Here is a 115,343-nt window from a genome sequence, read left to right on the forward strand (position 1 = left end):
TTCCTGGTCGGCAAGCCGGGCCTGGACGGGCACTCCAACGGCGCCGAGCAGATCGCCGTACGCGCGCGTGACGCCGGCTTCGAGGTGGTCTACCAGGGCATCCGGCTGACGCCCGAGCAGATCGTGGACGCGGCCGTCGCCGAGGACGTGCACGCGGTCGGCCTGTCGATCCTGTCCGGATCGCACGCCCAGCTGGTGCCCGACGTCCTCGAACGGCTGCGTGTGGCCGGTGCCACAGACATCCCGGTGATCGCCGGTGGCATCATCCCGAATGGAGATGCCGAACAGCTCAGGGCTGCCGGCGTGGCCGCGGTCTTCACCCCGAAGGACTTCGACATCACCGGAATCATCGGCCGCATCGTCGACGAGATCCGGAAAGCGAACAAGCTCGACCCCCTGGAGGTCCCCGCATGACCCCCCACCCGTCACCCACCACCGCCCTTCCGGCGGGCGGCTCCGCCGCGCGCACTTTCAACCGTCTGCGTCCCCGCCGCTCGTGCCTCGCGGTTCCGGGCAGCAATCCCCGCTTCCTGGAGAAGGCGCAGGGCCTCCCGGCGGACCAGGTCTTCCTCGACCTGGAGGACGCGTGCGCGCCGCTCGCCAAGCCCGAGGCGCGGCACACCATCGTCAAGTTCCTCAACGAGGGCGACTGGACGGGGAAGACGAGGGTCGTGCGCGTCAACGACTGGACGACCGAGTGGACGTACCGCGACGTCGTCACGGTCGTCGAGGGCGCGGGTCCGAACCTCGACTGCATCATGCTGCCGAAGGTGCAGAACGCCCAGCAGGTCGTCGCCCTCGACCTGCTGCTGACCCAGATCGAGAAGACGATGGGCTTCGAGGCCGGCCGCATCGGCATCGAGGCGCAGATCGAGAACGCCCAGGGCCTCAACAACGTCAACGAGATCGCGCAGGCCTCCCCGCGCATCGAGACGATCATCTTCGGCCCCGCCGACTTCATGGCGTCGATCAACATGAAGTCGCTGGTCGTGGGCGAGCAGCCGCCCGGCTACCCGGCGGACGCCTACCACTACATCCTGATGAAGATCCTGATGGCCGCCCGCGCCAACGACCTCCAGGCCATCGACGGCCCCTACCTCCAGATCCGCAACGTCGACGGCTACCGCGAGGTCGCACGGCGCGCCGCCGCGCTCGGCTTCGACGGCAAGTGGGTGCTGCACCCGGGTCAGGTCGAGGCGTCCAACGAGATCTTCTCGCCGTCCCAGGAGGACTACGACCACGCCGAGCTGATCCTGGACGCGTACGACTACTACACGTCCGAGGCGGGCGGCAGGAAGGGCTCGGCGATGCTCGGCGACGAGATGATCGACGAGGCCAGCCGCAAGATGGCCCTGGTCGTCTCCGGCAAGGGGCGCGCGGCGGGCATGCAGCGCACCAGCAAGTTCGAGATCCCCACCGACTAGAAGGGCGCTGAGCGCGATGCAGTTCGGACGCACCTACGAGGAGTTCGAGGTCGGGGCGACGTACAAGCACTGGCCGGGAAAGACGGTCACCGAGTACGACGACCACCTGTTCTGCCTCCTCACCATGAACCACCACCCGCTCCACATGGACGCGAACTATGCGGAGAGGACGACGGACTTCGGCAGGAACGTCGTCGTCGGGAACTACATCTACTCCCTGCTGCTCGGCATGTCCGTGCCGGACGTCTCCGGCAAGGCGATCGCCAACCTGGAGATCGAGTCGCTGAGGCACGTGGCGCCGACCTTCCACGGCGACACGGTCTACGGCGAGACGACCGTGCTCGACAAGTGGCCGTCGAAGTCGAAGAACGACCGCGGGATCGTGCACGTCGAGACCAAGGGCTACAAGCAGGACGGCACGCTCGTGTGCGTGTTCCGCCGCAAGGTGATGGTGCCGACCGAGACGTACATCAAGGAGCGCGGCGGCGAGCAGCCCGGCCGCCCCCGGCTCGAGGAGCAGGAGAAGTAGCCATGGCGCGACTCGCCCAGACCGCCGGTCTGACCGACATCCAGCAGGAGATCCTCTCCACCGTCCGCGACTTCGTGGACAAGGAGATCATCCCGGTCGCGACCGAGCTGGAGCACCGCGACGAGTACCCGCAGGCCATCGTCGACGGCCTCAAGGAGCTGGGCCTGTTCGGCCTGATGATCCCCGAGGAGTACGGCGGCCTCGGCGAGTCGCTCCTGACGTACGCCCTGTGCGTCGAGGAGATCGCCCGCGGCTGGATGTCGGTCTCCGGCATCATCAACACGCACTTCATCGTGGCGTACATGCTCAAGCAGCACGGCACGCAGGAGCAGAAGGACCACTTCCTGCCGCGCATGGCGGCCGGCGACGTCCGGGGCGCCTTCTCCATGTCGGAGCCGGCCCTCGGCTCGGACGTGTCCGCCATCTCCTCCAAGGCGGTGAAGGACGGTGACGAGTACGTCCTCAACGGCCAGAAGATGTGGCTGACGAACGGCGGCACGTCGTCCCTCGTGGCCGTCCTGGTGCGAAGTGACGAAGGACACCCCGAGGGCACGGCGCCCCACAAGTCGATGACCACCTTCCTGATCGAGAAGGAGCCCGGCTTCGGCGAGGTCCGCCCCGGCCTCACCATCCCGGGCAAGATCGACAAGATGGGCTACAAGGGCGTCGACACCACCGAGCTGATCATGGACGGCCTGCGCGTTCCCGCGAACCGGGTGCTCGGCGGGGTCACCGGCCGCGGTTTTTACCAAATGATGGACGGCGTGGAGGTCGGCCGCGTCAACGTCGCCGCGCGTGGCTGCGGCGTCGCCCGGCGTGCCTTCGAACTGGGTGTGGGCTACGCCCAGCAGCGGCACACCTTCGGCAAGGCGATCGCCCAGCACCAGGCCATTCAGTTCAAGCTGGCCGAGATGGCTACCAAGGTCGAGGCCGCCCATGCCATGATGGTGAACGCCGCACGCAAAAAGGACTCCGGAGAACGAAACGACCTCGAGGCAGGGATGGCGAAGTATCTCGCCTCCGAGTACTGCAAGGAGGTCGTGGAGGACGCCTTCCGGATCCACGGCGGCTACGGCTTCTCCAAGGAGTACGAGATCGAGCGCCTCTACCGGGAGGCCCCGATGCTGCTCATCGGTGAAGGTACGGCCGAGATCCAGAAGATGATCATCGGGCGCAGGCTGCTCGAAGAGTATCGATTCCAGGGCTAGATGTCCGGTTGGGGGTGTTTTCTTCGAGAAGAAGATCACACCCCGTCAACCACCTCACGCCGTCGACTCGGCTTCCTGGCTTACCCAGTTACGGCCCCGAACCGCTACGATCGCGGGAAAGCCGCCGTCCCCCTGTCGAAGCGCGGCATCATTCGCTACGAAGGTCATCCATGCCCCACAGCCAAACCTCTGCACCTCGCGACAGCCTGGCCGGCGTACGCCTTGCGCGCGGAGCATCGCCGTGGCTCCTCCCGACCGTCGCCACCGCCGCCGTCAGCCTGGTCCGCGCCCGCCGCTCGGGTGTCGCCAAGGCCGTCGCCGTGCCCGCCACCGCTCTCGCGGCGGGCATGCTGTGGTTCTTCCGCGACCCCGAGCGCGAGATCGCGTCCGGCAGGGTCATCTCCCCCGCCGACGGTGTGGTGCAGAGCATCATGCCGTGGAAGGACGGACGGACCCGGGTCGCGATCTTCATGAGCCCGCTCAACGTCCACGTCAACCGCGCCCCGCTGGCCGGCACGGTGACGTCGGTCGAGCACATCCCGGGCGGGTTCGTGCCGGCCTTCAACAAGGAGAGCGAGAACAACGAGCGCGTCGTCTGGCACTTCGACACCGAGCTCGGTGACATCGAGATGATCCAGATCGCCGGAGCCGTCGCCCGCCGCATCGTCCCCTACATCCCCGAGGGCACGAAGGTCGAGCAGGGCGAGCGGATCGGCCTGATCCGCTTCGGCTCCCGCGTCGACATCTACCTGCCCGAGGGCGTGGACGTCGCGGTCGAGGTGGGCCAGAAGACCATGGCGGGGGTGACTCGCATTGACCGTGATTGACCCAGAGACCCAGGCGGGCTGGGTGCCCGAGGCCGACGAGGCGGACGAAGAGGAGGAGATGCCCCTCTCCCTCCGCCTGTCGATAGCCGACACCCTCACCCTCGGCAACGCCACGTGCGGATTCATGGCGGTGTACTTCACCACCACCGGCATCCTCATCCCGCACCTCACCGACAGCCAGGAATCCGGCATGGCGCGCAACAGCGCGGCCACGGCGGTCATCCTGATGCTGTGCGCGGCGGTCTTCGACCTGTTCGACGGCCTGGTCGCGCGCAAGCTGCGCTCGTCGCCGATGGGCGCGGAGCTGGACAACCTCTCCGACCTGATCAGCTTCGGCCTGGCACCGGCGTACTTCGTCCTCGTCTACGGCATGGTGGCGGACGACGCCTACCAGCGGGTCGCCGCGGTCGGGGCGATCGTCGTCCTGCTGGCGGTGGTGCTCAGACTCGCGCGCTTCTCCTGCGTGACACCGACGAACGGCATGTTCCAGGGAATGCCGTCACCGTTCGGAGCGCTGACGGTCGTCTCGATCGTGCTGCTTGAGCTGCCCTTCGTGGCGACGCTCCTCGCCATTCTGGGCACCGCCTGGCTGATGGTGAGCCGGGTGGAGTACCCGAAGCCGCGGGGCCGCCTGGCCGGCGCGATGCTCGGCTGGATCGTGCTGTCGATGGGTCTGCTGACCGCCTGGGCCTTCGACGCCCCCGGTGGCCAGCTGCTTCTCCAGACGGGTTGCGCGCTCCAGCTGGTCATGGGCGCGGTCATCCCGCTGTTCGCCACGGCCCGCCGGGTGAACAACTTCCGCGGCAACCGGCGCGAGGCGCGGGCGGCACAGCTGCCGTAGTCCTCATCCCCCGCCAACGGGTGTGGCCCGGACCCTCGAGGTCCGGGCCACACCCGTTTCGCGTGCCGGGGCGCGCGCCACGCCCCGGACCCGTCCGGTCTCACCACCTCGTGGCAGATCGGTCGGGCCAGGTCGAGTCAGGTCGGGTCGGGTCGGGTCGAGTCAGGTCGGGTCGGGTCAGGTCAGGAAGTCCCGGCCGATCCGCTCGGCGACCCGCTCCAGGATCGGGCCGGCCTCCGCGATGCACCTGGCGACGTCCGGCTCGGCGTCCGTCAGCGGATAGGCCCGCCGGATGCCGGCCCGGCCCAGAACCTCGGGCGGCAGCGCCAGGCGGCCGCACACCGCGACGACCTCCTTGCCGGCCGCGCGGGCCGCCGCGGCGACCCCGGCGGGCGCCTTGCCGTGCAGGGTCTGCTCGTCGAGGGACCCCTCGCCGGTGATCACCAGCTCGGCCCGCTCCAGCGCCGGCGCGAAACCCAGCACGTCGAGCATGACCTCGATGCCGGCCCGGAACCGGGCGCCGAGCAGCAGGGCGCCGTACCCGATGCCGCCCGCGGCGCCCGCCCCCGGCGCGGCGGCGTACTCGGCGGCGCGCGGCCCGACCGAGGTCTCCAGCACCTCGGCGTAGTGCGCGAGCGCCGCGTCCAGCGCCGCCACGTCGTCCGGCGAGGCGCCCTTCTGCGGGCCGTAGACCGCCGGGGCGCCCTTCGGACCGGTCAGCGGATTGTCGACGTCGCTGGCCAGGACGAGTTCCACGGAGGCGAGGCGCGGGTCGAGGCCGGAGAGGTCCGCGCTCGCCAAGTCCGCGAGGCCGCCGCCGCCCGGTGGGACGGGCTCGCCGTCCGCGGTCAGGAAGCGGGCGCCCAGCGCGGACAGCATGCCCGCGCCGCCGTCCGTGGTGGCGCTGCCGCCGACCCCGAACACGATCGTGCGCACCCCCGCGTCCAGCGCGGCCCGCAGCAGCTCGCCCGAGCCGTACGTGGAGGCCGTCAGCGGGGCGAACACACCGGCCGGCAGCCGTTGCAGTCCGCTCGCCTCGGCCATCTCCACCACGGCGGTGTCGCCGCGCAGCGCGAACGCGGCGGTGACCTCCTGCCCGAGGGGACCCGCGACCCGTACCTCCCGGCGTTCGAACCCGGCCGCGACCGCGGCGGCGACCGTGCCGTCGCCGCCGTCGGCGACCGGCAGGGCCTCGACCTCGACCTCCGGCAGGGCCCGGCGCAGTCCGGCCGTCACCCGCTCGGCGACCTCCACGGCCGTCAGCGAGCCCTTGAACTTGTCCGCGGCCACGAGCACCCTGCGAGTGCCCCGCGCTCCAGCGTCCGCCACTTCCATCCCCTTGCTCTCCCGGGCCCACGCGCATCGGGGCCAGTCGCGCCGCTGCGACCTTAACCGGCGGGCGCCCCCGCCGTCATGCCCTGTCCGGGCCGTGAACGGCCACGACGCCACCGCCCGCGGCCGCCGGCCCCCTCCGGGCCGGGCAGGACGGGCAGCGCGCGGGGACGCGGCAGGCCGCGGGATCGGGTAGACCGGAAGCATGACCGCTGTGGGCAACGAGCCCGGACTCGCCGACCGCGTCCTCGGGGGCTGGCTGGGCCGCATCGCCGGGAACATGCTGGGCAAGCCGGTCGAGCAGGGCGACCTGTGGACGCGCGAGCGCATCGACCGCTACCTGCGGCGGGCGGACGCCCTGCCGCTCACCGACTACCTGCCCGAACCGGCCCCCGGCCACGACGGGCCGCCGCTGCGCCCCGAGTGGCGCCGGTGCGTCCGCGGCCGCGTCCACGGCAGCTGCCGCGACGACGACGTCGACTACGCCGTCCTGGGCCTGGACCTCCTGGAGACCCACGGCTTCGGCTTCAGCACCGAGCAGGTCGGCGATCTGTGGCTGCTGCGGCTGCCGTACCTCCAGACGTTCACCGCGGAGCGCGCGGCCTACCGCAATCTCGCGAACGGACTGAAGCCGCCGCTGACGGCGACGTACGACAACCCGTACCAGGAATGGATCGGCGCCCTGATCCGCGCCGACATCCACGGGTGGACCAGCCCGGGTCTGCCCCGCCGCGCCGCCGCGTTGGCCCGCCGGGACGCGGTGCTGTCGCACACCGGCAACGGGGTCTACGGCGCGATGTGGGCGGCGGCGCTGGTGTCGGCCGCGTTCACCGCGCCGTCGGTGCGGCACGCCGTGGACGAGGCGCTGGCGGTGATCCCGGCGAGCAGCCGCCTCGCCCGGACCGTGCGCCGGGTCACCTCCCTCCACGGCACCGGCCTGAGCTGGGAGGACACCCTCAGCACGGTGGCGGAGGAGACGGCGGGCCTGGGCTGGATCCACACGGTCCCGAACGCCGCCGTCCTCACCGCCGGGCTGCTGTACGGCGACGGGGACTTCACCCGCACCATCGCCCTCACCGTGCGCGGCGGCCTGGACACCGACTCGAACGGGGCGACGGCCGGGTCCGTGGCCGGGGTGCTGACCGGGGCGGCCGCGATCCCCGCCCAGTGGACGGAGCCGCTGGAGGACACCGTGCGCAGTGCCGTGTTCGGCTTCGACGGGGTGCGGATCAGCGAGCTCGCGGGGCGCACACTGCGGCTGGTGGGGACGGACATCCCGTGACCGAGCCGGTCGCCCGCCTCCGCGCGCGGCACCGGTCGGCGCCGGGCGCTGGATACCCTTCGGGGGTGACCACCACTGACTACGCCGCGTACATCGCCTCGCTGCCCCGCGTCCTGGCCGGCGCCGCCACGCTCTTCCGGGACGCGCGGGGGCGGGTGCTGCTGGTCGAGCCCAACTACCGCGCCGGGTGGGTGCTTCCGGGCGGCACGATCGAGTCCGGCGACGGCGAGACCCCGCGCCAGGGCGCGCGCCGCGAGACGCTGGAGGAGATCGGCCTCGACCGCGAACCGGGACGGCTGCTCGCCGTGGACTGGGTGCAGGGCCGGGACCGGCCACCGCTGGTGGCGTACGTGTACGACGGCGGAGTCCTCGACGAGGAGGACCTCAAGGCGATCCGCCTCCAGGAGGAGGAGCTGCTGTCCTGGCGGCTGGTACCGCGCGAGGAGATCACCGACCACCTCCTGGGCACGCTCGGCCACCGGGTGCTGGCCGCGCTGGACGTCCTGGCCGACGGCTCGGGGACGGCGGAGCTGGAGAACGGCCACCGGGTGGCGTGACGGGCGGGCCCGCGGGTGCCGCGGGGTGCCCCGGGTGCCTCTCGGGGAGTGCCCGGGTACTCGTGGGGGCCTCGGCCCGCCAGGTCACGCGGCTTGCCGTCCACCGCGCGCAGCGCCCCGTCGCGCGCAGCGCCCCGTCGCGGGTGGCGGTCCGCGCCCCGGTGCGGTGACCGCGCTCGAGGTGGTCGCGCACCACGAGTTCGACGGCGTCACGGGGGGCTCCCCGCACCGGTGAGCACCATGACCTCGACGACGAGATCGGCGGGGAGGGAGATGTCGGCCGTGGCCACGGCCGGACGGTGGCACCGGACGAGGCCGCCCGATATCCGTTCGCGGGCCCCGGATCCCCCGTCCTACCCTCGGCACCATGACCAAGCCCCTCGTCGCCCTCCTCAGCGGCGCCGGTATCTCCACGGACTCGGGAATCCCCGACTACCGCGGCCCCGACGGGCTGTGGCGACGGGATCCGCAGGCGGAGAAACTGGTCACCTACGAGCACTACATGGGCGATCCCGACGTCCGGCGGCGGTCCTGGCGGATGCGGCGGGAGAACCGGATGCTGCGGGCCGAACCCAACACCGCCCACCGCGCGGTCGTCGAGCTGGAGCGCTCCGGGGTGCCGGTGCGGGTGATCACCCAGAACGTGGACGGCCTGCACCAGCTCGCCGGGCTGCCCGCCCGCAAGGTCCTCGAACTGCACGGCAGCGCACGCAGTTACGTGTGTACCAGGTGCCATGTGCGCGGGCCGATGAAGGACGCCCTGGCCCGTGTGGAGGCGGGCGAGGACGATCCGCCGTGCCTGGAGTGCGGCGGCATCCTGAAGCCGGCGACCGTGATGTTCGGCCAGCGTCTCGACCCGGTGGTGCTGGGCGAGGCCCTCGCCGTCACCAAGGCCTGCCAGGTCTTCGTCGCCGTCGGTACCAGCCTCCTGGTGCACCCCGCGGCGGGTCTGGCCGGGGTCGCCGTCGACCACGGTGCCCGGCTGGTCGTCGTCAACGGTGAGCCGACCCCGTACGACGAGATCGCCGACGAGGTGATCCGCGAGCCCATCGGCACCGCCCTGCCCGAGGTGCTGCGCGAACTGGCCGTCGGGGACGGCTCCTGAAAGGCCTGCACCGGCCGACGGTGACGCCCCGGCGGCCGGTGCAGGCCGTCGGGGCGTCGGGGCGTCGGGGCGTCGGGGCGTCGGGGCGTCGGAGTGGGCCGTACGTGCGGGCCGGTTTCCTGTTGTACCTGTACGGCTTGTACCCGTACGGCCTAGCCGGCGCCGAAGGTGACGACCAGTCGGCCGTCCGGGGCGTAGGACCAGTGCAGGGCCCCGGAGTAGGAGGAGCAGCGGGAGCCGTTCGTGCCGGACCAGAACTGGTTGGTGCTGTCGGCGCTGCCGATGATCCGGTCGTTGGTGCCGCTGCCGCTGCGGCAGGAGGTGTTGTTGCGGAACACCGAGGTGCCGGCGTCGAAGTTGAAGTTGCGCTGGGCGTTGTCGATGCTGATGTTGTCCGACACCGTCATGGAGCCGGGGTTGCTGTTGTAGGTGAAGCCGTGCTTGCCGTTGTGGTAGGCGATGCTGCGCCGGACGACGTGGTCGACCGCGATGTCCTCGCCGCCGAGCTTGTATCCGTTGCGGTCGCCGTTGCCGGCCTGGGAGCCGTCGCTGAGGGTGCCGTTGTCGTAGGCGAGGGAGTCCTCGATGGTCACCGGGCCGATCGGGCCGGTGTCCGACTTGGTGTAGAGGTCCCAGCCGTCGTCGATGTTGTTGTGGGACACGGCGTAGCGGAAGACGTTTCCGGGACCGGTGGTGAGCTTGGCGGCGAAGCCGTCGGCGTCCTCACCGTCGGAGTCGGCGTTGTCGTGCGACTCCGCGCTCAGGATGAGGTTGTTCGACGGCCACTGGCTGCTGGGGGTGCTGGACAGCATCCGGGAGAGCTGCAGGCCCGTGTCGCGGTTGAAGCGGGTCACCGTGCGCTCGATGACGTTGTTGCTGCCGCCGACGAAGATGCCGTTGTCCCCGGCGCGTTCGACGACGATCCCCTTGATGTGCCAGTACGACCCGTTGACGGCGAGGCCGCGGTTGGCGGGGTCCTCGGTCTGGGCGGAGAAGTTCAGGACCGGCGTCTCACCGGGGTAGGCGAGGAGTTCCGTGCGGTCGGCGGCGGTGCCGTTGTTGCCCGCCGGGATGGTGACCGTCTGGGCCTGGCGGTACGTTCCGCCGCGCAGGTAGATGGTGCCGCCGGGGGTGATGCGGCTGATCGCCGAGGTGAGCGTGGTGGGCGCCGCCTGGGTGCCGGCGGCGCTGTCGGTGCCGTTCGGCGCCACGTAGAGGGCGCTCGCCGAGGGTGGCGGGGTGGTGGTGCCGACCTCGGCGTCGAGGTGGTCGATGTTGGGGAGTCCGGCGGCCGTGGTGGGGCTGAGCCGGATGATGTTGCTGCCCGAAGTCACCGGCACCGACAGTGTCTTCGTCGTCCATGTGCCCCATGCGCCGGTGCTCTCGAAGGAGACCGTGGTGGCCGACGAGCCGTTCACCGTGAGGGTGGCGGGCCGGGCGGTGGTGGTCCCGTTGGCGAAGCGGACGCCCAGTGTCGCCGTGCCGGCGGCGGAGGCGTTCACGGTGAACTGCGCCGACGCGCCGACCGCGTTGGTGGCGTTGCAGAATCCGCTGCCGGAGTAGCCGGCCCAGTCGGAGTCGATGGTGCCGGTGCAGACCGCCGGCGAGGTCTCTGCCTCGTAGCGGGTGGACGCTGCCTGCGCCGTGTTGCCGGACAACGCGACGAGTGTGCCGGCCAGCAGGCCGACGCACGCGATGACGGGTCTCCGTTGCATCGTTCTCTCCAGGTGGTTGCGGCTCTACCGACGAGGGTTCGCTGACCCCTTTGCCCTGCGGCGGGCCCGGTGCGACCATACGGCTGGTTCGACGGGGTGAACACGGCGGACGACCGGACTCGGCGCACAGGCGATGAAAGCGCTTACACCTGGAAAGTAAGCGCTTGCCATGAGCGCGTCAATGGCCGTGCATGTGATTGTTGTTCAGACTCATGAACATGAATGATGGTGGGTCGGCTCGTGGGATCCGACCGGAGCCGTGCAGCGGGTGCTACCGCGGGAACGGCTGGAACAGCGCCGCCACATCCCTTCCGCTCTCGAAGTCCAGCAGCCGCCGCTTGCGTTCCAGGCCGCCGCCGTAACCGGTGAGGCTGCCGTTCGCGCCGACGACACGGTGGCAGGGGACGATGATGCCGATCGGGTTCCGGCCGTTGGCGAGTCCCACGGCGCGGGAGGCGGTCGGCCGGCCGAGGACCTCGGCCAGCTCACCGTAGGTGCGGGTCTCGCCGTAGGGGATCTGCCGCAGCCCCTCCCAGACCGTGCGCTGGAACGGTGTGCCGTGCAGCCGCAGCGGGAGCGCGAAATCCTTCAGCTCGCCCGCGAAATAAGCCTCCAGCTGTTCCTCGGCAGCGCCGAAGACGGTGTCGTCGCGGGAGCCGAAGCTCTCCTGCACCGGGCGGTGGCGCTGCTCGGTCATGTAGAGGCCGCACAGGACGCCGTCGTCGGCGACGAGCGTGAGAGGTCCGTACGGGCTGTCGATGACGGTGTGTTGCTTCATGATGCGTCCCTTCGTGAACACGCTCAGGCCGGCAGCTGGTTGACCGGGTGGCTGCCGGTCGCCCACAGGTACTGGACGGCGTACGCCCGCCAGGGGCGCCACGCCGCCGCGCGGGCGGTCAGCGCCGCCGGCGTGGACGGCAGGCCCAACTCCTCGGCCGCGCGCCGGATTCCGAGATCGGTGGGGAGGAAGGCGTCGGGGTCGCCGAGCGCGCGCATCGCGATGACGTCGACCGTCCAGGGGCCGAAACCGGGCAGCGACAGCAGTCGGGCACGGGCCTGGGACCAGTCGGACTCCGCTCCCAGGCGCAGCCTGCCGTCGGCGAGCTGGGCGACGAGGGTGGTGAACGTCGTACGGCGGGTGCGGGGCATCGCCAGGGACGCGGGGTCGAGGGCGGCGAGCGCCTCGGGCGTCGGGAAGAGGTGGGTGAGGCCGCCCTCCGGGTCGTCGACGGCGTCCCCGTGCGCGGTGACCAGACGGGCCGCGTGGGTGCGGGCCGCCGCCGTGGACACCTGCTGGCCGAGGACCGCGCGCACGGCGAGCTCCGCCTCGTCCACGGTGCGCGGGACGCGGCGGCCCGGCGCCTTGTCCACCAGCGGGGCGAGCAGCGGGTCGGTCCGCAACTGCCCGTCGACGGCGACGGGGTCGGCGTCCAGGTCGAGCAACCGCCGGCAGCGGCTGATGGCGACGGTGAGATCCCGCAGGTCGCTGAGGGTGAGCCGGCAGGTGATGTGGTCGGGGCGCGGGGTGAGCCCGACGATCCCGTGCCCGTACGGCAGCCGCAGTGTGCGCCGGTACGCCCCGTCCCGCCACTCCTCGACGCCCGGCACGGCGGTCGCCGCGAGGTGCCCGAAGAGGTTGTCGGGGTGGAGGGGGGCGCGGAACGGCAGGCGGAGCTGGAGGGTGGCGGGGGCGGTGGGTGTCGCGGACGTTCCGGCGGGCGGCGTGCCCGGCGTCGGCAGGTTCAGGGACGTCGGGGGCTGGGCCGTCGAGGGCCGGGACGTCGGGGTGGGGGGTGTCGGGGTGCGGAGGGCCGCCGTGGTGGCGGCGTTCCGCTTCGGGACGCGGGCGCGCAGCTCGGTCGGGGAGAGGGCGAAGACCTCGCGCACGGTGTCGTTGAACGCGCGGACGGAGGCGAAGCCCGCCGCGAACGCCACGTCGGCCATGGGCATTTCGGTGGACTCGACGAGCAACCGGGCGGTCTGGGCCCGCTGGGCGCGGGCCAGCGCGAGGGGGCCCGCGCCGAGTTCCGCGAGGAGCTGGCGCTCGACCTGGCGGGTGCTGTAGCCGAGGCGGCCGGCGAGGCCGGGCACCCCCTCGCGGTCGACCACACCGTCGGCGATCAGCCGCATGGCGCGGGCCACGAGGTCGGCGCGGCGGTTCCACTCCGGGGAGCCGGGGCTGGTGTCGGGCCGGCAGCGCTTGCAGGCCCGGAACCCGGCCTGCTGACAGGCCGCGGCGCTCGCGTGGAAAACCATGTTCTCCGGTTTCGGCGCCACCACCGGGCAGCTCGGCCGGCAGTAGATGCCGGTGGTCAGGACCGCTGTGAAGAACCAGCCGTCGAACCGCGCGTCCTTGGACTGCACGGCGCGCACACAGCGCTCCCGGTCGGTGTACATCCCGTTCAGCATGCGTCCAGCATCGGCCACCGGGCCTGTCGCATGCTGGCGGGAATCCGACATCAGCCTCGCGTGTGCTGCGCCCTCGCCGGTCACCCCTGCCAGGCGCGCTCCCGCAGCAGCCGCAGTCCGTTGAGCCCGACCAGCACGGTGGACCCCTCGTGACCGGCCACCCCGAGCGGCAACGGGAGGTGGCCGACGAGGTCCCACAGGACGAGGCCGGTGATGAACGTGCCGGCGATCACCAGGTTCTGCAGCACCAGCCGGCGCGCGGTCCGCGAGAGCCGTACGACCGCCGGTACGGCCGTGAGGTCGTCGCGGACCACGACGGCGTCGGCCGTCTCCAGCGCGAGGTCGGAGCCCGCCCGGCCCATCGCGAGACCGGCGTGGGCGGCGGCGAGCGCGGGCGCGTCGTTGACCCCGTCACCGACGAACAGCACCTTGCGGCCCGCGAGTTGGAGGCTGCGGACGACGTTCACCTTGTCCTCGGGGAGGAGGTCCGCTCGGACGTCGGCGATGCCGGTGGCCTCGGCGACCCGGGCGGCGGCGGGTGCGTTGTCGCCGGTGAGGAGGACCGGGGTGGTGCCGGTGAGCCCGGCGAGGGCGGCGGTGGCGGCCGGGGCGGCGGGGCGGAGGCGGTCGGTGAGGGCGAGGGTGCCCACGGGGGTGGCGTCGCGGGTGACGAGGACGGTGGTACCGGCCGAGGGGTGGGGGTGAGCGGCGACGAACAGCGGGGCGGCGGAATCCTGCACACGGTCGGCCTCGTGCAGACGGTCGGCCTCGTGCACACGGTCGTCAGGATCCCGCACACGGCCGGCGGCATCCCGCACGCCGTCCGCCCTGCGCGTAGCGTCGCCGGAGTCCCCCACCCTGCCCACCCCCACCACGCATCCGTCCACCACCGCGCCGACCCCGCGTCCCGGAGTCGCCACGAAGTCCCGCGCCGGGGCGATCCGCAGCCCGCGAGCGCGTGCGGCTGCCACGACCGCCCGCGCCAGCGGGTGTTCGCTGGGGTGCTCGGCGGCCGCGGCCAGGGCGAGGAGGGCGTCGGCGTCGAGGCCGGAGCCCGGCAGCGGGCGCACGTCGGTGACCTCGGGCGCGCCCTCGGTGAGGGTGCCCGTCTTGTCGAGGGCGGCGGTGTCGATCTCGCCGAGGCGTTCCATGGCGACGGCGGACTTGACCAGGACGCCGTGCCGGCCGGCGGTGGCGATGGCGGACAGCAGCGGCGGCATGGTGGCGAGGACGACCGCGCACGGTGACGCGACGATCATGAAGGTCATCGCGCGGAGCAGGGCGTCCGTGAGGTCCGCGCCGAAGGCGAGCGGCAGGGCGAAGACGGTGAGGGTGGCGGCCACGACGGCGACGGCGTAGCGCTGCTCGATCTTCTCGATGAACAGCTGGGTCGGCGCCTTGGTGCGGGAGGCCTCCTCGACGAGGGTGACGATGCGGGCGACGACGGAGTCGGCGGGGTCGCGCTCGACGCGGACGCGGAGGGCGCCGGTGCCGTTGAGGGTGCCGGCGAAGACGTCGTCGCCGGGACGCTTGAGCACCGGCAGGGGTTCGCCGGTGACGGTCGCCTGGTCGGCCTCGCTGACCCCGTCGACGACGCGGCCGTCGCCGCCGATGCGTTCGCCGGGGCGGACCAGCAGCAGGTCACCGACGCGGAGTTCGGCGGCCGGGACGGTTTCCTCCCCGTCGTCGGTGAGGCGGGTGGCGGTGTCCGGGGCCAGGTCGAGGAGGCCGCGGACGGAGTCGGCGGTGCGGGCGGTGGCCAGCGCCTCCAGGGCGCCGGAGGTGGCGAAGATGACGATCAGGAGGGCTCCGTCGAGGACCTGTCCGATCGCGGCCGCGCCGAGCGCGGCGACGATCATCAGCAGGTCGACGTCGAGGGTCTTCTCACGCAGGGCCCGCAGCCCTTCGAGGGCCGGTTCCCAACCGCCTGCCGCATAGGCGACCGCATACGGGATTCCGTACGCCCACGACGGTGCGCCGCCGACGTCGAACCCCAGGCCGGCCAGGAAGGCGACCGTGGCCGCCAGGGCCCAGCGGGCCTCCGGAAGGGCGAGGAGGCGGGTGCGGCGGCGGGGTGCCGCCGCACCCGCGGCGGTGGCGGGAGAGGCAAGGGTGGTGGACACCCGCCTCACCATACAGGAACACATGAAGACTCATTCATTCGTTCATGCCACGTGGGTAAGATACCGGCATGGGTCATGGAGCCGTCACCACCACAGCCACCGAGCGCGTGCGCCTGGACGCGGACAACGTGGCGAAGGTGGCCACCACCCTCCAGGCCCTCTCCACCCCCTCCCGGCTGCTGATCCTCGCGCGCCTGCGCGAAGGCCCCCTCCCCGCCACCGAGTTGGCCGCCGCGGTGGGCATGGAGCAGTCCGCGTGCTCACACCAGCTGCGGCTGCTGCGCAACCTGGGCCTGGTGGTCGGCGAGCGGCGCGGCCGTTCGGTCGTCTACGCACTCCACGACCACCACGTCGCCGAACTCCTCGACCAGGCCGTCTACCACGTGGAGCACCTGCGCCTGGGCATCAGCGACACCTCCGAGTGACCCGGAACCCGCCTCGCCGCCGGCCCCGGGCCGACGGAAGCCGCCCTTCTCCCGTCAGCCGGTCTTCGTCCGCCAGGACGCCAGTGCCCGGATCACGAGCACGTCGATCGCCATCACCACCACCGACCACACGGGCTCGTACGGCAGGAAGAGGAACTGGGCGACGAGGCTGAGCGAGGCGAGGAGGATGCCCGGGACGCGGGCCCTGGAGGAGCCCCTGAGGAGGCTCGCGCCGGTCGAAGTCCGTCGGCGCGTTCCGCCGGTTGCCAGGACACCGCGGGCCCACGGCGAGGGCGAGCGCGGCGGGGCCGTCCGGGTGAACGGGCCCGCCGCCCTTCTCACATGTTGATCATGTGTCCGGCCAGACCGTGCACGGCCTCCTTGACGGCCTCGCTCAGGGTGGGGTGGGCGTGGACGTTGCGGGCGACCTCGTGGACGGTGAGGTCCCACTGCTGGGCCAGCGTCAGCTCGGGCAGCAGCTCGGTGACGTCGGGGCCGATGAGGTGGCCGCCGAGCAGCTCGCCGTACTGGGCGTCGCTGATCAGTTTCACGAAACCGGTGGTGTCGCCGAGCCCGTGGGACTTGCCGTTGGCGGTGAAGGGGAACTTGGCGACCTTGACGTCGTACCCGAGGTCGCGGGCCTGGGCCTCGGTGTGGCCGAAGCTGGCGATCTGGGGCTGGCAGAAGGTGGCGCGGGGGATCATCGCGTAGTCGAGTTCCATGGTCTCCGCGTCGGCGAGGGTCTCGGCGGCGACGACGCCCATCGCCTCGGCCGCGTGCGCGAGCATCAGTTTGGCGGTGACGTCACCGATGGCGTAGATGTGCGGGACCGAGGTGCGGCAGCGGCCGTCCACGTCGACGGCGCCGCGCTCGGTGACCGTCACACCGGTGTTCTCCAGGCCGTAACCGGTCACGTTCGGGGCGAAGCCGATGGCCTGGAGGACCTTGTCGGCCTCCAGGACCCGCTGGGCGCCGTCCTTGCCGGTGACGGTGACCCGGACCTGCGGGCCGGACTCGTCGATCGCGTCGACGCGCGTCGAGGTGAGCACGTCGATGCCCAGCCGACGGTACTGCTTGGCCAGTTCGGCGGAGACCTCGGCGTCCTCCAGCGGCGCCATCCGGTCCAGGAACTCGACGATCGTGACCTTCACGCCGTAGTGGTGCAGGACGTAGGCGAACTCGATGCCGATGGCGCCGGCTCCCGCGATGACGATCGACTGCGGAAGGTCCTCGGTGAGGATCTGCTCCTCGTACGTCACCACCCGGGCGCTGCGCTTGGTGCCGGGCAGCAGCTTCGGGGTGGCGCCGGTGGCGATGACGCAGTGCGTGAACCCGATGGTGCGGGTCTCGCCGTCGTAACCGCTCACCTGGAGCGTGTGCGGGTCGAGGAAGGTGCCCCGGCCGTCGTACTCGGTGATCTTGTTCTTCTTCATGAGGAAGTGGACGCCCTTGACGCGGCCGTCGGCGACCTTGCGGCTGCGGCGGTAGGCCTCGCCGTAGTCGAAGGAGACCTCTCCGTCGACCTTGATCCCGAACGTCTTCGCCTCACGGGTGAAGATGTGCGCGAGTTCGGCGTTGCGCAGGAGGGCCTTGGTCGGGATGCAGCCCACGTTCAGGCAGACGCCGCCCCAGTACTTCTCCTCCACGACGGCGACGCGTTTCCCCAGCTGGGCGGCGCGCACCGCGGCGACGTAGCCGCCGGGTCCGGCGCCGAGTACGACGACATCGAAGTGCTCGTCCTGCTCCACCATGGGACGTTCCTCTTCCTTGCTCGGCGTTACCCCTTCCGTGGTGGATTGTTCCGCTCCCCCGCGCCCACCGCCACAGAGATCGTCGCGGTGTGTCCGGGATCGTGGCGGGAAGGGCCCGTCGGCGACGGCTGCCGGCGGGCCCTCCGGGCGGTGGGTGGGGGCCCGCGTCTACTCCGTCGCCGTCGGCCGGCGCGACGCCGCCGTGGCCCGCGTGACGCGGCTCAGCGGACGCAGCCGGTAGGTGTACGCGTAGTCGCGGTCGGCGAACAGCTTGTACTCGTCGTGGGTGTGCGCGCCCCAGCTGTTGTCACCGCCGACGCCCATCTGCCGGTGGCTCAGGCGCAGTACGACCTCGGGGCGCGGGGTGAGCTGGTAGTCGTGGCGGGCGCCGACCGACAGGTCCTCGGGGGTGAAGTGGGAGGCGTTGACCTCCAGCAGGGGTTCGCCGGTGGCGAGCAGGCCGGCGCCGTCGCGGTCGGTGAGGGCGATCCAGCGCACGTCGGTCCTGTTGCCGTTCTCCTGCGGGCGGATGTACGGCGTCCACTGGCCGGTCACCGTCCCGGAGTACAGGCCCACGTCGGTGCCGTTGTTGCGGTCCCAGTGGTTCTCCTCGGGGCCGCGGCCGTAGTAGTGCACGTGCTCCAGGCGGGCCGGCAGGAACAGGATGCTCCCGACCTCCGGGATGTACGGCAGGTCCGCGGCACCCGGATGCAGGGTGTGGTCGACCTTGATCTCGGCGTTCCCGAACACGGTGTAGGTGGTGGTGTATGTCGACGGGGTCGTGGTCGGCAGGGTGCCGGTGACCTTGATCTCCACGGCCCGGTCGCGCAGTGCCCGCACGGCGACCCCGGTGACCGTGCGGAGGGTGCCCGCGTCGCGCCAGGTGCGGTTGCGGGTGTGCTGGCCGTTCCCGTGGTCGTTGTCGGTGGGCGCCCGCCAGAAGTTGGGCGCCGGCCCCGAGGTGACGAGGGGGACGCCGCCCGCCTCGTAGGAGGTGATGACGCCGGTGCGCTTGTCGACGGTGACGGAGAAGTCCCGGCCGGTGACGGTGACCGTCGTGTCGCCGTCCTCGTGGGTGAGGGCGGGCACGCTGCGGAGGGGGACGGGGGTGACGGCCGGACTGCCCGCCTCCAGGGGGAGTTGCTGCCGCGCCACCTCGAAGCCGGCCTCGGCCCAGGGGGTGGACTCCCGGAGGGTGAAGGACAGTTCGAGGAAGTACTCGCTGCCGGGCGCCGGGGCGGTGGGCAGCTTCAGGGGGACGGTGATGTCCTTGCGGGTCAGCGGCGGCACGTCGAGCTGGCCGCGGGTCAGCCGGCCCTTCTGGGTGACCTTCCCGTCGGTGACGAGCGACCAGCTCGCGTCGAAGGCACGGAGGTTGGTGAAGAGGTGCTCGTTGGTCAGCGTGACCGCGCCGGGGCCGCCGCCGGGCACCGCTGCCGCGTTGACGGCCTGGTGGACGCGCCTGACCTCGGCGGCCTTGCCGGTGTGGCCGCGGTCGGCGGTGACGATGCCGTCGGCGACGAAGGCGCCGTCGTTGGGCAGGTCGCCCCAGTCGCCGCCGTAGGCGAGGAAGGTCTTCTCGCGCGGCTGTTTCTCGTCGACGGCGACGGTCGCCGCGTCGAACCAGAACCGCACGCCGTCGTCGCCGGGACCGCGGTCCTCGTCGGCGAGTTCGGCCGCGGTCAGCGCGCGGGCGTAGACGCGGGCGCGGCGGATGCTGCCGCTGAACTCGCGGGTGTGGTTGTCGGTGTCGTTGCCGAGGGCGAGGGGCGCGGTGTTGCCGCTCGGGCGGCGGGTGGTGGCGCGGGTGGCCCGCGGCACGCCGTCGACGTACAGGGTGAGGGTGCCGGCGTCCGCGTCGAAGACGCCCGCGATGTGGTGTTCGCGGCCGGTCCAGTCCTCGGGGACGGTCCAGTTGGCGGTGATCCACTGGCCGTCGCCGTGGATGAAGAACTCCAGGGTCCGGTCGTTCTGCTTGAGGGCGTACTGGGTGTCGCCCTTGGCGATGATCGGCTGGTGGTAACCGGTGAAGCGGGGGGTGACCCAGGCCTCCAGGGTGAGGGATCCGGTGAGGTCGAGGCCGGGGTCGCGGGCGAAGACGGTGGCTCCGAAGACGCCCCGGGCGCGGTCGAAGGTGCCGCTGGACGCCATGAGTTCACCGCGGAGCCGGGCGGGGCCGGTCTCGGTGAACAACGTGCGCGCCGGCGTGGGCCAGTTGAGGGACTGGTCGACGAAGTCCCAGATCCAGCCGCCCTGGAGGACGTCGTGGCGGCGGACGAGGTCCCAGTACTTCTTGAAGTTCCCGGTGGAGTTCCCCATCGAGTGGCTGTACTCGATCATGACGTACGGCCGGGTGTCGGCGGTGTCCTTCGCGCGCTGTTCGACGCGTTGGGGGCTGTCGTACATCTCGGAGCGGATGTCGCTGACGCCGGGGCGGTCGTCGCCCTCGTACTGGATGACGCGGGTGGGGTCGTAGGAGCGGATCCAGTCGTGCATGGCGGTGAAGGTGCTGCCGCCGCCGGCCTCGTTACCGAGGGACCAGATGACGACCGAGGCATGGTTCTTGTCGCGGTGGACCATGTTCTGGGCGCGGGCCACGCAGGCGGCCGTCCAGTCGGGATGGTCGCCGGGGTACTCGGCGCGGATGCCGTGGGTCTCGAGGTTGGTCTCGTCGATGAGGTAGAGGCCGTACTGGTCGGCGAGTTCGTACCACTGCGGGTTGTTCGGGTAGTGCGAGGTGCGGACCGAGTTCATGTTCAGCCGCTTGATGATCCTGATGTCCTGGATCATGTCGGCGCGGGTGAGGGCGGTGCCGCGGGCGGGGTGCATCTCGTGCCGGTTGGTGCCGCGGAAGGAGACGGGGCGGCCGTTGATGCGCATCAGCCCGTCCTTGAGGGCGAACTCGCGCAGGCCGACCCGGTGGGAAAGGGTCTCGATCACCTTTCCGGCGGGGTCGCGCAGGCGCAGGACGGCGGTGTGGAGGTAGGGGTCCTCGGCGGACCAGAGTCGGGGAGAAGGGACGGCCCTCGCGGCCCGTACGGTCGCCTCGCCGCCGGAGTCGAGGTCGACGGTCTGCCGGAGCGGGCGGGGCCAGACGGGGTGCCCGTCGGCGTCGTACAGAAGGGTGTCGACGGTGTACCGTCCACCGGATCCGCCCGCGTAGTCCCGCACGCTCGCCGTCACCGCCAGCTCCGCGGTGGTGTGGTCGGCGCCGAGCGGGGTGTCCAGCTTGAAGTCGCGCAGGTGGACGGGCGGGGTGGAGAACAGGTGGACCGAGCGGAAGATGCCGCTGAGCCGGATCATGTCCTGGTCCTCCAGCCAGTCGCCGTCGGAGTAGCGGTAGACCTCGACGGCGATCTGGTTGGTGCCGGGCTTCAGGTGGTCGGTGATGTCGTACTCGGCGGGGGTGTAGGAGTCCTCGTGGTAGCCGACGAGACGGCCGTTGATCCACACGTAGTGCGCGGACTTGACCCCTTCGAAGTGCAGGAACGTCCTTCGTCCGGCCCAGTTCGCGGGCACGGTGAAGGTGCGCCGGTACTGGCCGACGGGGTTGTGGCGGGTGGGTGCGGCGGGCGGCTGCGGGTTCTCGCCGTGGCCGTTGGGGCCCCAGTAGGGGTAGGTGATGTTGACGTAGATCGGGCGGTCGTACCCGTGCAGCTGCCAGACCGACGGCACGGGAATGGTGTCCCAGGCGCTGTCGTCGAGGTCGGTGCGGTGGAAGTCGGCGTCGCGGTCGTCGGGGCGGTCGGCGTGCGCGAACTTCCAGGTCCCGTCCAGGCTGAGCCGGTAGGGGGAGCGGGTGCGGTCGGCGGCGAGGGCCTGGGCGAGGTCCGCGTACGGCATGAGGGTGGTGTGGGGTGGTTCGGTGCCGAGCCGGAAGACGTCGAGCCGGCCGTTCCACTCGGGGGCCGTCTCCGCGGCGGCGGCGCGGCGGCCGGCGACGGGGGCGGAGAGGGCGAGCGCGCCGAGTACGGCGGCCGATCCCTCGAGGAGACGACGACGGCTGACGACCACCCGCTGGGGGCGGTCCGGCCGGTCCATGGACGACACGTGCGGGTGCGACATGACCATGACCTTCCTCGGGGCGTACCGTGCGGCTGCACGGGACGGAGGGTGCGTCAGATCTTGTCCGTTACTGTTGATAAACCGAACAGAGACGCGCCGATATTGGCTGAATATCAACTCAACTCGGCGCAACGCGACTTGACGGAGATCACCCTGGGTGACCAGCCGTCAGTAGACGTCGCGTACGTACCGTTTGTCGGCCGCCAGCTGCTTGACGTACGCCGCCGCCTCCGGCTCCGCCAGACCGCCGTGGACGACGGCGATGTCCCGCAGCGCCCGGTCGACGTCCCTGGCCATGCGGGAGGCGTCACCGCAGACGTAGAAGTGGGCGCCGTCCCGCAGCCAGGACCACAGTTGGGAGCCGTGCTCGCGCATCCTGTCCTGCACGTAGATCTTGGCACGCTGGTCGCGCGAGAAAGCGGTGTCCAGGCGTTCCAGGGTGCCGTCGGCGAGCAGGGCGGTCAGTTCCTCCTCGTAGGAGAAGTCGGTGGCCCGGCGCTGCTCGCCGAAGAACAGCCAGTTGGGCGCCCGGTGGCCGCGCGCCCGGCGCTCCTCGAGGAAACCGACGAACGGCGCCACGCCGGTGCCGGGCCCCACCATCACCATCGGGGTCGCCGGATCGGCGGGCGGCCGGAAGTGCGGTGAGCGCTGCACGTGCACCGACACCTCGGTGCCCGGCACGGCGTCGGCCAGGAAGGGCGAACAGACACCCTGCCGGGGGCGGCCGGCCAGGTTCTCGTACCGCACGACGGAGACGGTGAGCGAGACGAGGCGGGGGTCGGTGAGCGGGCTCGACGAGATGGAGTACAGGCGTGGCTGGAGCCGTCCCAGCACCTCGGCCCAGTCCTGCGCCCCGGCCCGCACCCCGAACTCGGCGACCACGTCGACGGCCTGCCGCCCCCAGGACCACTTCGCCAGCTCGCCCTTGTTGTCCGGGCGCAGCAGCTTGCGCAGCTCGCGGGGGTCGCGGACGCGGTCGGCGGTGAACCGCAGCAGGGCGGGGGTGATCCGGGTGATGTCGAGGTGGCGCAGCAGGGCCTCGTCGAGGGCGACCTCGCCCACACCGTTCAGCCGTACCCGCGCGTGCGCGTCGAGACCGGTGACGGACAGCCATTCCGTCACCAGGTCGGGCGAGTTGAGGGGGCGTACGCCGAGGGCGTCGCCGACCTCGTAGACGAAGGGGGTCTCGCTGTCGCGGGTGTCGAAGGTGAAGCGGCGCACCTCCTTGCCGGAACCCGGCCGGCTCAGCAACCGGTTGCCGACCAGACGGGCGGTCACCGGGGCGGGGCGCCCGGAGCGGCGTGCGACGGCGGTGACGGGCGGGGACGGCGCGGCCGGTGGGGCTGGTGGGGCTGGTGGGGTCTGTGGGACCTGGGTGGGGAGCCCGGCCGCCGGTGCGGAACGTGCCGCCTCCCCGGCCCCCGCCGCTCCCCCGGGTTCCGCCTCCTTGAGCGCGATGAGCACCTGCTCCAGCCAGGCGTCGGCCTGCGGCTCGTAGTCCGGTTCGCAGTCGGTGCGGGGCGCCAGCCGTACGGCGCCCAGCTCGTCCATACGGTGGTCGAGCCGGCGTCCGTGTCCGCAGAAGTCGTCGTAGGAGGAGTCCCCGAGGGCGAGGACGGCGTAGCGGCGGCCGGTCAGGCGTCCGGCGTCCAGGCCGGCCAGGCCGTCCCAGAAGCCGGCGCCGTTGTCGGGGGCGTCGCCGTCGCCGAAGGTGCTGGTGATCAGCAGGAGATCGGCGTCGGAGGGCAGGGCGGCGGGGTCGGCCTCGTCCATGGCGACGAGGGCGGGGGTGTGACCGCCGGCGGCGAGCCGGTCGGCGGTGGCGGCGGCGACCTCCTCGGCGTTGCCGGTCTGCGAGGCCCACAGGACCACCACCCGGCGCCCCGCGGGCCGCCGCGGCGCGGTGCCGGTGACCGGGTGGGCGCCGGGCCCCTCGCCGGTGCGGGAGTACATCCCGGCCAGGGTGCCGTTGACCCAGAGGGCGTGGTCCGGGCTGAAGGGCGCGTCCGGCGGCAGCACCGGTACGCCGGGGGCGCCGGCCGGGATCCCCGCGAGGAACCCGACCAGGTAGCGCCGTTCCGGCTCGGTCAGGACCGGCGGCGGGACGGGCTCCAGACCGAACGCGGCGGCCGCGGAGCCGGACGGGGAGACGGCCGGCACGGCGAGGGCCACGGCGGCGGGGGCCACGGCGGCGGGGCGGACCGCGGTCGGCCCGACGGCCGGCGGCGGCGCCGGGAGGCTGCCGGGCGCCCGCACGCTCACCGGCGTCGACACCCGGCTCAGCGACACCGCGCACACCTTCAGCTCCGGCTGGAAGGACAGGGGGTCGACGGCGTCTCCGGTCACGGCGTTGACGCTGAGGTACTCGCCGAACAGGTCGTTCCAGTGGAAGGGCGCGAAGCAGGAGCCGGGCAGCACCCGGTCGGTGACGACGGCGGGCAGCACGGCCCGGCCGCGCCGCGAGGCGACCTCCACCGAGTCGCCGTCGGCTATCCCGAGCCCGGCCGCGTCCTCGGGGTGCACCTCGACGAACGGGCCCGGATCGAGCTTGTTGAGCTTGGCCACCTTCGCCGTCTTGGTCAGGGTGTGCCACTGGTGCTGGAGACGACCGGTGTTGAGGACGAACGGATAGTCGTCGTCCGGCATCTCGGCGGGCGGGACGTGCGGGCGCGCGTGGAAGACCGCACGGCCGCTGGGGGTGGGAAAGGTGAGCGAGCCGTCCTCGTCGACGTAGCGGACGGGGTTGCGGTGGGGGCCGTCGGCGGTGGCGGCCGGCCACTGCACGGGGGTGGCGCGCAGCCGCTCGTACGTCACGCCGCGCAGGTCGTAGCCGGTCCGCGGGTTGTGGAAGCGCTTGATCTCCTCGAAGATCTGCTCCGCGCTGTCGTAGGAGAACCCGCTCTCGTAGCCCATCGCGCGGGCCACGGCCGCGATCAGCCGCCAGTCGGCCGTGGCCTCGCCGGGCGGGTCGGCGGCGGGGCGGGCGAGGGTGAGGTTGCGTTCGCTGTTGACGAGGACGCCCTCGCTCTCGGTCCACAGCGCGCCGGGCAGGACGACGTCGGCGTAGGCGTTGGTCTCCGTCTCGGAGAAGACGTCCTGCGCGACGACGAACTCGGCGGCCTCCAGGCCCTCGATGACCGTGCGGCGGTTGGCGACGGAGGCGACGGGGTTGGTGCAGATGATCCAGCAGGCCTTGATGTCGCCCGCGGCCATCTTGCGGAACATCTCGACGGTGCCCTTGCCGACGCCGTCGGCGCGGATCGTGCCGGGCTCCAGCCCCCACACGTCCTCGGCGAAGGCCCGGTCGGCGTCGACGAGCACGGACCGCTGTCCGGGCAGGCCGGGGCCCATGTAACCCATCTCCCGGCCGCCCATGGCGTTGGGCTGGCCGGTGAGGGAGAACGGGCCGCTGCCGGGACGGCAGATCCTGCCGGTGGCGAGGTGGAGGTTGACCAGGGCGTTGGTGTTCCAGGTGCCGTGCGTGGACTGGTTGAGTCCCATCGTCCAGCAGCTGGTCCACTCCCCCGCCTCGCCGATCAGCCGGGCCGCCTCGCGCAGGCCGGCCTCGGGGATGCCGGTGATGCCGGCGACGGTCGCGGGCGGGTAGTCGGCGAGGAACTGCGGCATCGCCTCCCAGCCCTCGGTGTACGCGGCCATGAAGGCGGGGTCGGTGTGCCCGTTCTCGTGCAGGAGGTGCAGGAGGCCGTTGAGCAGGGCGAGGTCGGTGCCCGGTCTGATCTGGAGGAACAGGTCGGCCTTGGCGGCGGTGGCGGTGCGGCGCGGGTCGACGACGATCAGTTTCGCGCCCGCCTTGACCCGGTCCATCATCCGCAGGAAGAGGATCGGGTGGCAGTCGGCCGTGTTGGAGCCGATGACGAGGAAGACGTCCGCCCGGTCGAGGTCCTCGTAGGAACCCGGGGGGCCGTCCGCCCCGAGGGACAGCTTGTAACCGGTTCCCGCGCTGGCCATGCACAGCCGCGAGTTGGACTCGATCTGGTTGCTGCGCAGGTAGCCCTTGACCAGCTTGTTCGCGAGGTACTGCGCTTCGAGGCTCATCTGCCCGGAGACGTAGAGGGCGACCGCGTCGGGGCCGTGCTCGTCGACGACGGCGCGCAGCCGGCGTGCCGTCTCGGCGACGGCCGCGTCGACGGGCGCCGGCTCGGGTTCCTCGCCGCGGTGCGGGCGGACCAGGGCGGTGGTGAGCCGGCCCGGTGCGGCGAGCAGGTCCGCGGTGGTGGCGCCCTTGGTGCACAGCCGGCCGAGGTTCGCCGGGTGCTCCTTGTCGCCGGACGCCTTCAGGACCGTACGGCGTCCGTCCGGGCCGCGGCCCACGTCGAGGACCAGGCCGCAGCCGACGCCGCAGTACGAGCAGACCGTGCGCACCTTCGTCGTGCTGTCGGTCCGCGGGTCCGGCACGGCCACGGGCGCCCCCTTCTTCCTGACGATCGGCCTGGTGAGAGCCACCGCGAGCCTTCCGCGACGGTACGAACCGTGCATTACACAGGTGTCTCCCGGACCGGCTGCCGGGCGTTAATCCCGGCGCACAGCGGAGGGGGGCCGGATGTGAGCGGACCTCGGGCGGCCACATCGTCGCCGGTGTACAGCCTTTCCTGCTGGACGTGTTCCCTCACGCGCCGCACGCCCCCGCCCCCTCCGCGACCGCACCCCCGCACCCCCGCACCCCCGCACCCCCGCACCCGCGATGACAACGGTGCGGCGCCGGGGACGCGGGACCTCCGCGGTCTCGTCGGCTCACCCGTCGCACCGCCCACCGCCGTCGGGCGGAGGGGCCGCGTCAGGCGGGGCACGGGGTCGCGCTCTCCCTCCGCGCGGGGATGCCCGCCCGCACGCGGGCCAGGAGTGCGGCCGGGTCCGGGTCGGCCTGGAGGGACCGCAGCGTCAAGGTCCACCACTGTTCCAGCCGCTCCCTCCAGTCCCGCCCGCCCGGCATCTCGTCGATCAGGGTGCAGAACCCGAAGAACGCGCTGACGAGCGCCACGGCCGCGGCCGACGGCTCGACCCCTTCCGCGAGCTCGCCCCTGGCGCGGGCCTGGGCGAGGAGCCGGGTGGCGGCCACCGCCCAGGCGTCGAACGGCGTGGGCACGGCGGACTCGATGGCGCGGCGTTCCGCCCACAGGCGGGCACCGGCACGCGCCACGACGTCCTCGCTGAGGGACTGCGCGACACGGAGGCTGAGGCCGACCAGTTTCTCCAGCGGAGGAACACCGCTCGCGGTGTAGGCGGCGGCCAGCTGGGGCCAGGTGGCGAACTGCTCGCGGACCACGGCCAACGCCAGTTTCTCCTTGCTGGAGTAATGGAAATAGATCGCTCCACTGGTCCTTCCGGAGTGATCGCTTATGCCGTTGACACTTGTTCCCGCATAACCTCGTTCGACGAACATGTGTGCCGCTGATTCCAGCAGCACCTTGCGGGTTTCCCGCGCCCTTTCCTGCACTTCCGTTCCACCTTCGCTCACACGTGCCAACGCCACGACAGGAAAGTTCAAGCACCCCGGAGAAAGGGTCGCAGCGCGCGAAGATCTTATTATTCATGGGTCGTGTGCGCCGCACGGGTGACTGCGCGCAACGCGCCTCCCTGCCGGGCGGATTCGTCGGGGACGGACGCGAGAACCGCGCCGGCCGATGCCGCGCCGGCTCCCGAAGGGCCTTTCAGCAGGCCTCTTGACGTCATTGCGGAAGCTCCGGCCTCCCCCTCTCCTCCGCATCCAGGGGTCCACCGGATGCGGCCGGGGAATTCACATGCACTCGAATCGGTGATTGTGGAAATCGCAGAAGCGAAATTAACGTAATGACCACGATGTTTTCGGCGCGGTCGGAATCGACGCACCGCGCCCGCCACGAGGCACCCACGGAGCGCTCAGCCACGGCCACGCGGCCACGAGCGGCCGTACGGCATCACCCGTTTCCACTCATGTCCGCGAGTGGACCACCCCTGTCCCGGCACCCGCCTGCGCCCGTGCACCGAACCGGCCGGCGCGGCCTCCCAGAACGGCACCCGCATGACAGCTCATCGCATCCTCTCCTGGTCCCCCTCCGCCATCGTCTTCGACTGCGACGGAACCCTGATGGACACGGAACGGCACTGGCAGGAGGCTCGGAGCGCCACCTTCCGGGCGTTCAGCCTCACACCGCCGGCCGGGTTCGCCGACCGCGCCAAGGGCATGCACTACACCGAGTGCGGCGCCCTCATGGCCCGGGAAACCGGGAAACCGGACCTCGTGGAGGACCTGACCGGCACGCTCCTCGACACCTTCGGCGCCCTCGTCGACCAGGATCCCGCCACCATGCCGGGGGCCGCCGCGCTGGTCCGGCTGGCCGCTCGCCACCTCCCCCTCGCGGTGGCCAGCAACTGCCCCCGGGAGGTGGTGGAATCGTGCCTCGACCGGGCCGGCCTCCTCGGTTGCTTCGGTCACGTCGTGGTCGCCGAGGGGGACCTGCGGCCGAAGCCGGAACCCGACGTGTACCGGGTGGCCGCGCGGCTGTGCGCCGTACCTCCCGGGGAAGCCCTGGCCGTGGAGGACTCGCTCACCGGCATGGAGTCGGCCCGTCGGGCGGGCCTTCGCGTCCTCGGCGTCGGAGCGTGCCCGCCGGGACCGGAGGCGGAGAAGGCCGATCTGTGGGTCGCGAGCCTGGCCGACGGCGAGCTGCTGACGTGGGTCCGGACCCGGATCGGCGAGTAGGACGCACCGGGGCTCCCCGGACGGGCCGCACCCGTCCGGGTCCACGAACCGCGGTTCCGTCAGCGCAGCTGCGCGGCGAACGCCTCGTACGCCCGCTCGTCGAGGAGCACGAAACGGATCTCCTCGACCGACGTCCGGGCCGCCCGCACCGTCTCCACCGCGATCCGCGCCGCGTGCTGCACGGGCCACCCGTAGATGCCGGCGGAGACCGCCGGGAAGGCGACCGTACGCGCGCCCAGTTCGTCCGCCACCCGCAACGACTCCCGGTAGCACGAAGCCAGCAGCTCGGAGCGGTCCTCCTCCAGGGTGAACCGCGGGCCCACGGTATGGATCACCCAGCGGGCGGGAAGCCGGCCGGCGGTGGTGGCGACCGCCTGGCCGGTGGGCAGGCCCTTGCCCAGGTGTCCGGCGCGGAGCTTGCGGCACTCCTCCAGGACGGCGGGCCCGCCGCGGCGGTGGATGGCGCCGTCGACCCCGCCGCCGCCCAGCAGCGAGGAGTTGGCGGCGTTGACGACGGCGTCCACGGACTGGGTGGTGATGTCGCCCTGGACGAAGGTGACGGCGGTCATGGCGGATCGGCCTCCTCCCGCGAAGGCGGGGTCTGCGGTGCGGGGCCGCGCCGCGGTGACGGCGGCGCGGTGACGGCGCCGCGGTGACGGCGGCGCTACGGCTGTTGCCGCAGCCTGCGCCAGACCGCCTTGGCCGCGTTGTGGCCCGACATGCCGTGGACGCCGGGGCCGGGCGGGGTGGCCGAGGAGCAGATGAAGACGGCCGGGTGCGGGGTGGAGTACGGGAACAGGGAGAGTCTGGGGCGCAGCAGGAGCTGGAGGCCGGACGCCGCGCCGGTGCCGATGTCGCCGCCGACGTAGTTGGCGTTGCGGGCGGCGAGTTCGGCGGGGCCGGCGATCGCTCGGGCCAGGACGCGGTCGCGGAACCCCGGCGCGAAGCGCTCCAGTTGGCGTTCCATCGTGTCGGTGAGGTCGCCGGTCCAGCCGTTGGGCACATGGGCGTAGGCCCAGAAGACCTGCTTGCCGGCCGGGGCCCGGGTGGGGTCCACGACACCGGGCTGCACCGTGATCATGAAGGGCTTCCGCGGGGGGCGGCCCTCCCGGGAGGCGGCGCGCAGGGCGGCGCCGATCTCCGCGCTGTCCGCGCCGATCTGCACCGTGGTGGCGCGGTGGGCCTCGTCGGCGGTCCAGGGGACCGGGCCGTCGAGCGCGTAGTCGATCTTGTAGACGCCGGCGCCGTACTTGTAGTGCTCGTAGAAGCGGCCGAGGCCGGCGATGCGGGCCAGGGCGGTGGGCGAGGTGTCGAAGACGTAGGCGCGGGCCGGGGGCAGGTCGTCGAGGCGCTTGACCTCGTAGTCGGTGTGGATGGTGCCGCCGAGGTCCTCCAGGTAGGCGGCCAGGGCGTCCGAGACGGCCTGGGAACCGCCGCGGGCCACCGGCCAGCCGCGGGCGTGCGCGGCGAGCGCGAAGACCAGGCCGACCGCGCCGGTGGCGAAGCCGCCGAGGGGGGCCATGACGTGGGCGACGAGTCCGGCGAAGAGGGTCCTGGCCTTCTCGTCGTGGAAGCGGCGGGTCAGCCAGGTGGACGGGGCCAGGCCGACGAGTCCGAAACGGGCGAGGGTGACGGGGTCGCGGGGCAGTGCCGTCAGCGGCAGCGACATGAAGTCCCGGACCAGGGCGTCCCACTTGGGCAGGAAGGGCTCGACCAGCCTGCGGTACGCGCCCGCGTCGCGGGGGCCGAAGGAGGCGGCCGTCTCGGCGACCGAGCGGGACAGCACGGCCGCGCTGCCGTCGGGGAAGGGGTGCGCCATGGCCAGCTCGGAGTGGAGCCATTCGAGGCCGTACCGCTCCAGGGGCAGGGCGCGGAACGCGGGCGAGTTGATACCGAGGGGGTGTGCGGCGGAGCACGGGTCGTGGCGGAAGCCGGGGAGGGTGAGTTCCTCGGTGCGGGCGCCGCCGCCCACCGTGTCCTTCGCCTCGAAGAGGGCCACGGAGAAGCCGCGGCGGGCCAGCTCCACGGCGGCCGTGAGGCCGTTCGGCCCCGCTCCCACCACGACGACATCGAGCATCGACGACACCTGGACCCCTTCGTCAGCCGGCGGTCTCCGGGATCAGGATATGCCGGGGGTACGACGGCGTCGGCGGCGCGGTGGGACATGGGTGTGAGCCGCCGCCGACGCGGACGCCGTCACGGCCGGAGCCCAAGGTCAGGGGGCGGGGCCGCGAGTCAGGGGCGGGAGTCGGAGGCCTGGGGCAGGGGCGGGGGTCAGGGGCGGGTCCCGGACAGCAGGCCGGTCACCCGCCGGGCCGTCGCCGCGTCGCGGGCGGCCGTGAAGGGCAGGGAGTTGCCGCCCGTGATCCTGAACGGCCCGCCGCCGAGGGTGAGATGGGCACCGCCCGCCTCCTCGACCAGCAGCAGCCCGGCCGCGTGGTCCCAGGCCGCTTCCCAGGAGAAGGCCGTGGCGTCCAACTCACCGCGGGCCACGGCGAGATACTCCAGGCCCGCCGAGCCGCAGGGGCGCGGGGCGACGCCGTCCGTCCACAGGCCGAGCAGGGCGCGCTTCTGGTCGTCGGTGGTGTAGTCGGGGTGCGAGGTCGCCACCGTGAGGTCGCGGCCGGGTGCGGGCGGGCCGGCGAACAGCCGTTCACCGTCCAGGAAGGCGCCGCCGCCGCGCACCGCGGTGGCCAGCTGGTCGCGGGCGGCGGCGTACGTCCAGGAGGCGTGCACGACGCCGTGCCGGGCGAGTGCGACCAGGGTGCAGAAACCGTCGTCGCCGTGCACGAACTGCCGGGTGCCGTCGACCGGGTCGACGATCCACACCGGGGCGTCGCCCCGTATCGCCTCGTAGACGGCCGGGTCGGCGTGCACCGCCTCCTCGCCGACGACGACCGAGCCGGGCAGCAGGGCTCCGAGGGCCTCGGTGAGATACAGCTCGGCATTGCGGTCGGCGTCCGTGACCAGGTCGTGCGGCCCGGTCTTCTGGTCCACCTCGTGCGCGGCGAGCTGCCGGAAGCGCGGCATGATCTCCGCGGCGGCGGCCTTGCGGACCGCGTCCGCCACGTCACCGGCGTGGCGGGCGAGAAACTCGTCGATGGTTTCCGTGTCTTGGATCATGCCTCCATGAGAACACGCCCCACTGACATTCCCCGCCGCGCCGGTGCACACCCGATGGAATCAGGATGAAGACGAGCAAGGAGAGGAAGAGGAGGAAGCGGGAGAAGAGGGAGTAAGAGGGGACGGTCCTCGCCTCAGCGCCCCACCGCATACCCCTGCATGCCCCGTGGGTTCGCCGCCGCCGACAGGATTCCGGTCTCCGGGTCCCGGGCGACGGCGCACAGCCGGCCCTCGGACCACGGGTCGGCGACGGTCACGTCGTGGCCGCGGCGGCGGAGGTCCTCGACGACGGTCCCCGGCATGCGGGACTCCACGGTCAGGCTGCCCGGCCGCATGCCGCGGGGGTAGAAGGAGCCGGGGAAGGCGTCGGTGTGCCAGTTCGGGGCGTCGATCGCGCCCTGGAGGTCCAGGCCGCCGCGGACCCGCGCGCGCAGGGCGACGGCCAGGAAGAAGTGCAGCTGCCACTGGTCCTGCTGGTCACCGCCGGGGGTGCCGAAGGCCAGGACCGGGACGCCGTCGCGCAGCGCGACCGAGGGCGTGAGGGTGGTGCGGGGGCGGCGGCCGGGGGTGAGGGAGTTCGGCAGGCCCTCCTCCAGCCAGGTCATCTGCAGCCGGGTGCCGAGCGGGAAGCCCAGTTCGGGCACGACCGGATTGGACTGGAGCCAGCCCCCGCTGGGCGTGGCGGCGACCATGTTGCCCCAGCGGTCGACGACGTCGAGGTGGCAGGTGTCGCCGCGGGTGGCCCCGTCCGCGGCCGTCCCGGGCTCCCCCGGCACCGGCGAGGCCAAACGCTCGGCGACGGTCGGCTCGCCGGCACCCATGGGGCTGAACCCGGGCTCGTCCGTGGTCACCACGCGCGCGTGGGCGCTCAGCCGGGGCTCGCGTCCGCCGGGACTGCCCGGCCGCAGCTCGTACGACGCCTTGTCGCCGATCAGCGCGCGCCGGCCGGCGTTGTAGGGGGCCGAGAGCAGCTCGTGCAGCGGGACCTCGGCCGCGTCGCCGTACCAGGCCTCGCGGTCGGCCATGGCGAGTTTGCAGCCCTCCACGAGGAGGTGGACGTAGTCGGCGGAGCCGTGGGCGGGCAGCTCCGGTGGGAGGAGGGCGAGTTGCTGGAGGAAGGCCGGGCCCTGGCTCCAGGGGCCCGCCTTGCAGACGGTCCAGCCGTTCCAGTCGTACGTCGCCGGTGCCTCGTAGGCCGCGGACCAGCCGGCGAGGTCGGCGGCGGTGAGCGTGCCGGCGTGGTGCTCGCCGCTGGTGTCCAGGGTGGGGCGCCCGGCCTGCCGGACGAGGGCCTCGGCGATGAATCCGCTCCGCCAGACCTCCCGCGCGGCGTCGATGCGGGCCGTCCGCTCCCCGGCGCCGGCCGTCTCGGCGAGCAGCCGCTTCCAGGTGGCGGCGAGCGCGGGGTTGCGCAGCAGCCGGCCGGGGCGGGGCGGCCGGCCGCCGGGCAGGTAGACCTCCGCGGAGGACGTCCACTCGGTCTCGAACAGTTCGCGTACGGTCTCGACGGTCGTTCCGACGTTCTCCACGGGCGCGTGCCCGTGTTCGGCGTAGCCGATGGCGTACTTCAGGACGTCGTCGAGGGACTTGGTGCCGTGGTCGCGGAGCAGGAGCATCCAGGCGTCGAAGGCGCCGGGCACGGACGCCGCGAGAGGACCCGTGCCGGGGACGAGGTCCAGCCCGAGGCCGCGGTAGTGGGCGACGGTCGCGCCGGCCGGGGCGACGCCCTGCCCGCACAGCACCCGCACCTCGCCGCCCGCGGGGGCGAGCAGGACCGGTACCTCTCCGGCGGGGCCGTTGAGGTGGGGTTCGACGACGTGCAGCACGAAGGCACCGGCCACGGCGGCGTCGTAGGCGTTGCCGCCGTCCTCCAGGACGGCCATCGCCGACTGGGAGGCCAGCCAGTGGGTGGAGGACACCATGCCGAAGGTTCCCTGGAGGGTCGGTCGGGTCGTGAACACAGGGCCTCTCACCTCGCTGTTTACGTGTATCGGCCCGGATGAGGGGCGCTCGGGACGGGTGCTGGGGAGGAGCCGGGGGTCCGGGGGGATCGAAGAGCCGCAACTCACCGAGAGTGCTGCGGAGCAGCCATCAGATTCTGTCAGCTCCTATCGTCACGTCCATGGGGCATGCGCGGTCGGGTCGGCAGGCGGAGAACGTTCGGGATCCGGCAGATCTCCCTGAACTTCGCGATGTTCCGCTCCGTCTTCGAGCGTGGCTCGCGGCTCGGCGCCGGCCCGGTGCTGCGCCTGTGGCGCTCGCTGCTCAGCTTCTTCTCCCGCTGGTGGCAGATCGAGTCGCTGTATCGCGCCAACGCCAAGTACCGGCCCGTCTGGGAACCGCGGTACCTGCTCTTCGAGAAGAGCGCGGACCTGCTGCGCATCACCGTGGCGAGCGCCCGCGCCGAGGGTTTCCTGGGAGCACCGGGTCTGCCGAAATGGCTCAACCGGCAGCGCATGAGGAGCAGGGACCACGGGCGGTGACGCGACGTGCGGCGGGCCCCGCCGGACAAGGCCGAACGAGTCATCCGCGGGCGCGTGGCCGTGTGATTCCACCACTGGGCCGGTGGATACGGGTCGAATGCCGTTGGGGTTCGGGCCCACCCGTGCCAGGGCCCCCTCACCGTGCGGCGGACAGCACCGCCCTGGCGTACTCGGTCGGGAGACTGGTTTGACGACTCCTCAGCTTTCCGTGGTCGTACCGTGCTTCAACGAGGCTGCCGTCATCGAGAGGTTCCACCGCGCTGTCGGGGAAGTCCTCGGCCGGACCGGGCTCGACTACGAGATCTGCTACGTGGACGACGGCAGTACCGACTGCACGCGGGAGATCATCGGCGGCCTCGGTGCCGGTGACCGGCGCGTCAGGTACGCGGTGCTCAGCAGGAACTTCGGCAAGGAGGCCGCGATGCTCGCCGGCCTGCGCATGTCCCGGGGACAGGCGGTGGTCCTCATGGACGCGGACCTCCAGCATCCACCGGAGCTCATCCCCCGGATGCTGGAGCTCCACGGACGTGGGTACGACCAGGTGGTTCCCCGCCGGACCCGGGAGGGGGACGGCACGGCACGCACCGTACTGAGCCGCAGCTACTACGCGCTGGTGCGCCACCTCATGGATGTGGAGGTACTCGACGGTGCCGGGGATTTCAGGCTGCTGTCGCGACAGGCGGTGGACGCGGTGCTGTCGTTGCCGGAGACCAACCGGTTCTCCAAGGGCATCTTCTCCTGGATCGGCTTCACGACGACCACGTTCACCTACCGGAATGCCCAGCGGCTCGCCGGCTGCTCGAAGTGGGGTGGCCGCCACCTGCTCAACTACGGCATCGACGGGCTGCTGTCCTTCAACAACCGCCCCCTGCGGCTCGCCATCTACGCCGGCTTCTGGTGCTTCCTCGCCGCACTCGTCTACGCGGTGTGGGTCATCCTCGACGTGGCCCTCCACGGGGCGTCGGTCCCCGGCTACGCCACCCTTCTGATGGCGGTGGTGGGACTGGGCGGAATACAGCTGATCACCCTGGGGATCATCGGTGAATACGTCGGCCGCATCTATCACGAGGTGAAACGCCGCCCTTCCTTCGTGGTCCGGGAGACGGACGAGCGTCCCGCTGCGAGACCCGGCCCGCCGAGGCCCCGTGCCCTGGGCACGGGTGCCCCGAGACCCAGTGCGCGGCGGCGCGAGCCGGGGGATCGTGCGACAGCCCGCCCCGGGACGACACGGCAGTTCGTGACCTTCGTCGCGATCGGCTGTGTCAACACCGCCGTGTACCTGGCCCTCTACGCCGCCCTGAATCCATGGATCCCGTATCTCTCGGCGCATGTCCTCGGATACGCGGTCGGTGTCGTCGGTTCCTTCTTCCTCAATTCCCGCTTCACCTGCCGGACCCGTCCGACCTGGCGCGCGTTTGTGCGCTATCCGCTGTCCAGCGGATTCAACCTGGTTGCCTCCGGAGCGCTTCTTTACGTGGCCGTCAGCCGACTCGGAATGGACAAGAACCTTGCCGCACTTGCCGCCGGAATCCTGGCCACCCCGGTCTCCTTCCTCCTCGCCCGGTGGGCCATCGACTCCGGCCGTCGGCCGTCCGGCACCGCCGCCATGGTGGCGAACGGCCCTGTCGAAGCAGGACAGGACGATCCCACCCCGGGCTAGCACCGTTCGTCCGGGCGGCGAGAAGGGCCGGGCCCCGGCGGATCCCGTCGAGGAGACCGCTACGACGACCGGCGTGCGCCGCGACACGGGGAACCCGGCCCCGGCCTCCCCACGTCTCACCACGGCGGGTGCGGCCCTGCTGCCCCTGCTTCCGCTCTCGCTGTTCGGCGGAGCCGCGTGGTTCGCCACGTGGGTACGCCCCAGTGCCGACGAGTGGTGCTTCCTGCCTCTCGTACGGGACGAGGGCTTCATGGCCCTGGTGGAGCGGTTCTACTCCACGGACAACGGCCGGATCGCGAACGGGGTCCTGGTGGCCGCCTACGCCAGGTTCGGCGTGGCGGGCCATCAGGGATACGCGACCATCAGCGCGATCGTGATGCTGCTCCTGCTGTGGGCCTGGGCGGTGGCGCTTGTGCGGCGCGCGCGGTGGCGGGTGCTCCGGGGCGTCCCGCTGTTCTCGGCGGCCATGGTCCTGGCGCTCTTCTGCTTCGCCTCCACCAACACGTACAAGACCTTCTTCTGGCCGGCTTCGTCGGTTTCCCACACCTTCCCGCCCGTGCTCGCGGCCGCCGCCACGATCCCGGCCCTGCTCGCGACCTCTCGGCGGGGGAAGGCCTTCGCGATCGTGTTCGCGGGCGTCGTCGCAGCGGTCATGGGCACGTTGTCGGAGGAAACCTCCGTCATCGCCCTGATCCTCCTCGTTCCGGCGCTGCTGCTGAGCCGCCGCCTCTTCCCCGCCGGACGGCTCGCCTTCGTACGTGCCTGGTGCGTCGCCGCCGCAGCGGGCATTCTCGCCGGCACCGCCGTGCTCCTCACCTCGCCCGGCTCGCAGAACCGGCGCACACGTCATCCCACCGACGCCATGTTCGCGCCCCACTCGCTCCACGCTTCGTTGCGGGCGTACGCGCACGTCCTCCACACCCTGGCGACGCACTGGCAGTACCTCGGCGCGATCGCCGTGGGCGTGCTCATCGGCGTACTCGTCCGCCGCGCGGACGGCGGCCTTCCGCGGCCCGACCGCAGGACACCCCTGCTTTTCGGGGCCGGCGCGGCTGCGCTGCTGTTCTCCGGGTACGTCTGCACGGTGATCGCCTACCCGGCGTTCGGCCCCTCGGTGGCGACCGCCAACCGGCTGTGGAACGACTACCTGTTCCCGCTGCTCCTCCTTCTCGTCGGTGTGGGCGGCCTCCTGGGGAACCTGACGGTACGGCGGTGGCGTCGTGGCAGGAAGGCGGTGGCCGCGGGGGCCGTGCTCCTGTGCGTGTGCGTCACCGCCGTCCTGGCCGTGTCCCTGCGCGACCTGGGTTCGGACATGCGGGTGCGGGCCACGGCCTGGGACAGACAGGACCTGCTGCTGCGCCGGCAGGCCGCCGCGGGGGCGACGGTGCTGCCCTACGAGCGGCTCGTGGTCAGCGGCATGCTGGAACCGTTCGGCGGCGGCGGCAAGCACCAGTGGCCCGCCTCCTGCGTGGCTCTCTACTACCGGGTGGAGAAGGTCACGGACGGCACGGACCACTGAGGCGGCGGGGGCACCGCCCCACCGATGCCACGGCATGCCCCGCACTCCTCGGCGCACCTGCACGCGCACCTGCACGGGGGGACGCCCAGGAGCCGAGTCCGTCCGCGAAGACGCGAGGACAAACGCTTCGTCGGACGCCTCCTCAGTCCTGCCGGGGCTCGTCGGCCGGCTCCGGTGTCCGCAGAACGGGCGACACGTCGAACGGCAGGATGGTCACCGCGACGTGCGGCAGCTGCCCCAGCGTCCTGGCCATCGCGTCACCGGTGCCGCGGTGCAGCAGTTTGCCGAGGAAGTTGGAGTACATCCGCCGTGGCACGAGCACCGTCAGCGATGTCTCACCGTCCCGCGTGGTGCGGATGGCCAGCTCCCGCATCGCGTGGCGCAACCGCCGGTCCGGGCACGCCACCAGTTCCAGCGCCACCGAGGTGGCCGATGTCGACTCCCACGCCGCGGACAGCCGGCGCGCGTGCGGCTCGTCGATCGCGAAGTGCACCGCCCGGATCCTGTCGGGCCGCAGCTCGTGGGCGTACCGCAGGGCGTTCACCGTGGCCAGGTCCAGCGTTTCGACGAGGACGATCACCTGATGGCGGCGCATGAGCGGCCGGTCCCCGCCCGGGGGCAGCCGTTGCAGAGCGGCGGCCTCGTGCCGGTACTCGCGGTTGATCCGTACCAGCGCCCAGACCCCGAGCGGGAAGATCACCACGACCAGCCAGGCGCCCTCGGTGAACTTGGTGACCGCGAAGATCAGCACCACGGCCGCGGAGACGACCGCCGCCAGCGCGTTGACCGCGATCTTCGTCCGGCGCAGCGGCTCGCGTCGACGCACGTGGTAGGCGGTGAGACCGGCGCCGGCCATGGTGAAGGCGGTGAACACGCCGATCGCGTACAGCGCCACCAGTCTGTCCACGCTGGCGCCCGTGCCGAGCAGCAGCGCCAGGGAGAGGACGGTGAGCGCGATGATGCCGTTGGAGAAGGCGAGCCGGTGTCCGCGCCGGACCAGCGGCCGCGGCAGAAACCGGTCCTCCGCGACGAAGCTGGCCAGGAACGGGAACCCGGTGAAGGGGGTATTGGCACCGGCGTAGAGGATCAGCGCGGTGGCCAGCTGGACGAAGACCAGTCCGGCCGTCCCCGGTGTCCCGTTCCCGAACACGAGCCGTGCCTCCTGCGCGATGACGGTCGGGGTGCCGTCGACGTACGGGACGGCGTGGGTGTAGTGCGCCAGGGTCGAGACGCCCAGGACCAGCACGGCGAGGACACAGCTCATGGTGATGAGGGTGCGCCGGGCGTTGCGGCCCTGCGGTTCGCGGAAGGCGGAGATGCCGTTCGAGATCGCTTCGAGTCCGGTGAGGGACGAGCCGCCGTTGGCGAAGGAACGCAGCACGATGAAGAGCGAGGCGCCGTAGAGCCATCCGTCCCCGGGAGTGCCCAGCGGGACGACACCGGCGGCCTGCAGGTCGGCGTGCGGCAGCTCGCCCGTGAGTCCGCGTACGACCGCGAAGAGGAAAACAAGCCCCATGGCGGTCATGAAGAGATAGGCGGGCAGCGCGAACATCCGGCCCGCCTCACGGACTCCGCGCAGGTTCCCGTACGCGAGCAGGAGGATCACCGTCACGGAGACCGGTAGCTGCAGGTGGTCCAGGCCCGTCCAGCCGTTGCCGACCAGGTGGGCCAGCGAGATCAGGGCGTTGGTCCCGGCCGAGACCTGGACGGCGACGGTGACGATGTAGTCGACGAGGAGGGCCACGGCGGCGATCTGGGCGACGTCCGGCCCGAAGTTCTCCCGGGCGACCACGTAGGAGCCGCCGGCCCGCGTGTAAATGGTGACGACATCGCTGTAACAGAGCGTCAGGAGCAGCAGGACCAGGAGGATCGCACCGGTCACCGGCATGATCATGGTGAAGGCGGCTGCCCCGACGACGGGTACGAGGACGCGGAGCATCTCCTCGGAGCCGTACGCCGACGAGCTGATGCAGTCGGAGGCGAGCACCCCGAGCGCCGTTCGGTTGTCCAGTTTCTCCTTGCTGATGTGCTCGGTGGTGAGCGGCTTGCCCAGGAGGCGTCTCTTGACGTAGTACACCGGCCGGTCGAGGGTCATACCGCAATGAGAAGGGCCGCGACTTCCAGGACAGGTCAGGCGCCACCGGCGGACACTCGCACGGAGTCGCCCCGGTCAGGGGCAGGGCCGGTCTCCGCTCACCGAGTGGCGGCTCACCCGGCGGGGCCGTACCGCCCGCCGTGGCGGAAATTCCCCCCTCCGCTGTCACCGCGCCGCCACGGAGCGAGTTCGCACTTCCGCCCCACAGGGAGTCGTGTGAAACTGACGTCCCCGTCCGCATCGTGGACCTCGTCCGCACCGTCCCCCACGAAAGTGCGCCGTGCGTTCTCTCCCCCTGCCGCTCGCCCTCACCGCGCGACTGACCCCGGTGATCGTGCTCGCCTGCGCGGGCTGGGCGCTGTCGTCCGGTCCGCCCGACTCCGGGAAGGAGACCGCGGCCAAGGACACGCAGAAGCCCCGCTCCGAGTCGTCCGCGCCGTCCTCGACGGCGGTCACGAAGACGTACGGTGCCGCTCCCGCACCCTGCACGAGTGTGGCCGCGAAGACGGTGGGTTCGCTGGTGCCGGGCGCCAAGACGGCGGGCAAGGAGATCCCGTCGACGGACACCTCCCTGCGCCGCACCTGCTCCTGGAACGCGCTCAAGGGCTACGACTACCGCTGGCTGGACGTCTCCTTCGAGTTGCTGGAGTCCGACGGGTCCGCCGCGACGTCGTACGCGGAGCGCACCACCGAGAAGAGCGGCGGCGGGGCCGTTCCGGGGCTCGGGGACGAGGGCTACTCGGTGGTGAACCTGACCACGGAGGACAAGCAGCAGACCCGTGAGGGCACCGTCATCGCGCGGGTGGCGAACGCGCTCGTCGTCGTCACCTACAACGGCAGCGACTTCGAGTCGAAGAAGGCTCCGAGCACGGACGAGATCAACAAGGGCGCCATCAAGGCGGCGAAGGAAGCGGTCGCCTCACTGAAGGCCGCCGCGGTGAACTGAGCGCCGGCCGGAACAGGGCACTGGCCGGAACAGGGCGCCCGGAGGGTTCTCCCACCCGCCGGCCGCCCCGCCCGTCGTTCCTCACGCGTTCTGCGTCACCCGTCACGCGTCACGCGGTGGTCTCCTCCCGTCCCCTCGACAGCATCAGCACCACGTAGAGCGCCATCGAGGTGCCCAGGCCCACGGCCCAGCCGTAGTCGGCCAGAGGTTCCAGCGCCGGGACGGGCCGCCCGTCGACGAGCGGCTCGAAGCTCGCACCGCCGACGGCGAGGACACCGCCCACCGCGAAGGCCACGACGGCCCGCCAGTTCCAGCCGGCGTCGTACCAGTACCGGCCTCCGGTGCGGTAGAGGTCGGTCAGGTCGAGCCTGCCGCGGCGCAGGATCCAGTAGTCGGCGATGAGGATGCCGGCGACCGTGCCGAGCAGCCCGCCGACCAGGCCGAGCCAGGTGAAGATGTAGCCCTGCGGGTCGGAGTACAGCTTCCACGGGAAGATCAGCACACCGAGCACGCAGGTGGCGAGCGCGCCGGTGCGGAAACTGATCCTGCGGGGCGCGATGTTGGAGAAGTCGAAGGCCGGCGAGACCAGGTTGGCCGCGATGTTCACGGACAGCGTCGCCACCAGCACGGTCACCAGCGCGAACAGCAGGCCCACGGCGTTGTCCGTCCTGGCGGCGAGCTGTACCGGGTCCCAGATCGTCTCGCCGTACACGGCCTGCGAGCCGGAGGTGACCATCACCGACAGCAGGGCGAAGAGGGTCATGGTCGTGGGCAGGCCGAGGGCCTGCCCCCAGGTCTGCGCCTTCTGCGACTTCCCGTAGCGGGTGAAGTCGGGGATGTTCAGCGACAGCGTCGACCAGAAGCCGATCATGCCCATGAGGGACGGCCAGAAGAGCTTCCAGAAGTCGCCGCCCCAGCCGAGCTTGGAGGGCTGGTCGAGCAGCGGGCCGAAACCGCCGGCCTTGTCGCTCATCCAGATCAGCATCACGAGCGCGCCGACGAGGACGAAGGGCGCGGCCCAGTTCTCGAAGCGGCGGATCGTCTCCATGCCCCGGTAGATGATCGCGACCTGGAGTGCCCAGAAGATCGCGAACGACAGCCACATCGTCCAGGGGTGGCCGCCGAACGCCCCGGCCTCGCTCCAGCCGTTGCCGATCAGTTTTCCGGCCAGGAAGTAGATCGCCTCGCCGCCGATCCAGGTCTGGATGCCGAACCAGCCGCACGCCACCAACGCCCTTACGACGGCGGGGAGGTTGGCGCCGCGGATGCCGAAGGAGGCGCGGGCGAAGACCGGGAAGGGGATGCCGTACTTCGGTCCCGCGTGCCCGGTGAGCAGCATCGGCACCAGCACGATCAGGTTGGCGAGGGCGATGGTGAGCACCGCCTGTTTCCAGTCCATGCCGACGGCGATCAGACCGGAGGCGAGGGTCCACGAGGCCGTGTTGTGGGCCATGCCGATCCACAGCGCGGAGAAGTTGTACGTGGTCCAGGTGCGCTTCTCGACGGGGACCGGGAGCAGGTCCTCGTTGGCGTAGGGGCCGCTGGGCGGCGGCGAACCAGGGGCGATCTCCACCCGGCCGTCGGCGAGGGTGACTTGGGAGGTCGGCGGTATGGCCGTGGGAGCGGTGTCGGTCATGAGCAGGCCAATCGAACGAGGTGGGACGGGAGAGGCCGTGCGGGCGGTACCGAGGGGGGTGCGCGGGAAGGCGCCCTGGGCCCCCTCCCCTGGACGGCGGGAAGGGGGAGTTCCTGAGGGGGTCGGCGGGCCGGCGACCGGTCCGGCGTCCGTTCAGCCGTTGACGGCGGGGATCACCCGGGAGCCGTAGGCGTCGATGGTGGCCTCCTGCGCGTCGTGCATGTCGTAGACGGCGAACTGGTCGACACCCAGCTCCCGCAGCGCGTTCAGCTTCTCGACGTGCTTGTCCACCGGGCCGACGATGCAGAAGCGGTCGACGATCTCGTCGGGCACGAACCGGGTGTCGGGGTTGTCGGCGCGGCCGTGGTGCGAGTAGTCGTAGCCCTCCCGGGCCTTGATGTAGTCGGTGAGTTCGTCGGGTACGGCGGCGGAGTGCTCGCCGTACTTGGAGACCAGGTCGGCCACGTGGTTGCCGACCATCCCGCCGAACCAGCGGCACTGCTCGCGGGCGTGGGCGAGTGCCTCGGGCGAGTCGTCCTCGGTGACGTACGCCGGGGCGGCGACGCAGATCTTCACCTCGGCGGGGTCGCGGCCGGCGGCGACGGCGGCGTCCTTCACCGCCTTGACCATGTACTCGGTGAGGTACAGGTCGGCGAGCTGGAGGATGAAGCCGTCGGCCTCCTCGCCGGTCATCTTCAGCGCCTTGGGACCGTAGGCGGCCATCCAGACGGGGAGTTCGGCGCCGGGCTTGATCCACGGGAACCTGATCACGGTGCCGCCGAGGTCGGCCTCGTCGCCGCGGCCGAGGGCGCGGATGACCTTCATGGCCTCGCTGATGCGGGCGAGGGTGTTGGGCTTGCGGCCCGCGACGCGCATCGCGGAGTCACCGCGGCCGATGCCGCACACCGTGCGGTTGCCGAACATGTCGTTGAGGGTGGCGAAGGTGGAGGCGGTGACCTCCCAGGTGCGGGTGCCCGGGTTGGTGACCATCGGACCGACCGTCAGCCTGCTGGTGTTGGCCAGGATCTGACTGTAGATCACGAACGGCTCCTGCCAGAGCACGGCCGAGTCGAAGGTCCACCCGTGGGTGAAGCCGTTGCGCTCGGCCCGCTGCATCAGGCTGATGACCTTCGAGGCGGGCGGGTCGGTCTGCAGGACGAGTCCGAAGTCCATGGCACCACTCCTAGTTGAGGTACTGACAGGTGGAGCGCGGGGTGTAGGCGCCGTGACCGGCGCGACCGGTGTACTCCCGCCCGGTGATGACGGGCTCGCCCCGCGAGAGGACCGTCTCGACGCGGCCGGTGATCCGCTTGCCCTCGTACGCCGAGTAGTCGACGTTCATGTGGTGGGTCTCGGCGGAGACGGTCTGCTCCGCGTGCGGGTCGTAGACGACGACGTCCGCGTCGGCGCCCGGGGCGATGGTGCCCTTCTTGGGGTACATGCCGAACATGCGCGCCGGGGTGGCGCAGGCGATCTCGATCCAGCGGCGCCGCGAGATGTGTCCGTCCACGACGGCCTGGTGAAGCAGGTCCATGCGGTTCTCGACGCCGGGCAGACCGTTGGGGATCTTGGAGAAGTCGCCCCGGCCCAGCTCCTTCTGGCCCACGAAGCAGAAGGGGCAGTGGTCCGTCGACACCACCTGGAGGTCGTTGGTACGCAGTCCCTGCCACAGCTTGGCCTGGTGCTCCCTGGGGCGCAGGGGCGTGCTGCACACGTACTTGGCGCCCTCGAAGTCGGGCTCGGCGAGGTTGTCGGTGGACAGGAACAGGTACTGCGGGCAGGTCTCGCCGAAGACGTTCAGCCCCTCGTCGCGCGCCCGGGCCAGTTCCGCGACCGCTTCCATCGCCGACACGTGCACCACGTAGAGGGGGGCGCCGGCGACCTGCGCGAGTTTGATGGCCCGGTGGGTCGCCTCGGCCTCCAGCAGCGCCTTGCGCACCTCACCGTGGTGGCGGGGGTCGGTCTCGCCGCGTGCGAGTGCCTGCTCGACCAGGACGTCGATGGCGATGCCGTTCTCCGCGTGCATCATGATCAGGCCGCCGTTCTCGGCGGAGCGCTGCATGGCGCGCAGGATCTGGCCGTCGTCGCTGTAGAAGACGCCCGGATACGCCATGAACTGCTTGAAGGAGGTCACGCCCTCCTGCACCAGCAGGTCCATCTCCTTGAGCGTCTCCTGGTTCACGTCGGAGACGATCATGTGGAAGGCGTAGTCGATCGCGCAGTTGCCCTCGGCCTTGGCGTGCCAGGCGTCCAGGCCCTCGCGCAGGGTGCGGCCGACGCTCTGCACGGCGAAGTCGACGATCGTCGTGGTGCCGCCCCAGGCTGCCGCGCGGGTGCCGGTCTCGAAGGTGTCGGAGGCGAAGGTGCCGCCGAACGGCAGCTCCATGTGGGTGTGGGCGTCGACCCCGCCCGGGATGACGTACTTCCCGGTGGCGTCGATGACCTGCTCGGCCGTCCAGGCCTCGGCGGCCGGGGTGCCGGAGGAGGCGAGGGCGGCGATACGGCCGTCCTCGATCAGAACGTCGGCGTGGATCTCGTCGGACGCGGTGATGACGAGACCGCCGCGGATGATTTTCCGGCTGCTCATATTCCGTCTCCGGAGCGGTAGTTGGTCGTCTGCGGGTTGCGTGTTGGTTGCCTGCGGGTCGCCTGTGGTGGATTACGCGGTTCCCCGCGCCCCTTGGCCGGCGGGGCGCGGGGAACCGCCTGTCTCACGGGGCGGTCAGCGGGCCGTACGCCTCCGGACGGCGGTCCCGGTAGAACTGCCAGCGGTCGCGGACCTCGCGCAGCTTGGCCATGTCCAGGTCGCGGACGACGAGTTCGCTCTCCTTGTCGCTCGCCACCTCGCCGACGAACTGCGCCTCCGGGTCCACGAAGTACGAGGTCCCGTAGAAGTCGTTGTCGCCGAGTTCCTCGACGCCGACCCGGTTGATCGCGCCGACGAAGTACTCGTTGGCGACGGCCGCCGCCGGCTGCTCCAGCTGCCACAGGTAGGCGGACAGGCCGCGCGAGGTGGCGGACGGGTTGAAGACGATCTCGGCGCCCGCCAGACCCAGGGCGCGCCAGCCCTCGGGGAAGTGGCGGTCGTAGCAGATGTACACGCCGATCCTGCCCACGGCGGTGTCGAAGACCGGCCAGCCGGCGTTGCCGGGGCGGAAGTAGAACTTCTCCCAGAAGCCCTTCACCTGCGGGATGTGGTGCTTGCGGTACTTGCCGAGGTAGGTGCCGTCGGCGTCGATCACCGCGGCGGTGTTGTAGAGGACGCCGGGCTGCTCCTCCTCGTACATCGGCAGTACCAGGACGATGCCGTGCTCGCGGGCGAGGGCCCGGAACCGCTCGACGATCGGCCCGTCGGGGATCCGCTCGGCGTACTCGTAGAACGCCGGGTCCTGGACCTGACAGAAGTACGGCCCGTAGAACAGCTCCTGGAAGCACAGGACTTGGGCGCCCTGGGCGGCCGCGTCGCGCACCGCCTGCTCGTGCACCCGGATCATCGACTCCTTGTCGCCGGTCCACGCGGTCTGGAAGACGGCGGCTCGGACCACTCTGCTCATCGGGACCTCCGGTCGCTCGGTGTGCGAGGAGCCTAGGAAGTCCGAAAGCGGGCTTTGAGGTGCACCGTGTCACGTCCGGGGGCGTCCGGCGTGCCACGGTGTCACGACCTCGTCGACACATGTTTCACCACCGTTTTCCCAGGTCGTCGCATGTTTCACTCCTGTTGCGCGCCGGACGGGCCGGCTTTTTCCCCTCTGTGGTGCGCCGCGCCGTCCGGCCCGTGCGCGGACCGCGGCGGGCCGGCCGCTCCGGCTCCGCTCATGCCTGTTGCGCGTCGTGCGCGAGGAGGGCGATGTGCACCGACGCGGCCTGCTCGAAGTCGTCGAGGTCCACACCGAGCCGTGCCTGGATCGCCTCCAGCCGCCGGTACAGCGCGGGCCGTGACACGTGGTGGAGCTGGGCGGTGCGGGACTTGTTGCGGCCGGTGGCGAGGTAGGTGCGCAGGACGGCGAGCAGATCGTCGCCGGCCGCGCACAGCAGCCCGTCCAGTTCCCGTTCGGCGAAGGCCTGCACGTGCGGGTCGTCCCGCAACAGCCGTATCAGGCCGCGCAGATGGACGTCCTTGAGGCGGACGACGGCCGGCAGGTCGAGGACGGCGGAGGAGTCGGCGACGGCGTCGGCGACGTGCCGGGCCTCGCGCAGCCCGGCGGGTACGTCGTCCCAGGCGGTGCGGGGGGCCGCGGCGGCCACGACGGTGCCGCTCTCCCCCGACTCGGTGCGCAGCCGGGCCGCGAAGTGCGCGGTGAGCGCCTCCGCGTCCTGGTCCCGGGCCAGGCTGAGCAGGACGGCGGTGGCCCCGTCGGCGAGTTCGGCGACCAGTCCGGCCATGCCCAGCAGGCGCAGCAGCCGCTCGAGTTGGGCGCGGTCGCCGTCGCGGACGACCAGCGGGACGAAGGTGCGCCGGTTGACCGGCAGTCCGGCGGCCCGCGCCCGGGGCAGCAGGTGGCGGGCCGCCACGACGCCGGAGACCAGGTCGGTGAGGAGGCCCTGGGCGGACTGCTCCTCCCAGGAGTGGGCGGAGGTGCCGCCGAGCATGCGGTGCAGGACGAGGGCCTCGGCGGCCCGGTCGGCGAGCAGCCGCCCGCCGGCGGTGTCGCCGCGGTAGCCGCAGAGCATGATCTGGCCCCAGCGTTCGCCGCGTCCGCCCAGTTCGGCGCGGATCCAGCCGTCGCCCTCGGTGCCGCCGGCCTGCCGGGCGATGCGTTCCCAGTCGCGCAGCACGTCGTCGACCGCGGACCGCTCCCCCGCGGTGGCGAGGACCCGGTGGGCGAGGTTGGTGACGACGACGGGACAGCCGGTGTGGTGGGCGATCTCGTCGAGCAGGTGTTGCAGCGGCGCACCGGCGGTGATGAGGCCGGTGAGCGCGGTGCGTACGGCCTCGGAGAGGCTGACGGCGGCGAACTTCCGCCGTACCAGGCGCGCCTGGACCTCCTCGGTGAGTTCCGCGAAGGGGAAGGGCCGGTGCAGGACGACCATGGGCAGTCCGCACCGTTCGGCGGCGCGCCGCATCATGTCCGGCGCGGCGGGGAAGGCCCGCCCGAGACCGAGCACGACGGCGGCGGCCTCCGCCCGGTGCAGCGAACGGATGTACTCGGCCTGCGCGTTCTCGTCACCGGCGAGCAGCACTCCGGTGGTGAGGACCATCTCGCCGCCGCTGAGCATCACGCCGACGTCGGCGGCCTCGGCGACGTGCACCCAGCGCACGGGCCGGTCGAGCTGGGCCGCGCCGGCCACCACCTCGGGCTCCCCGGCCAGCACGCGTTCCAGCGCGAGGACCTGACGGACCGACAGGGCGGGTTCCAGGGGCTCGACGGGCCCCGGGTGCTCCCGGATGGTGGTGGTCATGGCGTGGTTCCCTTGGCTCAGGCGCCGCTGTGTGCGCTCAGGCAGTGCCGGTGCGCCGGGCACTGCCGGGTGCGCTCGGACGCTGCGGTGCGACCACTCGGGCGCTACCGCGTGCTTCTCAGCGCGCTGTCGAGGATCGTGGCGCCCTCCTCGGCCTCCGCGACGGTCAGGGACAGGGGCGGGGCGATGCGCAGGGCGCTGGTGCTGTGGCCGCCGCCCTTGCCGATCAGCAGGCCACCGGCGCGGGCGGCCTCCAGGACGGCGGCGGCCCGGTCGGGGTCGGCCCGGTCGGTGCCGGGCCGGGTCAGCTCGATCCCGATCATCAGCCCGCGGCCGCGTACCTCCCGTACGCCGGGGTCCTGGGCGGTGGCGGCCCGCAGCCGTTCGATGAGCAGCCCGCCGACCCGGCGGGCGTTGCCCTGGAGGTCGTGCTCCAGCAGGTGGGTGAGGTTGGCGAGGCCGGCGGCCATCGTGACCTGGGTGCCGCCGAAGGTGGAGATGCTGTTGGCGTCGAGGCAGTTCATGATCTCGGAGCGGGCGATCACCCCGCCGACGGACATGCCGTTGCCGATGCCCTTGGCGAAGGTCACGATGTCGGGCGGGCCGTTGCGGTCGTGTGCCTGCCAGCCCCAGAAGTGGTCGCCGGTGCGGCCCCAGCCGGTCTGCACCTCGTCGGCGATCCACAGGATGCCGTACGCGTCCAGCACTTCCCGGAATGCCGCGTACAGTCCGTCGGGCGGGGAGGTGAAGCCGCCGACGCCCTGGACCGGCTCGGCGATCAGGGCGGCGGGCGGGCGGGTGTGGCCGAGCAGGTCCTTCAGGTCCTCGACGCAGGCCGCGATGAAGGCGCTGTCGTCGAGCGCGGCGTACGGGCCGCGGGTGCGCACGCCTCCGTGGACGTACAGCGTCTGGAGCGGGGACAGCGAGGTGGGCGACCAGCCGCGGTTGCCGGTGATGCCGACGGCGCTGAAGGAACGGCCGTGGTAGCTGTTGCGCATCGCCAGGATCGTGTTGCTGCGCCGGTGGGCGGTGGCGAGCAGCAGGGCGGTGTCGTTGGCCTCGGTGCCGGAGGTGGTGAAGAAGACGCGGGCGTCCGGGATGCCGCTCAGCCGGGCGATGCGCTCGGCGAGTTCGACCATCGGGCGGTTGAGGTAGAGCGTGGAGGAGTGGATGATCCGTCCGGCCTGCTCGCTCACCGCCTTGGTGACCTCGGGCAGCGCGTGCGCGGTCATGGTCGTGAGGATGCCGCCGAAGAAGTCGAGGTACCTGTTCCCCTCGGCGTCCCACACGTGGCGGCCCTCGCCGTGGGTGATCTCCAGGGGCCGGTCGTAGTAGAGCGCGAGCCAGTCCGGCAGGACCCGGCGGTGGCGGGCGTGGAGGTCGTTCACGGCTGCACCAGCCCTTCGTAGGCGTCGGGGCGGCGGTCGCGGTAGAAGGCCCAGGTCTGCCGCACCTCCTCGATCAGGTCGAAGTCGAGGTCGCGGACGAGGAGTTCCTCGTCCTTGTCGCCGGCGGTCTTGCCGACGAACTGTCCGCGCGGGTCGACGAAGTAGGACGTGCCGTAGAAGTCGTTGTCGCCGTACTCCTCGACGCCGACGCGGTTGATGGCGGCGACGAAGTACTCGTTGGCCACGGCGGCCGCGGGCTGTTCGAGCTGCCAGAGGTGGGCGGAGAGCCCCCGGTGGGTGGCGGACGGGTTGTAGACCAGCTGGGCGCCGCCCAGGCCGAGCTGGCGCCAGCCCTCGGGGAAGTGGCGGTCGTAGCAGATGTAGACGCCGACCTTGCCGACGGCGGTGTCGAAGACCGGCCAGCCGAGGTTGCCCGGCCTGAAGTAGTACTTCTCCCAGAAGCCCTTGACCTGCGGGATGTGGTGCTTGCGGTACTTGCCGAGGTAGGTGCCGTCGGCGTCGATCACGGCCGCGGTGTTGTAGTAGAAGCCGGACTGCTCGATCTCGAAGACCGGGACGACGATCACCATGCCCGTCTCGCGGGCCAGCTCCTGCATACGGCGCACGGTCGGCCCGTCGGGGACCGGCTCGGCCCAGCGGTAGTGCTCCGGCTCCTGGACCTGGCAGAAGTAGGGGGCGTTGAAGACTTCCTGGAAACCGATGATCCGCGCGCCCTGCCGGGCCGCCTCGCGGGCGTGCTCCTCGTGTTTCGCCACCATGGACTCGGTGTCGCCGGTCCAGGTGGCCTGGACCAGAGCGGCACGTACGACGTTGGCCATGAGCTGCTCCTTCGACGGAAGACGTCAGAGCCCTCTACGCCCGTAGACGCGGGCCGTAGAGGGACGAACGTAAGCCTCCGGGACGGGCTTGCCAAGACCATCGTCGTTAACCCGCGGAGTCGATCGCGTTTCACACTCAGGTGGGTGAGTCGTGGGCGTACGGCGTACCGGCGGGGTCGCGGCTCAGGTCGTGAAACCGGCGACCCGCAGGGCGTGCACCAGGTCCCAGTGCCGCTCGTCCGACACGCCGCGGGCCGCCTCCAGCAGCAGCGGAACCAGGAGCGGCGGGTCGAAGGCGGCGCTGCGGGCCGCCTCCTCGGGGGTGCGGACGCGGACGTAGGCGTCCAGCAGCACGTCCACCTCGCGGCGGCGGCCCTCGACCGCCAGGGCGCCGACGGCCTCTCCGATCTCGCCGGCCGGCCGGGCGACTCCCTGCCGCAGGATCTGCTCACCGTCGGCCGTGCGGCCCGCCTCGACCAGGGCGTCCGCCGCGGCGACGAGCCGGTCGGCGGGCAGCGAGGCCGCCTCCCACAGCAGGGTCGTCCAGTCGGCGGTGAGCCCGGACCGCTGGAGGCCCTCGGCGAGCAGCGGGATGCGGGCGGCGGGCCAGTACGCCAGCTCGACGAGCAGCACGTGCGCCTCACCGCTGCGGCCCTCGGCGCGGAGCCGGATCAGCCGTTCCACCGCCTCGGCGGTCTCCTTCCGGGCCGTCGCGTCCACCGGCCCGGCCGACGGCTCGGGCCGGTGCTGCGGCTCCTCGGCGGCGGCCCCGGCGAACCGGGCACCGCGCGGGGTGCGGCGGGTGCGGGGCGCGGGCACCGGCGACGGCGCCCCGGCGGCGGGCGGTACGGCGACGGGAGCGGCCTCCTCCTCGGCCATCCCGGCGAACCGCGCACCGCCCCGGCGGCGCTTGCTCCGGCGGGGGACGGAGGCGGGGGCGGCGTCGTCCGGGGCGGGCTCGGGGGCGGCGGGTTCGGCGCGTGCCCGCTCGTGGCCGGACGGTGCCCCGTGGGGGGCGGCACCGGCGTCCTCCGGGCCGTGGGCGGCGAAGGCGGCCGGGGCCGGCTCGGGATACGGGGGTGCCGGGGAGTGCGGGAGCCGGGTGCCCTCGGCCCGGCCGCCACCGCGGGCACCGCCCCCACCGGCACCGCTACCACCGCGTCGGTCGACGTCGGCCATGCGGCGGCGGAGTTCGGTGCAGCGGGCGGTGGCCCGTTCGTGGTCGTCGTGGGCCCAGGCGAGGTCGAGGCGGACGGCATCGGCCTCCTCACGGGTGGTCGCGGCGGCGAGGAGGCGGCCCAGTTCGGCCTGCCGGTCGGCGGCGTGACGCTGCTCGCGGAGCATGACGTCGAGCCGGTCCCGGAGGGCGTCGCGGGCGCCGGGGCGGGCGTCCTGGGCGGCGAGGGCGGCGATGTGCAGGGGCCGGGCCCGTTCCGCCTCCTGGGCGGCGGCGGGGTTGCCGTAGTGCGCGGCGAGGTCCTGGAGGAGGGCCTCCACGACGTCCCAGGGCGGCACCTCACGGCCGTCGAGGCAGGCGCGCATACCGTCCGGGTCACGCTGCCAGAAGACCGCGCACCAGCCGGAGCCCTGATCCAGGCGCGCCAGCAGTCCGTCCAGGTAGTTCGCGAACTCCCTCAGTTGCCCTGGGAGTTGATCCAAAGCCATCGCCCAGCTCCCGCCCGACCGGAACACTCCGGCTCCGTAGGGAACACCATGCGTGTTACAGCGCGGCTACGGGGAGTTTTCGGAGAAGACGCGGCGATCTCCCACCGCGCCGACGGCCGGCGGCTGCCGGTCGACGGCCGGCGGGGCGGCTTCCCGTACGGCGGGCAACCGCTCAGGCGACCCGGCCGACCCGGCCGACCCTGCCGACCGCGTCCGTCACGCCCCCCACGCCGGCCGGGCCCCCCTGCGGGACCGCCACCAGCGCGCACCGCACCGCCAGTTCGTCCATGGACAGGCCGAGCGCGCGGGCGAGGGCTGCGACGGTGAAGAAGGCCGGAGTCGGCGCCCGGCCGGTCTCGATCTTGCGGAGCGTCTCGGCGGAGATGCCGGCGGCCGCGGCGATCACGGCCATGCTGCGACCGCCTCGGGCCTCGCGGAGCAGTGCGCCGAGCCGCTCGCCGCGTTCGCGCTCTTCGGGGGTCAGCGGGGTGCGTACCATGCGCCCATTCTAATGCCGGTATAGTAATTGGAACGGTGGAACCGAAGACGGACGCATCGATCGACGCCATGCGCGAGGCGGGCCGGGTCGTCCCGTGCGCCTGCGCCAGCGCCTGCCCCACCGCACGGCACGGTCCTGACCATCGGGCCGATGCTGATAGCGGGCGGCGGGAACGACCACCCCGCCGCCCCCGACGGCCGGACCCTGCGCACCGGTGACGACTCCCGGGCCGCCCACGCGGAACACACGGCGGCGATCACGGAGACGGGGCCGCGCGCCCCGGCCGAACGGCGACCGGACCCGCCCCGGCGCCCGCCGAAGCCGTCCCGAACCCGTCCCGGACCCGCCCCGAAGCCGCTCGGGGGCCCTCGGAACGGGCGAAGGGCGAATTCCGGAAATGCCGCCTCAAAAGGAACGTGTCATCGTGGTGTAGCCCGGCACGGACAGGAAACTCGTCGGCACCGGCAACGCAGTCGATGGAAACGGAACGCCATGACCAGCGGCTACATCGGCCCGGAGGGGGATCCCTTCGGTGAATTCCTGGCCCGCTTCTTCGGCGGGCCCCGCCCCGGCCCCCGCCAGATCAACATCGGCCAGCTCCTCAGCCAGCCGGCCAGGGAACTGGTCCGCGGCGCGGCCCAGTACGCCGCCGAGCACGGCAGCCGCGATCTGGACACCGAGCACCTGTTGCGCGCCGCCCTCTCGGCGGAGCCGACGCGCAGTCTGCTCAGCCGCGCCGGGGCGGACCCCGACTCCCTCGCGACGGAGATCGACGAGCGCTCGGGCCCCGTGCAGCACCCGCCGGGCGAGGTGCCGCCGCCGACCTCGCTGTCGCTGACGCCGGCCGCCAAGCGGGCCCTGCTGGACGCCCACGACCTGGCGCGCTCGCGCGGCGCCGGCTACATCGGCCCCGAGCACGTGCTGAGCGCGCTCGCCGCGAACCCGGACTCCGCGGCCGGGCACATCCTCAACGCCGCCCGCTTCGCGCCGTCCGCCGGCCCGTCCGAGTCCTCGGACGCCATGCCCCCGCAGTCCCGCCAGGAACGGCAGCGGCCCACGTCCACGCCCACCCTGGACAAGTACGGCCGGGATCTCACCGAACTGGCGCGCCAGGGCCGTATCGACCCGGTGATCGGCCGGGACGACGAGATCGAGCAGACGATCGAGGTGCTGTCCCGGCGCGGCAAGAACAACCCCGTGCTGATCGGTGACGCGGGGGTCGGCAAGACCGCCATCGTGGAGGGGCTCGCCCAGCGCATCGCGGACGGTGACGTGCCGGACGTGCTGGCCGACCGCCGGGTCGTCGCCCTGGACCTGACCGGTGTGGTGGCCGGTACCCGTTACCGGGGCGACTTCGAGGAGCGCCTCAACTCCATCGTGACCGAGATCCGCGAGCACTCCGACGAGCTCATCGTGTTCATCGACGAGTTGCACACGGTCGTGGGTGCGGGTGGCGGCGGCGAGTCCGGCTCGATGGACGCGGGCAACATCCTCAAGCCCGCCCTGGCCCGCGGCGAACTGCACGTCGTGGGCGCGACGACGCTGGAGGAGTACCGGCGGATCGAGAAGGACGCGGCGCTGGCCCGCCGGTTCCAGCCGATCCTGGTGCCGGAGCCGTCGGCCGCGGACGCGATCGAGATCCTGCGCGGCCTGCGCGACCGGTACGAGGCCCACCACCAGGTCCGCTACACCGACGAGGCGCTGGTGGCGGCCGTGGAGCTGTCCGACCGCTACCTCACCGACCGGCGGCTGCCCGACAAGGCCATCGACCTCATCGACCAGGCGGGCGCCCGGGTGCGCCTCGGGGCCCGCAGGAAGGGCACGGACGTGCGCGCCATGGAGCGCGAGGTCGAACAGCTCACCCGTGACAAGGATCAGGCGGCGGCCGACGAGCAGTACGAGCAGGCCACCCAGCTGCGGGACCGCATCGTCGAGTTGAAGCAGCGGATGGCGGACGCGGCCGGGGGCGGCGAGGTCGACGAGGGCCAGCACCTGGAGGTCACCACCGAGGCCGTCGCCGAGGTCGTCTCCCGGCAGACCGGCATCCCCGTCGCCAGCCTCACCCAGGAGGAGAAGGACCGGCTGCTCGGTCTGGAGCAGCATCTGCACGAGCGGGTCATCGGCCAGGACGAGGCCGTACGGGTCGTCTCGGACGCGGTGCTGCGCTCGCGTGCCGGGCTGTCGAGCCCGGACCGGCCGATCGGCAGTTTCCTGTTCCTCGGCCCGACCGGCGTCGGCAAGACCGAACTGGCCCGCACGCTCGCCGAGGCGCTGTTCGGCAGCGAGGAGCGGATGGTCCGCCTGGACATGAGCGAGTACCAGGAGCGGCACACCGTGAGCCGCCTGGTGGGCGCCCCGCCCGGTTACGTCGGCCACGAGGAGGCGGGCCAGCTGACCGAGGCGGTGCGCCGGCACCCGTACTCGCTGCTGCTGCTCGACGAGGTGGAGAAGGCCCACCCGGACGTCTTCAACATCCTCCTCCAGGTCCTCGACGACGGGCGGCTGACCGACGCGCAGGGCCGCACGGTCGACTTCACCAACACGGTGATCGTCATGACCAGCAACCTGGGTTCGGAGGCGATCACGCGGCGCGGTGCCGGCATCGGTTTCGGGGCCGGCGGTGCGGAGGCCGACGAGGAGGCGCGCCGGGAGCAGGTCATGCGCCCGCTGCGCGAGCACTTCCGGCCGGAGTTCCTCAACCGCATCGACGAGATCGTCGTCTTCCGGCAGCTCAGTACCGATCAACTGCGGCGGATCACCGACCTGTTGCTGGAGGGGACCCGTCGGCTGGTGCACTCGCAGGGCATCACCGTGGAGTTCTCCGACGCCGCCGTCGACTGGCTCGCCGAGCGCGGGTACCAGCCCGAGTACGGCGCCCGCCCGCTGCGCCGCACCATCCAGCGCGAGGTCGACAACCGGTTGTCGCGGCTGCTGCTCGACGGGCGGGTCCAGGAGGGCGCCGCCGTGACGGTGGACGTCGAGGACGGGCGGCTCGCGTTCCGCACGAGCCGTGACGAGCCGCCCGCTCCCGAACTGTGAGGCCTCCGGTCTGAGAAGGTCGGCGTGCGGCGCGGTGCCGCCGGTGTCCTACGGCGCCGGCAGCACCACCTGCGCCGAACCGCCGCCCCGGCGCACGGTCTCGGCCGCCGCCAGCCACTTGCCGTTCGGCAGCCGCTGCACGCCGGTCGTGGCGCCGATCTCCGGGTTCAGCTTGAACGAGTGCCCGAGGGACGTCAGTTGTCCGGCGAGGTCGCTGCCGTAGAGACCGGGTTCGAGTTCCGTCTGGGCGGCGTTGCGCTGGCTGGCACGGGGTGCCGCGATGGCGTCCACGAGCGGGAGCCCGCGGTCGAGGAACCCGGTGAGGGTCTGGAGCACGGTGGTGATGATGGTGGCGCCGCCGGGTGAACCGAGGGCCACCACCGGCCGGTGGTGGCGGTCGAGGACGATGGTCGGCGAGATCGACGAGCGCGGCCGCTTGCCCGGACCGGGCAGGTTCGGGTCGTGCACGGCCGGGTTGGCCGGGGCGAAGGAGAAGTCCGTCAGCTCGTTGTTGAGGATGAAGCCGCGGCCGGGGACGGTGATGCCGCTGCCGCCGGTCTGCTCGATGGTGAGCGTGTAGGAAACGACGTTCCCCCACTTGTCGGCGACCGTCAGGTGGGTGGTGTTCTCGCCCTCGTACGTCGTCGGGGCCGCCGTGCCGCCGCCTGCGCAGGCCGCCGGGTGGCGCGGGTCACCCGGTGCGAGGGGGCTGGTCAGCACCGCGTCGTCCCTGATCAGGCACTCCCGCGAGTCGGCGTACCGTTGCGACAGCAGCTCCTTTGCCGGTACGTCCTCGAAGGCGGGGTCGCCGACCCAGCGCCCGCGGTCGGCGAAGGCGATGCGGCTGGCCTCGATGAACCGGTGCAGGTACTGGGCCCGGCTCGCCTTGGACAGGTCGGTCCGCTCCAGGATGTTGAGGGCCTCGCCGACGGTCGTGCCGCCGGAGGAGGAGGGGGCGACGGAGTACACGCCCAGGCCGCGGTAGGTGGTCTCGGTGGGCGCCTGGAGCTTGGCGCGGTAGGCGGCGAGGTCCTTCGCGGACAGCTCGCCGGGCCGGGCGTTCCAGCCCGAAGCCGGGTCCACGGGCGGCTTGTTGACGGTGTCGACGATGTCCTCGGCGATGTCGCCCCGGTAGAGCGCGCCGACTCCCTTGCGCCCCAGCTCGGCGTAGGTGCGGGCGAGGTCGGGGTTCTTGAAGGTGGAGCCGACGGCCGGGAGCTGCCCGCCGGGCAGGAACAGCTCGGCGGTGTCGGGGAAGTAGCGGAAGCGGGTCTCGTTGGCGGCGGTCTGGCTGCGGAAGGTGGCGTCGACGGTGAAGCCGTCGCGGGCGAGCCGCTCGGCGGGCTTGAGCACCGTGCCGAGCTTCCTGCTGCCCCACCGGTCGAGGGCCGTCGCCCAGGTGGCGGGCGTGCCAGGGGTGCCGACGGCGAGGCCGCTGCTGACGGCGTCGGTGAAGGCGAGGGGCTTGCCGTTCTCGACGAAGAGGTCCGCGTCTGCGGTCAGCGGCGCGGTCTCCCGGCCGTCGATCGTGCGCACGGTGCGGGACTTGGCGTCGTAGTAGACGAAGTAGCCGCCTCCGCCGATACCGGAGGAGTAGGGCTCGGTGACACCGAGGGCGGCGGCGGTGGCGACGGCCGCGTCGACCGCGTTGCCGCCCTTGCGCAGCACCTCGATGCCGGCCGCGGAGGCGTCCGCGTCGACGCTGGCCACGGCGCCGCCGTAGCCCACGGCGACGGGTACCTTCTCGACGGGTACCTTCTCGACGGCCGGCTTCCCGGCGGCGGCGGGTGGCGCCGCCGCTCCCACCGAGACCACGGCGGCCGAAACCGCCAGGACCGACAGCTTCCGCGCGGCCGACAGTTTCCGCGCGACAGAGCGACGCATCCGTACCTCCAGTCCGGGAACGTCCGCGCAGCGTAACCACAACACCGGTGCCCCGACAGCCCCCTTCCGGGCAGTGTCGTACGACTGCCACCGCCTGCCACCGACTGCCACACATCGAACACGGGTGCGTTCCGGCCATGGTTGGCCAGTAATATGCGCGCCCATGAATGACGACGTGCGCAACATCGTTCTGGGTGTGGTCGCGGCCGGCATCAGTGCCGCGCTCGGCTGGGTCGCCCGCACCTACCTCTGGCGACGCAAACTGCGGCGCAGGCAGGCCTTCTTCGGGCTGCCGGACAACTCGGAGTGCCTGCTCGTCGTCAACCGCGACCCGGCGGCCTCGGAACCGGCGGTCCACCGCATCGACGTCTTCGCGCTCCTGGAACTGTCCGCACTGATCAAGGACTGCGGCGCCAACGTCCAGGTGGTCACCCAGGACACGGCCCAGCAGGGCTTCGGCGAGCGCACCGAGTTCTGCGTCGGCGGCCCCGCCTCCAACCAGCGGATGATGGCGCACATGTCGGCCATGCTGCCCGGTGTACGGGTCAACGTCGACGCCAAACCGGGCCCGGACCGGGGCGCGTTCCAGATAGGCACCGAGCGCTACCGCATGGAGGCGGGGGTCACCGAATTCGTCCTGCTGGCCCGGCTCACCGCCGGCCAACGCCCGGATGCACGGCCGGTGTTCCTCTTCTGCGGCCAACGCGCGATCACCAACCAGGCCGCCACCCGCTACCTGGCCCGCAACCACGAGCGCCTGCACCGCAAGCACGGGAACGACTCCTTCGTGCTGCTGCTGAAGGTCGTCAACTCCCAGGCGTACGGACCCGACATGGTGGAACTGGTCGCCGACGTGACGCGGGCGGCCCAGACGCCGCTGCCCGCGCAGCCCGTCTCCCCCCGCACCTCGCACCGCGCGTCCTGAGCCCCGCCGCCGGCAAGCGTTCGGCGCGGACCGGGAGCCGTTGTCCACGGCGCAGGGCGTCCCGGCGGGGCACCGGCCGGCCATGGGCGTCGACGCGGTCGACCCGGTCCCCGACGAGCGCAACCCGTCCGGCGCGCGGCTGACCTTCTCCTCGCCCGCGAACGACCCGTCGTACGTGTCGTTCGCACTGTGCGAGCAGTGATCTCCGGCCGGCGCCGGGCGGGTATGGCTCCTTGAGTGCTGCCCCTGCGGCCCGGATGAACGACCCATCCTAGACGAGGGCCGCCGGGGGGTCATGGCGGGCGTGCACGGCTCTAGTGCTTGAGGATCTTGGAGAGGAAGTCCTTGGCCCGGTCGCTGCGCGGATCGGTGAAGAACCCGTCCGGGCTGCGGTCCTCGACGATGCGGCCGTCGGCCATGAACACCACGCGGTTCGCGGCCGAGCGCGCGAACCCCATCTCGTGGGTGACGACGACCATCGTCATGCCGTCCCGGGCGAGCTGCCGCATGACCTCCAGCACCTCGTTGATCATCTCCGGGTCCAGGGCGGAGGTCGGCTCGTCGAACAGCAGCGCCTTGGGCTCCATGGCGAGGGCCCGGGCGATGGCCACGCGCTGCTGCTGGCCGCCGGAGAGCTGGGCGGGGTACTTGTCGGCCTGACTGGCCACACCGACCCGGTCGAGCAGGGCACGGGCTTTCTCCTCGGCCTTCGCCTTGTCGGCCTTGCGGACCTTGATCTGGCCCAATGTCACGTTCTGGAGCACGGTCTTGTGCGCGAACAGGTTGAACGACTGGAAGACCATGCCGACGTCGGCACGCAGCCGCGCCAGTTCCCTGCCCTCCTGCGGCAACGGTCTGCCGTCCAGCAGGATCGTGCCGGACCGGATGGGCTCCAGCCGGTTGATCGCCCGGCAGAGCGTCGACTTGCCCGACCCCGACGGGCCGATGACCACGACCACCTCCCCCCTGCCGACCGTGAGGTCGATGTCCTGGAGGACATGCAGCTCCCCGAAGTACTTGTTGACGTCACGCAGCTCGATCAACGGATCGACGGCCATGCGCAGCCCTACTCACTCTCGGCTGTCCCGTGCTGCCGCAAACTATCCAGACAAAACGCACCCAAAGGCACGACACGCACCTTTCGGGCATTAGCCGTATTTACGCCCCGCCGCGGGCCGTCGCACCGCACCCCCGCCTCACAGCCCCGCCCCACAGCCCCGCCGCACCCCCCACTCCGCAGCCCCGCCGCACGCCTCCGCCTCGTACCTCAGACCTCCGCCACCTCGCCGTAGTGCTGGGACAGCTCCGGGACGCCGTTCACTGCCCACTCCTGTCCGGCCGTCACCACGTCGAACTCCCGGCCCGACGCGAGCCGCACGACGGGCCGGCCGCCGGGCCACACCTCCCAGGCAGCGCCGGACACGGTGCGCACGATGACCGTGCCGAGGTAGAGGCCCGCGTCGTTGCCCAGCCACGGCAGGATCTCCTCGTCGTCGCGCCAGCGCGGCAGCAGCTGGTCGAGCGCCTCCAACGAGTCCGGTGTGTCGTCGAGCCGGATACCCTCCTGCTCCGCCAGGGTGCGCAGCAGCTCGCACTCGGAGAGGAGTTCGGCGACCCCTTCGGGGTCCGAGGCCGTCAGCGTCGCCCCGGCGTGCTTTTTGCGCCTGCTGCCCAGGAAAGGGATGTTCATACGCCCAGCGTGACATTCACACCGGCATGCGCACCACAGGCGCGCGGACAGCCGCGGGCGGCCGGATCCCCCTCCCCCGCCCACGCGGTGGACCGGCAGGCACGCGGCGCTCCGACGACCGTCACGGCGCCCGCACGGCCGACCGGACGTACGGGCAGAGGCAGTACAGGCAAAGGCAGTACGGGCGGAGGGGGTCGCCACCTCCGGACGGGGCCGGTACGTGCGGCGGCTGTCGCGCGGGCCTACACGTCGAGGTCGACGACGACCGGCGCGTGGTCCGAGGCGCCCTTGCCCTTGCGCTCCTCGCGGTCGACGTAGGAGTCCTCCACGGCCTTGGCGAAGGGCGCGTTGCCGTAGACCAGGTCGATGCGCATGCCGCGGTTCTTGGGGAAGCCGAGCTGGCGGTAGTCCCAGTAGGTGAACGGGTGGTCGTACTTCAGGGGGCGCGGGACGACGTCGGAGAGGCCCGTCTCGCGCAGGGCGGCGAGGGCCGCGCGCTCGGCGGGGGTGACGTGGGTGGAGCCCTCGAAGACGGCCACGTCGAACACGTCGTCGTCGGTCGGGGCCACGTTGTAGTCGCCCAGCACGGCGAAGGGGCGGCTGCCTCCCGCGTCACCGGCGACGGCGGCCCGGAGGGCCTCGAACCACCGCAGCTTGTAGGCGTAGTGCGGGTGGTCCACCTCCCGGCCGTTGGGGACGTAGACCGACCAGAGGCGGACCGGACCGCAGGTCGCGGAGATCGCGCGGGGCTCGAAGGCGCCCTCGTACCCCGGATCGCCGGGCAGGCCCTTGACCACGTCCTCGATGCCGACCCGGGAGACCACCGCCACGCCGTTCCACCGTCCGGTGGCGTTGACCGCCGCCTCGTAGCCCAGCTCGCGCAGCTGGTCGAACGGGAACTGCGCCTCGGCGACCTTGGCCTCCTGGAGGCAGAGCACGTCGGTGCCGCTGCTCTCCAGCCAGGCCAGGAGCCTCGGCAGGCGGGCGGTGATCGAGTTCACGTTCCAGGTCGCGATGCGCATGACCGACAACTTACCCGCAGGCTCCGACAACGCCGTCGCTCAGATCTGCGCCGACGCTCCCGACGCCAGCCGCTGGTGGTCCGCGCCGCCGAGATTGCCCAGGTGGGTGTCGTAGATCGGGCGGGCGAGGTCGGTGAGGAGGGCGTCGTGGATGTCGTAGACCCGCCGCGGCCTCACCTCCCTGACGTACTCGATGACCTCGGCGATCTTGTTCCAGGGGGCCATGACCGGGGCGAGGAGGGTCTCCACCGGGTGGTCGGGGACGGTGAGGGCGTCGCCGGGGTGGAAGACGCGGCCGCCGTCGATCAGGAAGCCGACGTTGGTGACGCGCGGCAGGTCCGGGTGGATCACGGCGTGCAGTTCGCCGTGGACCTGGACGTCGAAGCCGGCCGCGGTGAAGGCGTCCCCGTGACCGATGGTGCGCACGCGTCCCGGGAAGGCGCCCGCGAGCTTCTCCGCGACCGCCTCGAGGGTCCAGATCTCGGCGGCCGGGTCGGCCTCCAGGGCCGCCCGCAGCCGCTCCTCGCTGAAGTGGTCGGGGTGCTCGTGCGTGACGAGGATCGCGTCCGCGCCGAGCGCGGCGTCCGCCTCGGTGAACCCGCCCGGGTCGATGACGAGGGTGCGGCCGTCCTTCTCCAGACGGACGCAGGCGTGCGACTTCTTCGTGAGCTTCATGGGAGCCGGGGGCGTCATGGGGGTCTCGGGGGTCCTGGGCCTGTCGGGGGTGGTGGGCGTCATGGGTCCATCCTGCCTCCGCCGGGCGGCCGGCTCACTCGGTGGGCGTCGTCTCCTCCCGGATGACCTGCTGCGCCACGCGGAACGCGCTGTTCGCGGCGGGTACGCCGCAGTAGACCGCCGTCTGGAGCAGCACCTCCTTGATCTCGTCCGGGGTGAGGCCGTTGCGCAGGGCGGCACGGGTGTGGGCCGCCAGCTCGTCGAGGTGCCCGCCGGCCACCAGCGCGGTCAGGGTGACACAGGAGCGCGAGCGCCGGTCGAGGCCGGGGCGGTCCCAGATCTCGCCCCAGGAGTAACGGGTGATCAGCTCCTGGAAGTCACCCGAGAAGTCGTCGGCCTGCGCCAGCGCCCGGTCCACATGGGCGTCGCCGAGGACCTCGCGCCGCACCTTCAGCCCGGCGTCGTACGGGTCGGGACGGCCCATGACCTGCGGGGGCACGACCACGGGGGCGGGCGCGATCTCGGCGATCGGCGCGGCCTGCGGCGGCGCGGCCTGCATCGGCCTGAGGGAGACGCCGGGCACGGCGGTCTGGCCCGTGCTGTGCTCGTACGCCGGCTGCCAGGCGGTGGAGAAGTGCCGGACCAGCAGGTCGGTGACGGCGGCGGGCTGCTCGACCGGCACCAGATGGGAGGCGCCGGGGACGACGGCGAGACGGGCGTCCGGGATGCCCGCGACGAGTGTGCGGGCCTCGGCGGGACCGGTGACCTGGTCGTCCGAGCCGACGAGGACCAGCGTCGGCACGCCGATCATGCCGAGTTCGGCCCGTACGTCGAACGAGGCGAGCGCCTCGCAGGCCGCGATGTAACAGCCGGGGTCGGTGGTACGCACCATCTGCACGGCCCATTCGGTGATCGCGGGCTGCGCGGCGGCGAAGCCGCTGGTGAACCAGCGGTCGGGCGAGGTGCGGGCGATGGGGTCGAGGCCGTTGGTCCGCACGATCACCCCTCGCTGCCGGAACTCGTCCGCCGTGCCGAACCGCGGCGAGGCCGCGATCAGCGCGAGCGAGGCGACCCGCTCGGGGTGACGCAGCGCCAGCTCCACACCGACCGCGCCTCCGAGCGCACAGCCCGCGTAGCCGAAGCGCTGCACGCCGAGCGCGTCGAGCGTGGCGAGCAGCCGCTCGGCGAGGTCGCTGACGGAACCCGCCGGATAGGCCGGCGCCCCGCCGTGACCGGGCAGGTCGAAGCGGAAGATCCGCCACTGCTGGGCCAGTTCGGGAACCTGGCGGTCCCACATGTGCCATGTGGTGCCCAGTGAGGGACCCAGGATCAGGACCGGAGCGTCTTCCGGCCCGTCAAAGCGGTATTGCAGGGTGTTGGGTGGTGTCTCGCTCACGCCCCAGACCCTCTCACGTCTCACGAAATCTCACACGGCCAGGTGAACCCGGCGGCTCGTGACCCTCGCGGCGCGGCATGCCCGGCGCTGCCGAGACCCTCACGGGTCCACGTACGGGTTCTTCGATGTGCACGCTCGCCGACCACCTGGAGGCCGCCGGCATCGCCGCCTCCATCGGATCGGTGGGCCACGCCTGCGACAACGTCCTCATGGAGAGCACGATCGGCCTGTCAAAGACCACTGAACGAGCCCCGGCGGCCATGGAGGAGGCTGTCCGGCGTCGAGCTCGCCACCGCCGAGTACGTGGACCGGTACAGCCCCCGACGACTCCACGGTGGTATGGGCCACGTCCCGCCGGTCGAATACGAGAACAACCACTACCTCGCAACCACGAAACCCCGGCTCACACCCAACATTTGGGATCTCTACCGAACCAGGAACGGTTCACGGCGTGCTCCGGAGGAAGACGGCGGGCTCAGCACGGGCCCCGTTTTGCGAGTGCACCACCAGATGATCGCGGTGATCACGATGACGGCGAGGGCCGGAACGAGCAGGGTGGGGGAACCGACTCCGGAAGACCGGTCGGAGAGTTGCCCGCCCAGGTCGACGCGCAGCAGCGACGCGCCGAGCAGGGCGCCCGTGTTGAGAATGGCGTGGAGGACGATCGCGATCTCCAGGCCCCCGGTGCGCCAGGTGATGATCGCCAGGCAGGTCCACAGTACGAAGTACCAGATGTTGATGTAGAGGTCGGTGGAACCGTGCACACCCGTGAACAGCACACTCGACACGAGTACCCCGGCGACGACTCCCGCTCGTGAGCTGCGGGTCCAGCTGCCGATGACGCGGAAGATCAACCCGCGGACACCGTATTCCTCCCCCGTTGTCTGCAGTGGGGTGAGGAGGAGGGTGGCGACGAACATGCCGACGAGGTCGGAGTGAGACCAGGCCACCTCGGTACTCGGGGCCAGCAGACCGATCAGGTTCACGGCGGCCCAGGCGGGGCCGAACACGAGAAGGGCCTTGCCGAACAGGTCGAACCGGAACCGGGAGGTCACCGAGTGCAGTGTGGCGCCGGGCACGCCGTAGAGCCAGCGCTGGATGAGCATGCTCCACGGGACGAGCAGGGCGAGTGAAATCATCGAGCCGGCGTGGAAGAGCGGGGTGTAGTCGTCGCCGCCGATGATGGGCGGGGTGTCGCCCATCCGCTGGTCGATGGGGGCGAGCGCCCTGCCGACGGCGGTGGGGAATATGACGAATCCGGCCAGCAGCAGGACGATCGCCAGAATGCCGCGTCCGATGCGGCGCTTCTCGCCGGCGAGAACGCGGTGGTAGGCCACTGCGCCGGGTACGGCGCGGTCGTTGCGCGGCGGGGCGGGCATGAGGAGCCAGCTGGGTGTGGTCATCGTGTTCATGTGCCTTTCTCTTGGACGGATCTGCGGCCAGCGGCGTCGAGCAGGGAGGAGTACGGCAGCCGGAGGGCGCGTTCCATGCTTGCCAGGACGGCTCCGGCGCCCAGGGTGACGTTCAGTCACAGCGGCAGGTCGACGGGCGCTTCGAACGTCCCGCCCCTCTCCGCGGCCTGCGGTATTTCTGAGCGGGGTTCGGCGAACTGCAGCAGGTTCAGGCCCACGCCGATCAGAAGCAACAGCACCGAGACGATGCTGATCCCCTGCTCAGCGTCGGGTGGTCGGCGCCGAAGCGGGCTCGCCGTCCCTCGGCCGAGGCGGGACGGGAGTGAGCCGATGCGGTTGTCCGGCCGTAGGGCAGTAGTGGCAGCGCTTGATCCCGAAGTTGCTCATCGCCACCTCGATGACGCCGCCTTCGACCGGGAAGACCGCAGGCAGCTTCGACTCGGCCACATGTCTTGCGTCCTGGAACAGGCGCGCTCGGATCTTGCTGTCGTCCAGGGCGTGTTTCGAAAGTAGCGTCGTCTGCCCGCAGGGCAGACGGGACTTTCGAAACACGCCCCAGCCGCGCCCGGTGCCGCACGTCGACGGCGTACGTCCGGGTGTGGCCGTCGGCAGTGTCCGGATGCAGCCAGAACAGCGAGCGCAGGGGTAGTTGCCACCAGCGGAACGGCCGCAGTTTCCTTCCGTCTCCTGGCATGAAACGTTTCGACGCCACCCGTCGCTTCAATGACATTTGCCCGCACCTTTCAGCCGTCGGCCGCGATGCCACTAGTACACCGTACTAGTAAGACGCTAACACACTGTACTAGTGTTCTCGTAAGGGGCCGAGGAGCAGGAGAAGAGCGGGGCAAGGGAACGCGCGAGAGGATCTTGCAGGCAGCAGCTGAGATGGTCGCCGAAGACATGGCGGCGAAGCTGAGCGTTCGAGTGGTCGCGGCACGTGTGGGAGTGAGTATCGGGTCTGCACAGCGCGGCTGGTTCTGCAGGTGCGGGGTGACGTCCCGGCCGACCTCGGTGGCGGCTTTGATGATCTCCCGCCACGCGGAACTGCGACGGCGGACGGGTACTCACTACACGGCTGGTGAGGTCGTTCCGCTTCATGGTCGGCTTCACCGACGAGGTGCTGCGTGACCGGCTCGGCCAGGAGGACGGCTACGGAAGCGAGGACGTCACCGTCGTCGGTCCGGTCATGGGCACCGGGCTCCGGGCTCCGGGCTCCGGGCTCCGGGCTCCGGGCTCCGGCAGCAGGGTCCGGGCCGAGGCAGGGGGGTCGACTGCGGCGAGCGGCAGGTCGTCCTCGTGGGAGCAGGCGCCGAGCAGCGGCTCATCGGTCGGCGGACGCGCGGCGCGTGTCCCGTTCCCTGCCTCCCGGTCACCCCGAGGCCAGCTGCTCCGTTATCTCCTTGATCCAACCGGCGCTCTTCGCCGGGTCGTTGAGGGTGTCGGCCCACGCCTCCGGCTCCAGCTTGTGGTTGGTGGGGCCTGATTTGAGAGCGATGAGGAGGGCCCTTGCGGATTCCCTCATCTCGGCCGTTGCGTTGCCGCTGCCGGGGATGTCGGGGCCCGCCGCCAGGGCGTAGATCTCGCGCGCCATGGCCTGGCGTTCGCCCTGCGACACCTTCTTCCAGAACTTCAGGGCGTGCTTCAGCGATTCGCCGCGGGATGCGGCCTCCGCCGCGGTCTCGCCCTCCGGTGCCCAGCGCTCGGGGTGGCGGGCCTCTTCGTAGCGCTTCGTGGCGGCGCGGAGCGCCTTGTACATGGTGACGCCGAAGACGAGGCCGGCGCCGGCCCCGGCGAGGCCCCATCCGACCGGGTTGCTCGCCAGCCCGGCCGTTCCTGCCGCGACCGCCGTCACGACGCCGGCCGCGGCCTTGGTGGACTCGCCCACCGCGCCGCCGACCGTCTCCTTGCCGATCTTGGTGAGCTGCTTCTTCTTCGCGTACCCCTGCACCGTGCTCAGCTTTTCCACGTCTTTCTCCGCGCGCTGGAGACTCTCGGCGGCGTCACGGGCTTCCCCCATCGCCTCCCAGGCGGCGTCGACGGCCTCGGAAACGAGTTCCAGCCGCCCCTCGCCCTCGTGCTTCCAGTAGGCGTCCAGCGCGACGTACGCCTCCGCCGCGGCCCAGTTGGCCTGCTCCCGCGACTCGTTCAGCCGGGCCAGTGATCCCGCATGGACGAGGTGGGGATCTCCGAGCTCCTTGATCTTCTTGTACTTGCGGGCCGCTCCCCCGACGCGGAAAGCCGCCCGCGCGCCCTTGATCGCGCCGATGGAAGCGCTGGCGATACCGCTCGCCTCGGACGCCACCGCGGCGTCCGCCGCCTTCTGGACCTTGGTGGCCTCCTTGGCGACGGCGGCGCTGTAGCTTCCCGAACTGGCGGCGCCGACGACCGTGTCGGTCCCCTTGGTCTTGGCCTTCTTCTTCGCCGTGTGGTGACCGGCCCCGGTCTGGTGCTTCTTGACGTCCTTCATGTTCTTGTACGCGTCCATGCCGCTGACCACGGTGCCGGCGGCCTCCGTGAGGAGGTTCCCCGACGCGGCGGAGGTCCCCGAGGCGGCGGCGGAGTGCTTGAGGCCCTCGTTGGCCGCGGCGGCGGCCTGCTGGGTGAAGCCCGCGTTGGTGGGGGTCTGGACACCCTTGATGAAGGTGTCGATGGGCTCGAGGTTCTTCTTGAACCTGTCCAGGAGCCCGGCGATCCGGTCGCGGTAGTTCTTCTTCGTTCCGGCGGACGCGCCGCCGTTCTCCGGCGCCTTCCCCTTGTCCGCGCCCCTGGCACGCTGCACCGCCGCGGTCGTGGCCCGGTTGCCGGCGCTGGACTGCATCCGGAGGAGGGCGTGCTCCACCGAGTTCCCGGACGGACTCCCGGTCCGGCTCCCTTCCCGGCGCTGCCGGGCCGACGACAGGACGGCTGCGGACTGCCGTGTCGAGGTGCGGTGGACCGGGGTGCTCATGGACGTGCCTCTCCTGCTGCCGGACCGGGCGAGGCGAAGGTAGCCGGGCACGGCCAACAGGAGGGGCCCGGAGGGGAAACTCTTCGGGGACGCCGTGGAACACGTTGCGGGAGAACCCGACTCGGACGTGGGGCGGCGTCCGGAATCCTGCTCCGGGCCCGGGGCGTGGCCGTCAGGTGCTGGAGCGGACGACCAGGCGGGTCGGAAGGATCAGCGGGGTGGGGTCCTGCCCGTTGACGAGCGCGACGAGCATGCGGGCCATCTCCCGTCCGAAAGCCTGTACGGGCTGATGGACCGTGGTGAGCGGCGGATCGGCGATCCGGGCGACCGTCAGGTCGTCGAAGCCGACCACGGCGACGTCGGCGGGAACCCGTCGGCCGGCCTCGCGCAACGTGCGCAGCGCTCCCGCCGCCATGTTGTCGTTGGCGGCGAACACCCCGTCCACCTCGGGACGGTCCGCCAGCAGGGCGGCCATGGCGGCGGCTCCGCTGGGCTCGGTGAAGTCGCCCTCCCGCGGAGGGAGCGGATCGAGTCCGGCGCCCAGCAGGGCGTCCCGGTAGCCGCGGTACCGGGCACGCCCGGCCTCGGTGTCCAGGCGGCCGCAGATCGCGGCCACGCGTCTGCGGCCGCGCGCGACCAGGTGCTCGGTCGCCTGGCGTGCTCCGCCGACGTTGTCGACGTCCACGTACCACCGGGGGGCCGGGCCGACCGGGCGGCCGCCGAACACCACGGGCATCTGCGCCTCGTCGGCCATGCGGGTCAGCGGATCGTCCTCGCGCAGCGCCATCAGCATGACCCCGTCCGCGCCCCTGGACCGAAGGAGCTCCTCGACCCTCTTGCGGCCCCGGTCGGAAGCGGCCAGGCACAGCATCAGGTGCAGGTCGGCCTCCTCCAGGGCGGCCGACGCCCCCACGATCACCTGGGCGAAGAAGGGATCGGCGAAGATCGACGGATCCTCTCCCGAGACGACCAGGGCGGCCGCTCCCGTCTGGCGCATGGCCAGGGCGCGGGCGGTCGGATTGGGTACGTAACCGAGTTGCCGGACGGCCTGTTCGACCGCCTCACGCTTGGCGCGGCTGACGTGCGGGGCGTTGTTGAGGGCGCGGGAGGCCACGGAGCGGGAGACACCGGCGCGTTCGGCCACCTCGTCGAGCGTCGGCTGCCGACGCGGCGCATCCTCTGCCATGAACCATGAGCCCTTCCGTCGCGACCGGACGGGCAGCGTCTCACCTCGGGCCGTGCCGCTGCCACCCGCCCGGCGGACGGCGGGGAGCCGGCGACGACCCGCAAGGGCCGACCGACTGGGAGCGCTTCCAGTTTCCGAACCCTTCGGACTTCCGGCAGGCGTATCCCAGAACGCGCTTGCGCGTCGACTCTTGACAGTGCACCTGCTCCGTCACACCATACCGACCACGCCCAACGGTTTGCCGGCATCTGGGAGCGCTTCCAGTGGGAGCGCTCCCAGAACAGGTCGCACCACCGCACTTCCTCAGCGCGTCGCACGCTCGGGACGAGAGCGTGCGACGCATCCCTGCCAGGAGAACGAGGTTCCGTCATGCGCCGCAGACTCCGCGCCCTGACCGCAGCACTCTTAGCCCTGCCGCTGGCGTTCGCCGCCGCACCGTCCGCCCACGCGGCCGACCCGACCACCATGACCAGCGGGTTCTACGTGGACCCCGACTCCAGCGCGAAGAGGTGGGTGGCCGCCAACCCCGGCGACGGCCGGACCGCCGCGATCAACGCGTCCATCGCCAACACGCCGACGGCCCGTTGGTTCGGCTCCTGGAGCGGCACCATCGGCACCGCCACGGGTGCCTACGTCGGAGCGGCGGACCAACGGGACAAGCTGCCCCTCCTCGTCGCCTACAACGTCTACAACCGCGACTACTGCGGCGGGCACTCCGCCGGCGGAGCCGCTTCGCCGTCCGCCTACGCCGACTGGATCGCCCAGTTCGCCGGCGGGATCGGCAACCGCCCGGCCGTCGTCATCCTCGAACCGGACTCCCTCGGGGACTACGGCTGCATGACCCAGGCGCAGATCGACGAACGTGAGGGCATGCTCACGGGCGCCCTCGCCCAGTTCAACCGCCAGGCCCCCAACACCTGGGTCTACATGGACGCCGGCAACCCGGGCTGGGTCGACGCGGCGACCATGGCCCGGCGCCTCCACGAAGCCGGCCTCCGTCAGGCCCACGGCTTCTCGCTCAACGTCTCCAACTACTTCACCACCGCGGAGAACACCGCCTACGGCAACGCCGTCAACAGGGAACTCGCTGCCCGCTTCGGCTACACCAAGCCGTTCGTCGTGGACACCAGCCGCAACGGCAACGGTTCCGACGGGCAGTGGTGCAACCCCTCGGGCCGCCGCATCGGCACGCCCACCCGGACGGGCGGAGGAGCCGAGATGCTCCTGTGGATCAAAGCCCCGGGCGAGTCGGACGGCAACTGCGGTGTCGGAGCCGGTTCCACGGCCGGGCAGTTCCTCCCCGAGGTCGCGTACAAGATGATCTACGGCTACTGATCCGGGACTCCGCCGCCCGCCCGGGCGACCGGCACTCCACCGCAGCGGGCGGCGGTCCGCCGGGGCGGCGGGCGTTTCCTCGACCATCCCATCGACCGGGGAGCCGCCATGGGGCCGCGCAGCCCACGGCACCGCGCGGCCCCCGTCGTTGCGGTCCTCACCGCCTGCGCCGCTCCCGCCGCGACGCGGACGCAGGCCGAGCACGTCCACCGTGCCCGGACCAGCCCGGCCGGCTTCCCCAACGGCTTCGGCAACACGCAGATGGTGCTGTCGGACAGCAAGTTCAACCTGCCGGAGAACGAACCCTTCGCCGGCCGGGCCGACGTGACCTTCCCCGGCGGCGATCACCTCCGCCTGCCCTGGCGGACGGGCCTGCTCGCCCGGACCCACTGGACCTGCTGGCGAACCGTCACCGAGCAGTCGCGCGCCCCGCCGGCGGACTCGACGCCGGCGGGGCGCGTCACCTGTCGGGGACGGGACGGCGGTGGCGGTGGCTGTGGCTGTGGCTGTGGCTGTGGCGGCATGGTGGGCGGACCCGGCGGTGGCGGGCCGTGGTCAAGTAATTCGTCCTCGGCCGGCACACCGTCGAAGGGCACCGGTCGAGTCGGTGGTTCACACGTCGTCGGCCCAGGTGGCCAGGCCGGTCAGGGCGCCCACCGGGTCGATGTCGGGGGTGCCGCGTGGCCACCAGTCGTGCCGGCCGGGCTCCGATTCGTACGGGTACCACAGACCGTCGCGGCCGAGGCGGAGTTGGACGTGGCCGTGGGGGTGGGTGAGGTGGTTGCGCCAGGGGCGGAAGGCGGGTAGGTCGGCGGCGCGGAGAAGGGGGCGGGCCCGGTCGAAGCGGCCGGCGGGCGGGTCCCAGAGGTCTTCCAGGACGGCGAGTCCGTCCGGGCCGCCCTGTCGCCAGGCGGCGACGGCGCGGGCCAGCTCGGCCGGGGTACGGCCGGCGGCGGAGGCCAGGGAGGCGTAGAGGGCGCGGCTGGTGGCGGTCAGTCCGGAGCCGGGACGCGCCGCGGCGAGCCGTACGGCGTCCTGCCAGAGGGTCAGTTCACCGATCTCGTCGTGACCGGTGGTCAGCAGCGCGTGGGCGCGAAGGGCCGCGTCGGTGGCGAGCTGGTCGAGGGCGAAGGAGTCGGGGCCGTTCGGCACGGCGGGGTAGGCGGGCGGCTGTTCGGGGTGCGGCGGCGGGGGCAGGGGAGCCGGCAAGGGCGGGAGGCGGCGCGCGGCGAGGGCGTCGGTGGCGCGGATGCCCGGCACGGGTTCCGGTTCCTGCTCCTGGGCCGCGCGGGCCGCCCGCGCGGCGTTGCGGCGGGACAGCGTGTCGAGCAGTTCGCGTTCGCCCCGGCCGCGCAGCAGGAGCAGGACGAACGGGTCGGCGTCGAGGAGCCGCGCGGTCTGGTAGCAGAGGGCTGCGACGTGCTTGCAGGGGTGTCCGCGGTCGGGGCAGCTGCACTGGGGGGCGAGGTCGCCCGGGCCGGGGAGCAGCGGCACGCCGCAGTCGGCGAGGGACTCGGGCATCTCCTTGTCGAGCAGCGCGGCGATGTGCCCCGGCCGCTCGACCGCGGCGTCCAGGAACCGCTCCCAGTCCTCGTCGCCGAGAGTGCGCAGACGCACCTGGACGCGGTAGGGACGGGTTCGGCTGCCCCGCACGTACGCCAGGACCAGGCCGGGCGTGACGGTGATGGCGTCCACGTGCCCCTGCTCGGCGTAACCCCGTCCGCGCGCCAGCCGCTCGGCGTCGAGAGCGCCCTTCTCGAGCGCGGTGATCCAGGCATCGCCCCACCAGGTCTCGGCGAATCCGCCGCCCGCCTCGGCCGGCCGGGGCGGAAAGGCGGGGAAGGTGCGGCGGTGATCGCCGTCGCGGGCGGGGGCGGCCATGGAGGGGAGGGCGGGGACGGGGGCGGGATCAGGACGGGGGGCGGCTTCGGAGCGGGAGGCGGGGACGTCCGGGGAAGGGACGGCGGGTTCGCAGCGGGCGGCGGGGGCGGTCAGGGAACGGGCGGCGGGTCCGCAGCGGGCGGCGGGGGCGGGATCGGGTGTCCGGGAGGGCGGACCGGCCTCCCGGGATGCGGATCCGGCCGGCCCGGGGGCTTCGGCCGCCGCCGCGGGGCCGGTTTCCGACGGCATCCGGAAGGCGTCCTCGGCGAAGGACCGTACGTCCCGCGCGCGGGCCTCGGCGGCACGGTCGCCGGGGCGGCCGGCGCTCACGGACCCGCCGGGGTGTGCGCCGGGGCGGGCAGCCCGGGGTGCGCTCGCAACCTCTGCCGGTTCCCCGGTTTCCGGCGGCGTCCGCCGTGCCTGTGCGCGGGCCGCGCGCAGGGCCTCCCGGGCCACGTCACCGGGCCGCGCGCCGGACCCGCCCCGCGGCCCGTGGGGAGCCGGGGGTACGTCCGCTGCCGGGGGGACGTCGGTCCGCGGGGCCTCCTCGCGGGGCCGGGGCGCGTCGGCCGCGCGCCGCAGAGCCGCGCGGGCTGCGTCCCCCGGGCGGGGCGGAGTGCCTTCGGGCCGTCGCGCGCCGGACTCCGCGGGCGCGGTCTCCTGCCGCGGCTGGTCCGGGGGCACCTCGGAGGGTTTTGTGGGTGCCGGTGCCGCGTCGTCCGCGCGCCCCCGTGCCGCCCGCAGGGCCCGGCGGACCGCCTCGGCCGGACCGCTCGCGCCGGTCTCCGCCATCATGCCTCCCTCCGCAGCCTGACCAGGTCGGACAGTTCACGGTCCGTCAGCTCGGTGAGGGCGGACTCGCCGGAGCCGAGGATCGCGTCGGCGAGGGCGCGTTTGGCCTGGAGCATCTCCGCGATGCGGTCCTCGACGGTGCCCTCGGTGATGAGGCGGTGGACCTGGACCGGCTGGGTCTGGCCGATGCGGTAGGCGCGGTCGGTGGCCTGTTCCTCCACGGCCGGGTTCCACCAGCGGTCGAAGTGGACGACGTGGCCCGCGCGGGTGAGGTTCAGGCCGGTGCCGGCCGCCTTCAGCGACAGGACCAGGACGGGGGTCGCACCGTCCTGGAAACGGTCGACCATGCGCTCGCGCTCGGGCACCGGCGTCCCGCCGTGCAGGAGGTCCACCGGGACGGCGCGGCCGGCCAGGTGGGCGGTGATCAGCCGGGCCATGCCGACGTACTGGGTGAAGACCAGGGCCGAGCCGTCCTCGGCCAGCAGGGTGTCCAGCAACTCGTCCAGCAGGGCGAGTTTGCCGGACCGGGCGGCGAGGGCGTCGCCGGTGGCGGGGGCCTGCTCCTTGAGGTAGAGCGCCGGGTGGTCGCAGATCTGCTTGAGCGCGCCGAGCAGCTTGAGGACCAGGCCCCGGCGGGCGATGCCGTTCGCCGTCTCGATGACGTGCAGCGACTCGCGCACCACCGCCTCGTACAGCGCGGCCTGTTCGCGGGTGAGCGGGACGGGGTGGTCGGTCTCGGTCTTGGGCGGCAGCTCGGGGACGATGCCGGGGTCGGACTTCTTGCGCCGCAGCAGGAACGGGCGGACCAGGCGGGCGAGCCGCTCGACGGCCTCCTCGTCCTCGCCGTTCTCCACCGCGCGCGCGTGGCGGGCCCGGAAGGCCTTGAGAGGGCCGAGCAGGCCCGGTGTCGTCCAGTCCAGGAGCGCCCACAGCTCGGAGAGGTTGTTCTCGACGGGCGTGCCGGTGAGGGCGACGCGGGCGGGGGCGGGGATGGTGCGCAGTGCCTTCGCGGTGGCCGAGAAGGGGTTCTTGACGTGCTGCGCCTCGTCGGCGACGACCAGGCCCCACGGCTGCCGGGCCAGGGTGGCGGCGGCCGAGCGCATGGTGCCGTAGGTGGTGAGGACGAAGCCGCCGGTGAGGTCGTCCAGGGTGCGGTCGGAGCCGTGGAAGCGGCGGACGGGGACGCCGGGGGCGAACCGCGTGATCTCCCGCTGCCAGTTGCCGAGGAGGGAGGCGGGGCAGATCACGAGGGTGGGTTCGGGGCGGGCCCGGCGCAGGTGGAGGGCGATGAGGGTGACCGTCTTGCCGAGGCCCATGTCGTCGGCGAGGCAGCCGCCGAGGCCGAGGGAGGTCATGAGGTCGAGCCAGGCCAGGCCGCGCAGTTGGTAGTCGCGGAGGGTGGCGTCGAGGCCGGGGGGCGGCTCGGCGGGCCGGAGACCGGCGGTGAGGCGGTCGCGCAGGGCGGCGAGCGCGCCGACGGGGACCGCCTCCACGGTCTCGCCGTCGACCTCGGCGGTGCCGCTGAGGGCGACGGCGAGGGCGTCCACCGGGTCCAGCAGGCCCAGTTCGCGTTTGCGGGCCTTGCGGACGAGGGCCGGGTCGACGAGGACCCACTGGTCGCGCAGCCGGACGACGGGGCGGTGGGCCTCGGCGAGGGTGTCCATCTCGGCCTCGCTGAGGGGGTCGCCGCCGAGGGCCAGCTGCCAGCGGAACCGGAGCAGGTCCTCGCTCTCGAAGAAGCCGGTGCCGTCGGTCGCGGAGCCGGGCGCGGGCCGGACCACCGCGGCCGCGCTGAGGTCCTGGGCGAGGTCGCGCGGCCAGTGCACGGCGACCCCGGCCGCCGCGAGGCGGGTCGCGGCCACGCCGAGGAGGTCGTTCAGCTCGTCCTCGGACAGGGCAAGGACGTCGAGGGTGCGCGCGTCCTGGTCGGCGAGGCGGGCGAGGGGTGCCCAGACCCGGGCGGCGCGCCGCAGGGCCAGGGCGGCGTCCACGCGGGCGCGTGGCCCGAAGGCGGCGTCGGCCCGGCCCGACCACAGGGCCGCCGCGTCGGTCACCAGGGTCGGGTCGGCGAGGCTGTGCACCTGGACGACGGCCGCTCCGGCGCGCCGGGCTCCTTCGCCGTCGTCGAACAGGTCGTACGCCGACAGGTCGAGGCGCAGGGAGATCCGCACGCCCGCGTCCATGCCGGCGGCGACCTCGGCCGCCCAGTCCCGGGCGCCGGGCAGCCGCTGCGGCCGGCGGTCGGCGAAGGGTTTCCCGGACGCGTGGGGCGCGGCGGGGGTGCGGGGCAGGGTGTCGGCGACGGCGTCCAGGAAGGAGCGCACCAGGGCCTCCGGCTGCGGCAGCCGGAGGGGACCGGGGCCGGGCAGCGGGACGGCGTGGCCCTCGTAGGGCAGGGCGGCGGCGACGGCGCGCAGGTGGGCGACGTCCTCCGGTTCGAGCGGGCCGGCCCGCCAGGCGTCGTGGCCGGTCGGGGTGAGGCCCGGCAGCAGCCGGCCGCGGGCGGTGAGCCGCAGCGCGTGCAGGGCGGCGGCGCCCCAGCAGGCGGTCGCGGGGTGGGCCGCGGGGTCGTGCCGGGCGCGCACCAGGAGCGGGAGGGCCGCCTCGACGGGCAGGGAGAGGGCGGGGGTTTGCCGGCGGCGGACCGAGGTGCCGTGCCGGCGGACGACGGTCAGTTCGGTGCGCTCGGCGTGCGCCGGCCCGGGCAGCGGGCCGTCGTCCGGGGCCCAGAAGGCGACCCGGCCCTCGCGCGGGAGGGGCGCGGGCAGGAAGACGGCGGCGAGGCGCGCGCCGACGGGTTCCGCCGGGTGCCCGGCGACCGCGGTCGTGTCGCTCATGCGCAGTGTCCACCTCCCGCCCACGTGTCGGCTCATTCGTCTCCGACTCTACGGGCGGGGTCTGACAATCGGTCCGAGGGAGGGCCCCGGGGCCCCGGGGTCCCTAGGGAACGGTGCGCGAGACGACGTACACCATGGGGAATATCGGGTTGCCCGTGTTCACCACCACGTCCTGGGTGGGCTGGGGGTCCTTCTGCTTGCGGACGAAGCCGTAGTAGTCGCCGGGCCGGGAGCCGGGTCCGGCGAACTTCCAGCCGGTGATGCTCCGGTCGCGCTCGCTGATCGTGATGTCGTCCTTCTTCAGGTCGGACCGGCTGTAGCCGAGTTCGGCGAGGAAGGCGTCCAGGCCCGCGTGGGTGGTCTGGAACTGGACGTAGAGACGGCTGGTCCGCCAGTTGTTCGTCTCGTAGTAGGCGACCTTGTTCGACGGGTGCGGGACCGGCACCTGGTAGAGACGCTGCTGGACCTTGGACGGCCAGGCCTCGGTGAGTCCGGTCGCCGAGTACTTGGCCTCCTTGTCCTTGCCGCTGTCGCGGCTCTGGTTGGCGGAGATCACCAGGTAGCCGGCCGGGACGCCGATGAGCAGCCCGATGATGAGCAGGGTGAGCGCGCGGCGGCGGATCACGTGGCCGCGGGCCTCGGGCGGGCGGGACGGTTCGTCCGGGTGGGCGGACCGGTGGGACACGACGGCCGTCACGCGGTGTCCCCGGTGGCGCGGCGGGCGGCCTCCGCGAACCGCTCGAAGCGTTCGTGGCGCTCGACGCGGCGCCGGTTGGCGCGCCGGAAGCGGCGGGCGACGAGACGGGCCAGGTCGGCGGCGCCGACCATGCCGGCCTCGGGGCCGAGCTGGGCGCGGACGATCCGGGCCTCGGGGCGGTAGCCGCGTCCGGTGAGCTGCCGCTTGAACGCGTCGCGCGCGGGACCGATGAGCAGGTCGTCGGCGGCGGAGACACCGCCGCCGATCACGAAGCAGGACGGGTCGAGCGCGGCGGCCAGGTTGGCGATGCCGACGCCGAGCCACTGGCCGATGTCCTGGAGCAGTTCGATGCACATCGCGTCGCCCTCGCGGGCCAGCTCGGTGATCATCGGGCCGGTGATGTCACCGATCTGCCCCTTGACGTGCTCGATGATCCCGTACGCCACCGGGGAATCGGCGGCGGCCAGCTCCTTGGCCTCTCTGACCAGCGCGTTCCCGCTGCTGTACTGCTCCCAGCAGCCGCGGTTGCCGCACGGGCAGCGGTGGCCGCCGGGTACCACCTGCATGTGGCCGAACTCGCCCGCGACGCCGTACTTGCCGCGCTTGACCTGGCCGTCCTCCAGAATGGCGCCGCCGATGCCGGTCCCGAGGGTGATCATGACGAGGTGGTCCTCGCCGCGGCCCGCGCCGAAGCGCCATTCCGCCCAGGCGGCGGTGTTGGCGTCGTTGTCGACGAGGACGGGCACCGCGAGGCGGCCGGCGATGCGGTCGCGCAGTGGCTCGTTGCGCCAGGACAGGTGGGGGGCGAACAGGACGCGGTTGCGGTCGGCGTCGACCCAGCCGGCGGCGCCGATGCCGACCGCGTGCACGTCGTGCCGGTCGGACAGGTCCAGGACCAGTTCCACGATCGTGTCCTCGACGACCTTGGGGCTCTTGGACTTGTCCGGGGTCTCCGTGCGGACCTTCTCCAGGATGTTGCCGTCCGCGTCGACGACGCCCGCCATCACCTTGGTGCCGCCGATGTCGATCCCGACCGTGGGCACCCGGGGCGCGGTCAGGTGGGAGCGGCGCTCGCGGGTGCCGACCGTGCGCAGCGCGGTGGCTCGGCGGGAGCCGATGGGGGCGGTGAGGTCGCGGTAGGTGCTCATCGTGGCCGATTCTGCCGCACGGGTACCCGCGGTGCCGAACGCGGGAGGCGGGGTGTGTGCGCGTTGTCGGCCGCGGGCGCGTCGTGGCCTGTCGCGCCCACGCGGCAAAGCCGCGCACCGGTACGGCCCCACGCCCCTCAGGGACGCTGCAACTCGTGGCGCAGGTCGTCCAGGTCGCTGCCGCCCGCCATCTGCTCGGTCAGCTCGTCCAGGGTGATCTCGTCCCGCGTGTGGCTTCCCACCATGGTCCCCCGCCGCAGCAGCACGAACCGGTCGCCCACCAGATGGGCGTGGTGGGGGTTGTGGGTGATCAGTACGACCCCCAGGCCCCGGTCGCGGGCGGCGGCCACGTATTTCAGGACCACGCCGGACTGCTTGACGCCCAGGGCGGCCGTCGGCTCGTCGAGGATCAGGACCTTCGCGCCGAAGTACACCGCGCGGGCGATGGCGACGCACTGGCGTTCGCCGCCGGAGAGGGTACCGATGGGCTGGTCCACGTCGCGCAGGTCGATGCCCATGCGCAGGAGTTCGGCGTGGGTGGTGCGGCGCATGAGGTCGACGTCCATGCGCTTGAAGGGGCCGGTTCCCTTGCGGGGTTCCGAGCCGAGGAAGAAGTTGCGCCAGACCGGCATCAGCGGGACGACGGCCAGGTCCTGGTGGACGGTGGCGATGCCGCGGTCCAGGGCCTCGCGCGGGGAGGACAGCCGGGTCTCCTCGCCGTCGAGGCTCAGGGTGCCGCCGTCGTGCCCGTGCAGACCGGCGATGATCTTGATGAGGGTGGACTTGCCCGCGCCGTTGTCGCCGAGGACGCAGGTGATGCGGCCGGCGTGGACCTCCAGGGAGACGCCTTCGAGGGCGCGGACGTTGCCGTAGTGCTTGCTGACGCCGGACAGCTCGACGAGCGGCGTACGGCTGTCGGTCGGCGTCTGTGTGCGTGCCTGTGCCTGTGCCTGCGTTTGGGTCTGCGTTTGGGTCTGCGTCTGCGTCTGTGTCTGTCCCTGTGTCCGGGTCACTTGGTGGCCTCCGCGCGCTTGCGGACCCAGGCGTTGAGCAGGGTCGCGAGGAGCAGCATCGCTCCGAGGAAGAACTTGAACCAGTCGGGGTTCCATTCGGCGAAGACGATGCCCTTGCTCGTCATGCCGAAGATGAGCGCGCCGACCGCCGATCCGGCCGCGCTGCCGTAGCCGCCGGTGATCAGGCAGCCGCCGATGACGGCGGCGATGATGTAGATCAGCTCGTTGCCGACGCCCTCGCCGGACTGGACGACGTCGTACGAGAACAGCAGGTGCTGGCCGGAGATCCAGGCTCCGAGGGCGACGCCCATGTACAGGCCGATCCTGGTCCTCGCGACGGGGACGCCGACCGCGCGGGCCGCGTCCTGGTTGCCGCCTACGGCGAGGATCCAGTTGCCGGCGCGGGTGCGCAGCAGGATCCAGGAGGCCACCGCGACCAGGGCGAACCACCACAGGATCGTGATCTTGACGTTGACGTCGCCGATGGTCAGGGTGGACGCGAAGACGTCGTGGGCGCCGGCGAAGCCCTCCATGTCGGCGATGGTCTTCGTCGAGACGGTGCCGTCGATCAGCTTGGTGAAGCCGAGGTTCATGCCGGTCAGCATCAGGAAGGTGCCGAGCGTGATGATGAAGCTGGGCAGCCCGGTGCGGGTGAGCATGAGGCCGTTGAAGGCCCCGATGGCCAGGGTGACCAGCAGGGAGACCCCGACGCCGACCCAGACGTTCGCCGTCATCTGGTAGCTGAACATCGACGACACCAGCGCCGAGGACGTGACCAGCACACCGGCCGAGAGGTCGAACTCGCCGCCGATCATCAGCAGCGCGACCGGGACGGCCATGATGCCGATGGTCGAGGACGCGTACAGGACCGTGCTGAGGCTGCTCGCGCGCAGGAAGCTGTCGGCGGCGAGGGCGAAGAAGACGAACACCGCGAGCGCGCCGACGACCGAGCCCAGTTCGGGGCGGCCGAGGAGCTTGCGCAGCGGGGAGACCCGCAGCAGCCGTTCGTCCGGGGTGAGCGCGCTCATCGGGTGCCCCGCTCGGCGTACGCGGCCAGCTCATCCGCCTGGTCCTTCGTGATGATCTGCGGTCCGGTCAGGACGGGTCCGCCGCCGCCGAGCACGTCGGCGTTGTACTTGTACAGCCACAGCAGGTCGACGGCCTGGTAGCCCTGGAGGTACGGCTGCTGGTCGACGGCGAAGCCGAGGGTGCCGTCCGCCAGGCCCGCGGCCACCTTGGCGTTGAGGTCGAAGGTGTCGATCTCGGCCTTGCTGCCGGCACCCTGCCCGGCCTTGACGGCGGTGTCGGCGAACGGCGCGCCGAGGGTGACGACGGCGTCGGTCGACGGGTCGGCCTGGAGCCTGGCCTCGATGGCCGACTGCACGTCGGGCATGTTGGTACCGGTGACGTAGAGGTCGGTCACCGTGCCGGTGAAGGTCTTGGCGACGCCGTCGCAGCGCTGCTCGTGGCCGACGTTGCCCTGCTCGTGCAGGACGCAGATCGCCTTCTTCTTCCCGCGCCGGTTCAGCTCCTCGCCGACGGCCTCGCCGGCGATGGTCTCGTCCTGGCCGATGTGGGTGAGCGCGCCGAACGCCTTCGACTCCGCCGAGCCGGAGTTCACCGTGATCACGGGGATGCCGGCCTTGCGGGCGCGGGCCAGGGCGGCCTTCATCGCGTCGGGCTTGGCGAGGGTGACGATGATGCCGTCGACCTTCTTGTCGACCGCCGCGTCGACCAGCTGCGCCTGCTGCTGGGCCTCGTCGTCGTGGGAGTACAGGAAGTTGATGTTGTCCTTGACCGCGGCCTGCTTCGCGCCGCTCTGGACGATGTCCCAGAAGGTGTCGCCGTCACCCGAGTGGGTGATCATCGCGAAGGTCCAGCGGGGGGTGTCGACCGCCGCCCGGCCCTGCGCGGCGGCTGCCTCGCGGGCGTCCTCGGCACGCTTTCCCCCGGTACTGCTGCACCCCGCGAGACAGACGCAGAGCACCCCCGCCAACGCGATCCCTGTCCAGGTCCCAAACCGTGCCACGAGGCCGTGCCCTTCTTGCCGTGTGCTGCCGTACGCGCGCCTCCGGTGTTCTCTCACCGGACGCAAACGCCCCAGTATCGAACACGGGGATCACGCGTCGCACGGCCGGGGACCGCGAGCCGGTCGCATTGTCCGGACATTGCGACGCGGGCGGTCCTCGGGAGGGTGTGCGCTACGGCCGCACCAGCAGCTGGAACTCGAAGGAGTAGCGGGCGGGGCGGTAGATGTGGTCGCCGAACTCGACCGCGCGGCCCGTGTCGTCGAAGGTGGTGCGCCGCATGGTGAGCAGCGGGGCGCCCTCCGGCTCGGCGAGGCGCTCGGCCTCGGCGGCGGTGGCGGCGCGGGCGCCGATGGACTGGCGGGCGCTGTGCAGGGTGATCCCGGCCGCCCGCATCATCCGGTACAGGCCCGTGGTCTCCAGCTGGGCGGTGTCCAGGTCCAGCAGGCCGGAGGGGATGTGGTTGGACAGGTACGCCATCGGCTCCCCGTGTGCGAGCCGCAGCCGCTCCACGCGGTGCACCTCGCTGCCCTCGGCCACCGCGAGCGCGGCGGCGACCTCGGCGGACGCGGGGACGACGGTGTTGACCAGGACCGTCGTCGCGGGGCGCTGGCCGGCCGCCTCCAGGTCGTCGTAGAGGCTGCTCAGTTCCAGGGGGCGCTTGACCTGGCTGTGCACGACCTGGGTGCCGACGCCCCGGCGGCGGACCAGCAGGCCCTTGTCCACGAGGGACTGGATGGCCTGGCGGACGGTCGGGCGGGACAGGCCGAGCCGGGCGGCCAGCTCGATCTCGTTGCCCAGCAGGCTGCCCGGGGTGAGCGCTCCGTGCTCGATCGCCGCCTCCAGTTGCTGGGACAGCTGGAAGTACAACGGCACCGGAGAGCTTCGGTCCACACGGAGTTCGAGCTGCACGGTCGGGTCCACCTCTGGTTTCGGCACGGGCTCGAGCGTAGCTCCGCGACCGGTTGACGGGAAGTCGTGTAGTCAGATTGTCCGGACAAACACATTGACAGGTACCGGACTTCGACGTCACCTTGATTCCATGCGCATCGGGGTCATCGGGACGGGCCGCATCGGCACCATTCATGCGAACACGCTCAGCCGTCACCGCGAGGTCGGATCCCTCATCCTGACGGACACGCAACCCGCGCGGGCGGCGGAGCTGGCGCTGCGGCTGGGCGAGACGGCCGCGCCGGGGGTCGAGGAGATCTTCCGGTGGGGCGTGGACGCGGTGGTGATCACCACGGCGACCTCGGCCCACGCCGAGCTGATCGGCCGGGCGGCGCGCTCGGGGCTGCCGGTGTTCTGCGAGAAGCCGATCGCCCTGGACCTGGCCGGCACCCTGGCGGCGATCGCCGAGGTGGAGGCCGCCGGAACGGTCCTCCAGATGGGGTTCCAGCGCCGCTTCGACGCCGGTTACACGGGCGCCCGCGAGGCGGTCCGCTCGGGCCGGCTCGGACGGCTGCACACCGTGCGCGCGGTGACCTCCGACCAGTCACCGCCGCCCGCCGCGTGGCTGCCGGTGTCCGGCGGCCTGTTCCGGGACGCGCTGATCCACGACTTCGACGTCCTGCGCTGGGTGACCGGACGCGAGGTGACCGACGTCTACGCCGCCGGATCGGACGCCGGGCCCGCGATGTTCCGCGCCGCGGGAGACGTCGACACCGCGGCCGCGGTCCTCACCCTCGACGACGGCACCCTCGCCACGGCCACGGCGACGCGGCTGAACGGCGCGGGGTACGACGTCCGCATGGAGCTGGCCGGGGAACTCGACCAGGTCGTGGTGGGACTCGACGACCGCACGCCGATCGCCTCCACCGAGCCGACCGGGCCGCCGGCGGCCGACAAGCCGTGGACCGGCTTCCTGGAGCGCTTCGGGCCCGCGTACGAGGCGGAGCTGATCGCCTTCGTCGATGTCGTACGGGGCGGGCGGGCCAACCCCTGCGACGGCCGCGAGGCCCTCCAGGCCCTGCGGATCGCCGAGGCCTGCGAGGTGTCCCGGCGCGAGCGGCGGGCCGTGTCGCTGGCGGAGATCCCGGACTCGCCGGAAGAAGAAACGGAAGCGACGGGGGCGTAGCGGGCGGTGCTCGCGGTGTGCGCCGCGCCCCGGCGGTGCGGGCGGTGCTCGCGGCACGTGCGGGCGCGCGGTGCTCTCGGCGCGGTGGACGGTGCGGGCGGTGTGTCGCAGTGCCTGCGGTGTCGCGCTCCCGGTGCTCGCGTTCGCCCTGTTCGCCGCCGCGGAGAGCCGGGAACCCGGCTGAACGCGGGCCGGGCTCCCGGCCGGTGGCGCCGTTCTCCGCGGGCCGGCCGGGTCAGCAGTCGTGGTCGACCAGGTCGAAGCTCGCGTAGTGGTCGGCGGTGTAGTAGTCCTCTTCGTACTGCTGACCGGTCACGATGCGCCGCGCGCCGCGCGTGGAGGAGCCCGGTGTCTTGACCGTGTACTCGTGGTAGTAGCCCGAGGACTTCGAGGGCAGGACGCCTTCCCGGTTCTGGAAGACGGATCCGTCCTGCGAGTACGGGAACGGGCCGCCCTGGTCGATCAGCCGCAGCGTGGTGTACGCCTGCGAGGGCAGGTCGCTGTAGCAGATGCTGCCGACCGCGGTCGCCGCGGCGGTCGCCGGCCCGGCGGAGACGGTTCCGCCGACGAGGAGGACGGACAGGAGGGCGGCGGCACCGCCGGTGCGAGTGATCCGTGGGGGGAATCTCATGCCTTCATGATGACGCGCGTAGACGATGGCATGTCAATGACAACTTCGAAGAATTTCCCGTCAAGTGCGTTGAGTTTTCCGGCAGTTAACCTGCGCCGGGCCCCGACACGGCCGAGGTCGACGTCCGTTCGCCGCCAGCGTGGCCGGCCGTCCGGCGCTGGAATGAAGCCATGACGACTTCGGACAGGACACTGAACGGCAAGGTGGCGCTGGTGACCGGCGGCAGCCGTGGCATCGGCGCGGCGACGGCGGTACGGCTGGCGCGCGAGGGCGCGGACGTGGCGCTGACGTACGTGAACGGCAAGGAGGCCGCCGACGACGTCGTGCGGGCCGTCGAGGCGCTGGGGCGCCGGGCGGTGGCCCTGCGGGCGGACTCGGCGGACGCCGCGGAGGCCGCGGGCGCGGTCAGGGCGGCGGCCGAGGCGCTGGGCGGGCTCGACGTGCTGGTGAACAACGCGGGGATCGGGGTGCTCGGTCCGCTGGAGGACCTGTCGCTCTCCGACGTGGACCGGGTGCTCGCGGTGAACGTGCGGGGTGTCTTCCTGGTCTCGCGGGCGGCCGCCGGGCGGATGACGGCCGGGGGCCGGATCATCACGATCGGGAGCTGCATGGTCCAGCGGGTGCCGGGGCCCGGCGGGACGCTGTACGCCCTGAGCAAGTCGGCGCTGGTCGGGCTGACGAAGGGGCTCGCCAGGGAGCTGGGGCCGCGGGGGATCACCGCGAACCTCGTCCATCCCGGGCCCATCGACACGGACATGAATCCGGCGGACGGGCCGTACGCGGCGGGCCAGGCGGCGATGACGGCGCTGGGGCGGTTCGGGACGGCGGCGGAGGTGGCGTCGACGGTGGCCCACCTGGCGGGCGCCGCCTATGTGACGGGGGCGGAGTTCGCGGTGGACGGCGGCCACGCGGCGTGAGCCACCCCCTGGGGCCCGACCCGGGGCCCTGGGGCCCGAAAGGAATCCCGCCGCCGCTTCCCGGCCCGGCCCGGCCTGGCCCGGCCCTGCCCTGGAGGCTGCCGCCCCCGGACCCCCGCGTCGGCCCTGGGGACGGGCCTCGTCCCCGCCGTCCTCCCGGAGGGGCGCCCCCGGACCGGCTGGATGCCCGTCGGCTCAGCCGCCCAGTTCCTGGTGCCTGGCCCGGAGGGCCGCCGCGCCGTCCTCCGTCAGGGAGCCGATGAGGCGCAGGCGCGAGATGCCTCCGTCCGGGTAGATGTCCACGCGCGCGTGGGTGCCCACCACCGGGGCCGGGAGCACGAAGCGATGGTTCGTGTCCGGCTGGAGGCGGGTGCGCGCGAGGACCTCCCGCCAGTCGCCTTCCTCGCCGTTCCCGCCGTTCCCGCCGTTCCCGCCGTCCCGCACGGACACCGCCGCCCAGCCGGCGCTGTTGCCCTTGAGGTACGCCGTGTCGATCTCCAGCGCCCGGATCTCCGCCCGCGCCGCCAGCCGGTACCGGATCCAGTCGTTGCCCCGGTCCCGGCGCCGCCGCGTCTCCCAGCCGTCGTCCATCTTGCGGGAGCGTCCCGGCCGGATGGTGTTGACGGCCGGTGAGTAGAAGAGGTCGGAGGCGTCCTCGGCCTGCCCGCCGTTCTCGAGGGCGACGACGTCGAAGGTGCCGAGGACGGCGAGCCAGTCGGGGTCGGGGACGACCTCGCCGTACACGCGGAGGCGGGCGATGCCCCCGTCGGGGTACTGGTTGACCCGCAGGTGCGTGAAGCGCCGTTCGACCGACACGGCGAAGCCGTTCGCCGCGTGGCCACCGACGGGGGTGCGCGGGACGAGCGTCGTCCAGGCGACGTCGTCCCCGAGGAGTTCGCGGGGCGACGGCGAGCCCGGCACCGAGGCGCCCTCGACCGACACGGCCTGCGGGTGGTTGCCGCGGAAGTGGGCCGTGTCGACGACGATCCCGCGGATCACGCCGGGCGCGCCGAGCCGGACCAGCGCCCAGTCGTGGTCGTCGGCCGCGGGCCACGGGTGCTCGGCGGAGACGCCGCGGCGTCGGCGGGTCTCCCAGCCGTCCATGATCTTGCCCTTGTGCCCGAAGCGCTCGGGGTCGAACTCGGCGGGTCCGGGCAGCAGCAGGTTCTCCCGCTGGGCGAAGAACTCGTCGTTGGCGGCGACGACGGCGGCGCCGAGCTGCCGGTCGGCGAGGTTGGTGTGGTGGGTGAAGGGGAGGTCGGCGGTGCGGTGGTCGGCGTAGGGGTCGCCGCCGCCGTAGGGGTTCGCGTCGCCGGTGAAGCCGGGAATCGCCGTCACGGTGATCAGGGGTTCCTTTCGGAGGTCGGCCGGGTGCGGGCGGGTGCGGGGTGAGCCGGCGGCCGCGGGTTCAGTGGCCGCGGGTGAGGAGGCGGCCCTTCGGGGCGGTGAACTCGCCGTCGGTGACGATGCGTTCGCCGCGCAGCCAGGTGGACTTCACGACTCCGTACAGGGTCTTGCCGGCGTAGGCGGTGACCCGGTTGCGGTGCTGGAGGGCCGCCGGGTCGACGGTGAACGTCTCGTCGGGCGCGAGGACCGCGAAGTCGGCGTCCCGGCCCGCCTCGATGGCGCCCTTGCGGTCGAGGCCGACGAGTGCCGCCGTGCGCGTCGACATCCAGCGGACCACGTCCTCCAGGCCGTGGCCGCGCCGTCTCGCCTCCGTCCAGACGGCGGCGAGGCTGAGTTGCAGGCCGGAGATGCCGCCCCAGGCGGTGGCGAAGTCGCCGGTCTTGAGGTCGGCGGTGGACGGGGAGTGGTCGGTGACCACGCAGTCGATGGTGCCGTCGGCCAGCGCCTGCCACAGGAGGTCCTGGTTGGCGGCCTCCCGGATGGGCGGGCAGCACTTGAACTCGCTGGCGCCGTCGGGAACTTCCTCGGCGGTGAGGGTGAGGTAGTGCGGGCAGGTCTCGACCGTGACGCGCACGCCCTCGGCCTTCGCGGCGGCGATCAGCGGCAGCGCGTCGCCGGAGGACAGGTGCAGGACGTGCACGCGCGCGTGGAGGCGTTTCGCCTGCGCGACGAGGCTCGCGACGGCGGTGTCCTCGGCGTCGCGCGGACGGCTGGCGAGGAAGTCGGCGTACCTCGGTCCGCCCTGCCGGGGGGCGGCGTCGAGATGGTGCGGGTCCTCGGCGTGCACGATCAGCAGGCCGTCGAACCCGGCGATCTCGGCCAGCGAGCGGGCCAGTCCGTCCTGGTCGAGGTGGGGGAACTCGTCCACGCCGGACGGCGAGAGGAAGGCCTTGAAGCCGAAGACCCCGGCGTCGTGCAGCGGGCGCAGGTCCTCGACGTTGCCGGGCAGGGCGCCGCCCCAGAAGCCGACGTCGACGTGCGCCTTGTCGGCGGCCACCCGCCGCTTGGTGCGGAGGTGTTCGACCGTCGTGGTCGGCGGGAGGGAGTTGAGGGGCATGTCGACGAGGGTGGTGATGCCGCCGGCCGCCGCCGCGCGCGTGGCGGTCCAGAAGCCCTCCCATTCGGTGCGCCCCGGGTCGTTGACGTGGACGTGCGTGTCGACGAGGCCGGGCAGCAGGATGTCGTCGCCGAGGTCCTCCGGGCGGGCGCCGGGCGGTGTGGCGGCGTCGTACGGGAGTACGGCCGTGATCGTGCCGGCGGACACCGCGACCGAGGCGGCGCGGGTCCCTTCCGGGGTGATGACGCGCGTCGAGCGCAGTACCAGTTCGGCGTCGGACACCCGGACCCCTCTCTGCCGCTGTTCACTTCCGGGAAACGGAAGGAGGCCGGGGACGCGCCCGGGGGCGCACTTCCGCGCAACCTCCCCGTAACAAAATTCAACGTTCTGTTGAAGGAGTCTTCACTCCCGGCCGTCGCGCCGTCAAGGGCCCGCTTCTCCGCCGTGCAACCGTCGCCACCGCTCCGGTTTTTCCCGCAAGACGAAATTGACATTCCGACCAGTGGAACACCGTTCCGCGCCAGCGAGGAGCCGACCGGCCGCCGGGTAGGCTTCAGCCCCTCCCGCCAGTTGCGAAAGGAACGCGCCGTGCCGACGTCCAGCGCCAGCACCACCGACTCCGCCAAGTCCGGCAGCGGTGGGGTCCAGTCCCTCGAGCGCGCCTTCGACCTGCTGGAGCGGATGGCGGACGCGGGCGGGGAGGTCGGCCTCAGCGAGCTGTCCGCGAGCAGCGGGCTCCCGCTGCCGACGATCCACCGGCTGATGCGCACCCTGGTCGCCTGCGGATACGTCCGCCAGCAGCCGAACCGCCGCTACGCGCTCGGCCCACGGCTGATCCGGCTCGGCGAGTCCTCCGCCCGGCTGCTCGGCAGCTGGGCCCGCCCCCACCTGGCCCGCCTGGTCGAGGAGACCGGCGAGACGGCCAACATGGCACTGCTGGACGGCGACGAGGTCGTGTACGTGGCGCAGGTGCCGTCGAAGCACTCGATGCGGATGTTCACCGAGGTCGGCCGTCGCGTCCTGCCGCACTCCACGGGCGTGGGAAAGGCCCTGCTCGCGGGCTTCCCGGACGCCGAGGTGCGCGCGCTGCTCGCCCGCACCGGCATGCCGGCCGCGACGGACCGGACGATCACCACCCCGGAGGGCTTCCTGGCGGCCCTGGAGGAGGTCCGCAGCACCGGTTACGCGGTGGACGACAACGAGCAGGAGATCGGCGTGCGCTGCCTCGCGGTCCCGGTGCCCGACTCCCCCACCGCGGCGGCCGTCTCGATCTCCGGCCCGGCGGGACGCGTCACCGAGGCCGCCACCGAAAGGATCGTGCCGGTGCTCCAGCAGGTGGCCCGGGAGCTGTCCGAGGCGCTGTCGCACACGGGCGGCACGACCGCCTGAGGCCCGGCCACCACACCGAGCGGGTCACCCTCCTGACGGACCCTCACCCCCGCCCCGGCTCCCCGAACAGCTCCACCGCGCTCCGCACGTCCGACAACCCCCGCGCCAGCGCGCTCACCGAGCCGATCGCGCCCGCGATCAGCAGCAGGGAGCGGTGCAGCCGGGGTGTCTCCGGGATGCCGTGGGCCGCCATCGCGGCGAGTCCGGCGAGTTCGTCCTCGGCGATGATCCGGTCCGGGAAATCGGCCGGATGCGCGGCGAGTTCGCGGCGCAGTCGGGACACCGCCGTCCGCAGTTCCGCCACCCTCGGATCCTCGTCGCTGCCGGTCACCGACCTCTGCCCCAGACTCCGCAACACAACTCCCCCCTGCGCACGTATCCCGTGCGTACGTACATAGCGTCCTCGTGACGGTGGTCAGGCGCGCTGAGGACGCGGGCCAGTAAACGCCACGCGGCACCCGCTCCGCCACACCGGGGGCCGAAATTCAGCCCCGCGACACCACGCGGCCGGCGCCCCGTCAGGTATGCAGGACCCATGACGCACACGGAAGCCCAGGTCGCCGGAGTGCTCCTCGCCGCGGGCGGGGGGCGGCGCCTCGGCGGTCGCCCGAAAGCGCTGTTGACGCACCGGGGGCGCCCGCTCGTCGAACACGCGGCGGAGGCACTGCGCGCGGCCGGCTGCACGCGCGTGCACGTGGTACTGGGGGCCGCCGCCGACGCCGTACGGGAGCGGGCGCGGCTCGGCGGGTGCGCGGTGGTGGTGAATCCGGACTGGGAGCGGGGCATGGGCGGCTCGCTGCGGGCGGGCCTGGACTCGCTGGCCGGGACGGGGGCGCGGGCCGCGCTGGTCTGCCTGGTCGACCAGCCGGGCATCGGGGAGCGGGCGCTGGCGCGGGTGCTCGCCTCCTACGAGGACGAGACGTCGCTGGCGTCCGCCGCCTACGACGGGAGGCGGGGGCACCCCGTGCTGCTCGGCGCCGCCCACTGGGCCGGCGTCGCGGCGACCGCGACCGGCGACCGGGGGGCACGCGACTACCTGGCGGCCCACGAGGAGGAGATCCGGCTGGTGGAGTGCGGGGACGTGGCGCGGCCGTACGACATCGACACCGTCGGCGATCTGGTCCACCTCGAATGAGCGGTGCGGCACGGAAGGCGGCACAGGGGGCGATCCTCCCCCGGCCCGAAGAGTCTCGACATCAACAAACCATTGAACTTCCACAATGAGGAAACTAGTATCCACTGGTCAGAAGTGTTCGGTAGCTCCCCGAGCGCTCCCCGCCGTACCCGGGCCCCCTGGCATCCGGTGCCAGGCTCGCTGAAGGAAGTGACAGCTCATGTCCGCACCCGTGCCGTCCCCGGCGGCCGTCGTCGACGCCGGACCCCTGCCCCGGCAGGAGGAGGTCCTCACCGACGCGGCCCTCGCCTTCGTGGCCGAGCTGCACCGCCGGTTCACGCCACGCCGTGACGAACTCCTCGCCCGCCGTGCGGAGCGCCGCGCCGAGATCGCCCGCACCTGCACGCTCGACTTCCTCCCGGAGACCGCCGCCATCCGCGCCGACGACTCCTGGAAGGTGGCCCCCGCACCCGCCGCCCTGGAGGACCGCCGCGTCGAGATCACCGGCCCCACCGACCGCAGGATGACCGTCAACGCCCTCAACTCGGGCGCGCGGGTCTGGCTCGCGGACTTCGAGGACGCCTCCGCGCCCACCTGGGAGAACGTCGTCGGCGGCCAGCTCAACCTGATCGACGCGTACCGCGGGAACATCGACTTCACCGACCCGGGGTCCGGCAAGTCGTACGCCCTGCGCCCCGACGGGGAGCTGGCGACCGTCGTCATGCGGCCGCGCGGCTGGCATCTCGACGAACGGCACCTGCGGGTCGACGGCCGGGCGGTCCCCGGCGCCCTCGTCGACTTCGGCCTGTACTTCTTCCACAACGCCCGGCGGCTGCTCGACCTCGGCAAGGGACCGTACTTCTACCTCCCGAAGACCGAGTCGCACCTCGAAGCCCGCCTGTGGAACGACGTGTTCGTGTTCGCGCAGGACCACGTCGGCATCCCGCGGGGCACCGTGCGCGCGACCGTCCTCATCGAGACGATCACCGCCGCATACGAGATGGAGGAGATCCTCTACGAACTCCGCGACCACGCCTCGGGATTGAACGCGGGCCGCTGGGACTACCTGTTCTCCATCATCAAGAACTTCCGGGACGGCGGCGCCAGGTTCGTGCTGCCGGACCGCAACGCCGTCACGATGACCGCCCCGTTCATGCGGGCCTACACCGAACTCCTCGTGCGCACCTGCCACAAGCGCGGCGCCCACGCCATCGGCGGGATGGCGGCCTTCATCCCGTCCCGCCGGGACCCCGAGGTCAACAAGGTCGCCTTCGAGAAGGTCCGGGCCGACAAGGACCGTGAGGCGAACGACGGTTTCGACGGTTCCTGGGTCGCCCACCCCGACCTGGTGCCGATCGCCATGGAGTCCTTCGACCGGGTGCTCGGCGACCGTCCCCACCAGAAGGACCGGCTGCGCGAGGACGTCGACGTCAGGGCGGGCGACCTGATCGCCGTCGACTCGCTGGCGGCCCGCCCGACGTACGCCGGTCTCGTCAACGCCGTGCAGGTCGGCATCCGTTACATCGAGGCATGGCTGCGCGGACTGGGCGCGGTCGCCATCTTCAACCTGATGGAGGACGCGGCCACGGCCGAGATCTCCCGCTCGCAGATCTGGCAGTGGATCAACGCGGGTGTCGAGGTCGAGCACGACGGCACGACGGTGCGGGTGACGCCGGAGCTGACCCGGGAGGTCGCCGCCGCCGAACTGGCCGCGATCCGCGCCGAGACCGGCGAGGAGGCCTTCGCGGCCGGCCACTGGCAGCAGGCCCACGACCTGCTGCTGACGGTCGCCCTGGACGAGGACTACGCCGACTTCCTCACCCTGCCGGCCTACGAACAGCTCGAGGGCTGACGCCTCCGAAGGCTCATTCCGGCCTGTCCGGCCCGTCCGGCCTGTCCGGCCCGTCCGGCCTGTCCGGTCCATCCGGCCCGTCCGAGTGGCCCAGGGACCTTCCCGGGGCCACCCGGTCGCGGACGAGCCGCTTGACCGCGGTGGGCTCCGGGAAACCCTGCTCACGGCGGTCCCAGACGACCTCGTCGCCGACCCGGACGACGAAGACCCCGCCCCTGCCCGGCCTGAGGGCCAGTTCGGTCAGCTCCGCCTCGAAGGTGGTGAGCAGCTCCTGCGCCAGCCAGGCCGCGCGGGGCAGCCAGCGGCACTGGGTGCAGTACTCGATCTCGACCCGCCGCGGGTCGCTCTCCTCGGGCCGTGTGTCCGTCATCCGAGGTGCACCGACCAATCCTGTTCCGCGGCCGGCTTGCCGTGCAGGTCGGGGACCCGCTTGAGCCAGTCCGGCCGTCCTTGCCGCGTCCTCGCCGCCCGCCGGGCCTCCTCGGCGGCGAGTTCTTCCCCGGTGGGGAAGTCCGTGGGCAGCCACGCCGCGGAGGCCCGTACGCGCGCGTGGAGGTGGTTCACGTACGCCGTCCTGGCCTCGTCGGCGGTGGCGAAGGCGGGCTCGTCCAGCAGCCAGGCGTCCGGGACCTCGGCCACGATCCGCCGCAGGAGTTCCTCGGTGACCCTGGGCGCCAGTTCGGCGTCGGCGGCCCGGACGTCGGGGGCGTAGCGGCCGAGGGCGTGGTGGCGGAAGTCGTACCTCTTCGCCGGGTCGGAGCCGTCCCAGCGGTGGTGGAAGACGAGGGCGGCCCCGTGGTCGATCAGCCACAGGCGCGGCGGCACGGTGCCGAGCGTGGGCCACACCATCAGGTTGGAGCTGTGCACGGTCCGGTCGACGTTGACCGTGAGGGCGTCGAGCCAGACGATCCGGCCGGCCTCCAGGGGGTCCACGGGGAACACCTCGGCGACCTCGGGGGTGAGGTCCCGCGCGCCCGGCAGGAGGTCCATGCCGAGGTTGAGGCCGTGGCTGGCGGCGTGCAGGTCGCGCACCTCCTGGTGGGGCTCGCCGTCGGCGATCGCCGGGTCGAAGTGGACCAGGACCAGTTCGGGGAAGCGCAGCCCGAGCGCCCGCGCCAGCTCGCCCACGACCACCTCGGCGACCAGCGCCTTGCGGCCCTGCGCGGAGCCGGTGAACTTCACGACGTAGGTGCCCAGGTCGTCGGCCTCGACGACGCCGGGGACGGAGCCGCCGGAGTGGAGGGGTTCGACGTAGCGGGTCGCGGTGACCTCTCTCAGCATGGCCGAAGGCCCCGTCGCGCATCCGTCCCATGTTCCACGGCCGCCTCCAAGGTGCTGCGATCCGGGGAAACGCACGCCGTCACCCTCGGGGACGACCTGGGGCGTTCCGACCGGCACGCTCGTCCTCCCTTCCCCGGCAGTCCGTCGATGGCGGTGCGGCCCCTGCTTCCCTTCCGGTGCCTCCGTTCCGGCATCCGGCATGAGGTGAGCATAGTGACCAGGGGTGACAGTCGGCCAGGAACACCCGAGCGGGCCGGGCACGCGTCCGGGACCAGGCCGTCAGACGGCGACCACGTGCACGTCCGTCGGCGCGAGGACCCTCAGGTGGGCCCGGATGTCCCCCGGGTCGGTGGTGAAGACCACCGCGCTGCCGTGCCGGGCAGCTGCCAGGGCCACCCAGGCGTCCACCGCGTCCGGACGCTTCTTCGTGGGCAGGCCCGCCCGCCCCAGAGCGGTGCCGATGCGCCGCCAGTCCGCGAGGTCCGGGCCCGTCGCGCAGGCCAGGCATTCCGGACGGCCGGCCTTCGTCTCACGGATGGGCGGCTCGGACGTACGGGCCTGAGGGACCGTGCAGTCCTTCAGGATTCAGGACGTCGGACAGGGCGTGCACCAGCTCCGGCTGGGGGCGCCACACCTGGGCGAGGACCGGTCCGAGCACCAGCGCCCGGTGCGGGACCGTGCGCAGCCCTTCGTGAAGGGCCACCGCCTTCGCCTTGCGGTCGGCGAGTGCGATGAGCATGCCGGTGTCGTAGACCGGCACCCGTGCGCTCACGCGGCGTGTCCCGGACGGCGGCCCTGCCGGTCCCGGCCGCGGACGAGCCCCAGGGCCTCCTCGACCTCACGGCGTTCCTGCTCCGTCAGTTCCGCGGCCGGTTCCGGGGCGGGTTCGGCGGGCAGCCCGACCGCCGCCCGCTCCGCCCGGGCGATGAGCGCGTCCACCTCGGCGAACTGTTCCTCCATGGCATCGCTCTCGGCCATCTGACGCGTAGCGGCGTGCACCAGGTACGCCGAGACGTCCGTGCCCGCCCTTTCCGCATGCTGTCTGATGCGTTCGGCCTGGTGCTGCTCCGGGCTGATGGTGATGCGCGTTTTCGCCATGAGGGCATCGCAATACGCGTATGACGGCAGCACGAATGCATTGTCGCGGGTTACCGGGCACGCCCCTTCAGGAGTTCGGATCACGTGCCCGCCAGCGGATTGGGCAACGGCAGGTAGCGGGCGTCGGCGCCGTCCGCGTCTGTCCAGCGCAGCAGCAGGTTGGTCTTGCCGGGCAGGGTGGGCGCCGTGAGGAGGGCGCGCACCTCGGGGAGGTCGTGGCGGGCCAGCTCGCGGCGGGCGGCGGGCCAGGGGTCGAGGCCGGGGTGGTGTTCGGCCAGGGCGGCGGCGACCTCGGTGAGGTGGTTGACGACCAGGCAGTACACGAGCCGCTCCCAGCCGGCGGCCCGCTCCACGTCGGGCAGCAGTTTGACGCCCTCGGCGTCCCGGAACAGGGCCTGTACCGGCAGTCCGGCGGCGTCGACGGCGACCAGGGTGTTCTGGAGGTGGGCCTCCAGGACGACGCCGTGGTCGGCGAAGGCGGCGAGCGCCGGGGGGACGACCGCGCGCAGGTACGCCTCCCACCAGAGCGCCGGGTCGGCCGCGGCGGCGAGCGGGCTGCCCTCGAAGCCCTCCACGAGGCCCGCGGCGAGCAGCGGGGTCGCGCCGGGCGTCACGTGCGCGTGCAGCCCGTCGCGGACCAGCACGGCGAGTTCCTCGAAGGCGAAGCCGGCGGTGCGGTACCCGCGGTCGCTGAGCCAGGCCGCGGGGCCGCAGGCCGTCTCGAAGGCCTGGGCGACGGCCGCGTCGGTCCGGCGGAGCCTGAGCAGGTCGTGCCGCCAGAGCCGACGGATGTCGTTGGTGATGCGCACGTCGAGGCTGACCTTCAGGAACAGGTCCCGCCCGGGTGCGTACAGCGTGCGTACGGCGGCGGTGGGCCAGGCGTCGAAGGCCGTGGTGCCGAGCCGGATCAGGCGGCCGTCGGCGAAGGCGGGGGCGAGCGCGGTGCGGGCCAGGTCGAGCTGCCAGGGGTGGGCGGGCAGCAGCCGGTAGCCGGGCGGGGCCTCGCCGAGGGCGTCCAGCGCGGCGGTGTCGCCCTCCTCCACCACCGTGTCCTCGCGCAGCCCCAGCAGCACCAGCGGGAAGCGGGCGTGGGCCTCGGGCGCGTACGGCAGCCAGCTCTCGGGCGGGCCGCCGCCGCGGGTCTTGGGGGCGGGGTGGTGGGGATGGCCGGTGAGGAGGGACTGCTCGGAGCGCAGGTAGGGGTCCTCGGGCGGGGCGGCACGCGCGCGCGTGGCGAGGAGCGCGGCGACGGCGTCCCTGCTGTCCAGCATCTCGGCGGGCAGCCCGGGGTTGGTCAGGCCGGTGCGGTGGTGCAGTTCCGTGCCGGCCAGGCCGACGAGGCCGCGGTGGTCGAGCCGGTGCCAGGCGCCGTCCGCGTGCACCTCGGGTTCGGCGGGCCGCCGGGTGCCCCGCACCCGCAGCAGGCGGCCGGAGGGCAGCCGGTACACCTGCCGTACGCCGTCCCCGTCCCCGTCCCCGGAGTACGGCTCGGCCACCTCCCGCAGCAGGCAGTTCAGCAGCGGCGCGGCCGCGAGGGCGTCGGCACGCGCGGCGAGGGCGTCCGGTGACCCGGTGGGTCCGGCACCCGGTCCGGCGGCGTCGGCGCCCGGCACGGTACCGGCGACCGGGGGGATGAGGTCCACGCGTTCCACTGGTTCCTTACGGTTCTTTCGGGCGGAGAAGATCAGTATCGCCGGGGTCACGACCCGTCCGTGACCTCCCGCTCGTGCCCGACCTGTACCGACCTGTACCCGACCCGTACCCGAGGAGCCCGCCCGTGCACCGTCCCCCCACCGCCGAGGCCGAGCTGGCCGCCGGTCTCGCCGCCGTGCGCCCCGCGCTCGGTGCGCGGTTCGCGGCCGAGCTGCCCGGCGCCCGTGCGGCCGTGCTGACCCGCCTGTGGCGGGCGCTCGCGCACGAGCCGCTGCCGTGGGTCGTGCGCCGGGAGCCGTCCCGGGACGGCCTGACGCTGCGTCTCGCCGACGGCCGCCGCCTGCACGGCCCGCGCTGCGACCCGTACGCGACCGCCGACCGGGTGCGGGCCGTCGACCTGGACGGGACGGCGTACGACGATCCCGCGCGGCTGACGACGGCCCTCGCCGTGCCGTACGGCGAGGGCCTCGCCGCCGAGCTGGCGGACAGTACGGCGTCGTTGGCGCTGTCCCGGGCGGGGCAGGAGCCCGGGTGGCGCCACCGGCGGGAGTGGCCCGCGCACGACTGGGAGTGGGAGCAGCGGGTGGTCGACGGGCACCCTTACCACCCCAACTGCCGTTCGCGGCCGGGCTTCTCGGTGGCCGAGCAGCTGGCGTACGGGCCGGAGCACCGGCCGCCGCCGGTGCGGCTGGATCTGCTGCCGGTGCCGGCCGGCGAGTGTCTGGTGTCGGGCGGATGGCCCGCCGCACTGCGGGACGGTGGACGGCTGATGATCCCGGTGCACCCCTGGCAGGCGGCGCACGTGCTGAAGCGGTCGGGCGCGGAGGGCGTCGCCGCGCATCCGCTGATGTCGCTGCGCACGCTCGCGGTGCCGGGCGGACCGCACGTGAAGACGGCGCTGAGCGCCCGGCTGACGTCGTCGGTGCGGGACATCTCGGTGGGTTCGGTCGCCGCCTCGGCGGCCCTGTCGGCGTTCGCGGAGGGCCTGGCGGAACGCACGGACGGCCTGCTGCACACGACCCGCTCGCTCGGGGCGGTCACCGCGAACTCCCCGGACCTGGCGGCCGTGCTGCGGGAGTCGCCCGCCGTGTACGCGGGGCCGGGCGAGCACGTCGTCCCGGTGGCCGCCCTCGCCACCACCGGACTGCCGTCCTCGCCCGTCTGGTCGGCACGGTTCGCCCGGCTCGCCCTGACCGTGGGGCTGCGGCTGCTGGAGCAGGGCGTGGCGCTGGAGGCACACGGGCAGAACCTGCTGGTGGTGCTGTCGGCGTCGGGGGCGCCGGTGCGGCTGGTCTACCGCGACCTGGCCGACATCCGGGTCAGCCCGGCGCGGCTGGCCCGGCACGGCGTGGCGGCGCCGGAGCTGCCGGCCCGGATCCTGACGGACGACGTACCGGCGCTGCGCCGCAAACTGTTCGGCTCGCTGGTCGCGGGCGCGCTGGCGGCCACCGTGGGCGGCGGGGAGGCGCTGGGCACGGCGCTGGCCGAGGCCCTCGCGGGGATGCCGGACACGGCGGACCTGCGGGCGCTGCGCGAGGAGCCGGTGCCGGTGAAGGCGCTGACGCTGATGCGGCTGTCGCCGGACGTGCCCGGCGACCAGTGGGCGCGGCTGCCCAATCCGCTCGCGGGGCACGAGTTCTGAACCCGTTTTGAAGCCGGACACCTCTGGTCAATAGGATCCGCCGATGATCAGAACACAACGGCTGGCGGCGGGCGTCTGCGCCCTGCTCGCCGCGCTCGCGGCCGGGCTCGCGTTCCCGGCCGGGGCGGTCGCCGACGAGACCACAGCCAATGCGCCCAAGGTCGACCTGGTTCTCGACGTCAGCGGTTCGATGCGGACCAAGGACATGGACGGCGGGACGCGGATGGCCGCGGCCAAGCAGGCGTTCAACGAGGTACTGGACGCGACCCCGGAGAACGTCCTCCTCGGCATCCGCACTCTGGGCGCCAACTACCCCGGCGACGACCAGAAGACGGGCTGCAAGGACACCGCGCAGCTCTACCCGGTCGGCCCGCTGGACCGCACCGAGGCCAAGACGGCGGTGGCCACGCTGTCCCCCACCGGCTGGACGCCGATCGGCCCCGCGCTGCTGAAGGCGGCCGGTGACCTCGACGGGGGCACCGGCTCCAAGCGGATCGTGCTGATCAGCGACGGCGAGGACACCTGCGCCCCGCTCGACCCGTGCGAGGTGGCCCGCGAGATAGCGGCCAAGGGCATCGGCCTGACCATCGACACCCTCGGCCTGGTGCCGAACGTGAAGATGCGGCAGCAGCTCAGCTGCATCGCCGAGGCCACCGGCGGCAGCTACACCTCGGTCGAGCACACCGAAGAACTCACGGACCGTGTGAACCAGTTGGTGGACCGGGCGGCGGACCCCGTGGTGACGCCGGTCGCCACGCAGGGCGCGGACTCCTGCGCGAAGGCGCCGACGCTGAAGTCGGGCCTGTACACGGACCGCGAGGAGTTCGGCCAGGAGCGCTGGTACCGCGTGGACCTGGACCCGGGCAAGGAGCTGCGGGCCTCGGTGAGCGTGTCCGCGGACCGGGCGATGAACCCCGACTACGGGGTGCTGCTGCGGGCGGTCACGGTGCACGGCCGGGAGATCGTGCGCGGTGAGGCGGCGGGCAACGGCCGTACCGACGTCATCTCGACCGGTCTGCGCTACCCGAAGGCGGAGAGCGACGACGACGAGGCGCCGGCCGAGACGGTGTGCGTGCAGGTGACCAACTCCTACTCGGCGGCCGCCGGTGTGAAGACCACGCCGGGCATGCCGCTGGAGCTGACCGTGGACGTGGTCGACGGGCCGTCGCAGGCGAGCGACGTGGCCTCGTTCGGTCTCGGCCGCGGCTGGTGGCTGCTCGGCGCCCTGGTGCTGGCCGGCTTCCTGGCGGGTCTGCTGTGGGGCTGGCTGTCACGCTGGCGTGTCGCGGTCTGGAGGACCAACTGATGCGGATCGACCAGGCAAGAATCAACCGGGTACGGATCAAGCGGGTACGGATCACCCGTGCCCTGAGCACGGCCCTGCTGGCGCTCGGCCTCGCGGCCGCTCCGGCCGCCGCCGACTCCACGCCGTCCGCGAGTCCCTCGGACGACAGTTCGGCACCCACGACCGCGGGCACGTCGTTCCGCACGGCGACGGAGGTAGACCAGGGGGAGACGGCGACCGCGAGCGGCTCCGCGGGCGACTACCTGTACTGGTCGTTCCCGGCCGACGCGAAGCAGCGGCCCACCGTGAGGGCGAAGGTGAAGCTGCCCACGGAGCACGCCGGCCAGACCTGGCAGGTCGACGTCTACGACGGTCTGCGGCGCCGCCAGGCCTGCCAGTACGGCGCCCAGACCCGCACCGCCGCCCCCGGCGCCGGCTCGCTGGAGCTGGCCTGCGTCCTGCGCACGGTCCGCGCCTGGTCGGAGCCGTGGGCCGACGACCCGCTGCCCGGCACGTACTACGTCCGGCTGACCGTCGTCGGTCTGAGGACGGCCGACCTCGGTCTGCCGGTGAACGCCGAACTGCGGGTCGATTCCAAGGACATCGGCGGCGCGGCGGCGGTGGACGGCTCGCTGGCCGAGCCCCTGGTGCCGGGCATCGCCGTGAAGCCGGCGGCGAAGGACGAGGAGGATTCGTCGGCCTCCGCCGTGCTGTCGAGCATCGAGCCGGACGACGGCTGGTCGTCCGGCTGGTGGTCGGACCGCTGGGTGTGGACCGCGATCGGCGGTGTGCTGGCCGCGCTCGCCGGGATCGGCGGGTACGCCCTGACCCGGGGGCCGGGTCGGCCGCGGCAGGTGCCGCCGGGCGCCTGACGCTCGACGCTCGACGTACGTTCGGAAGGCCCGCCCCGTGCGGGCCTTCCGCCTTCCTCAGGCCTCCCGCAGCCCCTTGGCGAGGGTGCCCTCGCCGCTCACCTCGACGCGCCCGGCGCGCACGGCCTCGACCAGGCTCAGCTCGCCCTGGGCCACGGCCGTGCAGGTGCCGGTGTCCATGACGAGCAGGGCGTCGGGCTCGCCGGGGGCCGCCCCGTGGCCGTACACGGGACCCTCCTGCGCACCGGCGAAGAGATGGAAGTGCCCTTCCTCCAGACGGACCTCGACGAGCCCCTCGCCCTCCAGCGCGCGCAGCAGGGGCAGCGCGAACCAGTGCGCGCGGATCGCGTCGGTGGGCCCGCGCTCACCGAGTTCCGCCTGCCCCCACGCACCGAGCGCCTGGAGCACCGGCAGCAACGCGCTTCCCCGTGCGGTGAGTTCGTAGACGTAGGCCGCGCCGGGCGGCGGCAGCCGGCGCCGGGTGGCCAGTGCGTCGCGTTCCATGTCCCTCAGCCGCGAGGCGAGTACGTCCGTGCTCACGCCGGGCAGGTCGGCGTGCAGGTCGGTGTAGCGGCGCGGGCCGGCGAGCAGCTCCCGGACGATCAGCAGGGTCCAGCGGTCGCCGACGGCGTCGAGGGCGCGGGCGGCGGAACAGTACTGGTCGTAGCTTCGGCGAGGTGGCATGCGACGCAGTCTAGACATGTCGTTGGACTTTCCAAGCTCGAACTTGGTAAAACCAAGCAACACCAGATACCGGAGGGGCGCATGGAGTTCCGGCAGTCGAACAAGCTCAGCGAGGTCTGTTACGAGATCCGCGGCCCGGTCATCGAGCACGCCAACGCGCTGGAGGCGGCGGGGCACAGCGTGCTGCGCCTGAACACCGGCAACCCGGCGCTCTTCGGTTTCGAGGCGCCGGAGGAGATCCTCCAGGACATGATCCGGATGCTCCCGCAGGCCCACGGCTACACGGACTCGCGCGGCATCCTCCCGGCCCGCCGGGCGGTCGCCCAGCGCTACCAGGACCGGGGCCTGGACGTCGACGTCGACGACGTGTGGCTCGGCAACGGCGTCTCGGAGCTGGTCTCCATGGCCGTACAGGCGCTGGTCGAGGACGGCGACGAGATCCTGATCCCGGCCCCCGACTTCCCGCTGTGGACGGCCGTCACCACGCTCGCGGGCGGCAAGGCGGTCCACTACCTCTGCGACGAGCAGGCCGACTGGTACCCGGACCTGGACGACATGGCGTCGAAGATCACGGACCGCACCAAGGCCGTGGTCGTCATCAACCCGAACAACCCCACCGGCGCGGTCTACCCGAAGGAGATCGTCGAGGGCATCCTCGACCTGGCCCGCCGGCACGGCCTGATGGTCTTCGCCGACGAGATCTACGACCAGATCCTCTACGACGACGCCGTGCACCACTCGGCCGCCGCGCTCGCCCCCGACCTGGTGGTCCTGACCTTCTGCGGGCTGTCCAAGACGTACCGGGTGGCGGGCTTCCGCTCCGGCTGGCTGGTCGTGACCGGCCCGAAGCAGCACGCGAAGGACTACCTCGAGGGCCTCACCATGCTGGCCTCCATGCGGCTGTGCGCCAACGCGCCCGCCCAGTACGCCATCCAGGCCGCGCTCGGCGGCCGCCAGTCCGTCCGCGAACTGACCGCGCCGGGCGGCAGGCTGCGCGAGCAGCGCGACATCGCCTGGGAGAAGCTCAACGAGATCCCCGGCGTGTCCTGCGTGAAGCCCCGGGGCGCCCTGTACGCGTTCCCGCGCATCGATCCCAAGGTCCACCCGATCCACGACGACGAGAAGTTCGTCCTGGACCTGCTGCTGCGCGAGAAGATCCAGGTCGTCCAGGGAACCGGCTTCAACTGGCCGGCCACGGACCACTTCCGCATCCTCACCCTCCCGCACGCGGAGGACCTGGAGGCGGCGATCGGGCGCATCGGACGTTTCCTGAGCGGCTACCGGCAGTAGGAGACCGCGGGCGGCGGAGCGCGGCGTCCGCGGATCACCGGCCCACGACAGCCAGGCCCACGACAGTCCGGCACCCCGCGGTGCGGGGCACCGGCGCACGCCTGTGCGACTCTGTGCGGCATGGGTGATCTTTTCCTGGTCCGGCACGGAGAGACCGCGTGGTCGCGCTCCGGCCGGCACACCGGACTGACGGACGTCCCGCTCACCGAGCACGGCCGGGACGAGGCGCGGCGCCTGGTGCCGCTCATCCGCTCGCACCGGATCGGCGCGGCGTTCTCCAGCCCGCTCCAGCGGGCGCGGGAGACGGCGGAGCTGATCGGGCTGCACGAGGTGCAGGTCGACGCGGACCTGACGGAGTGGGACTACGGCGGGTACGAGGGCGTCACGACCGTCGAGATCCAGCGGGAGCGGCCGGGCTGGTTCCTGTTCACGGACGGTGTCGCGCCCGGTCCGCAGGCGCATCCCGGTGAGACGCCGGAACAGGTCGGGGAGCGGGCCGACCGGGTGCTGGCCATGGCGGACGCGGCGCTCGCCAACACCGAGGGGTGCGTGGTGCTGGTGGCGCACGGACACTTCCTGCGGGTGCTCACGGCCCGCCGGCTCGGCCTGCCGCCGTCGCAGGGCGCCCTGTTCCAGCTGGCGACCGGGGCACTGTGCCGGCTCGGCACGGAGCACGGCCGGCACGTGATCGCGGGGTGGAACATCCGGCCGGGGGTGTGAGGGCCGGACCGTCAGCGGCGGGCCGGGTTGTCGGTGCCCGGCCGTAACCTTCACAGCGGTGGTACAGCCGTACCGCCGACCGGGAGGGAGCACGCCGTGACACGACCGCCGACCGCCGCCCAGCGGCGTGTCATCGACGCCGCCGATCCCGTCACCGGGCGCCTGCGGGGCACGCAGGCCCAGCTGGCCGCGCTGGTCCGGCGGGGGCTCGCCTTCCGGCACCCGCGCCCGCCGCACGACCACTTCCTCACCCCTGCCGGGCACCGGACACGGGAAGCGGAGCCCGAGCCGGAGCCCGCCGCCGTGGGTGCTGCCCCGCATGCCGGTACCGGTGTGTTCGCCGCCCGGGTCGGCGGGGAGGAGGAACCGCCGTCCGGCGGGCCGGCCCGGCTGCGGGAGGTGCACAGTGCCTGGCAGGGGCTGCTGGAACTGCGCCGGATGACCAACCCGGACGGGGCGGTGGACCGGCCGTGCGGGTGGGAGCGTAAGCATCTGGTGCCGGCCGCCGCGCTCGCGCTGGAGGCGGCCGGCCACCGGCCCGCCGGACCGGACGCCGCCGGACCGGACGCCGCCGGCTACCGGGTGCGCGCCACCCCGCAGCCGGACGCCGTCGCCGTGCACGGGCCGGACGACGGGACGCTGCGGAACTGCGCGGCGACCCTGGAGAAGGCCGGCTGGCAGGCGGGCGAGCACACCGACCCCCGGAGCAGGACGCGTTATCTGCTGGCTTCCCCACGCCGGGTGTGACGGGCGTGCCAAGATCGGCGGGCAGGGCATCGACCGTGCTCGTCGACGATTGAGGGGAAGCCGTGAGCGAGCCGTTTTCCGTGCGGGTCACCGTCCGCGGATACGAGACCGACGTACAGGGTCATCTCAACCAGAGCGTGTACCTCAACTACGCGGAGCACGCGCGCTGGTCGCTGCTCCAGGCCGCGGGCATCACCCAGGCCGGACTGATCGGCCGGGGCATCGGACCCGTCGCCCTGGAGACCACCATCCGCTACCGGCGCGAACTGCTGGCCGGCGACGAGGTCGACGTGACGTGCGCCTTCGAGTGGAGCGGCGGCAAGACGTTCCGCGTCGAGCAGACCATCCGCAGGACGGACGGCACGGTCGCGGCCGAACTCTCCGGGGTGGGCGGTCTGCTGGACCTGAGGACCCGGCGGATGGTCGCCGACCCCCAGGAGCACTTCAAGGAACTGGCCTGCGAACCGGGCCTGTTCGGACTCTGACCGACCGGCCCGTCGCCATGGACGACGCCGGGTCGCGGGCCGGGCCGTTTCCGGGGCGCGCACGGACGCGCGCCCCGGAAACGGCCGCCGTGGCCCCTTGAGGGGCCAGGGCCACCGGCCGGGAACCGTCCTTCCCGGCCGGGATCTCAAGGGGTCGGTGCGGCCGGTGCGGCCGGTGCGGTCAGTCCTGGGCGGCGATCCGGGCCAGCCGCCGGGCCTCCTCGCGCGTGGCGCGGGCGATCGCGTCCTCGTCGGCGGTGAGCAGCCGGCCGTCCTCGACGATCTGGCGGCCGTTCACGAAGGAGGCGGTGACCGGGGCCGCCGCACCGAGGACCAGGGCGGCCACCGGGTCGGCGATGGAGGCGTGGGCGAGGGTGTCCATCCTCCACAGCACCAGGTCGGCGAGCTTGCCCGGCTCCAGCGAGCCGATCTGGTCCGCCCGGCCCAGGACCCGGGCGCCGCCGAAGGTGCCGAGGCGCAGCGCCTGACGGGCGTTCAGGGCGGCCTCGCGGTGGGCGCCGAGGCGGTTGATCAGGAGGGCGTTGCGCAGCTCGGTGTGGAGTTCGCCGGACTCGTTGGACGCCGTACCGTCGACGCCGAGGCCGACCGGGACACCGGCCGCGAGCATGTCCGGCACCCGTGCGATCCCGGCCGCCAGGCGGGCGTTGGAGGACGGGCAGTGCGCGACACCGGTCTTCGTACGGGCGAAGGCGTCGATGTCGGAGTCGTTCATGTGGACGCAGTGCGCCATCCACACGTCCTCGCCGAGCCAGCCGGTGGACTCGAAGTAGTCGGTGGGGCCCATGCCGAACAGTTCGTGGCAGAACTTCTCCTCCTCGACCGTCTCGGAGCCGTGGGTGTGCAGTCGCACGCCGAGCCGGCGGGCCGACTCGGCTCCCTGGCGGAGGAGTTCGGTGGAGACGGAGAAGGGGGAACAGGGGGCGACGGCGACCTGGGTCATCGCGTCGAAGGAGGCGTCGTGGTGCTGCCGTACGGTCTCCTCGGTGGCGGCGAGCGCACCGTCCAGGGTCTCGACGGCGAAGTCCGGGGGCAGGCCGCCGTCCTTCTCGCTGCGGTCCATGGAGCCGCGGGCGAGGGTGAAGCGCACCCCCATGTCGCGGGCGGCGCCGATGATCGCGCCGGACAGGTCGCCGGAGCCGTGCGGGAAGACGTAGTGGTGGTCCATGGCGGTGGTGACACCGCCGCGGGCCATCATCGCGAGGGAACCCTGAGCGGCGGCGCGGACCATCGGCTCGTCGATGCGGGCCCAGGTGGGGTAGAGCGCGACCAGCCAGTCGAACAGGTTGTGGTCCGTGGCCAGGCCGCGGGTGATCCACTGGTAGAAGTGGTGGTGGGTGTTGACCAGGCCGGGAGTGACCAGGTGCCCGGTGGCGTCGATGCGGCGGGCGACGTCCTCCAGACCTTCCGGGGCCGGACCCGTGCCGACCGTCTCGATGCGGTTGCCGGCGATGACGACGTGCCCGTTCGCGTACTCGGTGTCGTGGGCGTCGACGGTCGCGATCGCACAGTTCTCGATGACGATGCGCCGGTCTGCTGCCATGGTTCGTTCGTCCTTTGCGCTGAGGGGGAGGGGGCACGGCAGGACCCCGGGAGCTTCGGGTGCCGTGGCCGGGGCGGGACGGAGCGGGCGAGGAAGCCGGAGGGGCCCGGTGACCGGTTCCCCGCCGACGGCCGTCGCCCCGGCCACGGGTGCCGCGGTGAAGGGTGTCAGAGGTTGGTGAGGTCCGCCGGGATGCGGGCCTCGCAGCCGTCGCGCAGGACGGTCGCCTCGATGAGGCCGTAGGGCCGGTCGGCGGCGAGGTAGACCGCTCCGTCGGCGGTGTCGTTCTTCAGCCCGAACGGCTCCAGGTCCACGAGGAAGTGGTGCTTGTTCGGGAGGGAGAAGCGGACCTCGTCGATCTCGTCGCGGTGCTCGATGATCCGGGAGCCCATCTGGTACAGCGTCTGCTGGAGCGAGCGGGAGTAGGTCTCGGCGAACGCCTGGAGCAGGTGCTTCCTCGTCTGCCCGTAGGACTCCTCCCAGTCCGGCGTCTCGCGTTCGCCGTCGGTCCAGTTGAACCGCCAGCGGGCGGACACCTCGGTGGCGAGGATGCGGTCGAGGGTCTCGGGGAGCGTCGTGTACCTGTCCTTGACGTAGCCCCGGAACTCGGAGTCGGTGGAGTTCATGACCACCAGGTCCTTCAGACCGGAGACGACCTCCCAGGACGAACCGTCGAAGGTTATCTGGGTGAGGCGGGTCTCCTGGCCCTGGCGGACGAAGGAGTGCCTGCTGCCGGGCGTGTCGATCCGCGCCCAGGCGTACTCCTCGACGCGTATGCGAGCCCGGTGGATGGGCTCCTGCGAGGTGACGAAGTGGCGGGCGAGGTGGATGCCGAACTGCTCGGCGGACTCGACGCCGTGCTGCTTGGCGAACGCGTACACCGTGTTCTTCGCGGTGTCGGTCGGCAGCACGTTGGCGTTCGAGCCGGAGTGGTGGACCTCGTCCATGTCGCCGCTCAGCGACACCGAGACGTTGAGGTCCTTGATGTGGTGGGTGTCGCCGTCCCGCGTGATCCTGACGACTCGGTTCTCGGCCTTGCCGTACTGGTTCTGTCCCAGAAGGGTGGGCATCTAGCTAGCTCCCTCGGTAAACGGAGTAGCCGAACGGGTTGAGCAGCAGCGGTACGTGGTAGTGCTCGCCCGGCACGACGGCGAACGTGATCGCCACCTCCGGGAAGAACACGCCCGGTCCGCTGTCCCGATTCGCGGGGGCGTCCTGCTGCGCATCGGCTTGTCTCTTCGCGGTTCTCCCCAGGTACGGCTCCACGGCGAAGTCGAGCCGTACGTGGGTGGTTCCCTCCGGCAGGGGCGGGAGGTCCTTGCACCGGCCGTCCGCGTCGGTCGCGGAACCGCCGAGCGCCCGCCAGTCCGCGTCCCGGCCCGGCCGGGCCGAGAGGTGGACGGCGACGCCCTCCGCGGGGCGGCCGACGCTGGTGTCCAGGATGTGCGTGGACACGGAGGCGGTGGTGCCGGTACTGGTGCTGGTGCTCATGGTGTCGGGCGTCCTTCTCGGTCGTCTCGGTCGTCCCCGACGAGTCGTGCCAGGCGGATGCGGTTGATCTTGCCCAGTTCGGCGCGGACGATCTCCCGTTCCCGTTCCGGCGTGTTGCCGAGCCGTTCGCGCAGGGCGTCCCGCATCTGCTCGCCGGTGCGGCCGGTCGCGCAGATCAGGAAGACATGGCCGAACCTCTCCTGGTAGGCCAGGTTCAGTTCGAGCAGCTGCGCCTTCAGCGTCTCTGAGGCGCCGGCCATGCCGCGCTGCTCGCGGGCGGAGGCCCGGTCGCCGGGCCGGGGCCGGCCGATGGGCGGGTGCCCGGCCATCGCCTCGTCCAGGTCCGCGGCGGTCAGGTGGACCATGGCGGCGTCACCGGTGGCGTACAGATCCTCGGCCGTGGCGTACGGGCGGGCCGCCAGCAGGTGCTCGGCCCAGGCGGTGGAGGCGCAGGCCTCGTGGAGCGCGGCGCGGGCCGCGGGCTCCTCCAGGGCGTTGAACCGGGCCAGCCCCGGGAGCGGGGAAGTCGACGTCACGGGAGCCTCCGTGGCCGTGAACGGCCGTCGTGCTGAACGGACTGCGGCCAGCTAACGCCCACACCCGACAACGCGTCAACACTTTGTTGAAAATTCCGGGTTAACGGAACCCGGAGCCCCCGCGGTGCCGCCGGCGCCCGCTCAGCTCCCCTTCTCGCGGTTGAGGTAGTTGTAGACGGTGAAACGGCTCACGCCGAGCGCGCCGGCCACGGTCTCCACGCCGTGCCGCACCGAGAAGGCGCCGCGCGCCTCCAGTGTCCGCACGACCTCCTGCTTGGCCTTGCGGTCCAGGTCGGCGAGGGGCCTGCCCTTCTTGCGCTCCATCGCGGCCAGGATGTGGTCGAGGGAGTCGGCGAGCTGCGGCAGCCGTACGGCGACGGCGTCCGCGCCCTCCCAGGACAGCACGACGTCGTCGGGGCCGGCCTCGTCCGGCGGGACCAGCTCCCCGCCCATGGCGTCGACCAGCGGTTTCACGGCGGCGATGAAGGACTCCTGCCCGGCCCCGGTCACTCGCCCTCCCCGACCACGTTGACCTGGAGGGAGACCCGGGTGGCGCCGGCCTCCAGGGACCTGCGGAGCAGGGCGTCGACCGCGCCGAGCACGGAGTCGGCGCGGCCCTCCACGGTGTTGCCGAAGGGGCCGACGTCCACGGAGTCCAGGTCGGCGGCCTCGACGACCTCGCGGGCGACCAGCGCGTGCGCGGGCGCCTCGTCGAGATCGAAGGGCTCGGTGGTGAACTCAACCCTCAGTCGCACGCGCCCCACACCTCTCTGACCTGCCTGACCTGTGCTTTTCATGACTGCCCTGCCCTGGGAGGCGGTCCGGGCACGGCCTGTCGGCGCACGGCGGAACCGCTCGCACGGCTCCCGGACCCGACCTTAACCGACCGGCGGGTCGGTCCGGGCGGCGTCGGCGCCCCTGCTCCGCGGCACCCCTGCGGGGGCGTCCAGCGGGGACGGGCGGACCCCGCCCGTCCCCGGCGTGCGGAAGGACCTCGCCCGCAGGAGCCTGAGGGCATGGGCAATCCGACGCAGCATCCGCACATCGTGGTCCATCCGCCGGCCCTGGACGGCTCCCGCCGGGTCACCCAGGACGACGCCACCCTCGGGATCGCCACGCACCTCGACGACGTCGTCGAGATCCTCCGCCTCGCCGACCTGGACCGCGTCGAGGTGGAGGAGACCGACCTCGTCGAATGGCAGGGCGGCGGTCCCGACGACTGGCCCGGACTGTCGGAGCACCACGGACAGCACCGGGCGTAGGCCGGGTACGACCACCTCGGATCAACCTCTGAACATGGTCCGGCAGGCTTCGACCGGTGCCGGGCCCGGGCGCGTTCCGGTCACCCGGGGCACGCAGCGCGGGGGCGGCGGCGCCCGAGCCGGCCGCCGCACCGGTCCGACGGCGTCACCGGCCGCCGTAGTCGTTCCGCAGTTCCACCTTGCGCACCTTTCCGGACACCGTCATCGGGAAGGCGTCCAGCACCTGGAGCCGGCTCGGGATCTTGTAGTGCGCCAGCCTGCCCTCGCAGTGGGCGCGGACCTCCTCCAGGGTCGGCGGTGCGGCGCCGTCGTGCGGGATCACGCAGGCCAGCACCTCCTCGCCGTACGTCTCGTGCGGTACGCCGACGACCTGGACGTCCCTGATCTTCGGGTGGCCGTGGAGGAACTCCTCGACCTCGCGCGGGTAGATGTTCTCGCCGCCGCGGATGATCATGTCCTTGATGCGGCCGACGATCTCGACGTACCCGTCCTCCCGCATGTGCGCCAGGTCGCCGGTGTGCATCCAGCGGCCGGGCTCGACGGCCTCCGCGGTCCTCTCGGGATCGTTCCAGTACCCGAGCATCACGCTGTACCCGCGGGTGCACAGCTCACCGGCGGTGCCGCGCGGCTGGGTCACGCCGGTGACCGGGTCGACGATCTTGACCTCGATGTGCGGGAGCACGCGGCCGACGGTGGCGGTGCGGTGCTCCAGGTCGTCGTCGCGGCGGGTCTGGAGGGAGACCGGGGACGTCTCGGTCATGCCGTAGCAGATGGAGACCTCCGCCATGTGCATCTCGGCGACCACCCGTTTCATCACCTCCACCGGGCAGGGCGAGCCCGCCATGATGCCGGTGCGCAGGGAGGAGAGGTCGTAGGCCGCGAAGTCGGGCAGGTTGAGCTCCGCGATGAACATGGTCGGGACGCCGTACAGGGAGGTGCACCTCTCCCGCTGGACGGCGTCCAGGGTCGCCTTCGGGTCGAAGGACGGCGCCGGGATCACCATGCAGGCGCCGTGCGAGGTCGCCGCGAGGTTTCCCATCACCATGCCGAAGCAGTGGTAGAAGGGGACCGGGATGCACACCCGGTCCTGCTCGCTGTACCCGATCGACTCCCCCACGAAGTAACCGTTGTTGAGGATGTTGTGGTGGGAGAGGGTCGCCCCCTTGGGGAAGCCCGTGGTGCCCGAGGTGTACTGGATGTTGATCGGGTCGTCGCACGACAACTCGTCGGCCCTGGCGCGCAGTTCCTCGGGCCGGACCGCGGACGCACGGTCCAGCAGGGCGTCCCAGTCCGGCTCCCCGAAGAACACCGCCTCCCGCAACCGCGGGCAGTCGCCGCGCACTTGGTCGACCATGGCCCGGTAGTCGCTCGTGCGGTGGCGGGCGGAGGCGAACAGCAGGGAAACACCGGCCTGTTCGAGGACGTACGCGACCTCGTGCGTGCGGTAGGCCGGATTGATGTTCACCATGATCGCGCCGACGCGGGCGGTGGCGTACTGGACGAGCACCCACTCGGGGCAGTTGACCGCCCAGACGCCCACCCGGTCCCCCTTGGCGACCCCGCTCGCCAGCAGCGCGCACGCCAGCCGGTCGACGTCCGCCGAGAACCCGGCGTAGGTCCAGCGCCGGCCGGAGGGGACGTCGACCAGCGCCTCGCGCTCCGGCCAGGCGGCGACGGCCCGGTCCAGGTTGCCGCCAATGGTGTCGCCGAGCAGCGCCGTGGTGCTCGTGCCGTGGCTGTACGACGCCTCGCTCACCGGAAGTCCTCCTCGCGGTACTCGTTCGCCGACCCCCCGGCCGTCGCCTCGCGCAGCTCGATGCGGCGGATCTTGCCGGAGACGGTCTTGGGCAGCGGCGCGAACTCCAGGCGGCGGACGCGCTTGTAGGGCGCGAGGGTCTCGCGGGAGTGCTCGAACAGGACCTTCGCGGTGTCGGGACCGGGCTCCCAGCCCTCGGCCAGGACGACGTACGCCTTGGGCACGGCCAGCCGCAGCTCGTCCGGGGCGGGGACCACGGCCGCCTCGGCGACGGCCTCGTGCTCCAGCAGCGCGCTCTCCAGCTCGAAGGGGCTGATCTTGTAGTCGGACGCCTTGAAGACGTCGTCGCCGCGCCCGACGTAGGTGATGTAGCCGTTCTCGTCGCGTTCCCCGATGTCGCCGGTGCGGTAGTAGCCGCCCGCCATCGCCTCCGCCGTACGGTCGGCGTCGCCGTGGTAACCGGCCATCAGGCCGACCGGCCGGGCCGACAGGTCGAGCGCGATCTCGCCCTCGGTGGCGCCGGGCGCGCCGGACACCGGGTCGAGCAGCTCGACGCGGTAGCCGGGGCTCGGGCGGCCCATCGAGCCCGTCTTCAGCACCTGACCGGGGCTGTTGGCGATCTGGACGGCCGTCTCCGTCTGGCCGAAGCCGTCCCTGACGGTCACGCCCCAGGCCCGCCGGACCTGCTCGATGACCTCGGGGTTCAGCGGTTCCCCGGCGGCCACGGCCTCGCGCGGCGGGGTGCGCAGCTGGGTGAGGTCGGCCTGGATGAGCATGCGCCACACGGTCGGCGGGGCGCAGAAGGTCGTCACCCCGGCACGGTCCATCTCCGCCATCAGCCGGGCCGGGTCGAAGCGCGTGTAGTTGTGGATGAAGACGGTGGCCTCGGCGTTCCACGGCGCGAAGAGGTTCGACCAGGCGTGCTTGGCCCAGCCGGGTGAGGAGATGTTCAGGTGCACGTCACCGGGCCGGAGGCCGATCCAGTACATGGTCGCCAGGTGCCCGATCGGATACGACACGTGGGTGTGCTCGACCAGCTTGGGGCGGGCCGTCGTACCGGAGGTGAAGTACAGCATCAGCGGGTCGTCGGCGAGGGTCGGCCCGTCGGGCAGGAACTCGGCGGAGGCGCTGCAGGCGTCCTCGTACCGCTGCCAGCCCTCGGGCACGCCGCCGACGGCGATGCGCGTGTAGCCGCCGGGCACGTCGTCGAACTTGCCGGTGTCCTCGGCGCGCACCACGACGTGGCGGACCCGGCCGCGTTCGACGCGGTCGCGCAGGTCGGCGGGGCCGAGCAGGGGTGTCGCCGGGACGACCACCGCGCGCAGCTTGATCGCGGCGAGCGCCGTCTCCCACAGCTCGGCCTGGTTGCCGAGCATGACGAGGATCCGGTCCTCGGCGCCGACCCCGCGCTCGCGCAGCAGGTTGGCGACGCGGTCGGAGCGCTCGGACAGCTCGGCGAAGGAGAGGCGGACCTCGGAGCCGTCCTCCTCGACGATGTGCAGCGCGGTGCGGTCGTTGCCGTCCGCGATGGCGTCGAACCAGTCCAGGGCCCAGTTGAAGTGCGCGGGCCGGGGCCAGTCGAAGCCCTCGTAAGCGGTCTCGTAGTCCTCTCGGTGTGCCAGCAGGAAGTCCCGTGCCCTGCGGAACTGCTCCGTCGCCGTCGTCATCTGTCCTCCTGGTTGCCGGACCATTGCCGGGCGGCTCTCTGCCATCGTGTAATCCGTGATACAGGTCTCACCACCCCCGAACGGGGGGCACCGCGGCGAACCGCCGCGGAGAAGGGCGGGCAGGTGACAGCGGCGGACACGGCCGGGGCGGTGGAGATGCGCGGCGCGCTGGCGCGGCTGCGGCGGGCGACGGGGCTGCCGGTCGCCTTCGGCGGGCTCGTCGAGCCGGGCCGCCCGCGGATGCGCATCAGCGAGCTGAGCGGCGCGGCCACCCCGGCGCTGCGCGGGCTCGCGGTGACCTCGGGCAACGGGCTCGGCGGAAAGGCGGTCGCCCTGGGCCGGCCGTGCGCCGTGACCGACTACTCCCTCTCCCGGCAGATCAGCCACGAGTACGACACGGCGGTCGCCGAGGAGGGCCTGCGCTCGGTCCTCGCGGTCCCGGTGGTCGTGCGCCGCCGGGTGCGCGGTGTCCTGTACGGCGCGCTGCGTACGGCCCAGCCGCTGGGCGACCGCACACTGAACGCGGCCGTCGACGTGGCGCGGGACGTCGAGCAGACCCTGGCGGTCGGGGACGAGGCCCGGGATCTGCTGGCGGCGGCCCGCCCGGAGCCCCGGGCCGGGTCGGCGGCGGGCTGGGAGCAGGTGCGGGAGGCCCACGCCTGCCTGCGCGCCCTCGCCCCGCGCATCGCCGACCCGGTGCTGCGCGCGGAGCTCCTGGAGGCCTGCGGGCTGCTCACCCGGGGCACGCCGTCGCCGGCGGTCGCCCTGGCGCCCCGCGAGCTGGACGTGCTGGCGTACGTGGCGGCGGGCGCGACCAACCGGACGGCCGCCGAACGGCTGGGCCTGCGCCCGGAGACGGTCAAGGGCTACCTCGGGTCCGCGATGCGGAAGCTGGGCGCCCACACCCGCGGGGAGGCGGTGGTCGCGGCGCGGAGGGCGGGGTTGCTGCCTTAGCGGCGGCGGGGGCCGTGCGGAAGCGTAAGGATCAAGCCAGGGAGGGGCCGGGACGATGAGTGTTCATTCAAACGTCACCGCGATGAATTTCGGTATGCTCCCGTTGTTATCTCCCTCACGACGCCGTCCTTCCGGATTTCAAAGAGACGTTGCCTAGAATTCGGTCGGACACGACACTCGGAGGGAGCGGTGACCGTGCGACGGGACTTCAAGGAGCCTGCCAGATGCCGCCCCGACCTGGTCATCGGCAGGGACGAGCTGTTCACCTCCGCCCGTGAGCAGCTGACCCGCGGCGGCAGTGTGCTGCTGCACGGCCCGGCCGGAATAGGAAAGTCGACCGTGCTGCGGGCATTGGCCGCGGATTACGGCGACGCGGCCCGCACCGTCCTGCGTTGCTCGGCCACCGAGTCCGAAAGCCACCTCCCCTTCCTGGCCCTGGCCGATCTGTTCGGCCTGGTGCTGGACGAGGTGGCCGACAAGCTGCCCTCCGCCCAGCGCACCGCCCTGGAATCGGCGCTGACCGGCCGGGGCGAGTCGACGCTGCAACGCGACGGCCTCGCCCTGCGCCTGGCCGTGCTCTCGGCGCTGCGCGCCCTCGCCGCCGCCGGGCCCGTGCTGCTCGTCGCCGACGACATGCAGTGGCTCGACTCCGCGAGCGCCGAGCTCCTCGGCTTCGCCGCCCGCCGCCTCGGCGACACCCCCGTCCAGCTGCTCTGCGCGGTCCGGACCGAGGGACAGGAGTACGACCGTCATCTACGCGCGTCTCCGCCCGACACCCTCGCCGTCCGTCTGAACCCCCTCTCGCGTGCCCAGGTCTCCGTGCTGCTCGACCACCGCGGCTACACCGACCTGCCCCGTTCGACGGTCCGCGAGATCCACCGCACCAGCGGCGGCAACCCCCTGTTCGCCCTGGAGCTGGGCCGCGCCCTCGGCGAGAACCCGACCCCGCCGCGCCCCGGCGAGCCGCTGCCCGTGCCGACCTCGCTGCGCGCCCTGGTGCTCAGCCGGCTCGACATGCTCTCCGACGAGGCGCGCCGCACCCTGCTGGTGGCCAGCGCGGGCGCCCGCCCCACGCTGGCACTGCTGCACGCGGCCGGCCGCGAGAACGCCGAGGCGGAGACCGCCCAGGCCGCCGCGCTCGGCCTGCTGGCGACGGAGCCGGAGGGGCCGGCCGTACGCTTCGCGCATCCGCTGATCTCGGCGGCACTGTACGCGGAGGCGCCCGCGCAGGAGCGGCGGGCCGCGCACACCGCGCTGTCCACGGCCGCCTCCGACCCGATCGAGCGGGCCCGGCACCTGGCGCTGTCGACCACCGGCACCGACCCCGGGGTGGCCGCCCGGCTCTCGGAGGCCGCCGCGCTGGCCCGGGACCGGGGGGCGCCCTCGGTGGCGGCCTCGCTCGGGCTGCTCGCGGCCCGGCACACCCCCGCGGACGGCAGGCCGGCCCCGGACGAGCGGCGGCTGGAGGCCGCCGAGGACGCGATCATCGCCGGCGAGGTGGACCTCGCCCGGGACATCGCCCGCGAGGTGCTGACGCGGGCGACGGCGCCCGCCGAGCGGGTGCGGGCCTGGATGGTGGTGATCGAGGCGGCCGGGCAGGCGCTCGGTGACGTCGACGCCGTCTATCCGCAGGTGCTCGCCGACGCGGGCGACGACCCCGTGCTGCTCGCGCAGGTCCACTACCAGCTGGCCTGGCGCGGGCTGGTGGTGCAGGGGGACTTCGCGGAGGCCCGTGAGCAGGCGGCGCACGCCGCGGAGCTGGCCGCGCGCGGCGCGGACCGGCGCAGCGAGCTGATGGCGCTGGCCCTCCAGGCGTCGACGGAGACGCTCATGGGGCATCCGGACGCGCCCGTGACGATCAAGCGGGCCCTGAAGGAGCCTCAGGACCCCTACGTGGCGTGCCACCACAACGGGGCGGGCACGGCCAGGTTCCGCTGGCTGCTGATGAGCGATCAGCTGTCCGAGGCCCGCTCGACGATCACGGCGTTGCTGCGCGAGGCGCGCCGGCGCGGCATGGTCGAGAGCGAGGTGCACTTCCAGCGTTTCCTCGCGGAGACCGAACTGCGTTCCGGGCACTGCGGGCGCGCCCTGGACCTGGCCCGCGAGAGCCTGCGGCTGGCCCGTGACTCGGGGATCGGCCTGGGCGCCTCCGCGATGCTCGCCTCCCTCGCCGAGGCGTCCGGCGGTGAGGTGAGCCGCGCGCTGGAGCTGGCCCGGGAGGCCGCGGGACGCGCCGAGGAGGACGGCGACCAGATGTACCTGTCGCGGGCCCTGGCCGCCCTGGGGCATGCCCGGTTGGTCGCCGGGGACGCCGCGGGCGCGGTGGCCTCGCTGCGCCGGGTGCGGGAGCTGGAGGCGGGACTCGGCATCAACGACCCGGCCCGCGGCCGCTGGCAGGGCGACCTCGCCGAGGCGCTGGTGCGGGTGGGCGAGCCGGGTGAGGCGCAGGAACTCGTCGACGTCACGCGCGAGGACGCGCTGCGGCTGGGCCGCGAGAGCATCCTGGCGACGCTGGACCGGGCGGAGGCGCTGGTGCGGGCCGCGCGGGGCGACCAGGAGGGCGCGCTGGCCCGTCTGACGTCCGTTCAGGACCGGTTCGCCAAGCTGGGGTACGGGCTGGAGGAGGCGCGGGCGGCGTTCGCCATGGCGCGGCTGCGCACCCGGCGGCCGGGTCCGACGTCGTACGACGAGGCGGCGCGGCTGTTCCGGCGGTGCCGGGCGCTGCCGTGGCTGCGGCAGGTGGAGGCGGCGGCCGCCGAGGAGCCGGCCGGGCCGGCCCTCGTGCCGGCGCCGGTATTGGCGTTCGACGCGCTGGAGGGGCTGGCGTCGATGGAGCGTCAGGTGGCGGCGCTGGTGATGGAGGGCGCCACCAACCGGGAGATAGCCGCGCGGCTGTTCATCAGTGTCAAGACGGTGGAGGCGACCCTGACCCGGGTCTACCGCAAGCTGGGGATCCGCTCGCGGGTGGACATCGTCCGGCTGGCGGCGGGGCACCACGCGAAGTGAGGGCCGGGCGGGTTCACTGACGGCGTGGGTGCACCGCCTGCGCGGGGCCGGTGCGCCCGGGTTCGCGGAGCGCGGGGCCCCGGTCCTGGGCCCGGAGCGCGGCTTTCCGGTGCGACCGAGGGTTTTCCCTCCCCAACTCCCTTAGGGGGTTCCCTCATTGGGGTTGGGACGCACCCGGTCCTAGCGTAAGGGACGTGCCGCTCGCCGGGCACACGGGGGTCGGTCCCGAGACCCCCGTGCAATCCCCCCACACCCGCGCGACCCCCCACCGGCAACTCCCTCACCAAGGAGATCGATGTTCGGGCTCACCCGTGCCAAGAAGGCCGCGGCCCTCGCGACGGCCTCGGCCGCCGCGGTCGCGACCGCCCTGCTCAGCGCCCCCACCGCTGTCGCAGCCCCCCAGCCGATCGTCGGCGGCACCACCACGACCACGACCGCGTACCCGTTCATGATGCAGATCACGGACGCCTCGCAGAACCAGTTCTGCGGCGGCACCCTCGTGTCGGCGACCAAGGTGGTCACCGCTGCCCACTGCATGGTCGGTGAGACGACCAGCAGCGTGCGGGTCGTCGGCGGCCGCACCTATCTCAGCGGCACGAACGGCACGGTCGGCCGGGTCAGCAAGATCTGGATCAACCCGGACTACACCGACGCCACCAACGGGGACGACGTGGCCGTCCTGACCCTGTCGACGTCGATGCCGTACACCACGGCGCCGTACGTCACCTCCTCCCAGACCGGCGTGTACGCGGCCGGCACCACGGCCCGCGTCCTGGGCTGGGGCACGACCTCGGCGAACGGCAGCTCCTCCAACCAGCTGCGCACCGCGACCGTGCCGATCGTGTCCGACTCCGGCTGCGCGAGCAGCTACGGCTCCGACTTCGTCGCGAGCGACATGGTGTGCGCCGGATACACCTCCGGCGGCGTAGACACCTGCCAGGGCGACAGCGGCGGTCCCCTGCTCATCGGGGGCGTCCTGGCAGGCATCACTTCATGGGGCGAGGGTTGCGCGCAGGCCGGTTACCCGGGTGTCTACACCCGGCTGACCACCTTCTCCAACCTCGTGACCGCGCAGGTGAACTCGTAAGTCACCGCGCGACCCGGAAGAACCCCTGAGCATCCCTCAGGTGAATGACCGGGGGGCGCTGCGAGCCTCCACGAGCGGCCCGCAGCGCCCCCTCTCCATGCGCCGGATCCCCGCGCGACCCGTGCCCGGCTCCTAGCGGACCACCGTGCCGAACCGGATGCCGTACGGCGACGACTCCCCGTACGTACATCACCCGCGGCAGCCGCTGCCCCTTGGCCGTCACCTCCCGCCGCCGCTCCTCGCCGAGCCGGCCGGACGGCTCGACGACGAGGGTGTCCGGGCCGGGGCGCGGGGGGCGGGGCCGGGGCGCGGGGTGTCGGGAGGTCACGGGCGAGGTGGTGCGGGACGGTTCGTCCGCCGCGCGCACCCC

The 115,343-nt window shown here is 72.5% G+C and carries 92 protein-coding genes and 3 pseudogenes (1 of these 95 only partly in view); 35 read left to right on the forward strand and 60 right to left on the reverse strand.

The features are described 5' to 3' along the window. From ACIP5W_RS08165 to pssA, 6 genes are all read left to right on the forward strand, one after another. On the forward strand, window positions 1-414 hold the final stretch of the coding sequence (locus ACIP5W_RS08165; RefSeq protein WP_401468486.1) for a protein meaA. It extends 1,614 nt beyond the left edge of the window; 414 of the gene's 2,028 nt are visible here — the last part of the coding sequence; the start codon falls outside the window, past its left edge; the stop codon is at window positions 412-414. Next, the gene (locus ACIP5W_RS08170; protein ID WP_401468489.1) at window positions 411-1,424 is read left to right on the forward strand and encodes an HpcH/HpaI aldolase/citrate lyase family protein; all 1,014 of its coding nucleotides are present in this window, start codon (window positions 411-413) and stop codon (window positions 1,422-1,424) included. The genes ACIP5W_RS08165 and ACIP5W_RS08170 overlap by 4 nt, the downstream gene beginning before the upstream one ends. Window positions 1,425-1,440: 16 nt before the next feature. Next, window positions 1,441-1,953: a MaoC family dehydratase gene (locus ACIP5W_RS08175; protein WP_401468492.1), complete on the forward strand. Its 513-nt coding sequence runs from the start codon at window positions 1,441-1,443 to the stop codon at window positions 1,951-1,953. A gap of 2 nt (window positions 1,954-1,955) precedes the next feature. Next, entirely contained in the window at window positions 1,956-3,161 is a 1,206-nt protein-coding gene (locus tag ACIP5W_RS08180; RefSeq protein ID WP_401468495.1) for an acyl-CoA dehydrogenase family protein, read from the forward strand. 170 nt (window positions 3,162-3,331) lie between these two features. Next, window positions 3,332-3,988, forward strand: a complete 657-nt coding sequence (locus ACIP5W_RS08185) for a phosphatidylserine decarboxylase (protein ID WP_401468498.1) — start codon at window positions 3,332-3,334, stop codon at window positions 3,986-3,988. Further along, the gene (gene pssA / locus ACIP5W_RS08190) at window positions 3,975-4,829 is read left to right on the forward strand and encodes a CDP-diacylglycerol--serine O-phosphatidyltransferase (protein WP_401468501.1); all 855 of its coding nucleotides are present in this window, start codon (window positions 3,975-3,977) and stop codon (window positions 4,827-4,829) included. Before ACIP5W_RS08185 ends, pssA begins: the two co-directional genes overlap by 14 nt. Before the next feature lie 177 nt (window positions 4,830-5,006). Here pssA and ACIP5W_RS08195 read toward each other — a convergent pair whose 3' ends face one another. Next, the gene (locus ACIP5W_RS08195; RefSeq protein WP_401468991.1) at window positions 5,007-6,125 is read right to left on the reverse strand and encodes a glycerate kinase; all 1,119 of its coding nucleotides are present in this window, start codon (window positions 6,123-6,125) and stop codon (window positions 5,007-5,009) included. Window positions 6,126-6,366: 241 nt separating this feature from the next. Between ACIP5W_RS08195 and ACIP5W_RS08200 the strand changes: the two genes are divergently transcribed. The 3 genes from ACIP5W_RS08200 (at window position 6,367) to ACIP5W_RS08210 (ending at window position 9,105) form a co-directional block, all read left to right on the forward strand. Next, window positions 6,367-7,443 (forward strand): ADP-ribosylglycohydrolase family protein, encoded by a 1,077-nt coding sequence (locus ACIP5W_RS08200; RefSeq protein WP_401468504.1) that lies wholly within the window; start codon window positions 6,367-6,369, stop codon window positions 7,441-7,443. Window positions 7,444-7,508: 65 nt separating this feature from the next. Then, the gene (locus ACIP5W_RS08205; protein ID WP_401468507.1) at window positions 7,509-8,000 is read left to right on the forward strand and encodes an NUDIX domain-containing protein; all 492 of its coding nucleotides are present in this window, start codon (window positions 7,509-7,511) and stop codon (window positions 7,998-8,000) included. Between the two features lie 367 nt (window positions 8,001-8,367). Then, window positions 8,368-9,105: an SIR2 family NAD-dependent protein deacylase gene (locus ACIP5W_RS08210; RefSeq protein ID WP_401468510.1), complete on the forward strand. Its 738-nt coding sequence runs from the start codon at window positions 8,368-8,370 to the stop codon at window positions 9,103-9,105. A gap of 152 nt (window positions 9,106-9,257) precedes the next feature. Here ACIP5W_RS08210 and ACIP5W_RS08215 read toward each other — a convergent pair whose 3' ends face one another. From ACIP5W_RS08215 to ACIP5W_RS08230, 4 genes are all read right to left on the reverse strand, one after another. After that, a complete protein-coding gene (locus tag ACIP5W_RS08215) occupies window positions 9,258-10,820 on the reverse strand; it encodes a right-handed parallel beta-helix repeat-containing protein (RefSeq protein WP_401468513.1) in 1,563 nt (520 codons plus the stop codon). Window positions 10,821-11,091: 271 nt separating this feature from the next. Then, window positions 11,092-11,598, reverse strand: a complete 507-nt coding sequence (locus ACIP5W_RS08220) for a methylated-DNA--[protein]-cysteine S-methyltransferase (RefSeq protein ID WP_401468516.1) — start codon at window positions 11,596-11,598, stop codon at window positions 11,092-11,094. Window positions 11,599-11,621: 23 nt separating this feature from the next. Next, window positions 11,622-13,217: an AlkA N-terminal domain-containing protein gene (locus ACIP5W_RS08225; protein WP_401468994.1), complete on the reverse strand. Its 1,596-nt coding sequence runs from the start codon at window positions 13,215-13,217 to the stop codon at window positions 11,622-11,624. Window positions 13,218-13,309: 92 nt separating this feature from the next. Next, the gene (locus ACIP5W_RS08230) at window positions 13,310-15,364 is read right to left on the reverse strand and encodes a heavy metal translocating P-type ATPase (protein ID WP_401468997.1); all 2,055 of its coding nucleotides are present in this window, start codon (window positions 15,362-15,364) and stop codon (window positions 13,310-13,312) included. Between the two features lie 56 nt (window positions 15,365-15,420). On the opposite strand from ACIP5W_RS08230, the gene ACIP5W_RS08235 reads away from it, so the two are divergent. After that, on the forward strand, window positions 15,421-15,777 hold the full coding sequence (locus tag ACIP5W_RS08235; RefSeq protein WP_366058014.1) for a metalloregulator ArsR/SmtB family transcription factor: 357 nt from the start codon (window positions 15,421-15,423) through the stop codon (window positions 15,775-15,777). A 54-nt stretch (window positions 15,778-15,831) separates the two neighbouring features. On the opposite strand, the pseudogene ACIP5W_RS08240 reads toward ACIP5W_RS08235, so the two are convergent. From ACIP5W_RS08240 to ACIP5W_RS08260, 5 genes and pseudogenes are all read right to left on the reverse strand, one after another. Beyond that, a pseudogene (locus ACIP5W_RS08240) lies at window positions 15,832-16,014 on the reverse strand (hypothetical protein); the annotation flags it as partial. A 101-nt stretch (window positions 16,015-16,115) separates the two neighbouring features. Beyond that, window positions 16,116-17,528 (reverse strand): dihydrolipoyl dehydrogenase, encoded by a 1,413-nt coding sequence (gene lpdA, locus ACIP5W_RS08245; RefSeq protein WP_401468520.1) that lies wholly within the window; start codon window positions 17,526-17,528, stop codon window positions 16,116-16,118. A 168-nt stretch (window positions 17,529-17,696) separates the two neighbouring features. Beyond that, window positions 17,697-21,593 (reverse strand): glycoside hydrolase family 2 TIM barrel-domain containing protein, encoded by a 3,897-nt coding sequence (locus ACIP5W_RS08250; protein WP_401468523.1) that lies wholly within the window; start codon window positions 21,591-21,593, stop codon window positions 17,697-17,699. Window positions 21,594-21,761: 168 nt separating this feature from the next. Beyond that, window positions 21,762-26,015: a molybdopterin-dependent oxidoreductase gene (locus tag ACIP5W_RS08255; protein WP_401469000.1), complete on the reverse strand. Its 4,254-nt coding sequence runs from the start codon at window positions 26,013-26,015 to the stop codon at window positions 21,762-21,764. Between the two features lie 373 nt (window positions 26,016-26,388). After that, complete coding sequence (locus ACIP5W_RS08260) at window positions 26,389-27,048, reverse strand: ScbR family autoregulator-binding transcription factor (RefSeq protein ID WP_401468526.1); 660 nt, start codon at window positions 27,046-27,048, stop codon at window positions 26,389-26,391. A 564-nt stretch (window positions 27,049-27,612) separates the two neighbouring features. Between ACIP5W_RS08260 and ACIP5W_RS08265 the strand changes: the two genes are divergently transcribed. After that, window positions 27,613-28,293: an HAD family hydrolase gene (locus ACIP5W_RS08265; RefSeq protein ID WP_401468529.1), complete on the forward strand. Its 681-nt coding sequence runs from the start codon at window positions 27,613-27,615 to the stop codon at window positions 28,291-28,293. A gap of 59 nt (window positions 28,294-28,352) precedes the next feature. Here ACIP5W_RS08265 and ACIP5W_RS08270 read toward each other — a convergent pair whose 3' ends face one another. From ACIP5W_RS08270 to ACIP5W_RS08285, 4 genes are all read right to left on the reverse strand, one after another. Next, window positions 28,353-28,862, reverse strand: coding sequence for an O-acetyl-ADP-ribose deacetylase (locus tag ACIP5W_RS08270; protein ID WP_401468532.1), 510 nt, complete (start codon window positions 28,860-28,862; stop codon window positions 28,353-28,355). 95 nt (window positions 28,863-28,957) lie between these two features. After that, entirely contained in the window at window positions 28,958-30,370 is a 1,413-nt protein-coding gene (locus ACIP5W_RS08275; protein WP_401468535.1) for a phytoene desaturase family protein, read from the reverse strand. Between the two features lie 197 nt (window positions 30,371-30,567). After that, window positions 30,568-31,416 (reverse strand): inositol monophosphatase family protein, encoded by an 849-nt coding sequence (locus ACIP5W_RS08280; protein WP_401468538.1) that lies wholly within the window; start codon window positions 31,414-31,416, stop codon window positions 30,568-30,570. 134 nt (window positions 31,417-31,550) lie between these two features. Further along, window positions 31,551-33,377 carry a gamma-glutamyltransferase family protein gene (locus ACIP5W_RS08285; protein WP_401468541.1) on the reverse strand — a complete coding sequence of 609 codons (1,827 nt, stop codon included), beginning with the start codon at window positions 33,375-33,377 and terminating at the stop codon, window positions 31,551-31,553. A gap of 111 nt (window positions 33,378-33,488) precedes the next feature. Between ACIP5W_RS08285 and ACIP5W_RS08290 the strand changes: the two are divergent. The 3 genes and pseudogenes from ACIP5W_RS08290 to ACIP5W_RS08300 form a co-directional block, all read left to right on the forward strand. Further along, a pseudogene (locus ACIP5W_RS08290) lies at window positions 33,489-33,899 on the forward strand (phosphatidylglycerol lysyltransferase domain-containing protein); the annotation flags it as partial. 187 nt (window positions 33,900-34,086) lie between these two features. Further along, window positions 34,087-35,559: a glycosyltransferase gene (locus ACIP5W_RS08295; RefSeq protein WP_401468543.1), complete on the forward strand. Its 1,473-nt coding sequence runs from the start codon at window positions 34,087-34,089 to the stop codon at window positions 35,557-35,559. Between the two features lie 73 nt (window positions 35,560-35,632). Continuing rightward, a complete protein-coding gene (locus ACIP5W_RS08300; protein ID WP_401468546.1) occupies window positions 35,633-37,078 on the forward strand; it encodes a DUF6056 family protein in 1,446 nt (481 codons plus the stop codon). Between the two features lie 142 nt (window positions 37,079-37,220). Here the strand turns inward: ACIP5W_RS08300 and ACIP5W_RS08305 are convergent, their stop codons facing one another. Beyond that, window positions 37,221-39,173 (reverse strand): APC family permease, encoded by a 1,953-nt coding sequence (locus tag ACIP5W_RS08305; RefSeq protein ID WP_401468549.1) that lies wholly within the window; start codon window positions 39,171-39,173, stop codon window positions 37,221-37,223. A gap of 280 nt (window positions 39,174-39,453) precedes the next feature. Between ACIP5W_RS08305 and ACIP5W_RS08310 the strand changes: the two genes are divergently transcribed. Further along, window positions 39,454-40,119: a hypothetical protein gene (locus ACIP5W_RS08310; protein ID WP_401468552.1), complete on the forward strand. Its 666-nt coding sequence runs from the start codon at window positions 39,454-39,456 to the stop codon at window positions 40,117-40,119. Window positions 40,120-40,228: 109 nt separating this feature from the next. On the opposite strand, the gene ACIP5W_RS08315 is transcribed toward ACIP5W_RS08310, so the two are convergent. From ACIP5W_RS08315 to ACIP5W_RS08355, 9 genes are all read right to left on the reverse strand, one after another. Beyond that, a complete protein-coding gene (locus ACIP5W_RS08315) occupies window positions 40,229-41,755 on the reverse strand; it encodes an NCS1 family nucleobase:cation symporter-1 (protein ID WP_401468555.1) in 1,527 nt (508 codons plus the stop codon). A 153-nt stretch (window positions 41,756-41,908) separates the two neighbouring features. Further along, window positions 41,909-42,928: a TIGR03842 family LLM class F420-dependent oxidoreductase gene (locus tag ACIP5W_RS08320; RefSeq protein WP_401468558.1), complete on the reverse strand. Its 1,020-nt coding sequence runs from the start codon at window positions 42,926-42,928 to the stop codon at window positions 41,909-41,911. A gap of 10 nt (window positions 42,929-42,938) precedes the next feature. After that, on the reverse strand, window positions 42,939-44,342 hold the full coding sequence (hydA, locus tag ACIP5W_RS08325) for a dihydropyrimidinase (RefSeq protein ID WP_401468561.1): 1,404 nt from the start codon (window positions 44,340-44,342) through the stop codon (window positions 42,939-42,941). Between the two features lie 124 nt (window positions 44,343-44,466). Beyond that, complete coding sequence (locus ACIP5W_RS08330; protein WP_401468564.1) at window positions 44,467-45,309, reverse strand: nitrilase-related carbon-nitrogen hydrolase; 843 nt, start codon at window positions 45,307-45,309, stop codon at window positions 44,467-44,469. Between the two features lie 259 nt (window positions 45,310-45,568). Then, window positions 45,569-47,155 (reverse strand): PucR family transcriptional regulator, encoded by a 1,587-nt coding sequence (locus ACIP5W_RS08335; protein ID WP_401468567.1) that lies wholly within the window; start codon window positions 47,153-47,155, stop codon window positions 45,569-45,571. 104 nt (window positions 47,156-47,259) lie between these two features. Further along, window positions 47,260-48,543, reverse strand: a complete 1,284-nt coding sequence (locus ACIP5W_RS08340; protein ID WP_401468570.1) for an aspartate aminotransferase family protein — start codon at window positions 48,541-48,543, stop codon at window positions 47,260-47,262. Then, window positions 48,540-49,382: a nitrilase-related carbon-nitrogen hydrolase gene (locus ACIP5W_RS08345; protein ID WP_401468573.1), complete on the reverse strand. Its 843-nt coding sequence runs from the start codon at window positions 49,380-49,382 to the stop codon at window positions 48,540-48,542. The genes ACIP5W_RS08340 and ACIP5W_RS08345 overlap by 4 nt, the downstream gene beginning before the upstream one ends. Before the next feature lie 183 nt (window positions 49,383-49,565). Further along, on the reverse strand, window positions 49,566-51,047 hold the full coding sequence (locus tag ACIP5W_RS08350; protein ID WP_401468576.1) for a hypothetical protein: 1,482 nt from the start codon (window positions 51,045-51,047) through the stop codon (window positions 49,566-49,568). 172 nt (window positions 51,048-51,219) lie between these two features. Further along, entirely contained in the window at window positions 51,220-51,546 is a 327-nt protein-coding gene (locus ACIP5W_RS08355; RefSeq protein ID WP_401468579.1) for a helix-turn-helix domain-containing protein, read from the reverse strand. A gap of 492 nt (window positions 51,547-52,038) precedes the next feature. On the opposite strand from ACIP5W_RS08355, the gene ACIP5W_RS08360 reads away from it, so the two are divergent. Next, window positions 52,039-54,585: an ATP-dependent Clp protease ATP-binding subunit gene (locus tag ACIP5W_RS08360; protein ID WP_401468582.1), complete on the forward strand. Its 2,547-nt coding sequence runs from the start codon at window positions 52,039-52,041 to the stop codon at window positions 54,583-54,585. A gap of 48 nt (window positions 54,586-54,633) precedes the next feature. Here the strand turns inward: ACIP5W_RS08360 and ggt are convergent, their stop codons facing one another. After that, window positions 54,634-56,469 (reverse strand): gamma-glutamyltransferase, encoded by a 1,836-nt coding sequence (gene ggt / locus ACIP5W_RS08365; RefSeq protein ID WP_401468585.1) that lies wholly within the window; start codon window positions 56,467-56,469, stop codon window positions 54,634-54,636. 163 nt (window positions 56,470-56,632) lie between these two features. Between ggt and ACIP5W_RS08370 the strand changes: the two genes are divergently transcribed. Together ACIP5W_RS08370 and ACIP5W_RS08375 are read left to right on the forward strand one after the other, a co-directional pair. Further along, a complete protein-coding gene (locus tag ACIP5W_RS08370; protein WP_401468588.1) occupies window positions 56,633-57,394 on the forward strand; it encodes a hypothetical protein in 762 nt (253 codons plus the stop codon). A 19-nt stretch (window positions 57,395-57,413) separates the two neighbouring features. Continuing rightward, a pseudogene (locus ACIP5W_RS08375) lies at window positions 57,414-57,596 on the forward strand (acyl esterase); the annotation flags it as partial. A gap of 112 nt (window positions 57,597-57,708) precedes the next feature. Here the strand turns inward: ACIP5W_RS08375 and ACIP5W_RS08380 are convergent. From ACIP5W_RS08380 to ACIP5W_RS08420, 9 genes are all read right to left on the reverse strand, one after another. Then, a complete protein-coding gene (locus ACIP5W_RS08380) occupies window positions 57,709-58,452 on the reverse strand; it encodes an amino acid ABC transporter ATP-binding protein (protein WP_401468591.1) in 744 nt (247 codons plus the stop codon). Between the two features lie 209 nt (window positions 58,453-58,661). Continuing rightward, on the reverse strand, window positions 58,662-59,084 hold the full coding sequence (locus ACIP5W_RS08385) for a DUF6278 family protein (RefSeq protein WP_401468594.1): 423 nt from the start codon (window positions 59,082-59,084) through the stop codon (window positions 58,662-58,664). 242 nt (window positions 59,085-59,326) lie between these two features. After that, window positions 59,327-60,106: an exodeoxyribonuclease III gene (locus tag ACIP5W_RS08390; protein WP_401468598.1), complete on the reverse strand. Its 780-nt coding sequence runs from the start codon at window positions 60,104-60,106 to the stop codon at window positions 59,327-59,329. Between the two features lie 39 nt (window positions 60,107-60,145). Then, on the reverse strand, window positions 60,146-60,781 hold the full coding sequence (locus ACIP5W_RS08395; RefSeq protein ID WP_401469003.1) for an MBL fold metallo-hydrolase: 636 nt from the start codon (window positions 60,779-60,781) through the stop codon (window positions 60,146-60,148). 94 nt (window positions 60,782-60,875) lie between these two features. Beyond that, window positions 60,876-62,177, reverse strand: coding sequence for a 4-carboxymuconolactone decarboxylase (gene pcaC / locus ACIP5W_RS08400; RefSeq protein ID WP_401468600.1), 1,302 nt, complete (start codon window positions 62,175-62,177; stop codon window positions 60,876-60,878). Between the two features lie 425 nt (window positions 62,178-62,602). Then, window positions 62,603-63,589, reverse strand: a complete 987-nt coding sequence (locus tag ACIP5W_RS08405) for a lysostaphin resistance A-like protein (protein ID WP_401468603.1) — start codon at window positions 63,587-63,589, stop codon at window positions 62,603-62,605. A gap of 116 nt (window positions 63,590-63,705) precedes the next feature. Next, complete coding sequence (locus ACIP5W_RS08410) at window positions 63,706-63,828, reverse strand: hypothetical protein (protein WP_401468606.1); 123 nt, start codon at window positions 63,826-63,828, stop codon at window positions 63,706-63,708. Window positions 63,829-64,958: 1,130 nt separating this feature from the next. Beyond that, entirely contained in the window at window positions 64,959-66,536 is a 1,578-nt protein-coding gene (locus ACIP5W_RS08415) for a hypothetical protein (protein WP_401468609.1), read from the reverse strand. A 172-nt stretch (window positions 66,537-66,708) separates the two neighbouring features. Next, on the reverse strand, window positions 66,709-67,722 hold the full coding sequence (locus ACIP5W_RS08420) for a LacI family DNA-binding transcriptional regulator (RefSeq protein WP_401468612.1): 1,014 nt from the start codon (window positions 67,720-67,722) through the stop codon (window positions 66,709-66,711). A 369-nt stretch (window positions 67,723-68,091) separates the two neighbouring features. Here ACIP5W_RS08420 and ACIP5W_RS08425 point away from each other — a divergent pair, with 369 nt between their 5' ends. Further along, the gene (locus tag ACIP5W_RS08425; RefSeq protein WP_401468615.1) at window positions 68,092-69,057 is read left to right on the forward strand and encodes a glycoside hydrolase family 6 protein; all 966 of its coding nucleotides are present in this window, start codon (window positions 68,092-68,094) and stop codon (window positions 69,055-69,057) included. 612 nt (window positions 69,058-69,669) lie between these two features. On the opposite strand, the gene ACIP5W_RS08430 is transcribed toward ACIP5W_RS08425, so the two are convergent. The 8 genes from ACIP5W_RS08430 to ACIP5W_RS08465 form a co-directional block, all read right to left on the reverse strand. After that, a complete protein-coding gene (locus ACIP5W_RS08430; protein ID WP_401468618.1) occupies window positions 69,670-71,733 on the reverse strand; it encodes an SWIM zinc finger family protein in 2,064 nt (687 codons plus the stop codon). Beyond that, on the reverse strand, window positions 71,730-74,567 hold the full coding sequence (locus ACIP5W_RS08435) for an SNF2-related protein (protein WP_401468621.1): 2,838 nt from the start codon (window positions 74,565-74,567) through the stop codon (window positions 71,730-71,732). Before ACIP5W_RS08435 ends, ACIP5W_RS08430 begins: the two co-directional genes overlap by 4 nt. 103 nt (window positions 74,568-74,670) lie before the next feature. Further along, on the reverse strand, window positions 74,671-75,264 hold the full coding sequence (locus ACIP5W_RS08440; RefSeq protein WP_401468624.1) for a sugar kinase: 594 nt from the start codon (window positions 75,262-75,264) through the stop codon (window positions 74,671-74,673). After that, window positions 75,261-76,412, reverse strand: coding sequence for an ROK family glucokinase (locus ACIP5W_RS08445; RefSeq protein ID WP_401468627.1), 1,152 nt, complete (start codon window positions 76,410-76,412; stop codon window positions 75,261-75,263). Before ACIP5W_RS08445 ends, ACIP5W_RS08440 begins: the two co-directional genes overlap by 4 nt. 137 nt (window positions 76,413-76,549) lie before the next feature. Beyond that, window positions 76,550-77,305, reverse strand: a complete 756-nt coding sequence (locus ACIP5W_RS08450) for an ATP-binding cassette domain-containing protein (protein ID WP_401469006.1) — start codon at window positions 77,303-77,305, stop codon at window positions 76,550-76,552. A gap of 116 nt (window positions 77,306-77,421) precedes the next feature. Continuing rightward, window positions 77,422-78,453 carry an ABC transporter permease gene (locus ACIP5W_RS08455; RefSeq protein ID WP_401468630.1) on the reverse strand — a complete coding sequence of 344 codons (1,032 nt, stop codon included), beginning with the start codon at window positions 78,451-78,453 and terminating at the stop codon, window positions 77,422-77,424. Further along, on the reverse strand, window positions 78,450-79,454 hold the full coding sequence (locus ACIP5W_RS08460) for a sugar ABC transporter substrate-binding protein (RefSeq protein WP_401468633.1): 1,005 nt from the start codon (window positions 79,452-79,454) through the stop codon (window positions 78,450-78,452). Before ACIP5W_RS08460 ends, ACIP5W_RS08455 begins: the two co-directional genes overlap by 4 nt. 172 nt (window positions 79,455-79,626) lie before the next feature. Then, window positions 79,627-80,364, reverse strand: a complete 738-nt coding sequence (locus tag ACIP5W_RS08465) for a GntR family transcriptional regulator (RefSeq protein ID WP_366059478.1) — start codon at window positions 80,362-80,364, stop codon at window positions 79,627-79,629. 130 nt (window positions 80,365-80,494) lie between these two features. Between ACIP5W_RS08465 and ACIP5W_RS08470 the strand changes: the two genes are divergently transcribed. Beyond that, complete coding sequence (locus tag ACIP5W_RS08470) at window positions 80,495-81,529, forward strand: Gfo/Idh/MocA family oxidoreductase (RefSeq protein WP_401468636.1); 1,035 nt, start codon at window positions 80,495-80,497, stop codon at window positions 81,527-81,529. A gap of 235 nt (window positions 81,530-81,764) precedes the next feature. Here ACIP5W_RS08470 and ACIP5W_RS08475 read toward each other — a convergent pair whose 3' ends face one another. After that, a complete protein-coding gene (locus tag ACIP5W_RS08475; protein WP_401468639.1) occupies window positions 81,765-82,160 on the reverse strand; it encodes a ribonuclease domain-containing protein in 396 nt (131 codons plus the stop codon). Window positions 82,161-82,330: 170 nt separating this feature from the next. Between ACIP5W_RS08475 and ACIP5W_RS08480 the strand changes: the two genes are divergently transcribed. Then, window positions 82,331-83,077 carry an SDR family oxidoreductase gene (locus tag ACIP5W_RS08480; protein ID WP_401468641.1) on the forward strand — a complete coding sequence of 249 codons (747 nt, stop codon included), beginning with the start codon at window positions 82,331-82,333 and terminating at the stop codon, window positions 83,075-83,077. A gap of 195 nt (window positions 83,078-83,272) precedes the next feature. Here the strand turns inward: ACIP5W_RS08480 and alc are convergent, their stop codons facing one another. Both alc and allB read right to left on the reverse strand, forming a co-directional pair. Continuing rightward, window positions 83,273-84,415 (reverse strand): allantoicase, encoded by a 1,143-nt coding sequence (alc, locus tag ACIP5W_RS08485; protein WP_401468644.1) that lies wholly within the window; start codon window positions 84,413-84,415, stop codon window positions 83,273-83,275. A gap of 70 nt (window positions 84,416-84,485) precedes the next feature. Continuing rightward, window positions 84,486-85,823: an allantoinase AllB gene (gene allB / locus ACIP5W_RS08490; RefSeq protein ID WP_401468647.1), complete on the reverse strand. Its 1,338-nt coding sequence runs from the start codon at window positions 85,821-85,823 to the stop codon at window positions 84,486-84,488. Between the two features lie 306 nt (window positions 85,824-86,129). Here allB and ACIP5W_RS08495 point away from each other — a divergent pair, with 306 nt between their 5' ends. Further along, window positions 86,130-86,930 carry an IclR family transcriptional regulator gene (locus ACIP5W_RS08495; RefSeq protein ID WP_401468650.1) on the forward strand — a complete coding sequence of 267 codons (801 nt, stop codon included), beginning with the start codon at window positions 86,130-86,132 and terminating at the stop codon, window positions 86,928-86,930. 43 nt (window positions 86,931-86,973) lie between these two features. On the opposite strand, the gene ACIP5W_RS08500 is transcribed toward ACIP5W_RS08495, so the two are convergent. Beyond that, the gene (locus ACIP5W_RS08500; RefSeq protein WP_401468654.1) at window positions 86,974-87,261 is read right to left on the reverse strand and encodes a DUF5955 family protein; all 288 of its coding nucleotides are present in this window, start codon (window positions 87,259-87,261) and stop codon (window positions 86,974-86,976) included. A 204-nt stretch (window positions 87,262-87,465) separates the two neighbouring features. On the opposite strand from ACIP5W_RS08500, the gene ACIP5W_RS08505 reads away from it, so the two are divergent. Both ACIP5W_RS08505 and aceB read left to right on the forward strand, forming a co-directional pair. Further along, window positions 87,466-88,065: an NTP transferase domain-containing protein gene (locus ACIP5W_RS08505; protein WP_401468657.1), complete on the forward strand. Its 600-nt coding sequence runs from the start codon at window positions 87,466-87,468 to the stop codon at window positions 88,063-88,065. Between the two features lie 199 nt (window positions 88,066-88,264). Continuing rightward, complete coding sequence (gene aceB / locus ACIP5W_RS08510) at window positions 88,265-89,896, forward strand: malate synthase A (RefSeq protein ID WP_401468660.1); 1,632 nt, start codon at window positions 88,265-88,267, stop codon at window positions 89,894-89,896. Between the two features lie 13 nt (window positions 89,897-89,909). Here the strand turns inward: aceB and ACIP5W_RS08515 are convergent, their stop codons facing one another. From ACIP5W_RS08515 to ACIP5W_RS08535, 5 genes are all read right to left on the reverse strand, one after another. Next, complete coding sequence (locus ACIP5W_RS08515; RefSeq protein WP_401468663.1) at window positions 89,910-90,266, reverse strand: SelT/SelW/SelH family protein; 357 nt, start codon at window positions 90,264-90,266, stop codon at window positions 89,910-89,912. Continuing rightward, window positions 90,263-91,177 (reverse strand): HipA family kinase, encoded by a 915-nt coding sequence (locus tag ACIP5W_RS08520; protein ID WP_401468665.1) that lies wholly within the window; start codon window positions 91,175-91,177, stop codon window positions 90,263-90,265. The genes ACIP5W_RS08515 and ACIP5W_RS08520 overlap by 4 nt, the downstream gene beginning before the upstream one ends. Window positions 91,178-91,706: 529 nt before the next feature. Further along, window positions 91,707-91,949 (reverse strand): hypothetical protein, encoded by a 243-nt coding sequence (locus ACIP5W_RS08525; protein ID WP_401468667.1) that lies wholly within the window; start codon window positions 91,947-91,949, stop codon window positions 91,707-91,709. After that, a complete protein-coding gene (locus ACIP5W_RS08530) occupies window positions 91,946-92,275 on the reverse strand; it encodes a hypothetical protein (RefSeq protein WP_401468670.1) in 330 nt (109 codons plus the stop codon). Before ACIP5W_RS08530 ends, ACIP5W_RS08525 begins: the two co-directional genes overlap by 4 nt. Before the next feature lie 80 nt (window positions 92,276-92,355). Next, entirely contained in the window at window positions 92,356-93,927 is a 1,572-nt protein-coding gene (locus ACIP5W_RS08535; protein WP_401468672.1) for an IucA/IucC family protein, read from the reverse strand. Between the two features lie 125 nt (window positions 93,928-94,052). Between ACIP5W_RS08535 and ACIP5W_RS08540 the strand changes: the two genes are divergently transcribed. The 3 genes from ACIP5W_RS08540 to ACIP5W_RS08550 are packed head-to-tail and all read left to right on the forward strand — an operon-like array spanning window position 94,053 to window position 97,727. Then, window positions 94,053-95,570, forward strand: coding sequence for an IucA/IucC family protein (locus ACIP5W_RS08540; RefSeq protein ID WP_401468675.1), 1,518 nt, complete (start codon window positions 94,053-94,055; stop codon window positions 95,568-95,570). A gap of 43 nt (window positions 95,571-95,613) precedes the next feature. After that, on the forward strand, window positions 95,614-96,876 hold the full coding sequence (locus ACIP5W_RS08545; protein ID WP_398095796.1) for a VWA domain-containing protein: 1,263 nt from the start codon (window positions 95,614-95,616) through the stop codon (window positions 96,874-96,876). Then, window positions 96,876-97,727, forward strand: coding sequence for a hypothetical protein (locus ACIP5W_RS08550; protein WP_401468678.1), 852 nt, complete (start codon window positions 96,876-96,878; stop codon window positions 97,725-97,727). The genes ACIP5W_RS08545 and ACIP5W_RS08550 overlap by 1 nt, the downstream gene beginning before the upstream one ends. Before the next feature lie 57 nt (window positions 97,728-97,784). Here ACIP5W_RS08550 and ACIP5W_RS08555 read toward each other — a convergent pair whose 3' ends face one another. Beyond that, window positions 97,785-98,411: a winged helix-turn-helix transcriptional regulator gene (locus ACIP5W_RS08555; protein WP_401468680.1), complete on the reverse strand. Its 627-nt coding sequence runs from the start codon at window positions 98,409-98,411 to the stop codon at window positions 97,785-97,787. Between the two features lie 81 nt (window positions 98,412-98,492). Here ACIP5W_RS08555 and ACIP5W_RS08560 point away from each other — a divergent pair, with 81 nt between their 5' ends. The 4 genes from ACIP5W_RS08560 to ACIP5W_RS08575 all read left to right on the forward strand — a co-directional run bounded on the left by ACIP5W_RS08560 (window position 98,493) and on the right by ACIP5W_RS08575 (window position 101,653). Next, a complete protein-coding gene (locus ACIP5W_RS08560; RefSeq protein WP_401468683.1) occupies window positions 98,493-99,701 on the forward strand; it encodes a pyridoxal phosphate-dependent aminotransferase in 1,209 nt (402 codons plus the stop codon). Window positions 99,702-99,821: 120 nt separating this feature from the next. Further along, a complete protein-coding gene (locus ACIP5W_RS08565; RefSeq protein WP_401468686.1) occupies window positions 99,822-100,421 on the forward strand; it encodes a histidine phosphatase family protein in 600 nt (199 codons plus the stop codon). 96 nt (window positions 100,422-100,517) lie between these two features. Continuing rightward, window positions 100,518-101,168 carry a hypothetical protein gene (locus ACIP5W_RS08570; RefSeq protein WP_401468689.1) on the forward strand — a complete coding sequence of 217 codons (651 nt, stop codon included), beginning with the start codon at window positions 100,518-100,520 and terminating at the stop codon, window positions 101,166-101,168. Between the two features lie 62 nt (window positions 101,169-101,230). Next, window positions 101,231-101,653: an acyl-CoA thioesterase gene (locus ACIP5W_RS08575; RefSeq protein ID WP_401468691.1), complete on the forward strand. Its 423-nt coding sequence runs from the start codon at window positions 101,231-101,233 to the stop codon at window positions 101,651-101,653. A gap of 181 nt (window positions 101,654-101,834) precedes the next feature. Here ACIP5W_RS08575 and ACIP5W_RS08580 read toward each other — a convergent pair whose 3' ends face one another. The 6 genes from ACIP5W_RS08580 to ACIP5W_RS08605 all read right to left on the reverse strand — a co-directional run bounded on the left by ACIP5W_RS08580 (window position 101,835) and on the right by ACIP5W_RS08605 (window position 105,996). Continuing rightward, a complete protein-coding gene (locus ACIP5W_RS08580) occupies window positions 101,835-103,214 on the reverse strand; it encodes an 8-oxoguanine deaminase (protein ID WP_401468694.1) in 1,380 nt (459 codons plus the stop codon). A 167-nt stretch (window positions 103,215-103,381) separates the two neighbouring features. Next, window positions 103,382-104,284 carry a factor-independent urate hydroxylase gene (gene pucL / locus ACIP5W_RS08585; protein WP_401468697.1) on the reverse strand — a complete coding sequence of 301 codons (903 nt, stop codon included), beginning with the start codon at window positions 104,282-104,284 and terminating at the stop codon, window positions 103,382-103,384. A gap of 4 nt (window positions 104,285-104,288) precedes the next feature. After that, on the reverse strand, window positions 104,289-104,705 hold the full coding sequence (uraH, locus tag ACIP5W_RS08590) for a hydroxyisourate hydrolase (RefSeq protein ID WP_401468700.1): 417 nt from the start codon (window positions 104,703-104,705) through the stop codon (window positions 104,289-104,291). Next, the gene (gene uraD, locus ACIP5W_RS08595; RefSeq protein ID WP_401468703.1) at window positions 104,702-105,241 is read right to left on the reverse strand and encodes a 2-oxo-4-hydroxy-4-carboxy-5-ureidoimidazoline decarboxylase; all 540 of its coding nucleotides are present in this window, start codon (window positions 105,239-105,241) and stop codon (window positions 104,702-104,704) included. Before uraD ends, uraH begins: the two co-directional genes overlap by 4 nt. 141 nt (window positions 105,242-105,382) lie before the next feature. Then, on the reverse strand, window positions 105,383-105,751 hold the full coding sequence (locus ACIP5W_RS08600; RefSeq protein WP_401468706.1) for a helix-turn-helix domain-containing protein: 369 nt from the start codon (window positions 105,749-105,751) through the stop codon (window positions 105,383-105,385). Further along, window positions 105,748-105,996: a thiamine-binding protein gene (locus tag ACIP5W_RS08605; protein WP_401468709.1), complete on the reverse strand. Its 249-nt coding sequence runs from the start codon at window positions 105,994-105,996 to the stop codon at window positions 105,748-105,750. Before ACIP5W_RS08605 ends, ACIP5W_RS08600 begins: the two co-directional genes overlap by 4 nt. 261 nt (window positions 105,997-106,257) lie before the next feature. Here ACIP5W_RS08605 and ACIP5W_RS08610 point away from each other — a divergent pair, with 261 nt between their 5' ends. Next, window positions 106,258-106,503, forward strand: coding sequence for a hypothetical protein (locus ACIP5W_RS08610; protein WP_401468712.1), 246 nt, complete (start codon window positions 106,258-106,260; stop codon window positions 106,501-106,503). 145 nt (window positions 106,504-106,648) lie between these two features. On the opposite strand, the gene ACIP5W_RS08615 is transcribed toward ACIP5W_RS08610, so the two are convergent. Both ACIP5W_RS08615 and ACIP5W_RS08620 read right to left on the reverse strand, forming a co-directional pair. Next, window positions 106,649-108,259, reverse strand: coding sequence for an AMP-binding protein (locus ACIP5W_RS08615; protein WP_401468715.1), 1,611 nt, complete (start codon window positions 108,257-108,259; stop codon window positions 106,649-106,651). After that, entirely contained in the window at window positions 108,256-109,926 is a 1,671-nt protein-coding gene (locus ACIP5W_RS08620; protein ID WP_401468717.1) for an AMP-binding protein, read from the reverse strand. Before ACIP5W_RS08620 ends, ACIP5W_RS08615 begins: the two co-directional genes overlap by 4 nt. A gap of 156 nt (window positions 109,927-110,082) precedes the next feature. Between ACIP5W_RS08620 and ACIP5W_RS08625 the strand changes: the two genes are divergently transcribed. The 3 genes from ACIP5W_RS08625 to ACIP5W_RS08635 all read left to right on the forward strand — a co-directional run bounded on the left by ACIP5W_RS08625 (window position 110,083) and on the right by ACIP5W_RS08635 (window position 114,973). Beyond that, window positions 110,083-110,880, forward strand: coding sequence for a response regulator transcription factor (locus ACIP5W_RS08625; protein ID WP_401469010.1), 798 nt, complete (start codon window positions 110,083-110,085; stop codon window positions 110,878-110,880). Between the two features lie 189 nt (window positions 110,881-111,069). After that, window positions 111,070-113,886 carry an AAA family ATPase gene (locus tag ACIP5W_RS08630; protein ID WP_401468719.1) on the forward strand — a complete coding sequence of 939 codons (2,817 nt, stop codon included), beginning with the start codon at window positions 111,070-111,072 and terminating at the stop codon, window positions 113,884-113,886. 295 nt (window positions 113,887-114,181) lie between these two features. Then, window positions 114,182-114,973 (forward strand): S1 family peptidase, encoded by a 792-nt coding sequence (locus tag ACIP5W_RS08635; RefSeq protein WP_401468722.1) that lies wholly within the window; start codon window positions 114,182-114,184, stop codon window positions 114,971-114,973. Window positions 114,974-115,343: the final 370 nt, after the last annotated feature.

Source organism: Streptomyces sp. NPDC088766, assembly GCF_044750845.1.
GTDB lineage: Bacteria > Actinomycetota > Actinomycetes > Streptomycetales > Streptomycetaceae > Streptomyces.

Excerpts from the sequence above, each read along its gene's own strand:
- ACIP5W_RS08345 (WP_401468573.1), bottom strand. The coding sequence starts at position 49,382 with ATGGCCAACGTCGTACGTGCCGCTCTGGTCCAGGCCACCTGGACCGGC.
- ACIP5W_RS08625 (WP_401469010.1), top strand. The coding sequence starts at position 110,083 with ATGCGCGGCGCGCTGGCGCGGCTGCGGCGGGCGACGGGGCTGCCGGTC.
- ACIP5W_RS08280 (WP_401468538.1), bottom strand. The coding sequence starts at position 31,416 with ATGATCCAAGACACGGAAACCATCGACGAGTTTCTCGCCCGCCACGCC.
- ACIP5W_RS08475 (WP_401468639.1), bottom strand. The coding sequence starts at position 82,160 with ATGAGATTCCCCCCACGGATCACTCGCACCGGCGGTGCCGCCGCCCTC.
- ACIP5W_RS08380 (WP_401468591.1), bottom strand. The coding sequence starts at position 58,452 with ATGGCCGTCGATCCGTTGATCGAGCTGCGTGACGTCAACAAGTACTTC.
- ACIP5W_RS08170 (WP_401468489.1), top strand. The coding sequence starts at position 411 with ATGACCCCCCACCCGTCACCCACCACCGCCCTTCCGGCGGGCGGCTCC.
- ACIP5W_RS08225 (WP_401468994.1), bottom strand. The coding sequence starts at position 13,217 with ATGTACACCGACCGGGAGCGCTGTGTGCGCGCCGTGCAGTCCAAGGAC.
- ACIP5W_RS08520 (WP_401468665.1), bottom strand. The coding sequence starts at position 91,177 with ATGCTGAGAGAGGTCACCGCGACCCGCTACGTCGAACCCCTCCACTCC.
- ggt (WP_401468585.1), bottom strand. The coding sequence starts at position 56,469 with ATGCGTCGCTCTGTCGCGCGGAAACTGTCGGCCGCGCGGAAGCTGTCG.
- ACIP5W_RS08455 (WP_401468630.1), bottom strand. The coding sequence starts at position 78,453 with ATGAGCGCGCTCACCCCGGACGAACGGCTGCTGCGGGTCTCCCCGCTG.
- ACIP5W_RS08430 (WP_401468618.1), bottom strand. The coding sequence starts at position 71,733 with ATGATGGCGGAGACCGGCGCGAGCGGTCCGGCCGAGGCGGTCCGCCGG.
- ACIP5W_RS08555 (WP_401468680.1), bottom strand. The coding sequence starts at position 98,411 with ATGCCACCTCGCCGAAGCTACGACCAGTACTGTTCCGCCGCCCGCGCC.
- ACIP5W_RS08565 (WP_401468686.1), top strand. The coding sequence starts at position 99,822 with ATGGGTGATCTTTTCCTGGTCCGGCACGGAGAGACCGCGTGGTCGCGC.
- ACIP5W_RS08180 (WP_401468495.1), top strand. The coding sequence starts at position 1,956 with ATGGCGCGACTCGCCCAGACCGCCGGTCTGACCGACATCCAGCAGGAG.
- pucL (WP_401468697.1), bottom strand. The coding sequence starts at position 104,284 with ATGCCCACCCTTCTGGGACAGAACCAGTACGGCAAGGCCGAGAACCGA.
- ACIP5W_RS08395 (WP_401469003.1), bottom strand. The coding sequence starts at position 60,781 with ATGAAGCTCACGAAGAAGTCGCACGCCTGCGTCCGTCTGGAGAAGGAC.
- hydA (WP_401468561.1), bottom strand. The coding sequence starts at position 44,342 with ATGAGCAGCCGGAAAATCATCCGCGGCGGTCTCGTCATCACCGCGTCC.
- ACIP5W_RS08200 (WP_401468504.1), top strand. The coding sequence starts at position 6,367 with ATGACCGCTGTGGGCAACGAGCCCGGACTCGCCGACCGCGTCCTCGGG.
- ACIP5W_RS08175 (WP_401468492.1), top strand. The coding sequence starts at position 1,441 with ATGCAGTTCGGACGCACCTACGAGGAGTTCGAGGTCGGGGCGACGTAC.
- ACIP5W_RS08560 (WP_401468683.1), top strand. The coding sequence starts at position 98,493 with ATGGAGTTCCGGCAGTCGAACAAGCTCAGCGAGGTCTGTTACGAGATC.
- ACIP5W_RS08425 (WP_401468615.1), top strand. The coding sequence starts at position 68,092 with ATGCGCCGCAGACTCCGCGCCCTGACCGCAGCACTCTTAGCCCTGCCG.
- ACIP5W_RS08210 (WP_401468510.1), top strand. The coding sequence starts at position 8,368 with ATGACCAAGCCCCTCGTCGCCCTCCTCAGCGGCGCCGGTATCTCCACG.
- ACIP5W_RS08610 (WP_401468712.1), top strand. The coding sequence starts at position 106,258 with ATGGGCAATCCGACGCAGCATCCGCACATCGTGGTCCATCCGCCGGCC.
- ACIP5W_RS08305 (WP_401468549.1), bottom strand. The coding sequence starts at position 39,173 with ATGACCCTCGACCGGCCGGTGTACTACGTCAAGAGACGCCTCCTGGGC.
- ACIP5W_RS08580 (WP_401468694.1), bottom strand. The coding sequence starts at position 103,214 with ATGGCAGCAGACCGGCGCATCGTCATCGAGAACTGTGCGATCGCGACC.
- ACIP5W_RS08545 (WP_398095796.1), top strand. The coding sequence starts at position 95,614 with ATGATCAGAACACAACGGCTGGCGGCGGGCGTCTGCGCCCTGCTCGCC.
- ACIP5W_RS08360 (WP_401468582.1), top strand. The coding sequence starts at position 52,039 with ATGACCAGCGGCTACATCGGCCCGGAGGGGGATCCCTTCGGTGAATTC.
- ACIP5W_RS08385 (WP_401468594.1), bottom strand. The coding sequence starts at position 59,084 with ATGAACATCCCTTTCCTGGGCAGCAGGCGCAAAAAGCACGCCGGGGCG.
- ACIP5W_RS08515 (WP_401468663.1), bottom strand. The coding sequence starts at position 90,266 with ATGACGGACACACGGCCCGAGGAGAGCGACCCGCGGCGGGTCGAGATC.
- ACIP5W_RS08405 (WP_401468603.1), bottom strand. The coding sequence starts at position 63,589 with ATGAACACGATGACCACACCCAGCTGGCTCCTCATGCCCGCCCCGCCG.
- ACIP5W_RS08480 (WP_401468641.1), top strand. The coding sequence starts at position 82,331 with ATGACGACTTCGGACAGGACACTGAACGGCAAGGTGGCGCTGGTGACC.
- ACIP5W_RS08370 (WP_401468588.1), top strand. The coding sequence starts at position 56,633 with ATGAATGACGACGTGCGCAACATCGTTCTGGGTGTGGTCGCGGCCGGC.
- ACIP5W_RS08215 (WP_401468513.1), bottom strand. The coding sequence starts at position 10,820 with ATGCAACGGAGACCCGTCATCGCGTGCGTCGGCCTGCTGGCCGGCACA.
- ACIP5W_RS08350 (WP_401468576.1), bottom strand. The coding sequence starts at position 51,047 with ATGGCTTTGGATCAACTCCCAGGGCAACTGAGGGAGTTCGCGAACTAC.
- ACIP5W_RS08315 (WP_401468555.1), bottom strand. The coding sequence starts at position 41,755 with ATGACCGACACCGCTCCCACGGCCATACCGCCGACCTCCCAAGTCACC.
- ACIP5W_RS08550 (WP_401468678.1), top strand. The coding sequence starts at position 96,876 with ATGCGGATCGACCAGGCAAGAATCAACCGGGTACGGATCAAGCGGGTA.
- ACIP5W_RS08335 (WP_401468567.1), bottom strand. The coding sequence starts at position 47,155 with ATGACCACCACCATCCGGGAGCACCCGGGGCCCGTCGAGCCCCTGGAA.
- ACIP5W_RS08235 (WP_366058014.1), top strand. The coding sequence starts at position 15,421 with ATGGGTCATGGAGCCGTCACCACCACAGCCACCGAGCGCGTGCGCCTG.
- ACIP5W_RS08390 (WP_401468598.1), bottom strand. The coding sequence starts at position 60,106 with ATGCGCATCGCGACCTGGAACGTGAACTCGATCACCGCCCGCCTGCCG.
- ACIP5W_RS08620 (WP_401468717.1), bottom strand. The coding sequence starts at position 109,926 with ATGACGACGGCGACGGAGCAGTTCCGCAGGGCACGGGACTTCCTGCTG.
- ACIP5W_RS08355 (WP_401468579.1), bottom strand. The coding sequence starts at position 51,546 with ATGGTACGCACCCCGCTGACCCCCGAAGAGCGCGAACGCGGCGAGCGG.
- ACIP5W_RS08635 (WP_401468722.1), top strand. The coding sequence starts at position 114,182 with ATGTTCGGGCTCACCCGTGCCAAGAAGGCCGCGGCCCTCGCGACGGCC.
- ACIP5W_RS08250 (WP_401468523.1), bottom strand. The coding sequence starts at position 21,593 with ATGTCGCACCCGCACGTGTCGTCCATGGACCGGCCGGACCGCCCCCAG.
- ACIP5W_RS08530 (WP_401468670.1), bottom strand. The coding sequence starts at position 92,275 with ATGGCGAAAACGCGCATCACCATCAGCCCGGAGCAGCACCAGGCCGAA.
- uraH (WP_401468700.1), bottom strand. The coding sequence starts at position 104,705 with ATGAGCACCAGCACCAGTACCGGCACCACCGCCTCCGTGTCCACGCAC.
- ACIP5W_RS08270 (WP_401468532.1), bottom strand. The coding sequence starts at position 28,862 with ATGACCGCCGTCACCTTCGTCCAGGGCGACATCACCACCCAGTCCGTG.
- ACIP5W_RS08320 (WP_401468558.1), bottom strand. The coding sequence starts at position 42,928 with ATGGACTTCGGACTCGTCCTGCAGACCGACCCGCCCGCCTCGAAGGTC.
- aceB (WP_401468660.1), top strand. The coding sequence starts at position 88,265 with ATGTCCGCACCCGTGCCGTCCCCGGCGGCCGTCGTCGACGCCGGACCC.
- ACIP5W_RS08415 (WP_401468609.1), bottom strand. The coding sequence starts at position 66,536 with ATGAGCACCCCGGTCCACCGCACCTCGACACGGCAGTCCGCAGCCGTC.
- ACIP5W_RS08275 (WP_401468535.1), bottom strand. The coding sequence starts at position 30,370 with ATGCTCGATGTCGTCGTGGTGGGAGCGGGGCCGAACGGCCTCACGGCC.
- ACIP5W_RS08330 (WP_401468564.1), bottom strand. The coding sequence starts at position 45,309 with ATGAGCAGAGTGGTCCGAGCCGCCGTCTTCCAGACCGCGTGGACCGGC.
- ACIP5W_RS08470 (WP_401468636.1), top strand. The coding sequence starts at position 80,495 with ATGCGCATCGGGGTCATCGGGACGGGCCGCATCGGCACCATTCATGCG.
- ACIP5W_RS08445 (WP_401468627.1), bottom strand. The coding sequence starts at position 76,412 with ATGAGCACCTACCGCGACCTCACCGCCCCCATCGGCTCCCGCCGAGCC.
- ACIP5W_RS08265 (WP_401468529.1), top strand. The coding sequence starts at position 27,613 with ATGACAGCTCATCGCATCCTCTCCTGGTCCCCCTCCGCCATCGTCTTC.
- lpdA (WP_401468520.1), bottom strand. The coding sequence starts at position 17,528 with ATGGTGGAGCAGGACGAGCACTTCGATGTCGTCGTACTCGGCGCCGGA.
- ACIP5W_RS08220 (WP_401468516.1), bottom strand. The coding sequence starts at position 11,598 with ATGAAGCAACACACCGTCATCGACAGCCCGTACGGACCTCTCACGCTC.
- ACIP5W_RS08185 (WP_401468498.1), top strand. The coding sequence starts at position 3,332 with ATGCCCCACAGCCAAACCTCTGCACCTCGCGACAGCCTGGCCGGCGTA.
- ACIP5W_RS08505 (WP_401468657.1), top strand. The coding sequence starts at position 87,466 with ATGACGCACACGGAAGCCCAGGTCGCCGGAGTGCTCCTCGCCGCGGGC.
- ACIP5W_RS08435 (WP_401468621.1), bottom strand. The coding sequence starts at position 74,567 with ATGAGCGACACGACCGCGGTCGCCGGGCACCCGGCGGAACCCGTCGGC.
- ACIP5W_RS08230 (WP_401468997.1), bottom strand. The coding sequence starts at position 15,364 with ATGGTGAGGCGGGTGTCCACCACCCTTGCCTCTCCCGCCACCGCCGCG.
- ACIP5W_RS08420 (WP_401468612.1), bottom strand. The coding sequence starts at position 67,722 with ATGGCAGAGGATGCGCCGCGTCGGCAGCCGACGCTCGACGAGGTGGCC.